The sequence below is a fragment of the Anaerotruncus sp. 80 genome, from assembly GCF_009936115.1.
Classification (GTDB): Bacteria; Bacillota; Clostridia; order Peptostreptococcales; family Anaerovoracaceae; genus Senimuribacter; species Senimuribacter intestinalis.
This window is the reverse complement of sequence record NZ_QWES01000018.1, coordinates 1-86,884: the sequence shown is the minus strand read 5'-3', so window position 1 is coordinate 86,884 and position 86,884 is coordinate 1. Positions and strand designations below refer to the sequence as shown.

Here is an 86,884-nt window from a genome sequence, read left to right as displayed (position 1 = left end):
CAAATCCAAATTTGCGTTTCCTTTCATTTTATTTGCCCTTAGCACCGTTTCTTCACAAAACTTTCGCTCCACAGGCAATACAAACTTTTAGTTATTGTTCTATAATTCCAGCAGCTTCTCAAGCTCCTTTAACTCTGACTCAATCTGCTGATTTAGTTCTTTAATCTCTGCCATGATTTCGCTTGTCGGCGGATATTCTACCGGAATATACTCTGTTTTCTTGTACTTGTTAATAGACAAATCATAATCATTGTCTTTAATTTCATCTATCGGTACAAAAAAGCTTTGCTCCGTCCGCTCCCGCGCCTCCTCTTTATCAAGACTATGGAACCGTTCAATAATATCAGGAATATCACTATTGTCTATCGGCGAACGTTTGTCATCTAAGCTGAAACCATCCGATTTCATATCATAAAACCAAACTTTATCGGTACCACCGGTTCCTGTCTTAGTGAAAATAAGAATTGCAGTCGAAACACCTGCATAAGGCTTAAATACACCGCTCGGCATAGAAATGACTGCTTCAAGTCGGTTATTTTCAACAATTTCTTTACGCACTGCCTTGTGTGCTTTGGATGAACCAAATAAAACCCCGTCCGGAACAATAGACGCACATCTTCCACCCACTTTAAGGGACTTTAAAAATAGTGCAAGGAATAAAAGTTCCGTTTTCTTTGTCGACGCAAGAGCCAATAAGTCCTTTGCGATAGTTTCTTTATCAAGTGAACCGGTAAAAGGTGGATTTGTCATGATGAGCGAGTATTCATCTCTATGTGTGTTATCTTCGGAAAGGGAGTCCTGCCAGCTAATGTTCGGTGCTTCAACCCCATGAAGCATCATGTTCATCGCACCGATGCGCAACATCGTCTGGTCAGTGTCAAAACCAGAAAACATGGTCGTTGCATAGTGTTTCTTGTTCTCCGTTTTCATCAGTTCAGTTTCATAGTTTTCCGAAATATATCTTGCCGCCTCACAAATGAATCCAGCAGATCCCATTGCAGGGTCGCAAATTGTGTCTTCAAGACCTGGTTTCATCAGTTCAGCCATCATTCTTATGATATGACGCGGCGTTCTGAACTGCCCGTTCGTTCCACTGGTAGCCATCTGTGAAAGCAGATATTCATATACATCTCCCATGATATCTTTATTGTCCAAATCGAGACTGTCTAAAGCGTCTACAACGCGCACTAACACCCTAGGAGTCGGCACAAGAAAAAGTGCATCTTTCATATACTTAGCAAATGCCGTATCCTTTCCTGCATGCAGTTCTTCCTTAATAAAAGGAAAAACTTTGTCTGTCATGTTCCTAAACATGGCATCTGCTTCAAAATGTCTAAATTTATGCCAACGGCAGCACTGATGTTCTTCATCAAAAACCGGATTGACAACCGGCATATCAAATGCTGCTGCATTAGCTTCCTTCTTTAGCTCATTATCATCAAGAATTTTTATAAACATAAGGTATGTAATCTGTTCAATTACAGTCAGCGGATTTGTCATTCCACTCGACCAAAAAATATCCCAAATTCCGTCAATTTTGTTTTTCAATTCGCCAGTAATCATCATACTATCTCCTCTACAAATCTTATTTTATTATGACAGATTTTTATTCTAAACTCAAGCCTTTTGTTAATACCCATCCCCTTCCAACATGATAAATGCAATTTCCGATAAAAAAATCTATATAACCGTTGGTTATGTGAGGAAAACCGTTGCATAGTTTTTAGGTCAATTTGACCTATTCCCCTTTTTACTATTGACATTACTTTACAACTTATGTCATACCAAAACCATCAAGAACGAAAGGAGGTAAATAGGATATGTCATTACAAACATTTGACCAAGTAGCCATGGGTATGCGGATCTGTCTCAGCAGAGAACATGCAGCGCTTTCCAGAGAACAGTTAGCAGAATGTCTGGGTATTACACCAAAATTTCTCGCTAACATTGAGCGCGGCAGCAGAGGACTCTCAATGCAAAAATTCATACTGCTGGTTCAAATCCTGAATGTTTCCGCTGATTATTTAATCTTCGGAAATAATGCTGAAGACTAGCTGATGTAAAGCTGTAAATCTATCAGTTGCCACGCACTGATAGAAAGACTAAAGACATCGCGAAAGCGGTGTCTTTGTCTACTTCGTTCAATCTCTTCCTGCCTGCACTTCTGAAACAAAGATTCCCTTTGCAGAACTTTACCCTTTGCAGGCGCAAAAAAAGGAAAAAGTGTTTATCGTTTCAACTCAAATAACGCCTCCACGGCTATTCCGCATTAACTTCTGAACTGAGAAGTATTTCTGTCCAAGAAAATTTGATGAATTTCTTTCTAGTTTCTTTAAATGTTCGCCAAATATCTCACTTTCCATTCTGATTCACTGCTCCATACGAAATTTTTCCTTTTTTTGCACGGATAAAGGGCAAAGTTCTGCAAAAGTAAAAAACACTTCGTTTACTGAACTGCGCCGCCCTAGAATTTAACATGTCCATCAGCTATTTATAAAAGCACAGCAAAAGCCGCCGGTATAATCCCCCAGCGGCTTTAAAGATCTTTGCTTAATATACTTATTTCAGTGGAGCAAGACCCAGAATTTCTCTTGCTTCAGCAGGTGTAGCAACTTCTCTGCCGAGCAGCTTAGCCAGTTCTACAACCTTAGCGACCATCTGTCCATTGGATTCAGCTAAAACGCCTTTTTCCATGTAAAGGTTATCTTCGAAACCTACACGAACGTGTCCGCCTAAGGAAATAGTAGCAGCAGCGATGTGCCAAGCGTTCTTGCCAAGACCTGTTGCAGTCCAGGTGGAACCTTCAGGAATGGATTCTACCATGTAAACCAGGTCTCTGATGGTAGCGCTCATCTGTACGCCCAGTACGAAGTCCCAGTGAATTGGCTTAGGCAGGAAACCCTTCTTGTGTGCAGTCTTCATAGCAATATCAATCATACCCTTGTCGAATACTTCACATTCAGGCTTAATGCCTCTTTCCTGCATGATCTTTGCAAAGTTGACAATTGTGTTGTCAGTGTTTACAAAGATTTCGTCTCCGCCGAAGTTGCAGGTACCACAGTCTAAAGTAGCCATTTCTGGAGTTGGAACTACCTCTGTGGACTGTAATCTTTCCAAATCGGTCATACCAACAGCACCGCCGGTGGAAGGCTGAATGATTGCGTCCGGACATTCTTTTCTGATTGCATCGATACATTCCTGGAATCTGCCCTTATCCTGAGTTGGTGTACCGTCATCCCATCTAACGTGCAGGTGGATTAAGGATGCGCCGGCATCATAAGCAGATTTTGCTTCTCTAACGATTTCTTCTACAGTGTAAGGAACGTTCGGATTCTGTTCCTTGGTTACTTCTGCGCCGCAAATGCAAGCACTGATAATTAATTTGTCCATTGGTCTTCTCCTTTATAAATATATTCTTCTTCACGCAAGATAATCTGCGCAATGCTCCTCTTCAAACTAGCATACATGTAGTATACCATAAATTCCACTTCCTGGGTAGGGGTGAAATTCAGAAATCCCTGCTCCTCTGCCCGATTCTGCGGCAGTGAGTCGACAATGAATCACCTGCCCATCGCTTACAAATCCCTATGCCGCAGCGTAACACGGTAACCTTTTTCACGAAAAACCTCCGCCATATGATTTGCCATGGTAACAGACCGGTGCTGACCGCCTGTGCAGCCGAAAGCAACGTTCAGATGGTACTTGCCTTCTTTTATATAGCATGGAATAACAGTGTCCATCATAACAGTAAGCTGCGCTGCAAAATCCTTTGCAATCTGCTGCTTCATCACATACTGAAAGACCTTTTTATTGTTGCCTGTCAACCGCTTCAAGCTTGGCACATAGTACGGGTTTGGAATAAACCGCATATCAAATACCAGATCTGTTTCAATCGGAATACCATGCTTATATCCAAAAGACGTCACGTTGACCGAAAAAGTGGTCTGCGGATTTTCACCAACGAAAATTCTTTCCATCTCGTTCTTAAACCCTGCTGTTTTCATATTGGTGGTATCGATGATGTAGTCAGCGCGTCTGCGAAGTTCCAAAAGCTGTTCTCGTTCCTTTTCGATGACTTCACGCGTGGTGGAACCTGCCGAAAGCGGATGGCTGCGCCGAGTCTCGTTATATCTCTTAATTAAGGTTTCATCGGAAGCTTCGATAAACAAAATCTTGCAGCTGACCGCAGGACTCTCCGACAAAAATTCCAGACACTGATTTAAATCACCAAAAAACTCGCCGCCTCGCACGTCAACCACGAAAGCCGCCTTTTCAATGCGCTGCCCCGAATAAGCAGCCAAATCAATAAAATTCTTCATCAGTGCAGGCGGCATATTATCCACACAGTAATAGCCCTGATCCTCAAACCAGTCTGCCGCATTGGTCTTCCCCGCACCTGAAAGACCCGTCACGATGACTACTTTCATCTTCTCCATGCAAAATTCTCCCTGTTACTTCACCAAAGCAATATTCACAATTCTTTCTATGTCAAGCCCAGCCTCAAGCGCTCGCTCCACACCGCCTGCAAAGCTTCCCACTCTGCCCGGGGTATGTGCATCACTGCTGATTACAAAGTTCGCCTCTGTCTTTGCCGCAATTCTGATTTCTTCCACAGTCAAATGGGCATGCCATGTGCTGATCTCCATCAGCGTATCGGTCTCAGCACAGGCTGCCGCAATCGCTGCAATATCAAACCTGCCCTTATCTCCTGGGTGGGTCAGAATCCGCATATCATTCTCATAAAGAGCCTTTAGGGTCATATCTGTATTCTTTGCAAGCAGTTTTCTACCGGTACGCTGACCCACAAAACCATGGGAATCCAGCCAGTTTCCTATACAATAACCGTGAGGGATTCCATAGTGATAACCGCCGATGATAAAATCAAAATACTGCAATTCTTCAGTATTCACATCCAGATATGGCTCCCTTGCCACCACATTTGCTTCCACACCAAGATAAATGTCTATCTGCGGATAAATATTCCGCAGTCTGTCCACTTCCGCACGCATCACCGGAAAATCACTTCTCTTTACACCATAAGTTAAATGTCCCGGTCCATGATCTGTAATAGCAATCCCGGAAAGCCCTGCGGCAACTGCCGCTTTGACATTATCTTCGATGGACCCTTTACCGTGAGAAAAGGTAGTATGGGTGTGATAGTCAAAGATCATTTTGTATTGTCTGCCTTTAATCTCCAATAATTCTTACCTCCGGTTCCAGTTGAACACCAAATTGGTCGAAAACCGTATTCTGTACAAGATGCATCAGGTCGATGATATCCGTTGCCGTGGCGCCGCCTCTATTGACAATAAATCCGCTGTGAAGCTCAGACACCTGCGCACCACCTACAGAAATCCCCTTCAGTCCTGCATCCTGAATCAGCTTACCTGCAAAAAAGCCCTCCGGTCTTTTGAAAAAGCTTCCGGCGCTTGGATACTGCACCGGCTGCTTTTCGTTGCGCCGCCTGGTCAACTCCCGCATAGTATCCGAAATCTCTGCGGAATCTCCTTTAGACAGACGAAACACTACCGAGACCGCCACCTCACCGGTCTCTTGTAAAATGCTATGGCGATAGGAAAAATCCATTTCCGCGCCGGACACCGTTCGCAAAATGCGACCGTCTCTGCTGACCAGATTCACACTTTCGACGATATCTTTCATCTCGCCACCGTAAGCACCTGCATTCATAAATACAGCGCCGCCAATGCTGCCCGGAATACCGCTTGCAAATTCAAAGCCAGTCAAAGACTCTGCCAGCGCAAACTTTGCCACAGAAGACATCAGTGCGCCGCAGCCGCAGACCAGCTTTTCCCCGGTTTCTCCATGAACCTTCACCTGATTAAAATTTTCACCCAGCTTCACCACTGTGCCAGCAAATCCGCTGTCCTTTACCAGCGTGTTAGAACCATTTCCAAGAATCAGATAAGGCTTCTGTTCTCTGTCAATCTCAGCAAGCACCTGCCTCAACTCATCTACAGACTCTACGATGATAAGTTCTGCAGCCTTTCCCCCTGCCTTAAAAGAAGTATACTCCTTCATCTCTATATTTTTTAATCTCTCCATCTATAATACGTCCTTCCTATTTATGTCATATTTGTTAAAGTCCTGATAATCCACTGTATCAGCTGGCATACTCTTGCGTATCAGCCGTTTTCTCAGATACTGGTTCAGATAGTAGAATACGATTGCACAAACCGGTACCCCCAGCACCATACCGACAAATCCAAAGAGCCCGCCGCCCATCAAAATGGCAAAAAGTACCCAGAAGCTGGCAAGACCAGTAGTTCCTCCCAGAATCTTCGGCCCCAGAATGTTTCCGTCAAACTGCTGCAGAGCCAAAATCAATAACAGGAAATACAGCGCCTGCATTGGACTGGAAAAGCAAATAATCACAGCTGACGGAACAGCACCGATAAACGGTCCAAAAAACGGAATAATATTGGTAACGCCCACAATAGTGCTGACCAGCACCGTATAAGGGAGTCCAAATATAGTCATCAGTATAAAACACAAAATCCCAATAATTAAAGAATCTATCAGCTTCCCGTTAATAAAGCCCCCAAAAGTCTTATTGCAGAAGTTCGCAAATTCCTGCAGCTCCTGCCCCTGCTTTCTGCTCATCGTTGCTGCAATCAGTTTCTTTGTCTGTGCCTTAAACTGCTCCTTGCTGTTAAGAAAATATACACAGATAATCACACCGATAAACATATCCATCAGAGTACGCACCGTTACGATGACACCCTGAGAAATCTGGGTCATATATTCACCGATTCTTGGCAAAAACTCTGCCTCTGTCCAAGTCATAAAGGAATCTCTGGCCCTGCTTAAAATAGCCTCCGCCGTACCTGCAAGTTCCGGAAAGCGCTCCGCTGTAAAAGTATTCTCAATCCATAGAATCAAATCATTAAACTTATCCGGTGCCTCCTGCACCAGACCTACAATGCTGCGAATGGTCTCCGGCAGCACCATGGCAAAAAGTCCTCCAACCACACCGAAGAACACGAAAAGAGAAACCAGCGTTCCTACAACTCTGGCAAGACGAAATGCCGTTTTTTTCTCTCTGAATCTGCATGCCGAAACCCGGTACACTCTTCGCACCACCGCATTGTAAATCGGACAGAGCAAATATGCCACCACCAGACCAAAAATAAATGGGAATAATATGGAAGTGACCTCCGACCAGGCTTCTCTGATACTATCTAAATGTATAATACACTCAAACAGCACAATCAGTGCTGCACCAGAAGCAAAAATAGTAAGCCCCAGTTTTGCATAATGACTCTGAAAACGTTCTTTCAATGACTTACACCCCTATTTCTAATTCTCATTTTCATAAAACCTTTCGCCTATACTTCTATACTATTTTATACTACCACAAAACTCCTATCTTTACCATAATATCTCCCATAGAATATTCATAAATAGTTTTAAATTTTTATAAATTTCCCCTTGACAATTCCGCTTCAAGTTGTATAATTATTTTATCATTCAAATAAACATACGGAGGATATACACTATGCAAAAGAAACTTCATGCAGAATGTCCTACTTATCTTGAACTAGAACTGACAAACAACGAAATATCTATGATTAATGGCAAAGAACTGAATAAGGAAGGCGTCGAGCACGTCATCAACTATCTGGGACAAGAAGTAGATGTAAAGGCAGAAGACGTATTCGAAAAAGTCCAGATGCTAAATACCGTAAATGGTGTTGTTACTCTCAAACTTTATGACGGCATGGTAACTGCCGTATAACAACTTCATTTTATTCTACACTAAAAAGAACTGTTTTCCCGCCGGAAATCCGGCACCCCCAGGGAAACAGTTCTTTTGTTTATGTCTGCAAAAAATTTACAGCGGCGTTTCTTTACTTTCCGCCATCAGCCTGTTCAGTTTAAGGTTTTCCAAAATCCTTGATTCCCTGCCGAACCGCACATAATCCGCCAGAGCGCTGTTATACTCGCTCTCACTCAAGGTCAGAGGATACAAGTCCAGACCACAGTAAAGCAATTCATATTCCATCGCCGCACGGGCAATGAGTTCATTATACCTATCGAAAGGGTAGATTCTAATCAGCTCATTATGGACAAACACGGCAGCTTCCAGCCCGTTTACCACCGGGTGTGCATGAAGCCCGCGAAACAGCTTGGAAAGTTCTCCCTCGATTTCCTGCGGCAGTACCGGGTTATAGCTGAGGTGGGTCAAAATCGGTGTTCGTTTGCGAAACACCCCTTCCTCTCCTCCGGAAAACACACTGTAAAAACGCTGCAAAGTGCGCACGCAAAGTTCCTCTTCAATTCCTAAAACCCGTTCCATCTCCGTCAGCGCTTCCAGCAGATTGGTTACCAGCAGGTGCTCTTCCAGAGAGGCCTCCAGTACATATTCCCCTCCCGCAATTCGTGCCGCCTGCTCCATATCCATAGCACTTCCCGAAAGGCGCAGATTCATCAAAACCCATTGTATTCGCTTTTCATCTCTGTTCATATCTCGTTTCATACTATTATTTTAACACAAAAGTGCGCAGGTGTGTTATACTATATTTACGGAGGAACAATTTATGAAGATTTTTTTAACCAGCGACACCCACGGCTCTATCACAAAAGCCCAGGAAGTCCTTGCGAACCTTTCCGATATTGACCTGATTATCCACTGCGGCGACTACAAAGATGACGGCCAGTGGCTCAGCGAAGTGACTGGCATCCCCGCTGTCTGTGTCCACGGAAACAGCGACCGGTGCAATCCTTCCGATTTCACTACCGTTGACACCCCTTACGGCAAAATACTGGTCATCCATGGTCACATGCAGCTGGTAGAGTTTCGTCTTGACAACTTGCTCTATCAGGCAATGGAAAAGGACTGCACTGCAGCCTGCTACGGTCATACCCATATTGCCGCCTATGAAGAAGTGGATGGCATCCATCTGATTAATCCGGGCAGTCTAACAGACCCCAGAGACGGCAGCGGCGGCACCTTTGCTATCATTACCAGCACAGAAAATGACTTCTACGTGGACATCGTCCGCTACGACACGTTCATGGACTCTCACCGAAAAGCCGAACCTCCCGTCAATTCCGAGTCCAATTCCCAAAAGAAAAATGCGCCGAAAGTCAAAGGCGGCTTCCTGCGCAAATTACTCAACTATAGCGACCGGTTTTAAAGACACCAGTTCCAATTATTTTCCCATCGCATAATACGCCTGCATTTCTGCTTCCGGCACCATGCTTCCGCCGGTAGCCCAGAGAATATGTGTGGCGTTTTTTAGTTTGTCCTTTAAATTGTTTTTAATCAGATAGCCTTCCGCAGAAAGCACATGCCCCGGTCCTGTAAAAGACGCGCATGCCGACGGTTCAATCCACAAATCCTCAGAATCTGCCAGCTTTGCCAGATACGGGTAGAGCTTGTCATCTTCGATGGTATAGCAACCGTCCAAAAGAGTTTCCATAATACTGCCCACAAGTCTGGACGGTCTTCCTACAGCCAGTCCGTCTGCCGCCGTCTTTCCATCAAGGCCTACATCTCCGACGGAAATCTCATCGTGAAGACCTGTCAGCATACCCAGTGTCATACATGGCGCATGGGTTGGTTCAGCAAAAAAAATATGAATATGTTCTCCAAAAAGCATTTTCAGTCCAAATGCCACACCACCCGGTGCGCCGCCAACGCCGCATGGAATATACACGAAAACCGGGTTATCTTCATCACAGGTAATCATCTGCCTCTTGAACTGATCTGCCAGTCTCTTTGCTGCTACTGAATACCCTAAAAATAAATCCGAAGAGCCTTCATCATCTACAAAATGACACATAGGATCTTTTGCTGCTTCTTTACGCCCTTCCGCAACTGCTTTCTGATAGTCATCTTGATATTCAATAACAGTAACTCCCTTCTGGCGCAGCAGTTCCTTTTTCCATGCTCTTGCATCAGCTGACATATGCACTGTCACCTTAAAACCCAGCTTTGCACTGATAATGCCGATAGATAGTCCCAGGTTCCCCGTAGATCCTACTGCTACACTGTATTCCCCGAAAACTTTCTTAAAGCGCTCTTGCGCAAGTACTGCGTAATCATCCCCGATAGAAAGCATGCCTCGTTCTATGGCGATGGTTTCTGCAAATTTCAGCACCTCATAAATACCGCCCCGTGCTTTGATGGAGCCAGAAACAGCCAGGTGACTGTCACACTTTAAAAACATTCTGCCCGGAATTTCCCGATTCATCTCCTCCTCAAAAACTTTCTTCATTCTGGTGATTTCCGTAAGAGGCGACTCAATGATACCGTCCGTATTTTCCGTTTCAGGAAAGGCCGTCTTAATATACGATGCAAAACGTGCAAGCCGTGCACCGGCATCCTCGATATCTGCTAAAGAAAAAGGCAACTCTTTCTCTCTTCCAGCTTTCTCATTAAGCCAGAAAATCTCATCACAATTTATCATATTCTGTATTATGGGATGTTCCACAATTAATTTGTCGATGTCCATTGTCCGCTCCTTTCTATACATACAAAGAGTCGCTACTATTATACACTATTTCTGGTATAAAAAAAAGTTTCAATTTCGGTACGATTTTCACTCTTTTGACCCATAATCGGCTCAATTTCAGCAAGTTTTTCCCGTACATTCTGCAAAATTCGACGTACGTCATTATTCTTCCAAATTTTCATGCCGCTACACATTGAAAAATACACATTCTTCATCCCTGCAAAAATTATGGATTTTTTCGAAAAGTCCTACTCTTTTTGGCACAGTTTATGCTATAATTAACAGTAATCAATATAATTTCTCTTTCCCTATATAAAAACATGGAGGTAAAAAAATGAGCAATACAGTTATGCTGAAAAGAGCCTTTAATCAGGCTGTCGCCACTGGCGCAGTTCGCTTTACCGACGCAGACACCGACCTTTTAGTCATCAAAACCTATATTCTGGACTATGCAAAGAAGAACAGTGTCGATATTTCCGCCGCAGAAGTTGAAAGTTTCATCAAGGACCAGCAGAAAAAGTTAAAAAGTCTCTCCACTAAAATCACCGGCGACGGTGTGCATGTAGATATAGAGCAGATTTCCGAAAACTACAAACCGCTGGAAATTTCCAAAGATGAGATGTTAAAAGAAGCATTTGCCCGTGCTGCTTCAAATCCGGCTATCGCATTTTATGACAAAAAACTTGATTTCACTATCATCAAAAATGGTATGGCAGAATTCGCAAAGGAATGCAATATCGAAGTCACTGAACAGGAAATCGTAGATTATATCAAAAAATCTTTCCACGAAATGAATGAAGCTGCAAAAGACTTTTCCTATGAATTTAATGCAATGAAATAGTTTTTCCCACACTAAAAAAGCTGCGTTTTCCTTCGGTCTCGCAGCTTTTTCATTTCTCCTATTATAATCCGTATTTTAATTTCTTTCTTGCGAGGGTGGTCTGGGGCAAACCCAGAAGTTCTGCCGCCCGTCTGGTGGTTCCCTCTTTTTTCAGAGCATACTCAATAATCTGCTTCTCCTGCTGATTCATCAGCTGATGAAAGTCCAGGCTGTCACTATATTCAAAGCTTTTCCTGATATTAATCATCATATCTCCATAAGCATTTTCATTGAGAATCTCATCCACATCTTCGGCTGTAATCACCACGTTCCTGCTGCTGATAATTAGGCGATGCATGACATTTTCCAGTTCCCGCACGTTGCCCGGCCAGTGATACTTATAAAGCTGACCTAAAGCCTCCGGCGACAGTTCCTTGTGGATTCTGTATTTTTTCGTCCAGCTGTCGGCAAAAGTCTGGGCAAGACACAGCACATCTTCCTTTCTTTCCCTCAAAGCAGGTACATCAATTTTACAAATATTCAGCCTGTAGTACAAATCTTCTCTGAAGGTTCCCTGCTCCACTAGGTCCTTTAAAGGCACATTATTGGCAACAATAACCCGCACATTGACAGAAATCTGTCTGGTACCGCCTACTTTGAAGAACTGGTTTTCCTGGAGCACCCGAAGAAGCTTTGACTGCATGTTCATTGACAGGGTGCCGATTTCATCGAGGAATAAAATTCCTCCGTCAGCAAGCTCAAAATACCCCGTTTTTCCAGATGATGCTGCCCCGGTGAAAGCGCCCGCCTCATATCCAAAGAACTCAGACTCCGCTAGACCTTCTGCAATAGTGGCGCAGTTAATTTTCACACAGGGCTTTAAACAGCGATCGCTGTTCTGATGAATCAGAGAAAGAATCTTTTCCTTGCCGACGCCGGTTTCTCCCTGAATAATTACGTTGCAGTCGTACTTTGCCACATTCATGACTTCCTCAATCATACTTTTCGTCACCTTACTTTGATAGACAAAATCATCCTCTTTGCCCGCTGCAATCCGCATGATGTTCTCCGCCTGACTTTTTGTCAGTATTTTCTTCCGATTCTTTTTCTCGTAAAGACGATTGATTTCCTCCAGCTGATTCCTGATTTTACGCACAATTCGCAAAGTAAACTGGGGATAATCCTTCAGATACTGGTCGAAAGCATACATGGTGGTCATCTTACCAAGAGACTCCGCCGCCAATTGGGCTGCGCCATAATGATTTTCTACCGACGTAAAATACACATCGCCAAAAGGCTTTATCATCAGTACCGCTAAGGTTTCTGCACCAAAAATATCTTCCGCTACGATAATCTGATCTACCTGATCCAAATTCGGTTCTTCTTTTCGCAGTGCTTCAAAGGACGCAACCGGCATTGCTAGATTCGTAAAGAAAACTTGCCCTACAAGGGGTTTCATCACATTTCTAATTTCTTTTTGCGAAAGTCCTTCCCTGCTTTCCTCATCCATCACCACCGTCACATGAGAATCTGCAATTCCCGCTTCTTTCAAAGCCGCCGCATACAGCAGTGTACCATAGACAGTTCTTCCGATAATGACCAATTTTTTGTTGGCATGCTCCAGCGCAATATTATACGCCCCAAAGAGACTGCCTGCCTCATCAATTGCCGCCAAGGTGTAGTCCGGACTTAGATCCCTATCTGCTACGTGAACGGGCGATGTCTCAAAGAGAATCGCATAACCACTACAAACAATCTGTCCATAGTTAAAATCTATCTCGTGAATTTCTTCAATATATACAGGAATGCTGCTCAACGAGGCGATACAGTAAATTCGGTCGCCTTCCACTGCACCTACCTCCGAAGTCAGATCTTCTGCAATCTCTTCCACCGTACCTATCAGCACACCGCCGGAACCAATAAAAGGATTATGCAGTTTGCCTCGCTTCTCCACTAAATCCAAAATCTTACTCCGAATTTTGTTTTCATCATATCCGCTGCTGGTACAAATCTGCTGAAAATTCCCCCATTCTAAGTGAATTCGTTCAAGAGAAACTCTCGCTTCCTTGCTAAAAAGCGTGCGGCTGTTGTCAACTTTCCATGCCGTTGCCGGCACGACACCTTTGGGTTCTAATACCCGATTTAAACCATAATTTCTGTCCATTCCTAACTCCTATTCCTTAACAATGCAAGGCTATCCTTTCTTAATCCTATGATAGAACCAGAAAAAAGTCAACCTTTTGAGTCATTTTTGGCGTGTAATTTTTATATTTTTCTCAAAAATGGTTCGTATGCGTGAACAAGACACAATTTTTCTATGTTCTTAAAGTCCTTTTCATACCTTGCAAATACTGTCTCATTGCGTAATTTTCAGACAACTTTCTACTCTTGGCACAGATATTGCGCTTTACATGGGTGGGATTTATTAAGTAAAGGAGAAAAAAATGAACGTTTTAAAAGCAATCTTCAAGTTCGTGCCAATTTTTATTCTGGCAGGACTGATGATGTCCGGACAGGACGCTTTGCTTGCTGCTACTATCGCTGCAGTTGCTGCGGTTGTTGTAGCTAAGCTGACAGAAAAAATTTCTTTTAAAGAATGTATGGACGCTGCTATGGACAGTGTAAAAAACATTATTGTGGCATTATTTATTCTGATGTTTGCCTATGCAATGGCCAGCGCCTTCATGTCAACAGGCGTAGGGGCTTCTGTTGTAAACATCGCTTTATCACTGGGTATCACAGCGAGAACTGTTGCGATTGTAGGGCTTTGCGTAACAGGCATACTCTCTGTTGCTACTGGCACATCTTGGGGCACCTTTGCAGCATGTGCTCCGATTTTCCTGTGGCTGGTGCATATCGTTGACCCTAACTGCATCGAAACCGGCAGCCTGCTTCTGACTACCTGTGCAATCGCAGGGGGCGCATGCTTTGGTGACAACATCGGTCTGATTTCCGATACTACCATCGTATCCTCCGGTATTCAGGGCGTAGAAGTTGTAGACAGAATCAGAAGTCAGGGCGTATGGTCTGTACTGTGTCTGGTTCTTGCTGCTATCGTATTCTTCATTGCCGCTACCGTAATGGGGCTTCCTAATCAGGCGGTAGAAGCCTCCAACGTACTGGACTCCGTTCCACAGAGCGCGCTGGATTATCTGGCTGAAGAAAAGCCTGAAGCGATTAATCTTCTGGATCAGGTACAAAACGGCGTAGCACTTTACATGATAGTTCCTCTCATTCTGGTAATTGGCCTTGCAATTTCAGGGCTGAACACATTCGGCTGTATCGGCACCGGTATCGTATCTGCCTACGTTCTTGGACTTTTCGCAGGCACTACTTCCTTCAACGGCGGCGGACTGCAGGACTATCTGAACATGTGTATGGACGGCTTTGCTGACGCAGGCAGCTGGGTAATCATCATGATGATGTGGGTTGCTGCATTCGGCGGCATCATGGGCAAGATGAAAGCCTTCGATCCGCTAGCAAACTTGATTGTAAGAGTTTCCCACAATGTAAGACAGCTAATGTTCTGCAACGGCTTGCTTTGCCTTACTGGTAATGCAATCCTGTCCGATGAGATGGCACAGATTGTAACGGTTGGTCCAATCATCAAAGGAATTACAGAAGAAAACGTAGAAGCTGAAACAGAAGAAGACATGTATAAGCTGAAACTGCGAAATGCTACTTTCGGTGATGCAATGGGTGTATTCGGCTCTCAGCTAATTCCATGGCACGTATACCTTGGATTCTATGTTGGTATCGCAGCAAACGTATATCCGCTGTTCCAATTCTCTAACACAGACTTCATCAAGTATAATTTTATGGCAATGATTGCTGTAGCTTCTATTCTGATTCTGACTGTCACCGGTCTGGATAGAGTGATTCCGCTCTTCGGACTGCCAAAAGAACCAAAAGTCAAACTCAGGAAAAAAACAGACAAAGAAAACATCGCGTAAATTCCAGTATAATCCCACCTAAAAGGCGCAGGCTCTCATCAAAGAAGCCTGCGCCTTTTCTTATCCGCATATTAAAGGAAATTTCTCAGATATTTCAGCGTTCTTATCATCTGAGACACGTAGCTGCATTCGTTATCATACCATGCAACCACACGAACCTCATAAATCTTGGTGCCGCATCTTTGAGCAAGGGTTTGTGTAGCGTCAAAGAGGGAACCGTAGTTCATGCCGATGATATCGCTGGATACCAACTCTTCCTCTGTATAGCCAAAAGACTCGCTGGCAGCAGCCTTCATGGCCGCATTAATGCCTTCTACCGTTACAGACTCTGTCTCGTCTTTCAGTGTAGCATCCAAAATAGTGATAGAACCGGAAGGCACTGGTACACGCTGTGCAGAGCCAATCAGCTTTCCATCAAGTTCTGGAATCACCAGACCGATAGCCTTTGCTGCACCGGTGCTATTAGGCACGATATTGACTGCACCAGCCCTTGCACGGCGAAAATCTCCTTTTCTGTGGGGTCCGTCCAAAAGCATCTGATCTCCGGTGTAAGCGTGAATGGTCGTCATAAAACCGGTACGAATTTCCCGGTAATCGTTAAGCGCCTTTGCCATAGGAGCCAGACAGTTGGTGGTGCAGGACGCTGCGGAAATGATATCATCTTCGGCATTCAATGTTTCATGGTTAGTTCCGTAAACAATGGTCTTCAAATCGTTTCCTGCAGGTGCGGAAATGAGGACTTTCTTTGCGCCGGCACGAAGATGCGCCTCTGACTTTGCTTTGGAGCAGAAAAAGCCTGTACATTCCAGTACGATATCTATGCCCAGCTCTTTCCACGGCAACTGCTGCGGTTCTTTCTCCGAAAGAATCGCAATCTTCTTTCCGTCTACCGTGATGGAGTTTTCATCGCTGGTCACCGTATGACCGCGGTATCCGCCCTGCACGCTGTCATACTTCAGCAGATGTGCCAGCATCGCCGGTTCTGTTAGGTCGTTGATGGCTGTGACCTCCATAGTTTCATCTTCAAAAATCTGTCTGAATGCCAGCCTACCGATTCGTCCAAATCCATTAATTGCAATCTTTGTCATGTTTCACACCCTCCTCATTGTACTGCCCGTTTTTAACACCCGCATGTAATCCCCTGTCAGCAGGCAGTCTGTTAACTATAGTATAGCACAAACCCAACCAAAGTTAATCACAAAAATCAAGTTCAGTCAAATTATTTATCATGGCAAACGCACGAAGACGTTCTATGCCAGCTAACATTGACAAAATTCTTTCATCCCGCGTATTTTTGTCAATAAACCATCAGTGCAGCAGGTCAAAACCGCTCTTAAATCCCTTCTACCTTGCCAAAATTGACAAAAAATTGAGAGTTTGTCAATCTTGTCAATATTAGAACGTAAAATATGAAATAATCGGTATTTTAACGCGCATTTATTGACAAAAATACAAAATATCCAGGAATTTGTCAATGTTCAATTTTTGAAAGTTTTTTCGTGCATTTACCGTGAATTATTTATAGTTCTATAGAAGACTTTCTTTTCAATAGGCAAACTAAGAGGATTCACCTTGCAAAAATCCCCCTTCCTTCCGCCAAAAAGCCGCCTGCAATTCACAAGCAGGCGGCTTTTAAAACCCATTCTTCTAATCTACCACTACGCCGTCTTCAGCTATGGTAGTAACGATTTCACATCTTTCACCGTTTTCAGCGAACATAATCATGCCCTTTGACTCCAGACCGCGCAGTTTGCGTGGCTTCAGGTTGGCGACGATGATTACTTTCTTTCCAACCATATCTTCCGGCTTAAAGTCTTCTGCTACGCCGGAGATAATCTGGCGGCGTTCTGTTCCCATCTTAATCTGGAAGACCAGAAGCTTATCAGCCTTCGGGTGCTTCTCTGCCTTTTCGATAAGACCTACACGGAAATCAATCTTGTCAAAATCATCGTATTCGATTTCCGGCTTCAATTCCAGCGGAATATTCTCTTCTTCAGGCTCTGCACCAGCTTTCTGCATAGCATCCAGTTCCTCAAGTTCCTTTTCGATATCAAGTCTCGGGAAAATGGCTTCACCCTTCTTCACCTGTTCCTGATACATCATATCGAAAGTAAACGCGTCTTCCCAGACCACATCCGCATACCACAGACCCATCTGCTTTCTAATCTTGTCAGAGGTAGTATGCATAAACGGATGAATCAGAATGGAAATGATACGCAGAGACTCTGCCAGATTGTGCAGGCAGGTATCCAGTTCCGGCTTCTTTGTTTCATCCTTTGCAAGAATCCAAGGTGCTTTTTCGTCGATATATTTATTGGCACGTCTAACAAGAATCCAGATTTCTTCCAGCGCCATATTGAACGCGAACTTGTCCATCTGTGCTTCCACCTTGGAGGCCGCGCCAGTCGCGATGGCTTTCAGGTCTTTGTCGATATCGTCTTCCGTGTTGCTTTCCGGCACGACGCCGCCGCAGTATTTTTCAATCATGGAAGCCGTTCTGGACACCAGATTTCCAAGGTCGTTAGCAAGGTCGTAGTTCATCCGTTTCAGCATCACTTCATTGGTGAACACGCCGTCCTGTCCAAAGGTATACTCGCGAAGCAGGAAATATTTCAGCGCGTCGATGCCATAACGGTCGATGAGCTTCACCGGGTCAACCACATTGCCCTTGGACTTGCTCATCTTGCCGCCTTCAAGAAGCAGCCAGCCGTGACCCAAAACCTGCTTTGGAACCGGCAAATCTAAAGACATCAGCATTGCGGGCCAGATAATGGAATGGAATCTAACAATTTCTTTTCCTACAAGGTGCACATCAGCCGGCCAGTATTTTTCGAAAAGTTCCGGATCGTCAGGATAGCCCAAGGCAGTGATATAGTTTGAAAGTGCATCCAGCCATACATAGATGACATGCTTTTCATCAATTGGTACCTGAATACCCCAGTCAAAGGTAGAGCGGGAAATGCAAAGGTCATCAAGCCCCTGTCTGATAAATCCCAGCATTTCGTTTCTTCTGGTTTCAGGTTCAAGGAAGTTGGTGTTCTCCAAAAGGTCAATCAGCTTGTCCTGATATTTGGAAAGTTTAAAGAAATAAGCTTCTTCCTTGGCTTTCTGCACAGGTCTTCCGCAGTCCGGACAGCAGCCGTCTACAAGCTGACTTTCTGTCCAGAAAGATTCGCACGGCGTGCAGTACAGACCTTCGTACTCGCCTTTATAGATATCGCCTTTTTCGTACATTTTATTAAAAATAGCCTGCACCCGCTTTACGTGTCTGTCCTCAGTGGTTCTGATAAAGTCATCATAAGAAATTTCCATGGTCTTCCACAACTCTTTAATGCCAGCAACTACACCATCCACGTATTCCTGCGGGCTAACGCCCTTTTCTTCTGCAATGGTCTGGATCTTCTGTCCATGCTCATCTGTTCCTGTCAAAAAGCGCACATCGTAGCCGGAAAGTCTCTTGAATCTGGCCATGGCGTCCGCCATTACAGTACAGTATGTGTGTCCTATATGAAGGTTTGAGCTCGGATAATAAATCGGGGTCGTAATGTAATAAGTTCCCTTTTTCTCAGTCATTTCTATTCATTCCTTTCGTCTCCTGCGCCGAATGGGGCGAGGCAGTTTCTATCTTTTAGGATACCACACAATGGTTGGGTTAGTCAATAAAAGGAAAGAAAGTCCATCCGTAAATCCTTTGGTTTAGATTTCTCAGTCGGGGGGGGCTGTACGCACTTCGTTTTTTATTATATAATGTAACAAGCAAATCCTCAGAAAGGAAAAACAGATCATATGAAACTTTCGCATCTTTCCGCTATCATTTTAGCTTCCGGCCGCGCCAGTCGTTTCGGTGAAAACAAGCTTCTCCATCCGGTTGACGGCAAGCCGATGATAGAGAAATTATTTTCCTCCATTCCGTCCGGCCTGTTTGAGCAGGTCATCGTCGTATCCACCTATAGCGATATTCTGACAATATCAAAAAAATATGGTTATATGGCAGTCCGGAATGAGGATACTACCAATGATATCGCAAAAACCATAGCCCTTGGTATGGCTGAAATCAATCCTCTTTGCCGAGGCTGTATGTTCTTTGTTTCCGATCAACCCTGGCTCACAACACGGACCATTCAAAATCTCGCTGCTCACTTCAGCGAAGAATCGGAGAAAATTCACGTTCCGCTTTGCAACGGTAAACAGGGAAATCCGGTTATCTTTCCATCGCGTTACTTCATGGAACTTAGCGCTCTGCCCCCTAATCACGGTGGAAAATATCTTTGCAAAAAGTATCCAGAAGCAGTTTCCTTTCTGCCTGTTCTCAATCCTCTGGAACTAAAGGATATAGATAAAAAAACAGATTTACTCTCTGTCCGCAAATAACAGGCTGGGCGAAAACTGCCCGGCCTGTTACTGTCTGTAACCGATATAAAGTTCTTTGCCTCTACTGTACACTTTCACGCCAGGGAATACTTGCCGCAAATTATCTTCCATTTCCTCTGCTGATACTTCTGTCATTTTCATCTCCGCACAGATTTTACCTGCCTTTAACAGATACACTTTATCACAATAGGATAAGGTTAGCTGGAGATCGTGAAGTACAAGCAGCGCGCCCAAATTTTCTTCATCAGCTAATTTTCGCAGCATCTGCATAAGATGATACCTGTTATTTACATCGAGCGCGCTGTCCGGTTCATCAAATAGGAGAAGCGGAGCGCCCTGCACCATTGCTCTGGCGATCATTACCATCTGCTTCTCGCCTTCACTCAGATACATATAATTCGCCTCCCCTAAATAGGATAAGTGGAGGTACTCTAATGCTGCCCGCGCTTTGCGTATATGACGTTCCGATGGCGTCTGCCCGAAAGACAACTCAGGATTCACACCCATAAGAACCATATCCAATACGCCTGTATCAAAGTATACGCCAAATCGCTGCGGCAGATACGCCGCCAATTTTGCGCGCTGCTTCGCTGAAAAATCCCATACATGATTCTCCTCGATGAATATTTGTCCATCCTGCTGCTTCTCCATACCTCCGATCAGCTTTAAAAGAGTAGATTTTCCAGAGCCATTCTCTCCCAGCAGCGCGCAAAGCTGTCCGGCCTCCACCTGCAAAGAAACGCCGTCCAGCACCGTTTCCCGCTTGTAGGAAAACTTCAAATCCTCTATTCTCAGTAAAATCTCCAATCCCTCCTTTTTATCATCAACAGAACTAAAAACGGCGCGCCAATCAATGACGTCAAGATGCTGATAGGAATTTCAATGTCGAAAAATCCCCGAGAAGCACAATCCGCCATAACCATCAAAATCCCCCCTAAAATACAGGCTAGCGCCGCCGTCTTAAGATTACTTTTCTGGGTTAACATTCTTGCAGCATGAGGCGCGACCAGACCGATAAAGGTAATCAATCCCGTAACCGATACGATGGCAGACACAATAATAGTCGTCGCCGCGAGAATCACAGTTCGCGTCAAACCTACTCTAACGCCCAGAGCTGCAGCTTCCTCATTGGATAATCCGAGGATTGTAATCTGATAGCGAACGAAAAACAGCGCGGCCATACCTGCTGCAAAGAAAGGAAATACCCATAAAACCTTAGAAAACGTAATTGCAGAAAGCCCTCCCATAGACCAGTATTCCAGCGGCGCCAACTCACGATTGGGATCCGCGAATAGTTTCAGTACCATGATGACAGCTTCAGCCATAGCGCTGATTACAATGCCCGAAAGTACAATAGAGGCCAATGAATTTTTGTGTCCGTTTTTCGAGAAAAACAACACCAGCAGAACAGCTCCTATCCCTCCAAGGAATGCGTAAATGGGCACAAGTATTGAACCTGCGCCCATCATTACAATTCCCACAGCAGCTCCCGCATTAGCGCCACTGGCCACGCCAATTAAATCGGGAGACGCCAAAATATTCTTAAACAGAAGCTGATAAATATATCCTGCCAAGCTTAAACCTACGCCTGCCATAAGCGCCATCAATGTACGCGGCAGCCGCAGTCTCATAAAGACGTCATAGGTTACCCCGGCGACCTCATGTCCTCTGCCGGTCAGAATCTTAACAATCTCGTCTAATGAAATGGGATATTTTCCAATCAGCAGCGATATACCAGTAAAACACAGCAGCGCTATCCCAAAAACGCAAATCAGTCGATTTTCTTTTTTACCGTTCACGACAGTGTTACAAGCTCCTTATCTGCTTCAAATCCATAAAAACGCTGATAAAAATCTGCCACGTCTTCTCTCAGCTCATCTAAACTATACGCTTCCGGATGCAGCGCGGCAAAAAGCCACAGCTTTCCAAGCGCGCCTGATGGAACAGGCGAGTCCCAAGCCTCAAAGTCTGAAGGCATAGTCAGTACTTTACCTTCCTTTACGGCGGTTAAATTAGCAAGCTCAGGCACAGCGCACAGATCCTCTGCTGTATAGCTGGCTTCCGGTACGATCACAATATAGTCAGGATCCCATGCCAGAAGCTGTTCATAAGAAACGCCGGCCCAGCTGTCGCCTTTAATTTCAGCAGCTGCATTTTTACCTTTCGCCGCTTCAATCAGCGTATTCTGATACATATCTGCCGGACAAGTTCTAAGCATATCGCTGTTGCCCGCCAGATAAATGATTGGGGCTTCTTCCTCTTTTCCTTTTTCCTGAAGCTTTTCATTCACCTCATCGTAGTAATGCAGCAGCGCTTCGGCTCTCTCGCCTTCTCCTACTGCAGCAGCGATTATACTGATCGCTTCCTCAAGCAGCTGATCGTCTTCGGGACTGATCAGTAATACTGGAATACCCATTTCCTCTAATGCCCGCGCCGGTTCCTGAAGCTTTTTCGGCAAAACCACCAAATCCGGTTCTAACGCGATACATGCCTCTAAGTTGAAATCCTTTGCTGACCCCGTATTCGGCAGATCAATAATTTCAGGCGCGGCAAGTGTATAGATATTTCTCTCTTTCGCCTTCGCCTCAATGCCTACCAACCGTTCCTTGCAATCCAACGCAAGCAATATAGATGTAGAGATATAATAACCGCTTACGATTTTCTCTGGCCGGCTTTCAATCGTCACCTCACGACCCGCCTGGTCAGTCACGGTCACCTTCTCCCAAGAAGTATTGCCGTCCTTCGACGCATCGTTTTCAGATCCACAAGCTACTGCCGAGAACATCATAGAGAAGATCAGCATCAGCACGAGAAGCTTTTTAAATCTCCTATTTTCATTTTTTATATTCATAATCTATTCCTTTCCTTTGTCACATTTATGCAATGCTTCCATAACCCGAACCGGCGTGAGCGGAATCGTATTGATAAAGACCCCCGTCGCGTCAAAGAAAGCGTTTCTGATCGCTGGCGCGATGCCAACCACCGGCGGCTCTCCGATTCCTTTTGCGCCGAATGGACCGAGTACATTCGGATGCTCTACGATGATCGTTTCCAGATTCGGCACGTCGACAGCTGTCGGAATTAAAAAGTCATGATAGGTATGATTCTTCATCCGACCCTGACTCATAAAATGTTCCTCCATGATACCCCAGCCGATGCCCTGGGCCATGCCGCCTTCCATCTGACCCTCTACTGTACTCGGGTTAATTGCTTTTCCGACGTCACATGCCAGAATGCACCGCAAAACAGTAAGCTCTCCTGTCTCTGTATCTACTTCCAGCTCCACACCGCAGGTTCCAAATGTAAATGCGTGCATTTGATCGTGGGTGCCCTTAGGGTTCGGGTGTACTCTTGGAGGAAACCATGACCCGATCGTTGCAAGCGGTACCTGCGCTCTGTAAGCGCCTGTCACGATTTTCTCCAGTGGAATGGCGGTTTCCGGTTTTCCTTTGACGAAAACTGTGTCCTCCGCCATAGCTAGAGACTCTGTTCCTACCTTGAAAACCTCGTCCGCGGCATATTTGATAAACCGTTCCCGCAGCGTTTTGCAGCCTGCCAGAACCGCGTTTCCCATCAGGGCTGTCGTTCTTGAAGAAACTGTCGCGCCAGCTTCTAATGAGGTTGCTGAATTAGAGTAATCCACGTATACCTTTTCATAGGAAACTCCCATCGCTTCCGCTGCAATCTGCTTCATCGCAACAAGAAGTCCCTGGCCCAATTCATTAGAAGACAATCCAATGTTAATAGAACCGTCCCGCTGCGCTTGTACGATACAATGAGCGCCGTCCGGAGAGCTGCCTGTTCCTATACCGTACATAAAGCAGGCCACGCCCTTTCCCCGTTTCTTCACACCGGCTCCTCTATCTCTAGGCGCGTCCCAGCAAAGTGCTTCCTTCACCTTGAGCAGACATTCTTCCAGGCCAACGCCGCGCTCTCCCAGCATAATCTGTCCGGTATGAATGCTATCGCCGTCCCTTACGATGTTCTTTAATCGTAATTCAATCGGATCCATTCCCAGTTCATGAGCCAACATATCCATTTGACATTCGATCGCGAAATGTGCCTGCGGCGCGCCTAATCCTCTAAACGCGCATCCATATGGATGATTTGTATAAACAGAATGACCATGAGCTCTCGATGCAGGAATTTTATACGGACCGCCCGCATATAGCACCGTTCTGTCCGGAATCGCGTCTACTGACTGATACGCACCCTTATCTATAATATTGAATACATCTATTCCTAGTATTTTTCCCGTTTTATCCGCGGCTAACCGATGATGCAGAAATGCCGCATGTCTCTTTCCAGTAGTACGGAATACTTCTTCCCGTGTCTCCTCGTAAAATACAGGTCTTCCTGTCCTCAGAGCCAATACGCCGGCAATCGCGGAAACATCAAAGGTTGAGTCTTCCTTTCCTCCAAACGCGCCGCCTACAATGGTACTGATCACATGAATTTTGCTCTGCGGCAGTCCAAACACTTTACAGAGCGATTTTTTCGCACCCTGCACATTATGCTGAGGACTGTAAATTGTAATACCGCCCTGTATCAAATCTGGTTCTGCAATGCACACATCTGGTTCAATGTACGCGTGGTCAACCATAGGCGTTTCAAAGTAATGATCGAGAATTACGTCTGCTTTCTCGAAAGCCGCCTCCACATCGCCTCGCAGCACCTTTGCGCTATAGGAAATATTACGATCGCCAGAAAAAGGATGTTTCTCATGAATCGCCCCGGCTTCCATCTCAAAAACCTCTCTCGGATCGTCATAAGCAGGAAGGGGTTCATACTCTACTTGAATCAAAGAAATTGCTTTTTCCGCCGTCGCCAAATCCCGAGCTGCTAAAATCGCTACCGCGTCACCCTCGTAGATCACTTTATTTTCCGCTAAAACAGGCTTATCATATTCGTCTAAACCATATCCATTCACACATCCCGGCGGCAAATCCTTAGCAGTCATGACAGCTTCCACTCCGTCGAGGGCTTCTGCCTGTGAAGTATCAATGGACACTATTTTAGCATGCCCATAAGGGGAAAACAAGGCCTTTGCATACAACAGGTCTGTACGATGAACAGCTAAATCCGCAGTGAATTTTGCCGCGCCCGTCACCTTTGCGATGGTATCAGGCTTTACCATTCGTTTTCCAATAAGACTGTTATTCCTATTCATGATGTTCTTACTCCTATTTTGCAAAAACAACGCCTTCGGCTGGTATCCGAAGCCAAAGACAGCGGTGTCAACCGAAGGTATCTTTTCTATTCAGCGTTACGCTCTTATTTTACAACAGCAGTAACGACCATTTCCACCAGTCTGTCCTCTAACGCCATATCAGCGGATACTGTCGCTCTTGCAGGTTCCTTTCCTTCTACAACCCAGGCTTCCCACACCTCATTCATATCATCGAAATCTCTGAGGACGTCTTTCAAAAAGATTTGAACGCGAACGATATGCTCCTTATCCGAATTGTATTTTGCTAATGTTTCATCAATAATATTCAGAACTCCCTGGGTCTGTTCTTTGATATCTTTACCTTCACTGGTTCTTCCTGTCAAATACAGCACTCCATTATGCTCCGTTACTAAAGATAAACGTCCGTCGCCTTCATAATATTTAATCATAATTTCTTCCTTCCTTTCTATGTTCTTATGCTTTCTGAGCCTACATGCGCATGGCAGCAAGCTGAATCGCTTCTACAATTTTTTGATATCCTGTGCAGCGGCAAAGATTACCTGAGATTGCAATACGAATTTCTTCTTCTGTCGGATTGGGATTCTCCTTGAGCAAGGCATACGCCGCCAGAACCATACCCGGAATACAAAAACCACATTGTACAGCATTTACATCGACAAAAGCCTGTTGCACCGGATGAAGCTGATCCGTCGTTCCAAGACCTTCTATGGTCATGACTCGTTTTCCCTCAATCATTCCGGTAAGCATGGTACATGACCTGACAGCCACGTCGTCAACCAATACTGTACATGCTCCGCAATCTCCTGTACCGCATCCCTTTTTTGTACCTGTAAGCTTAAACCTGTTTCTTATCGTATCTGTCAGAATTTCATCACCCTCAATTTCACAGCTAACAGGTTCTCCATTTAGAACAAATGATATACGGCGCATATTACTTCCTCCTTTCAGCGCTGGCAAGCGCCCTGGAAAATGCCTGCGCAATAACAGCTCTGGTTGTAAGCTCTTTATATTCCTTAAAGTAGGACTCCCGCAAAACCGCTTCCTTCGGAAAAGTCTCTTTCAGATATTGCCGCGCTTCCGCTGGTTTCATACCTGTCACAGCTTCCTCCAGACTGAACGCGCGCACAATATTTGCATTTAACGCCCCCAGGGATATGGAGGCGCGACTGATTACATCACCCTCTAGCTGTACTCTTGCACCAACAAGTATTTTGCCAATGTCCTGCGCCTTACGGCGAGCTACTTTGCAATAACCGGTACCTTCTTCCAGCTGTATTGCCGGAAAACAAATCTCTCGAATGATTTCATCGGCATGCTTCACTGTTCGATTTCTTCCTAAATAAAAGTCCTGCAGCGGTACTTTTCTCTCACCTTGCTCACTGACAAGCACGATTTCAGACTTAAGTGCCATTAACATCGTTGCGCAATCAGCCGCCGGCGCAGCCGTACCAATATTACCTGCCGGCGTTGCAACAGCTCGAACGCCTGGACTTCCCAGATTGGAGATTGCCGTAATCAATCCCTCAATTTTCTGGCATATGGGATCCTGCGCCATCTCCCTGTAGGTCATATTCCCACCCAGCATAACGCAGTCCTTTTCTTCCCGAACATATCGTAGCTCCGCTAGCTGTCCAATATAAACGATAGCGGAAGGCGCAATCCTTTTCTGGCTGATATCTATTACAATATCACTGCCTCCGTTTACAATAACCGCCTTCTCTTTATAGTGTCCAAGAATTTCTAATGCCTCCTGCAAAGTGTCGGGTCTAAAAAATTCTGCCATGAACAGGCCTCCTTTCACAGAATTTGTTCTTCTGTTTAGCAATCTCTTTTTCTATCGCGGTGTTTTCTTAGAACGGTCCATACTGCGTCACATGGGCGATGATGATAAACACGAGACCAATTACAAACTGAATTCCAATCAGCGGCAGCATCCATTTTGCCCATTTCTCCCAAGGAACCTTTGCAAGTGCAAGCCCCGCCATCAGGAAGCCTGAAACCGGTGTCAATACATTGGACAGTCCATTACCCACTGACAACGCCATAACTGCCGTCTGTCTCGTTACATCTACCAGATCTGCCAGCGGCGCCATGAGAGGCATGGTAAGCGCAGCCTGTCCGGATCCTGATACAACGACTAAGTTCAACAAATTTTGGAAAATGTACATACCGATTGCGGAGAAGATTGGCGGCAGCACACCGAGTACAGAAGCCGCGCCGTGTAAGATTACGTGAAGGATACTGCCGTCGGTCAATACGACTACAATAGCCTTGGAGAAACCAACGATTAACGCGCCTGTAGCAAGATCCATCATGCCCTTTCCAAGAACCTCGGCATAACGGTTGAAACCAATTTTTCCGATGATTGCACAGATAATGGAAGTTCCAAGGAACAACGCACAGATTTCATCCATATACCAACCCAGCTCGATTACACCGTAAACAAGCAGTACAATCATCAAGAGGAATACGATTAAAATAGCCTTTTCACGTCCGCCAAACTTCGGCAAATGTTCAAGATCCAGGGTATCCTCTCTCTGCTTGTCCAATTCATACATCGGCGAAAGCTGCGGGTCTTTTTTTACTTTTCTCGCATACCGCATAATCCACAGAGAGGTTACTACCAGCATCGTCACAAACAGCGCAATTCTAAGACCCATACCGGAAAGCGGCGGCAACTCCGAAATGCCCTGCGCAACCTGCAAACAGAATGGATTCATAAACTCACCGGCCCAACCAATCGCTCCGCCAATCATAACGATGGCTACGCCAACGATAGAGTCATATCCCATAGCCAAACATAGAGCAACAAAGAGAGGAACTAAAGGTACGGATTCTTCACACATACCGAAAATTGCGCCGCCCAAGCCAAACAATGCCAGAACAATCGGAATAATAATCAGATCTTTTCCTTTTAAACTCTTTGCAAGTTTACCAACGCCTGCCTCCAGTGCGCCTGTAGACTGTATGACTGCCATAGCGCCTCCTACAATAAAGAGGAAGAATACAATCTGCGCACTCTCCTGCAGGCCTCTGGTAATGGAAGTCAGCATTTGCATTAGAGACACCGGTGTTTGCTCTATGGTGTGATAAGAATCCGGGTCAACAACAGATCTGCCGTCCAATTCCATCATCTCATATGTACCTGCCGGCACAATATAGGATAATATGCTGCAAACAAAAATCATTGCAAACAGAATGATAAATACATTCGGCACAGCAAACCTTTTCTTTTTCTTTCCTTTTTCCATTCCTTTTCTCCTTTCCATAATGTGAACTTTCATTTATAAATACCGCTTGAAATCCGATTGCTAAATTCTTTCAACGGTTCCTTCCCAGGTATCAACTTCTTTTTTCTTTTTTCTTGCTGTCTCATCATACCAGTGCTTCGTCACGGTCTTAGCCCGCGTATAGAATCGAACGCCGTCTTTTCCAAGTACATGCAAATCTCCAAAGAAGGAATCCTTGTTTCCGGAAAATGGAAAATATGCGGACGGCACAGGAATTCCTACGTTAATGCCTACCATTCCGCCGTCAGTACGGAACTCAAATTCTCTGGCATAATATCCGTTTTGTGTGAAGATTACAGAGCCGTTGGCAAATGGATTTTCATTCATCAAAGCAAGTCCCTCTTCAAAATTCTTCACCCGTTTTATCAATGTCACTGGACCAAAGATTTCTCTGTCGCCAATAGTCATGCCCGGCTTTACATGGTCAAAAATCGTTGGCCCGACGAAAAAGCCTTTTTCAAAGCCTGGAACTGTAACGTTACGGCCATCTAACACGAGTTCAGCGCCCTCGTCAATTCCTTTCTGAATCCAATCACATACCTTTGTCTTATGCTCCGCCGATACAACCGGCCCCAGATTTGTTTCCGGATCATACGCGCAACCGACCTTCATTGCCATAGCCTTTTCCTTCAACAAAGCAACGAACGTGTCAGCAATGGATTCCTGTACTACAATAACCGGAAGAGCCATACATCTCATACCAGCACATCCATATGTAGAGTTGATAATTGCGCTTGCAGCACTTTCCAAATCAGCATCCTCCAAAACAAGCGCATGATTTTTCGCTTCACACTGTGCCTGCACACGCTTTCCGTTTGCCGCAGCTGTAGAGTAAATCTGCTTGCCAACGCCTGTCGTACCTACAAAAGTAACTGCCTTAACTCGTGAATCTGTCAAGAAAATATCTGCTTCTTTTCTGCTGCAGGTTACCAGATTGACAACGCCCTTCGGGAATCCTCCTTCTTCATAGAAAAGCTCTAATATGCGCATCGCTGTAAGTGGCGTCGCGCTGGATGCTTTCAACACAACCGTATTTCCGGAGGCGATCGCAAGCGGCACCATCCAGCCCCATGGAATCATCGCTGGGAAGTTAAACGGTACAATCCCCGCTACAACGCCTAACGGCATCCGATAAGTCGCTGTATCAAATCCGGTTGTTACCTGCAAAGATGCATCGCCCTGCATCAGTGTCGGTAAGGAGCAAGCATGTTCTGTCGGCTCAATCGCTTTCAACACGTCGCCTCTCGCCTCTGCTAAGGTCTTACCTAACTCTTTCGCGCATAACAGTGTCAATTCTTCCAGATGTTCTATCAGAATGTTTCTCCATTTAAACATCATCTGCGTTCTCTGACTTAACGAAAGCTTCGACCATGCAGGAAAAGCCTCCTGTGCCGATGCAATAGCCGATTCTACTTCCTCTGCCGTACAACAAGGAACTTCTGCAATCATTTCTCCTGTGCTTGAATCAGTGACAGGCATATACTTATCCGTTTTTGACAGATGCCATTCACCATTTACACAATATTTCTTCCTTTCAACATTCATTTTCGCATTCCTCCAAATTTTTAGTTTTTTAGAAGTTAATTTCATTTTATTTCATATTTTTCATTTTGTCAATCAAAATTGAAAATTAATTTCATTTTTGATTATGCGACAAAAAATCCCTTTGTCCAGATTCGATTCTGTCAAAGGGATTTTCTATTTCTTATACAGAGACCACGCTTCTCACTTATTCATAGCTGCCCATTCTAAAAGAGATTTCTTTTGCCACACTTCTAAGTTCTGGTAAAATGTCACTGTGAATCTGCTCAAAGGACATATTCTCTACTTTTCCGAAGCAGCTCAACGCTGCTGCAATCTCACCGCTATAGTCATAAATGGGAACCGCAACACAACGCAGACCCGGCTCACATTCCTGATCATCCAGGGCATATTGATTATTCTTCGTACGACGAAGTTCCTCCATTAAGTCGTCTTTTGTCGTAATAGTTTTCTCTGTCAGCTGTTCCAGTCCTTTTTGATTGACCAGCAAATCAATATCACTTTCTTCGTATGCAGTCAAAAACAATTTTCCCGAAGAAACCGCATGAATTGGTGCCTGCAGCCCAATGCGCTGCAGCGGTACCCCACCGCTGATACTGGTCGGATCATATACGCAGTCGATATAGACGCACTCCATTCCTCTTTCTATGGACAAGCTTACGCCTCGCGAAAGCTTAACCGATAATTCACTGACCAAACTTCCGGAAAGGTTCCTTATCGTCATATGATTTCGTACCAATTTTCCATATTCACAGACCCGCCACGTCATCGCATAACGATTTGTCGCCCCATCCTGAAATACCAGTCCTTCCTCCACCAATGCATTCAAATAGCGGAATGCCGTCGCTACCGGCACACCAATATGTTCTGAAATATCCTGCAGCCGCATCGGCGTACGACTTTCTGCAATACAAGATATTAATTGTACTAATTTGGATACTGTCTGATTCGATACTTTCTTTTCCCCCATGGTACGATCCTTGCTCTTTCTTTCAAGTAGTCAACGTGATTCTTTTCTATATCAATATACCGTATAATCCAATTTCTGTCAATGCTGTTGGCACGCCCTATTACTGCAAACGCATGAAAGCTTGACTTGCTCAAATTCGCTGCACCTGTTTCCGCGTCATGCATAAAAATCAAAAAATCTCCGAAATATGCACACGAACATACATAAAATCGAAGAAATCTATTCAGATATGTACATTCCAAGGGTTTCCCAATAAAGTACAATGAAACAAAAACTGGCTCTTAAAAGCCAGTTTTTGTTTCATTTAAAGATCTCTAACTTCTTCCGTCAATTGTGTGTACTTCATGATTTGCTCTAGCGGTATTCCATCCGCTTTCATGTTCCTGGCGATTTCAAGCCTGCCCTTCTGCTCGCCTTCGGCAAAACCCTTTTTCCTTGCCCATTTTTCTCTGAGTCTGGAATCCTCTTCCAATGTCATAAAACCCATCAAATCCCTCTTTTCATTCAGTTCTATCACCTGATGATGGATTTCTTCCACAAAAACATCGTCTTCCGAAATCTTTCCGCTCCTGATATATTCCAGAAGCGTTCGAAGAGACTCCGGCATTTTCTCCTTTACACAGGTTGTATTTAACATTATTGTATTTGTAAAGTCCCCTAATGGCAAGTCATTTTTTCTGTCAAAGTTTTCAAATTGATATACCGTCTCCGCCTTTCCAAACAAACCAAATTGGCAGACAAAGATGACATGACATGTTCTCAGTGCTTCATAGGCATGCAGCAGCATCCTCAAAAAGTACATTCAATTGGATGCTTTTGTAAAACGGACCATTAAGAATTGTCTTTTCTACTTCGACTCGGCATCCATCTTCTCGCTCAGAATATTTGTATTCCTTCGACAGGCGCACCTGGCGAGCCTTTCTTTCCGGAAAAATTCACTTTAAAAATTCTCTGCAGCGCATCTCGTCGTGCATGACCATAGCATATATATTTTTGTTGGAAAAAGGATGAAAAACTTTCCTATCATCTAAATTCTGTATCTTTTTCATATAAACATTCTATCTCCGTTACATATACAACTGTTTTGACAGTCTCTATACAAGTGAAAGTGCCCTGTTTAAATTTTGTATTTTATTGTCGCTTTTAATATTCTATAGAAATCAAAGTTCTGTCATCTGACACCACATCACTGTTTCAGAGCTATCACTGGCCCGGCAACATTCGGGAGCTGCGCAATGTCATCGAAGGCGCATTTGCTTCTGCGGAAAGCGAATGGATTACACCTTCCGATTTGCCTGCCTATTTCTCCACACAAAAAACGACGTTGGAAATCACGTCGTCAAAACAAACTTACGAAAACCGGGTATCACCAAACAAGTGCTTCATGATAGGCTGACCAGTCTTAAGCTGTAATAAACAAAGCAAAAATAAAGCCGATGAAAAGGCGGAAATTCCTGCCCTTTCACCGGTCGTGTCACTTATCCCTCTAAATCTTCTTCAGCCCAGTCATCTCTCGACCATTCTTCATCTGGCCAGTCTTCGTTCACAAAGATTTTTTTCATGATGTGGTCCATACCCACTACCAACGTAGTTCCTGCCACAAAGCCTACACCTAAAATTGCAAGGGCTACCTTTGCTGCTGCAGACGTGCCGCTTTTTCTTCCTTTATCCGCCTTATTCGGCTCCAGTTTATTTTTCTTGCTCATTTCATTTCCTCCGTGGTCAAAATTCTCGACTCATCCACTTGATTTTCACTTTAATTTATCTATATGTTCTCTTATTAACGTATTCCACAATTAAGCTTGCAGCCTCTTCTTCTGAAATATAACTGCTGTTGATTGCCAAATTATAGTTGGAGAACTGCCCCCATTTCTGGCAGGTATGGTAGTTATAGTAGTTTGCACGAGCTTTGTCATAAGTATGCACTGTCTCCTTTGCATCGGCGGCATCAATGCCGTAAACATCGATACAACGGCGAATCCTGTCTTCCAGTTCCGCATAAACAAAGATATTCGTCACTCCTGGCATATCCTTGAGAATGTAATCAGCACACCTTCCGACGATGACACCTTCGCCCTCCTCGCCAATCTGATTAATCACATCAAATTGGGTGATAAAAAGCTTTTCGTTAACGGAAACTGCCTCGCTCATCATGCCCTCACCGAAGTTCATTGCTGAAGAAAGGCTATACGAGAAGCTGCTCTTTGCACGAAGCTCCGCGGTCTCCACAGTTTCTCTGGATAATCCGCTCTTTTCTACCGCCATATCGATAATCTCCTTATCGTAAAATGGCACGCCCAGTTTCTCCGCAACAAGTCTTCCGATAATTCGCCCACCGCTTCCGTACTCTCTGCTGATTGTAACTAGTTTCTTCATAAAAAACACCCTTTCTGTTCTCTATCCTATCCCTTTGGATACTTCTATTATACCGCAAAAGTGTTCTAAAGTGAAGAATAAATTCTCTCCGCGAAGGCTGCGGCTTTTTCTTCCAGATTTTCCACTTTTAGAATGCTTCCCGGATTATTAGCAGTTTCTACCAGAGCAAAATTTCCCGGTAAAATAAAGTTCTTGTTGAAATTCATCGCACCAATCACCTGCTCCGCCACAATATCTCCGCCGCTGTAGCCGGATATCACTAGAGCAAAGACTCTTTTCTTTGAGAAGTCGTGGGTGCGGAACACAGAGGTCAGCCGGTTAATAAAGGCTGTCAGGTTAGCGCTGACCGCATCATTGTAATTAGGGCAAACCATCACCAGCGTATCGCATTTAATGATAGCAGGATAAACCTTTTCTACCATGACGCCACCATAAAAGCAGTCGTCCTTTTCGCCAAAATGCAGACAGGTCTCGTATTTACAGCCGCGGCAGTCAAGGAGCTGACCGTTTCGCAGAGAAATCTCCTCCACCTCTACATCGTCGTCAAAATATCTGCGTACCTTTTCCCAAAGAAGCAGACTGTTGGACGTCTTCCTGCTGCTAGCGTGAACCATCAACACTTTTTGCGTCTTTTCCCCATGAATTTCGAAAGAAAGAAGCCGCTGCACCAGTTTTTTCACCTGCCCGGCATAAGCCTCCGCCAAATCCGTATGATTCACTTTGCTGATAATCTGAAAATTGTATAAGGATCCGGTTGCTTCCACCAGAGGTTTGCCAGGGAAAGTACAGCCTGCCATGTTTGCAGAAAATACCAGACGCCGGGCGAGACTTTTGGTAAAAAGCTCTCCGCTGCCGTCCACAATTACTCCTGCACAAGCCCCTGCAAGGCAGTCCGGCACTTTGCGGAAATACTCCAGCATACGATAGTATTCCAAATTGATACCGGCTTCAGAAAGGCAGACAGCAAAGAGCAGTCTCCTGCCTCTGAGGTCGGTTCTTTCTAAATCGTCAGCGGTCAGAAGATATTCCGCCTTGACATTTTTAAGTGCTTCCGAAAGCACCTGATCCATCCGACTTTCCCTTTTAAATTCTTTGCAAAACGGTTTAATCACTGTTAGCAAATTCAATCGCCTCTTTTCCTTTTCACATACGTCATTTTAAAGTCAACAGATGCCTATATGCCTTATTAATCCGTTCATACAGCGCCTCCGGCAAAGGTAAATCCTCGTAGTCAGGACCGTCTGCCTCCATGCGGTTTTTAATGCCGAGAAAAGCGCCGGTATTCTCATCTCCCAGATATAGAGAGCTGTAGTGCCACGCTCCCCGCAAAGTCAGCAGAATAGAGATGGCCGCAGATGAGATAGCAGGCGCGATATACGGCTTAAAGCCTAGCTCCCGAACCGCTACATTGGCATTCACCGTCAGCGCAGTCAGCTCCTTTGACAGTTCATCGTCGTAATGCACAATGCTGTCTGCAATCACCAAATCTTCTCCGTGAGGTCCGAAAGCGCGCCCCTCTTCTCGATAATGCGCCAGCCTTTGGTCTTTTCCAGCAAAATATAAAGCTCTTGCATTCATGACCCCCAAGCCGTAGCCCTGGATCTGGGAAGGCACAAGACCGCTGGAAGTAAGAAATGTCTTGCAAAGTGGATCTACGGGGTCTGATACCACCGCCACCAGTCCTTTGAAACGGGTGTCAGCCGCCATTTTTCCGTAGCGACTGATTAGTTCCTTATTTGCTTCAAGCTGTGCCATGCGCACATCGCCTTGACTTCCCAGCGGCGGCACACCTTTGCTTGCACAGAAAACAAACACATCACAGTCAAAGAGCTGTTCTTCGGCTACAGGCGTAACCTGCGGCAGCGATCCTGCCTCCTCAAAAGGATAGGAAATCTGATTCATTTCCATCTCAAGGCGCTGCAGGTTTTCCGCTGAAAGGTCGCAAATACCGATGGACGAAATCACATCACCACCCAGCAGCTTCAGCCCCAGAAGAACTGTTCTTCCCACGTCGCCGAGAGCCAGAACGTTAACCCGGTGCTTCTTCCCAGGCCTGACCGGTGCGCAGCCGCCTCGCTGCAAGCTGACAGGGTTCCTCACCCCCGCTTCCTTCCATAAATCTTCAATTCGTTTCATATTCTTCCGTTCCTTTTTATCCTTTCAGCCGCATACGAATCAGCTTTTCAATATCGTTTTCCACATAAGCAGACGGCGCTAGATTTTCATCGTAGCTGATGCCATTTCCAATGTCCGGACGCCGCGGATAGGTGATAACCTCGCCCAGACGTTTCAGCGTCAGCTTTCTTTCAAAGGTAGCCTGATACTCCTGCTCCAATACCTTTAAAATGTCTCTGGCATTTTCCAGACAGGTCATGGAATAATCGAAGACCGCCTCTGTTCCGGCCTTGATAAAGGTAGGCATAGTGTACGGCAAAATCAGATTAATAGATGAATCTGCGTCTTTTGCCATGCTGTCGCCGCCGATAAACGGATAACTGTCCCTCTCGTTAATCCAAACCTGTAGGCTCGGCAGGAAATATGCACTCTCTGCCTTTCTGTTTCTCACCGCCATTAAATCTCTGCCATTTCCGGTCATAACACCCACAATAATTTCCTTTACCTCTACCTGATTCTGTTTCAAAATCGGGTCTAAAATATTCATGCGGTAACCTTTGTGCAAAAGATCATCAATCAGGATAATCGGGCGATTAAAAGACTTGATTGTCTTCGCTTGATTGTCAAGTGCCGCATAATGCTTCATCTCCGCAATATTGAAATGGCTCAAATCGCTGTCAAAATATTTTTCCGTGTGCAGCGCCTTTGTTACTGTATTCGGCACCACCACATCCGCCAGCGCCTTTCCAAAAGGCACCGACATGTACGGACCGCGCTGCCTGTTTTTCGCAGGTTCCACTGGCACGCCGTTGAGCTTAGCAACCTTTCCGATAATCTTGTTGTGCACCGCACTGGTATTAAAGGAAAGCACCAGCTGTCCGTGATAAATCCCCGTCAGCACCCGAAGCATTTTGTTGTGCGCCTCGTCAAGAGCATGTAGTACCTTAGGATTTTTGTTCAGCGGATTCTTAATTACAGTTTCAACGTCACGGAACACCACAATCGGCGAGCGCATGTCTACCGCATAAATCGGCGTCTGGCTGCCAGCTTCTGCAATATTGATAAAGCCTTGCCTGCGCAGCGCCTCAATAACCCGTGGATTATATCCTGCTTCGTCAGCCGGATGATATACCACATATGCAAAGTCTCGCGCCAAAAGCTCCGTTAGAATTTCTGTAATAAGAATCTGATTTACATTGGAAATCGCCCTTCCCTTCCCTACAAAGAGAGCGCCGATAACTGCAATACCGCCGGTGGCTTTATCTCTGATGTGAGAAGCGATAGCAGGATCACCAAACTCCGCAAGAAGCTGGCTGGTTTCCACCCTGTGGGCGGCTGCAAATGCAGCCATCTTCTTCTGTCTTACACCGTTTTCAATGTAAAGCGTACGCACGCCTTGCCGCGACAAATATGTCTTGATTCGTTCCATATCATAGCCGCGGGAAATTAAATCCTCTCTGATTCTATCAAGACTATCCACATCTCTGTGCTCGTAGCTGCTGATCGTAATCTCCTTTGCCTGCAGCACATGTTTATATGCAGGCTCTCTAAGATAGAGATTTCTGTCGTAAATATAATTTTGCGCCACCGTATCAATCAGGTTGGAAATATCCCTGTTGAGGTCAATATTCTCTCTAATTCTGGTGGAACTGATATCTTCGTAGTATTTTTTCAGCCGCAGGTAAACCACCTCACCAGTAATCGGATAGCCCTTTTCTTCCTCTGCACCCTCCTTCTGCTCACCTGATTCTCTGGCAAAAGCGATGTGATTCAGGGTGTGAATAGAATCAGTCTCCGGCGGCGCTTTGTAGCAGGAAGCGTTCTTAATCACGTCAGTACCTACTGCAATATAAAGTTCCTTTCCGCAGAAAGTATCCTTCAGCACCTTGATATCCTGCGGATTTGCGATATTAACCGGAATATCCTCCGGGAACACATAGATATCCGCCTCGTCAGCCACTGACATATTCATGATTTTTCTTCTCTGCAGTCTCGGCTGAGTGTTCTTCGACCATGAAAACTCATCAAGAGCCATATACACTGTAAATCCCATATCACGAATCGTAGTGGCGACAGCCTTGTGTCCCAAGCTGAATGGGTCGAAGGTGCCCGGAAAAAATGCCACCTTGCGACTTTGCTGAAAATCAAAATTCCCCGTTTCAATCTGATTTTGACCGATATATCTGTAAATGTGATTCAAAACCGCCGCATTATTATAAAACTCCAATGCATCTTCCGTCTTTTCAGAAAGCAGCACTGCCAGTTTCTTATAACACTGACAGAAAAGTTCGTTCTTTTCAGCAAGACTCAGCACTTCACTGCCAAAAACTCTGGTGCCAAGAATCCAGAAAGCCTCCTCCGAACAGACATGATTATAGCTGGCATAAGCTTTCACCAGCAGATTGAGAAGTCTGAAACGGCGTTTCTCAGAGGTATTACCTTTCTCATAAAAATTCTCTTTATAAACAGAATAGTGCTCCAACATTACTCCAAGAGTGTTTACCACAGAAGATGCCGTCATTTCATTTCCAGTTTCCAGAATCTTTTGGAGCTCATCGATGGACTCATCCAGTTCCTTTGGCGGCAAATAGAGCATGATAACACCCAGGTAATCCGGAATGTATTTAGAAAACTGATAATCGCCCAGTTCCAACCCGTTAAACAGTTCTACGGTCAACTCATTTCTCTGCTCCGGCGGCATTTTTGCAATCATATGAAGCAATCCCTCTCCGGCAGCACGGCGCACCGTCACAGTCTCGCTGACTTTTACCAAATTGGAAAGATGCGTCGCTACATGAAGCAGTTTTCCTCTGTCACCGCTGCCTATGGCGTGTTTCAGCATAAAACCAATATTTGCCACCTTTTGAATCCACGGTGTGCCCGTCTTCAAGTCGTCAAGAAACATGGCTGCAAGCTGCTTATCAAAGTCCTCGTCTTTTGGCAGTTTCATCAGCATTCGCAGGTCAGTGTCATAACGCTCTTCCGTATAGGCGTCAAAATAACAGCGTGCCGCAGAAAGAACGCCGATATCCACGCTCCTGGAAAACCTTCCAAAACTGCCTTTTAGAAAGCTGCTCATAACGGCAACAAAGCTTTCTGTACACAAACTGCGGTCAATCACTGCCGCCGCATCAAGAAGCACCATGGCGGTGCTTTCCGTATGATTTTCCGTATCCTGGTAAAATTTTTCCAGAATGTCAAAATATTTATGCCTGCAAGACGGCTTGCAGTGGTTCACCGTAGCTCTGACGAAGCTGTCCAACGTGTTGGAAATCCACTTCTTATGCTGATCCGTCAGCTTATATGAAGGGTTTAAAATCTTCGTCAGATACTGTTCCCAAAGGGTCAGATTGCTGACAAGGAGGTCCGGCAAGGTGATATCAGTCGGCACTTCTTTCTTGTACTCTTCGCTAAAGCCTGCGACCATGCAGCCCATAATTTCTGCTGCCCGACTTCTAATGTCGCTTTCCTTATGAGAAAGCAGTTCATAGAGAAATTTCAGTGTTAAAAGCTTTTGCTTTTCCGTCATATAGGTGGAGTACTCCCCCAAAATACTGATATAGGTTCGCAGATTCTTCCACTGCTGCTCACTTCTAGCAGCTTCTATGAGGCTGGCAAACTCGCTGTCCTGGTGGAAGCGACTCATCAGCCTGATGTTATGTCCGATGGCAGAAAACTTCAGTTGGTTGACAATCTCTTCTCCCTCCAAAAGAACAATTTCGCAAACCTTCGGATGCGGCGCTTCTTTCGGCTCTGTCGCAAAATCCTCTGGAAGTTCTGTGTGCACTCCGTTTTCTTCCATATAATTCTCAAAGTCTTTCAGTTTGTCGTAAACCTTTTGGTAGCGAAGCTTTTTCGCATCGTCCACATTATCCAGCTTGCCCAAAATCACCTCATAGGCTTCAGCAAGACTGTAAAAATGCACCACTTCCTCGCCTTTTTCATTTCGGCTGCTCTTCACGCGGAAGTCTGCATAAATCAAAAGCAACGACTCTACAGACAGGTTTTCAAGCTCCAAATCCCAAGTAGAGTGATTGGCTGCAATATGGCCAATAGTCGGCATATGAAAACGGTTATAGCACAAATCGGTATAGTAATAATGAAGGTAAGGGATTCTCTTTTCCTCACTTTTGCGGCAGCCGTATTTTCCGATATCGTGCCCTGCTGCCGCGCCGGAAATCAGCGCCAAATCCACAGGCACCCCTGCTTTTGCAAGCTGTCTTGCTGCAAACATGGCGACGTAATGAACCCCGCTGATATGCCCAAGGGTGTTAAAAGGCGTAATATCAATACCGATACGCATGAACTCATAAACGTATTTACTTTTTACCAGCTTGTGCATATGAATATATTCTTTTGTATATCCCTTTTCCTCCACCTCGCTGTCTGTGAGAAACTGCATATCCTTGGTCGGGTCGAAAGGAAGATGCTCCCGCTCAAAGCTATATACGCTGCGAAGAATCTGCAAAAGCCAGCTTCTTCCATCGTGGTAAAAAGCTGCGCCGTCAGGTTCTCCCATCTCCGGAAACAGCTGGGCAAGAAGGTAGCTGTAGCAGTGACGCAGCCAGCCTTCCTCCGGCTCCTCAGAAAGCTGTGGAATAACCTTTTTTACGGCAGCCAAAACATCCTGCGCATTGTATCGTTTATTTGCGATTCCAATTGCTGCAAGGTCTGCCACCATGTGCTTCCACCGCTGTTTCTGCAGATTCTGCTCCATCTCTTTTCGGGAAACTCCGATTTCTTTTAAAAATGCTTTGTCCGTCAAATTCCGGCACAATGTTTCGTGGATTAAAACTTCCGTTTTCATAAGCCTTCCCCCTGGATTTGCACATATTATTTCTTATTATATCACGTTATTCAAACCGAGAAAATCCATTTTCACATCTGTACGCCTATTTTTCCCAAAAAGCAGATGAAGCATTTTTTGCTTTTGCAGAACTTTACCCTTTATTCATGAAAAAAAAGGAAACCCCTTCGCTAGGCTAATGTGCATCAGGACAAAATACATGTTCCTCAGAGTTTTTTAAGAAAATAGCGAAATGATTATCGATTTCTCTTGAAAAAAAACGCTCAATCCTTTGTGAATTAGTGTGAAGTACTCATGTAGACGTTATTTTACTTATAACTTTCCTTTTTTTGCGCCTACAAAGGGTGAAGTTCTGCAAAGTGAAATTTTCCTTTGGACCCGATAAGAAAACGATTGAGAAAATCAAAAGGCGCTCTAAATTATCGTGTGGGCACAACAAGAAAAAGAACCCTTCATGGATTAAGTAAGCCAGTTGCTCCTACAAAATTTCTTTCAAATTTCGTTTCTTCTGTACCCCGCTTCCAATTCTTTCACAAAATGCTGTCATTTCTTATGCGCATACGAAAACAGAGACTCTATTCTTTCAATAAAGTCTCTGATCTGTTTTTCTAAAATATCCCTTTATCCTAGTTCCTCAAACTGGGAGTTATACAAATCAGCATAGAAACCGCCGGCTGCCAGCAGCTGGTCGTGATTTCCCTGCTCAATGATGTCGCCTTCCTTCATGACGAGAATCAAATCTGCATTGCGAATGGTAGATAATCTGTGCGCGATAATAAAGCTGGTTCTGCCTTCCATCAGATTATCCATAGCGCTCTGAATCCGCTCCTCTGTACGAGTATCCACAGAAGACGTCGCCTCGTCTAAAATCAGCACCCTGTTATCTGCCAAAATGGCTCTGGCAATGGTAAGCAGCTGTTTTTGTCCCTGTGAAACGTTGGAGGCGTCTTCATTAAGTTCCATTTCGTAGCCGCCCGGCAGTGTTCTGATAAAGTGATCCGCATGGGCAGCCTTTGCCGCAGCAATAACCTCTTCATCCGTCGCGTCCAGTCTGCCATAGCGAATATTCTCCATAATCGTCCCTTTAAACAACCAGGTATCCTGTAACACCATACCAAAATAATCACGCAGATTATGTCTGTTGAACGCTCTGATATCGTGTCCATCCAAGGAAATGGAACCCTCCTGTACATCATAAAACCGCATAAGCAGCTTTACGATGGTAGTCTTGCCCGCACCGGTCGGTCCCACAATGGCAATTTTCTGTCCTGGCTTTACGTCGGCGCTGAAATCCTTGATGATAATCTGCTGCGGGTCGTAGCCGAAACGCACATGGTCAAAGCGCACCGCGCCCTGCGGATCTTTCAGCTGCACCGGATTTTCAACAGTCTGCTCTTCCTCTTCTTCTGCGAGAAACTCAAAGACACGCTCGGATGCTGCCGTCATAGACTGCACCTGATTGATGACCTGAGCGATCTGCTGAATCGGCTGCGTGAAATTCTTTACATACTGAATAAATGCCTGAATATCTCCAATTCCGATGGTGCCCTTGATAGCCAGAAGTCCTCCGGAAATCGCAACACCGGCATAGCCCATATTGCCTACAAACATCATCAGTGGGTGCATGAGTCCTGAAAGAAACTGCGATTTCCAAGCAGATTCGTAAAGTACATCGTTAGTCTCGTCGAATACCGTAATGGTTTCGTCTTCCTTATTAAACGCCTTAATAACCAAATGACCCGCAAAAGTTTCTTCCACCTGTCCATTGATATTGCCCAGATACTTCTGCTGGGTGCGGAAGTGTTTCTGTGAATACTTTACTACCACCGACATCAGGATTGCTGAAATCGGCAGAATCACCAGCGCAATCAAAGTCATCAGCGGTGAAATAGATAGCATCATGACCAGTACACCAATCAGCGTTGCAGTCGATGTAATAATTTGGGTAATGCTCTGATTCAACCCCTGTCCTAATGTGTCCACATCATTGGTAATGCGGGACAGCACCTCACCGTAGGTTCTGCTTTCAAAATATTTCATCGGCATGCGGTTAATCTTTTCAGAAATCTCCCTTCTCATGCGGTAACAGATTTTCTGGGTAATGCCGCTCATAATGAAGCCCTGCACAAAGGTAAACACCGAACTTGCGGCATAAAGCCCCAAGGTAATCAAAAGGATCTGCAGGATTTTGTCAAAATCAATACCCCCAGTACCTCCGATTTTCCTCATCAGTCCCTCTGCAAGTTCGGTGGTAGCGCGTCCCATGACCTTTGGTCCCAGCACGTTGAACACCGTTGAAGCCGCAGCAAAGAGCATAACCACCAGCACGGCAAACTTATATCTGCCGATATATGCGAGGAGCTTTTGAAAGGAGCCTTTGAAGTCTTTCGCTTTCTCGCCGCCCATCATAGCACCCATCGGTCCGTGTCCGCCAGGTCCTCTGCGCCTAGGCTTAAACTCCCTTGTATCATTCTTCACTGTCATTCACCTCCCCCTCTGTAGTCTTCGGCAGCTGTGCACTCTGGGATAGACCTCCCAGTTCCTTTTCCGAAAGCTGAGAACTTGCAATCTGCCTGTAAACCTCACAGTTTCTCATCAATTCCTCGTGGGTTCCCTTGCCCACAATTTCTCCATCGTCTAATACCAATATCTGATCTGCATGAAGTATGGTGCTGATACGCTGCGCAACCACAATCTCCGTCGCATTTTTAACTCTGTCAGCCAGCGCTTTGCGAAGCTTTGCATCAGTTTTCATATCCAGAGCAGAAAAGCTGTCGTCAAAGACGAAAACCTTTGGATTCTTTGCAATGGCTCTTGCAATAGCAAGACGCTGCTTCTGTCCACCGGACACGTTGCTGCCGCCCTGGGCGATATAGCTGTCAAATCCCTCTTCTTTCTCTGCGATAAAATCCGCTGCCTGCGCGATTTCTGCTGCCGCTTTGATTTCTTCATCAGTAGCCGAAACCTTGCCAAAGCGAAGGTTAGAAGCAATGGTTCCAGAAAACAGAACCCCCTTCTGCGGTACAAAACCAATTTCCTCACGCAGTTCGTGCAAAGCCAGTTCCCTAATATCTACACCGTCTAAGGTAATTTCTCCTTCCGTCACATCATAAAATCTTGGAATCAGATTTACCAACGTCGATTTTCCAGCGCCGGTACTTCCAATCATAGCTGTCACCTTGCCCGGCTCCGCTTTGAAACTAATATGATGCAGCACGTCTTCCTCTGCGCCCGGATAACGGAAGCTGACATTCTTAAATTCCAGCACGCCTTTGTGCTCTTTCAAAGCCTTCGGTTCTTCCGGCTCCCCAATAGAGGATTTTGTCTGAAGCACTTCATCGATACGTTCTGCAGCAACGCCAGCTCTTGGCAGCATAATGGACATCATAGTCAACATGAGGAAAGACATGACAATCAGCATGGAGTAAGTAATAAATGCTGTCATATTTCCCACCTGCAAATCTCCACTGTCGATTCTCTGTGCGCTGACCCACATAATCAGAATGACCAGACAGTTCATAATTAACATCATGCCCGGCATCATAAAAGTCATCACCCGGTTGGTAAATAGCTGCGTTTTCTTCAGATTCTCATTGGCAACATCAAAACGCTCTTCTTCGGTCTTTTCTCTGCCAAAGGCTCGAATAACTGAAAGACCTGTCAAAATCTCTCTGGAAACCAGATTCAGATTGTCGACCAGTATCTGCATGAGTTTGAACTTCGGCATTGCAATAGAAACAAGCAGAAGCACAAATCCCATAATTACAAGGACAGCCATCGCGATAATCCATCCCATGCCTGCACCGGTTTTTGCCACCTTATAAATGCCGCCTATGCCCAAAATCGGCGCATAAAGCACCATTCGAAGCATCATAGTCGTTACCATCTGAATTTGCTGTACGTCGTTAGTACTTCTGGTAATTAGCGATGCAGTAGAAAATTTATCAATTTCTCCATTGGAAAATCCGACTACATTCTTAAATACCTTGCCACGCAGGTCTCTGCCGACTCCTGCGCCGATTCTTGCAGCCAGATAGGAAGTGCAGACCGCTGCCGCCAGCATAAGCGCTGCCATGAAAAACATGCGAAACCCTGCACGCCAAAGATAGTCAGTCTGTACTTTCTCCATGTCGATACCTGCTGCCTCATTGCAGGAGGCAGCATAAGCAATCCCCATAGACTTTAGAGTATCTTCGCCTACAGAGGTAATCATTTCCTCCATAGAGGTTCTGGCATTTCTGATGGCTGCCTCGTCCATCTGTCCTTCTGCAATCATACGCTCCATCAGAGGACGCATGTCAACATAAGTCGACACATTCCCTTCTTCATCTTCCGCCTGAAAGCTGTCAATATCGGTGCCCATGAGAGTTTCAATCTCTTCGATAGACATATCGTCTATTTTCGATTCCAATTCTGCCATCTGTGGATTCTGAGAAACCGCCTCTTTGATAGTATCTTTAAAGTCGCCTTCGCGCATGTGACCCAACTGATAAGTCAGCGCTACAGCGGTTATCAGCTTCTCGTCGACTTCTTCTAGAACCTTTTCATCCTCTGCATTCAGTCTGTAATCGGCACCGTCCTCTACATAAATCTCATTCCACAGTACCGCTTCCTCTTCTTCCATAAAAACTTGCGCTTCACGAAATTCCTCAGCAGTGATTCTCTCTGGGGCGATATGCTCCACTCCCTTTCCTGTAATACCAGTATCTATAATATCTGCTGTGTACTGCGGCAGCGCCAGATCACAATAGGCCTGCACCGTAAGCAGCAGCACAATCAGAAGCACAGATTTCCAGTACGGAATTATGTTCCTAAAAATTCTCTTCATTCACTTTCCCCCTTCTTTTCATTATACTTTCGTTTTTCTATTTCTATTTTGGAAGTTTCCACAAACTTCTGCAGGTAGTCGTTAAGTTTTTGCATGGTGTCTGCCCCCAAATTGCCAAACACTGCATCAGAGAATTCTTCCATAATGCAGTCTGCTTCTGCAATGCGCGCGATTCCTTTCTCCGTCACCTTAACAAAAGTATTACGCCGGTCTTTCTTATCCACATCACGCAGCACCAGTTCTTTTTCCTCCAGCACACGCAATGCTCTGGAAATAGCCGGCGGCGGCAGATGCATTTCTTTCACAATCAAAGAGACTTTCACCCCCCCTTGGTCGACTCCGCTGCACCTTTGACAGTGCTGTATCATCTTCAGCACACCAAGTTCCCCGTGACTGATGCCCGGCAGCATGCTGGAAAGATTCAATTTCCGAAAAGAATGCATGATATCAAAAAAATTTTTCTGTTCCTCTCTCATGATTGGTCTCCTGTTCTAAACTTACCGCAAGAAATAGTTAACACCGTTAATAATTTTAATACGTCAAATATTTTAGCACGCAACTTTATTTCTGTCAACAGGATTTTTGCACGTGAAATACCCCCTGCAGATACGTTGAAACTACGAAGTTGTGCAAATCCATGCTTTTATTCGCCGAATGCACAACTACGCTACTGCAAAGTTGTGTAAATCCGATAAAGATTAATTTTTTTGCACAACTATCTCGTTAAAATTCTACTTGTCCGCAATTTTCTCTCACCCGAATTGTGCATTCATAATAAAATAGTTTGATTTTACTCAACTTCCTGCCGGAATTATATGATCTAAAAGAATAAGGTTGTGCAAAAACCTGTGTTCAGAAGCAAGATACACAACCCATCATGACAACAGTTGTGCATAAGACAAAAGATAAGCCAGATTTGCACAACCGGGCACAACACGAGGTTTTGACAACAAAAAACAAGGCGCCCCGTCCTTTCAGCTGACGGTTTTGCGCCCTGCAGTTTTCTAAATCGTTATTCGTTATACAAATGCCTGATAGATGGCACGGATTGCCGTATCAAAGTCACGATTCTGTACTCCAACGATAATGTTCATTTCGCTGGAACCCTGATCGATCATTCTAATGTTAACCTCCGCTTCGGCAAGGGCTGTAAACAATGCCGCCGAAACGCCGCTTCTGCTGCTCATGCCGTGGCCCACTGTAGCAATGAGGGCGATATCCTCAAAAGTTTCCATGTGGTCAGGACTCAGCTGTTTTTCAAAAGCTTCCAGAAGTTCATCGAGTCGTCCGTCCAGACTTTTGTTGGAGACTACGACAGAAATAGTATCAATCCCGCTCGGCAAATGCTCAAAGTTGATATCCATATCCTCCAAGATTGCCAGGATTCTTCTGACAAAGCCTCGTTCACTGCTGAGCATATTTTTGTAAATCGCAATAACGGTAAAATCTTTACTGCCCGCAATGCCTGTTACAACATTTGTATTGCTTTCATCGTGCTCTGCCGTAATAATGGTTCCTGGATCCTCCGGCAAATTCGTATTTCTAATGTTAATTGGAATATTTGCGATTCTTGCTGGATAAATCGCGTCTTCATGCAACACCGACGCTCCCATATATGAGAGTTCCCGCAGTTCTTTATAAGAAATCTTATGAATCGGCTTCGGATTTTTTACAATTCTCGGATCCGCCATCAGAAAACCAGATACATCCGTCCAGTTTTCATAAATATCCGCATCCACTGCTCTTGCCACCAGAGAACCTGTAATATCAGAACCTCCTCTGGAGAAAGTCCGCACCTTGCCGTCCTCTGCATTACTGCCATAAAATCCAGGAAGTACAGCCCTCTCATGTTTTGCAAGCTCTTTGCGAAGCGCTTCATCGGTCGCTTCCTGCATCAGTCTACCTTTATTATCAAATAAAATAAGCCCTTCAGCATCAACAAAATCATACCCTAAAAAAGCTGCAATCAGTACAGCATTTAAATACTCACCACGACTTGCAATATAGTCAGAAGAGCAGCCCTTTTTCAGATTCTCTTTAATGATATCAAAGTGCCCCTGCAGGTCAACGTTAACATTCAAATTCAGCTGAACCGCCATAAATCTGTCCGTAATAACCTGAAAAACCTGTTCATAAGGCAGGTTATGTTCCATATGAGTCTTGCACAGATACAAAAGATCTGTAATTTTATTGTCTCCATCAAAACGTTTTCCCGGTGCAGATACAACGATGTACTTGCGGTCAGGGTCTGCTTCGATGATTTGCTTCGTCTTCATCAGCTGGATTCCGTCAGCAACTGAAGAACCGCCAAATTTCGCTACTTTTATTCCCATCTTCTACATTTTCCTCCATAATCAACAATCTTCTCTATTATATTATAACAGGAGATGTCTTGCAACGATTTTTTGTATCTTGTCCACAAAAAATCATTACTTTTGTGTTGCTTTTTCATAACAGTTCTCTGTAAATTTCCTCCGTCCTTGCGTCAAAGCACACCATCAGCACTTCTTCAATTCCGCTGCCCGAATGTGTTTTCAGGTAATTCTGTACCGTTTTCACCGCAATTTCTGCTGCCTCCACCTTTGGATAACCATAAACACCAGTGCTGATTGCAGGAAAGGCGATGGACCTTATCCCCAGTCGCTCCGCTTCCTCAAGACTACGCAAGTAGCAGCTTTCCAGTTTTTCTGCCTCGCCGTGGGCGCCTCCGCGATAAACAGGTCCCACCGTGTGAATTACATACTTTGCCGGCAGATTATATCCCTTCGTCACCTTTGCATCACCCGTTTCACAGCCGTGAAGAGACCGGCACTCTGCAAGAAGCTCAGGTCCTGCCGCTCTATGGATGGCGCCGTCTACTCCTCCGCCGCCAAGAAGGGCATTGTTTGCCGCATTGACAATGGCATCTACAGGTAACGTTGTAATACTGTCCGTGGTAATTCTAATCATAATTCCTCTTCCTTCCTCAGCCAAGCTTTGAGCAGTTTTTCTCCGTCTGCTCTGCTTTCCTTATCTCCATATAGGTACATCTTTTCCGGGTGCCACTGCACGCCCAGTACCTTCCCTCTGTTTTCTTCCATTTCGACAGCCTCCACCACTGTATCTTCTCCATCATTCCAGAAAGAAGCTACCTGTAAACCACTACCTATACGTCCTGCCCCCTGATGATGACGTGTATTGACAAAAGAATTCTCACCAAAGAGTCCATGCATACACGTACCTTGAACATGGATCACGCTGTGATAAAGCTCCGGCTCCCTCCTCTTGTGAGCCTCTGCGCATGGCAAATCCTGTATCAGCGTGCCTCCAAAGTATACGTTTAGAAACTGCATGCCTCTGCAAATCCCCAGCACCGGCATCTCTTTCTCCATAGCAAGATCCATCAGTGTAAGCTGCGCGCTGTCCAGTTCATCGTTGATGTCGTTGGAACCTTGGTCTTCTTCTCCCCAAAGCTTCGGATTCATATCCTGCCTGCTCCCTGGCAGCACCAGAGCGTCTGCTTCTGCCAATTCCTCCTCCGACAGTGATAAAAAAGGTTCTGCACCAAGTCTTTTAAATGCGTCTATATAGTCTTTGTACTCCTCTATAGCCGTCTTTGCGGCTGCAATCATAATCTTTTTCATAGAGTTTATTTTAGCAGAGTCCGCCGTAAAAATCCAGTAGCAACGCTATTAAAAAACGAAGCATGTTCCCATGCTCCGTTTTCTCTAAAGTCCATTTATTTACTCAAATACGCATCAATCCCTGCCGCTGCAGTTTTTCCTGCGCCCATAGCTTTGATTACCGTAGCTGCGCCGGTTACTGCGTCGCCGCCTGCGAAAATGCCGGGACGATTTGTTGCAGCAGCGCTGTCAGCGCCAATACCTCCACGGTCGTTTGCCGCCAGCTCCTCCGTGGTATCCAAAATCAGCGTGTTCAGCTTTGTGCCGATGGACATGATAACCATATCTACCGGAATCACATGATTTGAACCTTCCACTGTAACCGGTCTGCGTCGTCCGGAAGCATCCGGCTCGCCTAGTTCCATGGTGACGCATTCAATGCCTGTTACATGACCTTTTTCATCGCCTTTGATAGCAACCGGATTGGTCAGCAGCTTAAATACAATCCCCTCTTCCATAGCGTGATGTACTTCTTCCGCTCTTGCCGGAAGCTCATCCATGCTGCGGCGATAAATAATATAGACCTCGCTTGCACCCATGCGCTTTGCACATCTTGCGGCATCCATAGCCACGTTACCGCCGCCGACTACGGCAATCTTATCAACCTTCTGAATCGGTGTATCATATTCAGGCAGGTATGCCTTCATCAGATTGATACGGGTCAGATACTCGTTGGCAGAGCATACACCCAGCAGGTTTTCACCAGGAATCTTCATAAAGGATGGAAGACCTGCGCCAGTTCCGATAAACACAGATTCAAAGCCTTCTTCCTTCATCAACTCGTCGACAGTGATAGCGCGGCCAACGATAGCATTGGTAACAAACTTCACACCTTTTGCGGAAAGCTTTGCAACCTCAGCCGCTACAATCTCCTTCGGCAGACGGAACTGCGGAATGCCGTAAACCAGCACGCCGCCGGTCTTGTGCAAACTCTCGTAAACAGTTACTTCATAGCCTTTGTTGATCAAATCTCCCGCACATGCAAGTCCTGCAGGCCCCGCACCGATGACAGCCACCTTGTGGCCATTGCTTTCAGCAGGTTTGATTTCTTCATCGCCGTAGTTTGCAGCATGCCAGTCGGCTGCAAAGCGCTCCAAACGACCGATGGCAACCGGCTCGCCCTTGGTACCGTGAACGCACTTACCCTCGCACTGATTTTCCTGCGGACATACCCGGCCGCAAATTGCAGGCAGTGAACTGGTTTCACTGATAATCTGATAAGCTTCCTCAAATTCGCCTTCGGCGATTTTGGCAATAAAGTCAGGAATTTTAACCATGACCGGACAGCCGCTCATGCAAGGTTTTTTACGGCACTTGAGGCAGCGCATAGCCTCGCTTATAGCCATCTCCTCCGTATAGCCGCTGGACACCTCTAGAAAGTTCTTGTTGCGAACATCAGGCGCCTGTTCCGGCATTGGACATTTTTCTCTTGTTAAATTAATCATGGTAACGAACACCTCCTGTCAAGCGACAAACGTGAGCACGGTCAGTTGCTTCCTGCTCCGCATAGTATGCGTTTCTCTGAATCAATTCGTCCCAGTCAACAAGACTTCCGTCAAATTCCGGTCCGTCTACGCAGACAAACTTATCCTCGCCGCCGATGTTAGCGCGGCAGCCTCCGCACATGCCGGTTCCATCAATCATATATGCAGTCAAAGACGCTACAGACGGAATGTTGTGTTCTTCCGCCAGCTTGCAAACTAACTTCATCATAATCGGCGGCCCCACTGCAACGATTTCGTCGTACTGGTTTCCCTCTTCAATGAGGGCTTTCAGCTTGTCGGTGGTAAAAGCCTTTTCGCCGTAAGAACCGTCATCTGTCACCATGAACAGGCGGTCCGTCCCTGCGCGAAATTCCTCCTCTAAAATTACCAAATCTTTATTTTTAAATCCGGCAATCATATCGACTTCAATGCCGTGGTCATGCATACCCGTTGCCAACGGATATGCCAAAGCGTTTCCTGTGCCGCCGCCAACCACGCAGACCTTTTTCAATCCATCCATATGGGTCGGTTTTCCAAGAGGTCCTACAATATCTGCAAAACAGTCGCCCACTTCCAGCTGATCCATCAGCATAGTGGTTCTGCCCACTGCCGCATAAATGAGGTCGATAGTGCCATCCTTTTCGTTATGTCCTGCCATGGTGAGAGGAATTCTCTCACCATATTCATCAGTTCTCAAAATGATAAACTGTCCCGGTCTTGCCTTTCTTGCCACCAGCGGAGCATAGATGACCAGCCAGGTAATATTGTCATTGAGCTTTCTCTTGCTCACTACTTCAAACATTTTCATCGGGTGATCCTCCTCTCCTAATTATCAAAGCTCTTTTTCTGGTTCTGCAGGTGTGCATATCTATCCATCGCCATTTCCTCTGCTTTAGCAAAGAGCTGCTCTGCTCTTTCCGGGAACTTTAGCTGCAGGGAGTTGTAACGAACTTCTCCCATGATAAAGTCTCTGTAGCTTTCGCTAGGTGCCGGACTGTCGATGGACAGCGGGTTCTTTCCTTCTGCTGCTAGGTCCGGATTGAATCTGAGCAGATTCCAGTAGCCTGCGCGAACCGCGTTTTTCATTTCCAGCATTGCCTTGTTCATGCCGGCTTTCAGCCCCTGGTTGATACAAGGTGCGTAAGCGATAATCAGGGAAGGCCCGTCATAGCTTTCGGCTTCTCTGATTGCACGCAGGGTTTGCTCCGGATTTGCACCCATTGCAACCTGTGCTACATATACATAGCCGTAAGCCATAGCAATCTGGGCTAAATCCTTTTTCTTTACCGCTTTACCAGAGGCTGCAAATTTTGCAACAGCGCCGATTGGCGTAGCCTTGGAGGACTGTCCGCCGGTGTTGGAGTAAACTTCTGTGTCAAAGACCATAACGTTTACATTTTCACCGGAGGCCAATACGTGGTCAAGACCGCCATAGCCGATATCGTACGCCCAGCCATCACCGCCGAAAATCCACATGGACGGTTTGATGAGCATATCTTTATTTTCTAATACGTATTTTGCGTCAACGTTTTCATCTGCAACTTTCGTACAGGCCTCTTCCAGAATTTTTCCAGTTTCTTCCGCTGCCTTAGCATCGTCCATAGAAGCAAGCCATGCCTTTGCAGGAATACCTACTGTATCCACAAGCCGCTCTACTGCTGACTTCATTTCACCGCGGCGCGCCTGCATAGACATTGCCATACCCAGACCGAACTCCGCATTATCTTCAAAGAGCGAATTTGCCCACGCAGGTCCTCTGCCCTCTTTGTTTACAGTGTACGGTGTGCTCGGTGCGCTGCAGCCCCAAATAGAGGAACAACCCGTCGCATTGGCGATATACATTCTGTCACCAAAGAGCTGCGTTACCAGCTTTGCATAAGGAGACTCGCCGCAGCCCGGACATGCGCCGGAGAACTCAAGAAGCGGCTGTTTGAACTGGGAACCCTTTACGGTATTAACGCCAAACGGTACTTCCTTTTCAGTCACCTCACTGAACAAATAATTGTATTTTTCCTGCGCTGCAGAAACCACTTCGTCCTCTGCCGGTACGATTTCCAGCGCCTTCTTTCTGGCAGGGCAAACCTGAGCACAGGATCCGCAGCCGGTGCAGTCCAGTGCGGAAATACCCAGGGTAAAGAACTTACCGGAAACGCCTTTCATAGCAAGATAATCGCCGTTTACCGGATCGATTTCTGTTTCGTCCAGTACAAACGGTCTGATGACGCCATGCGGGCATACGTAGGAGCACCAGTTGCACTGCATGCAGTTTGCCTTGTTCCATACAGGAACATCCGTGGCAATGCCTCTCTTCTCAAAGGCTGCCGTTCCTGCCGGAATACAGCCGCTAGCTGTCGTCAGGAAAGTTGATACCGGAACATTGTCGCCGGTCAAAGTGTTGGTCGGTACCAGAATATCGTTGAGGTAATCGGTGTGCGCCTGATCGCGGCCGCAAAGCTTTGGAGCCGGTGCATCATCAGGAGCGTCAACCCAGCTTTCTGGGACTTCTACTTTATGGACATTGGCAACACCGGCATCAACTGCCGCCATGTTCATCGCAACAATTTTTTCGCCTTTTTTGCCGTAGGTATTTTTGATTGCAGCTTTCATATAGCCTACTGCTTCCTCAATTGGAATAATATCAGCCAACTTAAAGAATGCAGCCTGCAGTACCGTATTGGTTCTTCTTGCGCCGAGACCGATTTCCTTTGCGATAGAAACAGCGTCGCAGGTATAGAATTTGATGTTGTTACGGGCGATATATCTCTTTACTGTCGCAGGCAAGTGGGTATCCAATTCCTCATCGCTCCATACGCAGTTGAGAAGGAAGTAACCGCCCGGCTTTACGTCCTGCACCATCTCATAGCGGTTCAGATATGCCGCATTATGGCAGGCAACAAAGTCAGCCTGTTTTACATAATAAGAAGATTTAATCGGTTCATCGCCAAAACGCAGGTGAGAAATGGTCACACCGCCAGACTTCTTGGAGTCATACTGGAAGTATGCCTGTACCTTCTTATCCGTGTGGTCGCCGATGATTTTTACGGAGTTCTTATTCGCGCCAACTGTTCCGTCTGCACCCAGACCCCAGAATTTGCAAGCCTTTGTTCCCTTTGGCGCAACGTCAGGATTTTCACTGACAGCAAGAGATAATCCGGTCACATCATCAGTGATGGAAATGGTGAATTCCTTCTTCGGCTCATCTGCCCAAAGATTTTCGTAAACCGCCAGAATATCACCCGGTTGCGTGTCCTTCGAGCCAAGACCGTAACGCCCGCCTGTTACCAGACATTCCTCAAAGCGACTGCCCCGCAGTGCGGAAATTATATCAAGATATAAAGGCTCGCCTACGCCGCCCGGCTCTTTGGTTCTATCCAGTACAGCAATTTTCTTCACCGTTTCAGGCATCACGTTTAACAGATATTTGGTAGAAAACGGTCTGTAAAGATGAACTTCTATAATACCGACCTTCTTACCCTTTGCAAGGAGATAGTCCACAACTTCTTCCGCAGCGTCGCATACAGAGCCCATAGCTACGATGATTTCTTCTGCATCAGGCGCACCGTAATAGTTAAACGGTTTATAGTTTGTGCCGATTTTAGCATTGACTTTTTCCATATAGGTATTGACAATATCCGCAGTTTCCAGATATGCCGTGTTGCACGCTTCTCTGTGCTGGAAAAAAGTTTCCGGCTGCTCCGCTGAACCCATGCTGTGTGGGTGCGCAGGGTGAATAGAACGTGCCTTGAAAGCCTTTACTGCGTCCCAGTCCACCATTTCTTTTAAATCCTCATAGTCCCAGATTTCAATTTTCTGGTTTTCGTGAGAGGTTCTGAAACCATCAAAGAAGTGGAGCATTGGCAGCTTTCCTGCTATGGTTGAAAGATGCGCTACTGCAGCAAGATCCATAGCCTGCTGCACGGAATTTGACGCCAGCATAGCAAAACCAGTCTGGCGACAGCCCATCACGTCGGAATGGTCCCCGAAGATGGAAAGGGCGTGAGTTGCCAGTGCTCTTGCAGCCACATGAAATACCGTCGGCGTCTGCTCTCCAGCTAATTTATACATATTTGGAATCATCAGAAGCAATCCCTGAGAGGCTGTAAAGGTGGATGTGTAAGCACCGGCTGTAATAGAGCCGTGCACCGCCCCGGCCGCACCGCCTTCTGATTCCATTTCAATGATTTTTACTTTTTCTCCAAAGATATTGGTTCTATCCTGAGAAACCCATTCGTCCATACTCTCTGCCATCGGAGATGATGGTGTGATTGGATAAATGGCTGCTACCTCAGAAAAAGCATATGCCACGTGTGCTGCAGCAGTGTTTCCGTCCATGGTCTTTAATTTTCTCACCGTAATCACTCTCCTTTCCTCATAGCAAGAGCTGCTTCCTGTAAATAGCTGTACTCTGGCACTTCCCGCTCCTTAATAATACCTCTGGCGCAGATATACTGACAGACCTGACAGTTTTCGCAGATTTCTGAATCGACCACTGCATGCGCTTCTTCCATATAAATCGCACCGTTTGGACAATTTGCCGCACAGTCGCTGCAGCCAATACATGCGCTGTTGCAGACAGAAGCTTTGTCCTCGTAATCTGCGGTGGATACACACGGTACCATCTTTGCGCCTTTGTACGGCACCATGACAATCAACTTCATCGGACATGCGTAAGTACAATCTTTACATCCCACACATTTGTCAGGATCTACCTGCGCACTTCCGTCTACGACTTTGATTGCGCCATAGCGACAGACTTTCGTGCAGTCCCCCTGTCCTGTGCAGCCGGTAGTGCAAATACCGAGGTCTTTCGCGTCCAGTTTAGCCGCTTCAGCGCAGGTTGCTGCTCCCGCTGCCTGGTATGCCTTCTCGTTCCTACTGCCGTTACATCTGACAAAAGCAACCTTTTCCTTTAATTTTGTTAAATCATGCAGGGTATCCACGATGATTTTTTTCTTGCACTTCACTGTACATGCCACACAGCCGACACACTTGTCATAGTCAATGACTGCATGGTTATCGACAATTTCCACTGCGCCCTCCGGACAAGCACGAACACAGTCCCCACAGCCGATGCAGCCATATCCACAGATTTCCCTGACTCTGTCATCATCCTCATCCCGATTGGAACACGGAATAAAGTTGGTCGCCTCTCTTGGAATCATGCGGATAAGCCCCTGTACACAAGCGCCTTCAGCCGCACATGCACCGCAACCGTTACACTTTTCAGGGTCGATGATAACATCTCCGTCAACCAGCTTCATAGCGCCGAATCTACAAGTCTTTGTACAGTCTCCGCAGCCGATGCAGCCATATCGGCATTCGCCCCGCAAAAATCCTTCGGCAACCGCCTCGCGGCAGGTTTTTCCTGAAAAGCGCTTTTTCCCTGCGGAATCACCACTGCAGGCAACGAAAGCAATTTCATCCTTTGCCGCTTTACGTTCTCTTCCCGTCACTTCTGCAATGGCATTCACAGCTTCCTGCGTGCAGGCAGGACAAAGAGCTACGCTCGATCCGTCTGCAATGCTTTCTGCACAAGCCCTGCAGGTTTCCTTGCCGCAACCGCCACAGCAGTCAGCACCTGGCAGAAGTGCTAAGATTTTAGCAATCATAATAGAATCCTCCTTTTACACAAAATCGTTATTTTACACGAAATATTCTGTATACAACTTTTTTTCATATTACATTTATCATATTTTCAAGTCAATACAAAATGCCTGTTGCTATTGAAAATCCAATGTTCTTTTTGAAGTACATGCATCACAAAAAAACAAAAAACGCCAATTTTCAACGCTTTCGTACTGTTAGGTGCTAAAGTGCTTTAATTGGTTAAACTGTGTGATTTTAGGACGATTTTTGGATGATTTTCCAAATTTAACGCCGTAAGGCGCAATACAGTTTTCCCATCCATTTTGCGCGCAACCCTATGAAATTTTTATATCTAGTCACCTTCATTACCGCGCCATATTTAAGTTCGTTTTTCCTTCTTATGGCGTCGAAGGGTTGAAATACGCCATGTTCTATAGACTTTTAACAAAGAATGGCGGCGGCACGCCATAAACGGATAAAATCTACTAAATAGCGGCGCTGTGCCGCCAGGTTCATTTTGAATTAATGGAAACATGGCGCAATCTCCAAAGCAGATAATCATATGCACCTGTCATTTTTCTGCAATGCTTTATAAGTTCTGGATTTGCCCGCCATTAGTCTGTAAAAACACGATAAATATGGCACTTTTTATCACCTTAACGCCAGACTTTCAACAAACAAGACAAAATGTGGCGCCCATTTCCCTTCCATGTATAACACGCTTCGGATAGCCCATTGAACTGAGACACCAATTCCTGTATAATATCTATTATATTGAAACAAGGAGGCTCCTATGAACTACACAGATTTTCACGGGAAACAGATTTCCCGTCTGGGCTTTGGCATGATGCGTCTGCCAATGGATGAGAACGGTATCATTGATTACGAAAAAGGGCAGAAAATGATTGATACAGCGTTGGCAAAAGGTATCACCTATATCGATACCGCTTATAAATATCACGACGGCGAGTCGGAGAACTTTGTCGGCGAAGCCCTGTCCAGACACCCTAGGGACAGCTACTGCCTGGCGGACAAAATGCCTTGCTGGCTTTGCGAAACCGCAGATGATCTGCGCAAAATCTTTGAGGATCAGCTGCGCAAATGCAAGACTGACTACTTTGATTTTTATCTGATTCACAGCCTCGGTGAAGGCGACCTTGAAGCTGTAGAAAAACTGCAGGTCGTTGACTACTTATCAAAGGAAAAGGCTGCAGGCCGCATTCATCATCTGGGAGCGTCCTTTCACTGTGGGCCTGATTTTCTCCGTGAAACTCTGACAAAATATGGAGACTGCCTGGAATTTATTCAGCTGCAGCTCAATTATTTTGACTGGGAAAACGGAAACGCAAAAGATGTCTATAAGGTTGCCCGGGAGTTTGATAAACCAATTGTAGTTATGGAGCCGATTCGCGGCGGCATGTTGGCAAATCCGCTCAGCGAAAAAGCCTGTCAGATTTTAAACAGCACAGGCACTGGCGCAAGCTATGCGTCTTACGCCCTGCGCTTTGCCAATGAGCTGCCAGGCGTTCTTTGCACCCTGTCCGGTATGTCCGAACTTTCTCAGCTTGAGGAAAACATCGAAATCTTCCAAGGACCTACTTTGAGTGAAGCTGAAAAGCAGGCAGTCGACGATGCAGTAAAAGTCCTTCAGGCAGACATCCTGGTTCCTTGTACTGGCTGCAACTACTGCTATGAATGTCCGCAGGAAATCAAGATTCCGGATATTTTCAAACTGTACAATGAAGCAGCAAGCAAGGGTTTTCACTATATTTGGGGTTCCTTATCAGGTCAATACAATGCGATCACGCCAAACGGAAAAGACTGCATCGGCTGTGGAAACTGCGAGTCCCACTGTCCGCAGAAAATCAAGATTATCGAGAAATTAAAAGAAATCGATAACAAATATAAGGAGCTAGCTGAAATCGGCGAGTAATTAAAAGACACTGCATTTCCCTTTTGGGAATACAGTGTCTTTTGGTTTGATGTGATTTAATACAGCTCCGTGTCATAGCTGATGTCCTGATTAATCTGCTGACAGGTATCTGACAGCTGGTAATCCTCCTGTCCAAAAGCTCGTTTGTGCAGCCACTTTACGTTAGACTCCAAGGTCATCGGCACCACATAGGAAATGCCTCTAAGCAGGTCAGCCCAGTATTCATTCGGCCAGCTGACGCTCTTGCCAAAATGATATCTCGGCGCCTGAATTACCGCTGTATACATCTGCGTCTGACTCATATTGGTTCTGATATTTGGAAATACCGTGTCAGACAGTTCTTTTAACTTCCATGGGTGGGTCAAAGCCTTTTTCATAACTCCTGCAACCACAGCTTTGTAGCGTCTGCTTCTGCCTGCATCACCCCCGCTGGTCTTTCTGATTCTGCAGTAGGTCGTTGCCTGTACACCATCTAGCGTCTGTTTGCCTGTTTCCGTTATTTCGTGATAATCTCGTCCGACATTTTCTGCCGTATCCGGTCCCCAATGGTTCATATCGTTGATTTCGTTTTCCTTGACGTTGACGGTAATACCACCCAGACAATCCACTGCGTCTGCCACAGCTTTCCAGTTAAAGATGACAAACTCGTCAATATTCAAATCCAAACTCTGATTCAATGAGGCGCAAGTATTTACACCACCCGCATAGTGATGAGCATGGGTAATCTTGTCCAAAATAGATGTGCCATCCATATATTCCATTCTCAGGTAAGAATCACGCATGACAGAAATCAGTTTTATCTCTCCAGTAGACTTTTTAATACTCATGATGATGATAGCATCAGTTCTGCTGCCGTCATAACCCTCATCAGCTCTGGAATCTACGCCCAGAATTGCAATATTCCTATATCCGCTCAAATCGTCTTCTACCTGCGGATCAATAGCAAAAGCACTTTTCTCCGTTTCCACCTTATCAAAATTTCCCGTCAAAGCGTAGAATAGCCCGGTAAAAGCCAACAAAAATACCATGAACAGCATGATAAGATTTCGGATAAGCTTCCCCGGTCTAAATCTATATTTTTTCTTTTTCTTCTGTTTTTGTTTGCCTTTCGTTGATGCGCAGGCACCAGTACCAGCAGATTTGGCAGTGCTGCCTGCCCTGCTTTTAGTCTGGGACTTTCCGCTTTTACGCCTTTGCGCTTCCCGGGCATAACGTTCTTCTTCCTTAGCATATTCCGGGTCTGATAACTGCCGTATCAGTTCCTTGCTGTATTTCATGCCCTCATAATTTTCGGTTTTCTTATTTCGATCGTTTCTCAAAATTCTATTTCCCCTCTTAGTTTGATTAACATCATACTTTCGATTATACAAGGTTTTTAGTAAAATTTCAACAAAATAGTCCATGATGAAAGTCTAACGATTTTCCTACAAAAAAGTTCTAATTATCTGCCCCTTTCAATTCCCATCATTACGTTTGCTTATGTGCTTACTAAAATTTTTTTGTTAGTTATTTGTGTATTTTTATAAACGGACACTGGTACTGCGTTCTGTAGATGATTTTCGAATCACAAGACATCGCAAGTGTCTTGAGCGTTGGCAGAGATTGAGATGATTTCTGAGGTGCTACCGCTAGTATGCGATCCTGTTATGACAAACGAGATAGTAGGCTATATGAAAGAACTTTCAATTCCAGAGCTGACTCCTGTTCCCGACACATCAGCCATTGCTTCTGAAGATTTTGCGACCATCGCTGAGAAAATTCCCAACGTATTCATGTATCTTTTGGCTGGATATATGGACGAGCGAGGAGATGTCCCTGCACATAATCCCAGGCTTCAGTTCAATGAAAACGTCTGCCCAATCGGCTCTGCATATTTAACGCAATGCACAGTCCGGTGGCTAAAAGAACATCAATAAATCAAACGAAGACGACCTTGCTTTCCTTTTCGGTCTTGATCCCCTTCCATAACATCTGTTACCAAAAAACAAAAATACCCATCCGATGATGGGTATTTCCGTTTTGGTGCGCCATAAGGGACTCGAACCCCTAACCTTCGCATTCGTAGTGCGTAATATAACGTGTATTTTTCAACGTTTTTATAAATAGTTGCACAAAAGGTGCAACATTTCATCTTATTTATACTTCTCCCAGTACTTAATCAGCGCCCTTGCTGTCGCCTTGCCGTAGTTTCGCAGTTCCTTCTGCGTGTCAAAGCCTTTCCGGTCAGTTTTATTATCCACAAAGCCGTATTCCACCAGCACCGGCACGCCGACACCTTTCAGGAAATATAGGTCTTTGGTATATTTGATGCCTCTGGTATTCTGACCTTCCTTTTTCAGTTCGCCGATGATAAGATTTGCAAGCACCTTGCCGAGGCGGCTCTTTGTCACTGTGCCTTTCCAAACCCAGATTTCATCACCATCACCGCCGCCTGCATTAAAATGTGCGTCAATGGATACCACTCTGTAACCTTTCGCCTTGTAACGTGCCATATCCGCAACATGAGCCGCAAGGGACATGCCGCTGCCGTCCTTTTCCGGATATGCTACTTTGTATGTACGACCTTTGTGTGCCAGCAGCTCTTTTCGGCAAGCCTCCATTACAGTTCTCGCCATGTCTGCTTCTACAAACTTTCCGCTGACAGCGCCGGGATCTGTGCCGCCGTGCCCTGCTGACAAATAAAATAAAATTGGTTTCTTTGCCATTTCTATGCCTCCTCATCAACTTCCGGCAATCCTGCCACGCTGGTAAGCATAGATAATACCCCCGCCAGAACAGCAGCTGACGCCGTTACCTGCCAGCTGACATCTTCCAGTACTACGCTTGTCCCAATCATGGCAATAGCTGCCTGTGCCATCGTCTTAATTGCTCTAATTCCTGCTGCCTTAAACCATTTCTTACTCATTTTCTTCTACCTCCTTAAGCTCCGCTCTAATTTCGTCAATTCGTTTCCATGCAGTTCCTAAACTTCCTTCTACTTTTGTCATTCGTTCCACTAAATGATTGTGCTTGTCTACCTTTTCTTCGAGTTGTGACAGACGGTATGTAACCAATGCGGTTGTCTTGTTGTTGGCAAAATAGCTGCCAAAGACAGTACCCAGAAAGGCAATTCCTGCCACGATAATTGATGATAAATCCATGTCTACCTCCTTTATGCGTATGGGTTATGCGCATTCCAATTTGCTAAGGCTTGGAATATGTATGCCTTCTCATATCTTGAATAAGTTGTCCTATCCAGATATGCCACTAATTCAGCTGTAGAATAATGATTGTTTCCATTCGTGTCAGCACCTTTTGCAATCTTTCTGACCTCTTTCGGCTTTATGCCAAGGGTATACAAGTTCTTTGCGTTCCGATATGCATGTTCTGACAGTTCACCGCCAAACACAGCATTTGCTTCCTTATAGGTTTCTGCTCCACCAGCTAATAATTTCATAGTCTTTGTCACAGAACCATCTGAATCAACATAATTATCCCTTGCCTTGTAAAGCGTCTCGAACCGGTCAATATCCATGCCGCTCTTTTCATAAGCCTTTTTCTGATTTTTGCCCATCTGCGCAACTTTATATTTTTCCTTAGAGATTCCCTTATCCATGAGAAATTCCATTGTGGCTTTATCCTTTGCTGCATCATAGACCTTTTTAATTGCCTGCTTCTTCTCAACGTCACTCATATTCTGATACTTTTCCGTTGAAAAAAGTTCTTGCAACCCTTGCTGCGAATACCTGCCCTTTGCCTTTTTATACAAAGTCAAATCATGTTCACTCATGTGATAATTAACGCCATCAAACTTTTTGTCATACTCTTCCGGCTTTGTACTCTTAGGCACAATGTCACTGAATTCACCAAGTCTGTCACCAAGACTGTAAATTTCTTTATCAACAGAGGAATCTCTTGTTTTTTTCAAACTCCCTGGATTCAGGAAATTATCAAAAATTGCTTTTCCATAATCACCAAGCGACTTTTTCTCTTCTGTCTCACCCCAGTTATTTACATAAGCAGGATTTGTAAGATTGAGTCCTGGAACTTTATTCTTCATACTGTTAAAGAATGTCTCATATCCTCGAACTTCTTTAAGACTAGTCGTGGAAGTCGTGTTCTTCTTCTCAGGGGTAATGGTTTTTGCAATATTGCTAAACAGACTAGGTATCATTTGTGACGCTCCTGCTTCTGCCATGTTTTGCAGGACGCTCAGTGTAGAGTTACCACCACCAAATGCTACATCAAGCACATTATTCAAACTTGACAGCATGGACAAATTGAATACCGGGTCTGTTATCTTCGACATGAACGGTAGAATCTGTTCAGGTGACATGCCGTTTTTCTGTGCATGTGAACCTGCCTCTACACCAACGAAAAATGGCATTGACATGGGCGCCGCCCAGTCCATCGTATAAGTATAATCTCCGATTTTGATGGAATAGGACTGTTCCCCATTCATCTCTCTGAATTTTCCTTCATTCGTTGTCGTATCAAGTTCGCCCTGTGCAAGTCCTTTCGCTCCCATATAGCCGCCTACCAGCATAATTCCTGAACCGGTAAGTCCAGATGCAATATCGTCAATTGCTTTCGCCAGCTTAATCACATCGCCTTTTGCAGACACAATTTTCCCCATGCCTCGAATAAGCCCAACGGGGGAATAGTCAAAACCTCTACGAATAATATTGATGGGGGTTTTGGTGAACGGAACAGTTACGTCGAGCGCCATGCTTCCCGCCTTTTTCAACACCTTCTCACTTGTTTTTTCACCAGGTATCCTGTTGAGTGGAGTATTTGCATACTTCTTAAATTTTGCAAGCTGATCTGATAAAACATTTGCGTCTCTGTACGTACTCTTTAACGCATCTTCAGACGCATATTCTCTTGCCATTCTTAAGATATCTTCGCTGGCGTCATCAATATTCCTTATTCCCTGTGCCTTTAAATACTTTGCATATGCGTTTCTGTAGGAAAGTTCAATGAAAAATTCATCTTCCTTTTCCAGTGAGTCACCGCTTAACCTCCGGAAAAATTCAAGCACCTTATTATCAAATACTTTTGATTCCATCGGTCTTGAATTATCAAGAAACTTTGACGTTCCATTCATCAAAGTTTCTTTCACAGCTTTAAAATCCTCTTTGCCTGCATTTACGAGGCTTCGGTCTGCTCCGCTAAACGGGTTTAAGATTGAAGTAGTCCTACCCCCGTTTCTCAGCACTGCCTTCTCCATGCCTGTAGCAATAACATTCTTTACGTTTTTAACAGGAACAAAAAGAGCATTGCCCAGTATATTTTTGATATGTGTCTTCGGATTTAACAACATGGCCATATACCGCCATGAATTAACCTTGTTCGACCAGCCGGGCGGGATTTGGTTGTGCGCTTCAATCGCAATTTGCCTTGCGGCTTTATACGCATCTGCTTCTGTCTTTGCATTTAAAAGTTCATCATAGAGTTCTTTTGGGATTTCAATCGTTTGTCCCGTTGCTTTTTCAAGCTTCGTAACCTGTCTTGCCGCGCTTGTTACTTTGCCTTCTGGAGTAAGATTCTTAAATATTTTGCTTGCCTGTAATGTTCTCCCTGCCTCTGACTCCATCGCTGACACATCAGCCAACACCTTGCTCAAACTGTCATAGTCACCACACTTGATGTATTCATCTGCAAGAACATAGCCTTTAGCAATATCCCCACTGGTAGCTTGCTTACCTTCTTCCATAATGCTGTCAAAGGAATTTCTTACTTTCGTGATATCTTCTTTGACAAGGCTTTTCGCATCATCAATTACCGTTTTATTGGTAACGGTATATTTTGCGTGAAGTCCCTCATTGATGTCTTTCTGCAATCTTGACTTCGCCGCACTATCCATGATATCACTGTTGTATAAAGTTTTTGCTGCTTGTGATGTCTCACCATATGGCGTAGCGTTTGGCACGCCGTTATCCATGCCATACCGTTTAGCATTTAAATCCTTTGTGGAGTGTTTATATGTATCTGCGCCAAGGTCTTTATGCAGTGAATCAACGAATTCATCGTTGCTTTTTGCTGCTGAGTCGGGTATACTATTATTAAATCCAGCCATATCAATGGGCGTTTCGGGCGTAGGGTTAAGGGCGTTTGCCACAGAACCACTTGATGCGTTGGTGCCGACACCTTTGGGGTCGGCTTTTTTTATGTACGCAGATACAATATTCAACGTCTTTGAGTTGCTATCTGGTACAGCTACCGCCACATAGTAATGCCCATCAATTCTCTTTGAGAACCTGACCATTGAGGCCTGAGTCTGGTCACTATTGGAAAACTCTCTGCTTTTCAATGGAGTCCCGTCTTGATTACGCAAAAGTTCTATCGTATCATAGTCGTCAAGTACATAGCCCATTCTTGCGATATCGTTTGAATCTGCCATACTCATATCCGCTTTACCATTCGCACCATGTCTTGTGTCAATATGTTCTTGAATCGTTGATGTTTTTAATCTGTGCTTATACCCCGACACATCTACTCCGGTAACAGCCTTTACATCTGCTGCTTCTCTCTGTCCTACAGCGGAAAAATCCTTAAAATCTTTCTTTTTTCTGACTCCATTACGACTGTTTTCAACAAATTGTTTCAGTTCTCTGTCTGTTGCGTTCACATATTGATTAAACGTCGCTTTATGTTCTGGTGCAACATGTTCAGCCTTCACATGGGAGGTCTTTTCAGTTGGCAATAACGCCTTCTTTTGTAGTGCCGCCTTTGCTTCGTTAAAAGACCTCGGCGCAGGTGCCTTGACCTTCTGGTTTGCTTTTTGCTCTGGAAGAGTTGCCTTCATGGCATTATCATATGTATGCTGCGTCTTTTCCAGCTTAAGTTCCGCCTGCTTGAATTTCTTTTCCGCTGCTGATAACTTCTTCTGTCTCATCTCATTTAGCTTCGCAACATTTTCAGTTTTCTTAGCCGCTTTAGACTGTAAAGAATTCTCAACCTTGGACAGCTTATTTTGCGCAGAGATATATTCATTTTGCGCCGTTTCTACAGCCTTTTTAGACTTACTGAGCGCATTTTTCTGTGACTCCTGCGCAAAGTCCATGTAGCTTTTATCGACTTTTACATTCTTAACTTTGCCGTCCACAACTCGCTGCACAGTTTTCTTGCCGGAACCCTTTTTTAGAGCTTTTAAAGCAGTAGGCGCAATTTCCACTGCGCCCCCTGTAACAAAATCTAATGCAGCACTTTCAGCCATATGTTTTTTCCACTCTTTAGAACCAACTTTCATACCCTCAGCGCGGGCAGATTGGCTGTTCATGAAAGTACCTACTGTAGCATCAGCTACCGCTCCTTTAACCAATCCTTTCGCAACATTTGCCGCTTGTTTCTTTGCTGCATGTTCAACGGCTTTTGTAGTCGCATTCTGTCCGGCTTTTGTCAGAGTTTTGCGGGCGGCAGACTTCATTAATCCTGCCTTTGCCGCCTTTGACACCAGCCTCTTCCCTGTCTGCGATGTAACAACCTTTGTTGCTGCTTTCCCCGCAACTTTGCCTACACCACCATAACCAAGACCATAGCCAGCCATATTGCCGCCTATATTACCAACCTTATAAGAACCAGATTGATACAGCTTTTTCGTATCAATATTCTTGTTACCTGCAGACATTTTTGTGCCAAGAGTTGCAGAAGTAATACCATCCCAGAACCCCAGTATTGCCCTAGGTGTTTTATAATCCGTCCACGCTTTATAGAATACCTTCTTTGTCTTGTCGTTCATCTTGTGGGGATTCTTACTCTGCGTGCCCTGCCCTGACTTTGCCTTCGTGTTCTTCGGCTTTGGCAAGGTTGCTTTCTGAGACTTCTTGGAAGTCTTTGACCTCGTTATCTTTTTCAATTGTTCACTGGCTTTTTTGGACTTTCCAGTTTTTAAATCTAAATCTATGAAGTTCATACATACTCCTTATTTTTTCAAACTTGGCATTTTAGCATATATTGCATTCGCTTCTGCTTCGGTAAAATATCCTGACTTTATTTTTTTCTTTAAATCTGTCACCACCGAATACGGATCACTAATCATTTTTGACGCATTTGAATTTGTGTACATTAAAACTTTTCCATAGTTAAGGTCTCCCGCTTTTTTTGATGGACTTTTCTTGGAAGTGTTCTTTTTCTCCTTTGCAGGTGCAACACTGTTTGAACCGCCAGAACTAGACCCCGACCCAGAACCGCCGCCGGAGGAATTGCCGCTAGTTAGTTTTTTTTTACCGCTAACGTATGGAACACCGTTCTTGTATGTAACGTTATATCCCGCATCTGCAAGCATCAAGCCCGTTGTATATGCCTCCTTATATGCCTTTGCGGCCGCTTCGTTCGCTGCCTTTTCCGCTGCTTCAGCAGCTTTTTTATCGGCTTTGTTCTGCTGTGCAGTTTTGATGATTTCCCAATGATATTGTCCATCATTGCCATACCAACCTTCTGTAGTGTACCCTATTCCCTTCAAATAGCTTTCTCTCGCTTGTCTTTCTCTGTTGGTAGTTTCAAGCTTTAATTGCTCAGTATCTGACTGGTACTTATCACGTGCGGCATTATTTAGCGTCATTCTTTGCGCTTCGCCCTGCGCATAAGCATTTGCAAGCGCAGAATTCAAGTCAGCATCAACCGCATTGATACTGCTATTCATGCTCCGTCTTGCGCTTCCTAGTTGATTGTTTCTCTCGTACTCATTGTTAGCCAAATTAGTACCATATGCCGCTTGCAATTTTAAATTCGCTGACTCAGAAGCTCCACCATTTATTCCATATTGCGACAACCTCTCAGGAAGTGCTTTTTGATTTTGCCGATAATTGACATAAGCGTTATTTGCGCTTCTATCAAAATTGGTGTTAATCCCTCTTGCATCTTCGTTATAGAGGTTCTGATAGTATGCCCTTTGCTGCGCCGCATTGGAATTCAACTGGCTTGTTATTCCACCGATATAGTTGTTAATAGCGTCATCATTGTACGCAAGGGTGTCATTGTATGATTTATCCAGTTCTTGTTGGCGGTTAGACGAATGATTTGCAATGTTTTTCTTTGCGTTATTCCACATTCGCTCTTGAGTCTCTTTGTTTTTGCGCTCGGCTTGGGTTAATCCACCACCCTTTATCGTTTTTACCTTGATTCCTAATTTAGCCATTTAATACCTCCCGTGTTGCTTCATTCAGAAATACTTTTTAGCATTTCGTATTCATGACTTCCAATAATCGGTACCGCCCACTCTTTAGGACAGTGCATTGCAAATGCTTTGTTAATGTTGTGTTTTTTGTAATATGTGTTCCAAAAGTATACATTTGCAAGACTGCGCGCTTTGTGCATTTCACAAATATATGTTGCTCTAGCATCTGGTGTTCCGAATATTTCATAATTATATGCCGAACACCAAGAACATCCTTCTGCTATAGGACAATAAAAACACTCATCCGTTGATTGTGACCGTCTTGTAATTTTATTCAAGCAATCAACACAATTTTTCTCACATTCTTCTAATGCAAGTCCAGTATCTACATGACCAATTCTTAGAGGTGGTTGTTTATCTCCGATAGAACTTTCCATATATCTCAAGCACGGGTATAAATACCCGTCCGGATCGATAGCCAACATCATACCGGTGCCTCCGCACCAATTATCATTATTGTCCTCTTCCATTGGTCTGAACATATCTTCCTCAAATAAAGAAAGATAATGCGACTCGACAATATCTTTTTCATTCCAGAAATCTGCGATTTCCTTCAACTTCTTATAAAAAATCTTAGCATGTTCTAATGCCCAACCTTCTTCATAGACACAATTTGCATTAATCTCATCATATCCTAAGTCATACATATGAATAATCGCATCTGCAACGTGTTCAATATTGCCTGGGGCAATAGTAATCTTTGACCCCATATATCCACCCCGACGCATCCAATCTTCAGCTGCTGCGACTGCTAAGTCGTAACTCGGTCTTCCATCTGGGAAAATTCTACATGAATCATGAAGTCTCTGACTACCGTCAATTGTTACAGAAAAGGATAGGTGATTTTTATATCTATTCAAAAAAATCTGCACCTTTTCGGTTTGATATAAAGTACCATTTGAGCAAATACTAAAACAATGAAGTTTCGCCCAAGGATGATGCAATTCAATAGCTTTTGTCCTAAAGTAGTCAATGATTTGTCCCATTAATTCGACCTCTAAGAATGGTTCGCCGCCTATGAAGTCAATTACAATTGCAGGAGAAATGGTTGGGTTTATATACTTATCCCAACCATTTGCACCAGTCAACAAATTATCAATTGCTTTTTTTGCCACCTCAAAAGACATTTTCCTTTTACCTTTGTTATGTTGATAACAGTACGTACAAGCTAAATTACAATCATCAGTTACTTGAAATGTGACTGTTCTGCTTAAAGTTCTGCTTTCCTCATCATGTCTATTTAATTCCGGGTAGAGTCTTGCTATCATATCTTGGTACTGTTCAATATGTCTTCTTTTAGTCATTGAGTTTCTTTAATACCTCCAAACCGCAATCGCAAAGAACCTCGATAGTCAGTTCATATGTAGCAAAATCTAAGTTCCAATTAAAATTATGTCCTTTTAATTTTTCAGGGACAAAACTCTTCTCAAGTTCAGATTTTGCTAACTCGAAAGCCGCTGTAGCTTCAGCTAATTCCTTTGAATACCCTTTAAAAACAGGCGTCTGGATAAAAGAAGCATCGTGCCTATTGTTCTCCATCAATAAGGAAACAATGCCTTTCATGCTTTCAACCTCGTAAGAAAGTCTTTGAATATAGCTTGCCAGATTTTCTGGAATTTCAATGGTTAAAACATTATCTTTCGTATCACTCATTTCACCTTTTTCTCCTTCCGTTTTATTTCTCATCTTCAGTATCAATACTATCGTAGTTCTTCATGATAGTAACTGCGACAACATTAGACATTAAATTTCTCGTTGCTTGAAATGTTGCACCTTCATAAGCGTTTTTCGTTGTGGTTTTTATGTCTCCAGAAGTAATTTCAATATCTAATAAATTATTTTTATCAAATAAAACTCCTTGAATAATATCAATCCCGTTTATGTCTTCGATTGTAAAAGTCAAAGAACGTGATTTAGTAGACACATTCTCACTTGCATTTTTAACTTCCACAATTTTTCCGCTTTTAAATTTAATTCGTTCCATTATAATCCTCCTAATACTTTACTAGCTAACCCTGCGTAGCATTGATCTTTACAAGTAGTGTAACAAGTTGAACTACAAGTAGAATTACAACTATTCGCACATCCTCCGGAGCAACTGCTTGAGCAGTCTCCTCCGCAGCTTGCGCTACATCCTCGACAGCCATTACTGCAGCCTGAACCACACGTTGAATAACACGCACTACTACAGTTTAAAGTACAACTAGAAGAACAAGAATTCGCGCATGTTGCTGTGCAAGAATCGCAGCCACCACATTCAGCGCCGCATCCACCAGCACATTTATCTCCACAACCGCCACAACCTTGACATCCTCCAGAGCACCCTCCGGCACAGCCCGCTGAACAACCGGAACCACATCCTGTGCATTGAGAACTACAACCTCCACTACAACTTCCAGAACACCCTCCTTTACAAGAAGAACCACATCCGGTACAACCACTTTGGCATCCACCTTGACAAGTTCCACATCCTGATTTAGAACCACCTTGACATCCACCGGTACAGGCTTTACAGGCTCCTCCACATGAACCGGCACAAGTAGAATTACAACCACCACTACATCCACCAGAACAAGAGCCAGAACATGTACTTGAGCAATTTCCGCAGCCTTTACAAGCTTCACCACAACCGGAAGAACAACCAGCGCCGCATCCAGTCGCACAAGTGGCGCCACACGTTCCTGTACAGCCAACACATCCACTTGAACAACCGCTACCACAAGCCCCGCTACAACTATCGCTGCATGAACCACCACAAGTAGAACTGCATCCACCACAAGAACTGCAACTAGTAGAACACCCACCACTACAACTGCCAGAACAACCGCTACATCCAGAGCATCCAGAGCATCCACTGGTACAAGTACCAAAACATAATCCAGAGCATGCACCTCTACAAGAAGAAGTACTTCCTTCCATACTTTCAGATTCAAGGGTAGTAACAAATTGCTCTAACTCCGTGTTCATTCCACTAATTGGTTCTCCAATTTCAGTCACGTAACCAACTTTGTCAATATCAGCAACTTGTAAAGCAACATTATTTGTTTTCTCACCATGCTCTTTCAAAATTGGAGTACCCGCTGCAGGTGGCGTGGTGAAATCGTATTCAGCGCCGCCATATTGAGAAAGGTCTCCGTAACCAGAACGTCTAAGCATCTCTTGTTTAATTTTTGCTTTTAATTCAATTATTTTTTTCGCTGATAAATTCATCTATACCACCTTTATCCATATCAACTCCATACCGCCACTATTGGAGTCCACTCAGTGCCATCGTAATACTTGCCTATTCCGTTATTTGCTGTATCTATCCACAATACTGTTGTATCAGTTGGCGCTGTCTCACTTGCCACAACACCGCCGCCTTTATTCTGCAGTTCTAAAATTTGCTCTTGTGCAGTTGCCAGCTTCTGTTTTTCTTCATCGGTGTAATCGTTCGTGGAAAGTCCTTTGCCTGTGACTGAATCAACTTTGCTGTTCCAAGAATTCTTTTCCTCTGCCGTAACGTGGATACCAGAGTTTGCAGCATGGGCTTGACTGTCTGCTACTTTCTGTTTTTCAGCATCCGTATAATCGTTTGCTGATAATCCTTTACCTGTCACTTTATCAACCTTATTGTTCCAATCTGCCTTTTCATCCGCTGTGACGTGCTTCGTAGTGTCATTGGCGTGTGATTTGAATACAGTACCTGTTATAAAATCACCGCCAACAGCTGCTTGTGCATCATCTCTGGCTTTTTCAGCTGCAGCCGCTGCAAGCGCCGCCTGTTCCTTATAATACTTGGCATTGTCCGTATCTTCGCCAGTTCTGGTATTCGTGCCGCCAACAGCATAACTTTGTGACTTCTTAGCAAAAGTGTCCGCATTCTCCGCAGAACCGGCTGCCGCAGCAGCAGAACCAGATGCGTCAGTCGCTTTCTGTGTTGCTGTAGCCGCGGAGTCAGCCGCACTAGAAGCATATTGCCCCGCATTAGCTTCACTTGCCGCCGCATTGGTCGCCGCAGTCTGCGCCGCATCTCTATATGCAATTAAGGCAGTCTTTAGAGCAGATGAAAGAAATGCATCTGTGATACTTCCTTCCTTTATATGTGCTGTCACAACGCCGCTGTCGCTTACCGAGAATGAAACAGTATCAGAGTTGGAGAATTCATTCTCAGTGATGAAATCTGAAATGGAAATCCTCTGCACTGTGCCGTCCGATGCAGTGAATACTAAGGACTGGGTCGTTTTGTCATAATCAAAATTAATCAGAATCTTTTCCATCAAAGTATCAATCTGAAATGTTGTCCCGTCCTGCCGAGTAAACACTAACACGCCAGTTTCAGGAACCAGCGAAACAGACTTTACAGACAAATTGACCGTGGTCTTGTCAGCTTTATCATCTAACTGGTCGTCAATACTCGCCTTTGTATAAACATCATCCAGCATCGTCTTATATGTCTCCAAGATAGACTGCACTGTAGTTCCTGCAGCACCTGTTATTGGCGTTATATTGATACAATCCGCACCACTGTCACCGTCCGCCGCAGACTGCAAAGCATCAACAATAGAATTCAGCACCGCAGCAATCAGTTCCGGCAGCTTATCAAAGACATGCTTATTCTGGCTTACAGTACCAGTAAGCCTCTGCCCGGGGGTGGACTTCACATTATTTCCACTTATGGATTGCTGTGTAATTTTCTCTAACATATGTCACCTCATTTTGCGAAATTGCCTATACTGTAGGTCTTCGTATATCCAATAATTCCAAACGGTTCATAAATCGCGTCATTTTCAAAAATAACCTGCAGCCGTTTGTATTTCTTTACCTTTTTGCGCAAAAATGCGTCCTGCGCAGAAGAATTGCTGTTGAATGTAAATCTTCCAAAATCAATAACCTTCCAGTTGAAAATATCCATCTGCCATGTGCCAATTTCAATTGGGGGATTCCCGTCCTTGGAAAGATATATCGTAACAGAACTCCTGTCATAAGGCAGCAACGTCAATACGTTGCCTTTCTTGTTTAGCGTTTTGAAGTACTGTGGATATCCGTCACTGTCAAGGGGTGTACTCCACTTACAAGGAATCGAAACGCCGCCGGTTAATAACAGCTTCCCATCATTGTCCAACATTTCAGTCCCATTGTCACAGTAGGCTGTAATATCATCAATATCAGTATTAAACTTGCATATCCTTCCGTCTGCTGTACCAAACCACAATTCATTAGCATAGGTAAAAAAGCAGGTTGCAGCGATATTTTCCCAGTAATAAGCTTCATATACATAATCCGTATTTCTGCCCCTCTCACTGGATCTTTTACGCCCATCAAGGACATAAGCATGGCCGTTTACAGATAAGATGTAATACCGGTTCCACACAATCCCAACGGCATTCTCAAGATCAGGCTCTTTGCACAGTCTTTTGTCAAGCAGCATAGAACGGTTTCTTACAACCTTTTCACTGCTCATATAAGTACTTGATATTGCATAAATACCCGTTCGCGCAAGGAACAACGGTTCATCAACCAGAGTGTCAAAGGAACTTCCTGAGATTGCCCCCACACCTGCGATTGCTGGTGTAACAGAAAACGCCGTTTTCCCGTCAAACTGCGTTCCTTCGATAAGATAAATCGTACTTTCTACACTGATTTCATTTTTAATCGCTACAAGGTACTGTCCTACACGGTGTAGTCCTTTGATTTCGCCGTCATTTCCTACCGTCAGATAGTTGTCATCCGGAAAATATGTTGGCTTATTAACATCAGAGTAATATACCTTTGTGCCGCCTACCACACAGAATAGCCTGTCAGCCGCAATATATCCGTAGGATTTCACAACGCCAGTTGAAAGCAGTTCCACACGCTCTTTCTTATACAAACCCTTCATGCTGCCATTTTCCACATTAGCATCAAAAGCCTCGTAAGTAATCCTTACATTATCCTGCCCTGTTACTACCGGTGCGTGTGCCTGTGTAAATGTGATATATGGCGCACAAACCGAAAATGTTTTCGTACTTCCGTCAATGTCAAGTGCTGTCACAGTTTCAATAGTTGGCAGTGTATACGCTGTCGTCTCCGCAAACATGCCGTCAGTGCCCTGTACTTCTACCTTTACCGATGTTGCCACAATATATTTGTACGCATTTTCAGCCCTATCCTTCTCAGGAACAAGATTATATGTTGTGCTCGTATCATCTCCTAAAAAAGACACAGTCCTCTTTGGCGTAAACAGATTCACACTATCAAGGAATATACCGCCTGTACCGTCAGGTTTGCGTGAAATAATCGTCTCTGGCACATATGCCTCTGTCAAAGCGTCCTTAAAAGTGCTGCCAATCTCATAAATGCCATTTGCAAAAACATACACCTTGCCATCGAATTTGATAATCTCTGCTTTCTCAATAGTCTTATCAACTAATTTCGTCACAGTATCGCCAGAAATGCGATAAACCCCCGCAGTTGTGATTGCGTATAGTAAATCTGCATCTATATAAAGTTTTAGAATTTGCTCACTTTCACCAAGGCTGTATTTGGTTCTCCACCCCAGCCTCTTGACCGGATTTCCTCCGTTATCACTTATCATGTTCAGCGTATCCGGTGAACGCTTTTGACTACATTCTGTTGAGTCACAGGAAAAGTCAGCGCCCAGCAATTTGTCATAAGAAGTGTAATGCAATGTTGGAGGGTTTGGAATGTTCATCTTAGCCAAACCTATAACCTCCTGTAATTGTCATTTTCGTGCCGTTCAGTCTCTCGGAAAAAATCTGATTGCACAAATCATCGTACTGGTTATAATACATAACCGCCTTTCGCTCATCGTCATCAAGCCAAATATAGTAAGCACTCAGAAGCGGCAGCAGCATTATCACTTTTGCAGGAAGGTCTATTTCTGTCTCATCGTCCGATTCTAAATCTAGCGCAAACGGAGCAGGGTCTTCCCCTTCCAGCCGGCTTACCACGGTATTCTTTATAATTTCAATGGAACGATTCACCGCATTAATGACAAGTTCCTTATATTCGTCCATGCTTGCATCTTCCTCAAAGCCCATATCTCTTAATTTATCTTTCAGGTCTCCAAAAGTCATACTGCCCTCCTTTTAAAAAGGGGCGGGACAGTGCCCGCCCAAATTGCTACGGCAATACAATAACTGCCGCTTTTACATCAGTCGAAGACGGAATGAATACCGCCGTTCCTTTATTCGCACCGCTCACCTGTTTAAAAGCACCGGAATCCAGTCTGAAAGCAGCAATGCCGCCGGCTGCAATAGAAAAGGCATCAAGGTCAGCAACACCCTGAATACCGTTTCCCTGCTTCACCTTTACGGTGGCTGCCGCAGTCCCGGAATTCTGAAACAGGAATAACGTTCTTTCGTCCTGCGCACTAAAGTCAATGGCAAAACCGTCCGCTGCTGCTGTTGCTGCTGCCAGTTCCACCAGCTTTCCTTCATTCAGATTCACTTTCTGGAAATCAATCTTCTTAATAGCCATGATATCTCACTCCCTTCTTACGCACTGGCTTTACAGTTCAGCACAATAAGTTCTTTTGGTCTAACGATTTTAGCATCATACAGCGCAAAACCCTTTACAGCATCATCAAAAGAGTTTTCAGGTCTGTACGGCTCTGTATGTATCTTCGGATTTGCAAAAGCAATCGCTTTCTTGGTACGAATCATGACAAGGTCATTGCTATTGGTATCCTGCGCAACGTTGTTGCTCATCTTTACAATCACATTGCCATATCTGCCAACTTTGCCATTTTCGAGCATTTTGCTATTGTCAGTATCAAGGGCAGTGTACGCCTGCTTTAAAATCATGTAGAACCACGGCTTTACCGTCATCACGATTTCATCATTCGGCTGTACATCATTGTCATACAGCTTAACAAGGGAATTATCGATAAGAGACAGGATATTATCCTTTGTTACCGTCGTTGCGGTAGAAGCATATCTGACTGCCAGCTTGTCCTTTGCCATGCTTGCGATATACTTGTCCATCTCGTTTGCAACTCCAAGAGTCGATTCTTTGCTTAAAGCCTCCATAATTCCGCCAACCGCCTGTAATTTGTCGATATCGCCAACTTTGTAATTAAAGTAAGCAATCTGCATAATCGGCATAGATACTGCGGTGGATTCTACTTTTTCCGCACCGGTTAATACAATATCCCCGCCAACCTGCGTTGTAATGGTAGGCTTGCCTACGCCAAGGATTTTTACAGTATCACCGGTATTAGATACCTGACCTTCATATTCACGGTTACAGTCCTCTGCGTACACTAATTTTCTTTCCAGTTCGTGCTGGATTTTCTTTGCCCATACTCTAGGCACAAAATTCTTATAAGACATAATTTTTCACTCCTTTTACCATTTTTTCCATGAACGTTCAATGGCTTCAAGGTTCGCTTCCAATTCCTCATCAGACATAGCTTCCACTTCCTCTTTTGTGAAGTAATCACTTTCCGTTCTTGCGCTATTAACGCTTCCAATCGGCTTAGGCGGAGTTACTTTCGTTTTTGCTTCCTTTGCCTTCACCGCAAAGTACGCGTCTACCGAAGACAGCCCCGCAGCGATATACTTCGGAAAGTCTTCGCCAAGGTCTGTAAGGTCTTTTACGCCTGCGTCAATCTGCTGAATGTCTGCCAAACCTTTTTCCATCATTCGCTCAATCTTGATTTTCTGTAATTCATTTTTCAGGGTGGCGTTTTCAAATTCGGTGTTTTTTCTTTCCACCTCTGCCTGCATACGTTCCCTCTCAAATTCTAGTGGCACACCTGTCGCATTTGCTCTAGCCTGTACCGCCAATTCCATTGGGTCGCCCGAGAAATACAAGCCAAGCGCTTCTGCCATCATGGCGTTTTGCGCTTCGACTTCTGCCTGTCTGGCTTCTGCTTCTTCCGCACGTCTACGCATCTGCGCCCATGCGGAATCTACGTCTGTTTTCGCTGAAGGCGTCCCCTCTTCCACGACTGGGTCGGCGACTTCCAGTTCTTCTGCGCCTCCTTCACCTTCTGCCGGGTCGGCGACTTCCGGCTCTTCTGCGCCTGCACCTGCGATATCAAGTCCATCGTCAATATCAAGATGCTGTGTGAACATGTTTTTTAACATAATTTCGTTATCTCCTTTTAAAAAAATCTATAAAAAGAGACGGTCTGTGCCGCCTCAATTTACCCTATTAACATTTCCTCCTGCGGAATCTGTTCTTGCATCTGCTGCTGCATCATTTGCTGCTCTTGCTGCATTGCCTGCCGCTTTTTCAGCACCGCCTGCAATTTCGCCTTTGGTACTGCATTACTGTTACAAAGTTCCACATATTCTTCAAAGGTGATTTGCTGTCGTTCAAATACATTATCCAGCCACTGCTGCTCTGCCAGTTTCGACCAGGCATTATCCTGTGATACATCAACCCTGACAGAAGGTCTGATAGACTCTACCTGCTCAATCGGAATGATATCTGGCATATCCTGCATCATTGGGTCTATGCCATCTTCTAAAGAGCCTTCATATTCAAGCCCGTTGGGATTAAATGCTACCCAGATATCAAAAAAGAGCAGCGCCACATCTTCTACGAACTGCTGATATTGGGATATCTGCTTATTCAGAGGAATCTGCGCTTGGTCTCTGACCGCTAAAATAGCCTGCCCCGATGCTTGCTCTGGATTTACGTTACCAGTTGCATAGTCTCCTGCACCTGCCAGTTCTCTTGTCATGGTAAGCAAGTCACTGAGCAGCTTATCCGCATCAGATGAAATATTTGTTGCGTTCAAGTACGAAACCATCTGGTTGACAGACTGGGCACCGCCATTCACTTCAATCGGCGCGCCGGTTTTATCTAAATCCTCTGGATTTGTGACAGCATTTCTATCATATGCAATGCGCGGGTATGCGGTTAGCTTCACCGTCACAGATCGTCTTGCAATAGTCTTATTGACTTCCAACTGGTTGGGAATCAGTTGCGCGACCTCAGATACACCCCGTGCGGAATTAGGACGCTTTTTCCAGATAAACGGTACAATCGGGTAAGAACGGAGTCCTGTTCCGATGTATTCGCCATCGTTGTTTGTGCTTCTCACCACATGTGCAGGTTCATAAACAACGCTTTTGGTTGACCTTGCTATTTCAACATAGCCGTCTGCATTCTTGCTCATACAAAGGATTGATGTGACCTTGTCCGAAACTTCGTCCTGATTCACAATCTGCATATCCTTATTATCGTCAGAACGTATCAATGCAAGTTCTTCTTTTGACACACCGTTTTTCTCTGCAATCTTTCGGACGCTTTCCACGTTGAGACGCTCTACTATCAGCACATAAGGCTGTGCCTGTATGTCAGTGATATTCTCATCTGCCAGCAAAACAGTTGTATTGGCAAGCACCTGCGGAGGTACTTTAGAATCACATTCACCCCAATAAGCATAAGCATCGCCCTGCACCGCAGCTGCCTCTATGACTTCCCACGCGCAGGCATTCATTTTGCCCTTATCCCAGCTTTCCGCAAACATCTTGTTGAGAATTTCACAGATTTTTTGCGTATCCTTATTGGAGTTTAGGTCAGAATACACCGCGGTCATCATGTTCTGCGACACAACGCCGACTTTATACTTGATGACCGGCTCGATAAAATTGAGAACCGGCAGTTTTTCGCCGCCACTTTCCATGCCTTCCCACTGATTTCCTATGTAAAAGTTCCAATTCTCGTTGGTCTTCTTAATCAGGGATTTTTTATCTAAATAATCCTTGCATTTCTGGTATCTTTGCCAAATTTTAGTCAGATTTTCATCTTGCTTTTTCATTAGATAACCTCCTGACCTCCGGACGTACCGTCATAACGGTCTATATTCCTTAAAAGTGCTGCTGTTTTCTCATCAATCTTTGGTTTTTCCGTTCTTTTTACGATGTTTTTCACGGTCGGAACGGTTACTTTCACCTCCGCATTAATGTTGTAGCCTTTCAGGAAGTATTGAACCACTATAAAAGGCACAATTAAGGCATTAAAAAACGCCAGTATCACTACTGCCGCAACTAAGCTATATAACATTGATTTTTTCTCCTCTATCTATTGATTTTCGTTTCCTTTTTAGCCCCGGAAATGCCTTGTGCAGCGGATTTACTTCCGCCTTTGGCTTATGTTCCGACTTGGAATAAATCAGCCTATTAAGAGCCTGTGACATACTGTCTACTTGGTCGTCATGCGCCCCGCGTGGAAATGCCGCACACTCTTCGACGAATTCATCTGTAAACGGTTTATTTCTTGGTAAATACACATTCCCTGACTCAATCGCGCCGGAAACGGCATTGACTCTGGCAACTTTACCACCTTCCGGAGTTATCGGAATGATTCCGGCTATATCATGCCTTAATACCTGTACGATAGCAGACCCATTCGCCTTATCCTCTATCAAAGTAGTGAGACACTTTGGATACATTGCCCTAAGCCTAAGTATCTCTCTGACGGTGTCCGGCATATTCAGGTGCCGCTTCACCGCATCAACAAGGTACATATTCGCGCCGGTCTTGCCCCAAACTTGTATTGCCACATAGTCATTGTCTTTGCCGTCTTTAAAAGTTGCGTCAACAGACATTACCCAGTCGACAATATCAGGAAGTTCATCGTAGTACTGCCACCACTCACGCTTTAGCATATTGCCTTCCGCAGAAGTGGGTCTGCCTTGAAACAATGCGTTCCAGCTTCTTGTTCCATCTGTATAACCACTCTTGAAATCAGCAAGCCACTTATTATCTTTCTTGATTTCCGGGCAAAGCGCATCTCCGACCTTTCGCCCAAGCGGGTCGTTTTCTTCTGCTTCGCATGGCAGATTCAAGACTTCAACATTCTTTTCTCTTGCAATAATTCTCCCCGCAAGGTCATCTTCATGCCATCTTGTCATAATGACAATGATTTTAGCACCCGGCGCAAGTCTGGTCTTATATGATGAATTCCATTCGTCCCAGATTCTTTCACGATAGCTTTCAGAATCGGCTTCCTGCTGCGTTTTAACCGGGTCGTCTATGATAAATAGATTTGCGCCATTGCCGGTAACACCGGAAGTCACACCTCTTGATATCATGCCGCCCTTATGATTATCTAATTCAAACTCAACAGCCGAATTCGGCGATTTTGCTAAGTTTATTCCGAATATATCATAGCCATGCTCTTCAATCTTTGCGCGATTGCGCCGCCCAAACTTTTCAGCGAATGTCTCTGAGTAAGACACCTCTATCACTCTATGCAATGGGTTTCTGCCAAGATACCATGACGGAAGGGTCTCTGTTACAGTCATGGACTTTCCATGCTGCGGCGGTGTCGACAGTACTAAAATGTCATAAGCATTATCTGTTTCTCTCTCCAAAAACGACTGCACCCTATCACACAAATACCGGTGAAACTTTGACGGAATCCAACCTGTATTCACGAATTCACAATATGTACAATAGTCATTTTGGAGTATTGCCCGCAAAGCGTCATCACGTTCACCCACGAAGCTTCACCTCTTCATTATGCCTCATGCACCATTCGCTACCTTGCAGCTTGTCTATCTTTGCTGTGACGATATCACATTCATTATTGCATTTCATCAAGGCTGCCGCCAAACAGCAGCAAATGATTTCTCCGTTCTCTGCTTTAATCCTAATCCTAATTTTCTCCATATTTTCCCTCAAATTTTTAAAATTTTTCGCAGGTGAAATAATCGCCCAGTGGGGTGTTTTAGATTTGATTGGAAATGTACGCATGTACTACCTACCCGCTGGCGCGAACGAGTGGGGCGCGTTACGATGTGGTATCCTACCTCCCACCCCTACCCATCATGGGGAAATTGGTATATCCTTTTTCTTATTCGTAAAATATGCAATAAAAAAAATCCGCCGGACACTGCAACATTATTCGTCAGCGACAGACACTGCACATACTGCCATGTACTATATCTTGTGTGTATATCTGATGTATACTGATATTCCTCTATTAACACAGTATTTTCAACGTTTTCATCGCCTTAACTATTCCCAAAAACCTTATGTTGGGAATAGTTGAACTGCACAAAGTGTATAAATATACATCTTTTTCGGGTATTACCCCGACATTTTCCGATACTTTATACACATTATTCACAAATAAGGAATGTTTATACCGCTATTTCTGCCGCTCTGTGTACTGCTTAATCAACTTATCTGCGGTCGCTTTGTCTGCCAGCTTTGGCTTGATTTCGGTATTGACGTTTTCTTGCTTGTCTGCCCAGTTGCACCAGTTTTTTAGACAGAAGATAGTCATTGTTTTATCGTATTTTCCAAGGCTTGCGCCCTCTGTCAAGCAGTCTGACAACATATCAATGTACATCTTTTTGATTTCGGGAAAATATATCTCTAGCGTGTTATATACCGTTCTCGGTGTGATTTGCAGATATCTAGCAAAATTTGCCTTTGTTGGATATATACCGTACTCATTTAGTCTTACATGCTCTATGAAGTCACTAAACGTATCTATGAGGTCTTCCGGTGTGCTAAATGCTTTAGGCTTGCCTGATAGTGTCCCCTGACCTGCCCCCGGGTTTTTCACGCCCGAATGTGTTCTGATTTTGTTTCCAGCCTCATCTATGCAGGTAGTCTTTCCTATGCGGGTTACTTCCCCGACTGCCTGCGACATCGGCAAAACTTTTCCCATCTGTTTATCTCCTTACTCATTTCTTGCAATAGAAGCGTTCGCCCACATACAAGATTGCTCCAGATTTGTAAATGCAAGTGATTTCTCCCTGCTGTTTGGGCACAACTCATCAATTAAGCAAGCCATTTCTTTCGCTTTCTCTCTCAGTTTCTCGTATCTCTCCGGCTGCTTGGCTTTCGGAGCGTGATACTTGTAAATATTATCAAAATCCATGTTCTAATCCTTTCCTATATGAAAATAGCCGCCACTTCTGACTGCACATGTTATCTTGTTTTATTTCCCCAACACAAAACCCCGGCAGCGAACCAAACCGGGGTATGTATGAAAGGATGAAATTAACCAGCTGAAGCAATTGGGAAACCTCTTCCGAGGATTTCCCTATCTTTCGACACTATCATTATATCATGGAAAAGGGGCAAAAATTTCCGGTGTTTTTCCGGAGTTTTAAAGGGTGGACAAAAAAGTTTTGCGGAATAATCGTTGGAATTTCAACGTTTTAAAATTTTCTCGAAAAAATTTGTGAAAAAGGGTTGACATGGTGCTTGCAGTATGCTATGATAAGAACTGTCAAGAGGACAGAGCGAAAGCGGTTGACCTTCCGTTACCGCTACATATACGGTGAAAAATCCGAATTGTACAAATGGGAGGTGATAATATTTCAGCTTATGAAATTCTAGTAATTGTCTTAATGATGATTACACTGATAGAAATGATTAGAGGAAATAAAAAATAACCGCCTAAGCCTGACAAACTGAGCGGTTATCTTTTAACCAATTGGTCAGCCGTTTTCATCGGCTTCCTCTTGACATCATAATAACACAAAAAGGCGGTGATTGCAATAGCTAAACGAAAGACTTTCACCAGTACGGAAGTAAAGAATCGTTATAACGACAAGGTTTATAAGGCTATAACGGTACGAATTCCGAAGGAAACAGCGGAAGCGTTCAGAATCAAATGTGAAGAAACGGACACACCGCAAAGACAAGTTATATTGCAAGCTATAAATGATTTTTTAGGGGATAACTAATCCCCCAAAAATATACATACTGCAAGCAGTATGTATAGCAGAAAGGAATAAGAAAAATGAAAGCACAGAATATCACGATCGACATTAATAAATTAGAATCAGAGGATTTAGAGTTACTTGCTCAGATTCTTTACAACACCGAAAGAAGCAACGTCCAGAAAGCGAAAGCCGTACAGAACAGATTGGCTTTTGTAAAAGGCTGGATGAGTGAGAAGCAAGAAGATGAATATATCAAGGAATTTTGTTAGGAGGTGAAAAAATGACATTACAGAATAAAAAGCAAACGGCACTTGAAGCCTATAATCTGGCAAAAGCCGCATACATTGCCAACCCAACAAAAGAAAACTGGATTACCTTTTGCGATGCTAAGAGAACTTGTATGTTACTAGGCATAATCCTTTAGCCGAAACGCCTTCGGGCGTCAGCCGTGGGACGGTCTCCCGGCTCTGATGAGGGCAGACCAGAAAGGAAGAAACACTATGGATAAAATGACAAATACTACTGTTGCAAAAATTTTAGAAATGCACTCAGTCCTGTATTTCATCGAAGCCGGAAGAGTCTTTGCCGATAGCATGTTTGGTGGCACCGAAATCTTTGAAGAAGTGATTGACGTAAGCGATTGGTCACGCAAACAGCTTTTACATTGGTTAGGTTATTGAGTATAGGGAATCAGCCGAGCCAGGCGGCTAATCCTGGCAGAAAATGAGGAACACCATGAAACATATTTTAAAAATTACCGCAATCGTTGCAATTACAGCCGTTATCACCTATTTAGCCACCATGAACAGCCTAATCATAGAAACCGATGGAGACGGCGACAGCGCTTTTGTAAAGGCGTTTGGAATTGAATGGTTTACAGGAATTAACGGGTATGACGTATAGTAAAACCGGGTCAAGTTCGACCCGGTTTCATGCTATCCAAAAATCAAATGCTGGAACTTATTCAGCGCCCTTTTTCGTATGTCATAAATTGCCGATTGTTCAAGGTGCAGCGACTCCGCAAGATGATAAACTGCGGCGGTTTTAGTCTGCCCCTTAAGGAAAAACTCCGTCAATACTGTTTGTTCCGTTTCCGTCAACTGCGCCATGCAGTCATCAATACGCTGTAAATCGTGCTCATAGTCCTTTATTTTAGTAGCTAAATCAATACGCCTAAGCGCTGTTTTTTCCAGTGCATCGGTACTTTTTCCACCTGTCACCTTGCCGCTGCTGTAGTCCATACCGCCCGCCCCGTCTAAGGCGTTATATTGCTCTTTGAGCGATTTTAACACAGCTTTATTGTGATTGTATTCCGCAAGTAATTTCGCCGTGTCGTAATGGTAATACTGTTCAATCACGCCTGTTCCCTCCCTGCTTTGTAACCGGGAAATGCGCCCGGTCTCCGCTCAAATCCGTAATAATAGCTGCGTGACATGTTCTGCACTGCTTTCCGCAAGGTATGTACCCTTTCTTTCGTGCCATCGCCTCATCACATTCTATTTTCTTAATCCAAGATTTCACTGTTTTCCTCCCTTCTCCAAATCGTCAAGCAGCTGCTTGACATCTATCCCGGTCAGGTCTTTGCAGTCCTTGACCTGCTGCCATACACTTGTCCGCTTGTCTGCTACCTCTGCCATTAAAGCCAGATAAGCGCCCAGAAAGTCCGCTATCCTCTTGCTGCGCCAGCCGTAGACCGTCCACAAGGTTCTGAAAACGATTGCCATGTTTAAGTAGTTCGACTCTCTGACATAGTCGGGCGGTTTCCGCTGCGGCTTAGTCTGTTTCTTTTTCTTTGCTCTTGGTATCATTTTTTCCTCGCTATGCTTCTTTTGCAATAATTACAAATGTGATTTTTGCTGGTTCTCCATTTATTTTTTCTTGCGTTCATGATTATATTCTCCCCTGATATGGGCAGTTCCCAGTAAAGCATCATGCCGCACCTATCGCACTTTATCCCTGCTATCATCATTTCGGTTCACCATTCTTCCCGTCCATGATTGCCCCGCAGTTTGGACAAAATTTTGTTTTTCCCCAAAAATAATTGACTGGATATCTGCATAAACTGCACTGCGAAAAATAATTCCCATAATCTTTCCATTTCCCATGTTTGCGCTCTGGTTCTTGAAGGGCAACATATGCTATTTCTAATGCCTTTAACTGTATTGGCGTTGGATTCCCCTTGTACATTCGCTTTATAATGTCTTTAGCTTCTTCTCTAGTCATTCCTGTTCACCTGCCCATTGTTCAGCTATTGCTTCCGCTTCTCCTTGTTTTACAAATAATAACCAATGTGTTTTGTTGTACTTTCCACTTTTGTGTCCAATTAAAGGTTTCACTGGTGCAAGTTTTAGAATTTCAGAAGTTTTAATATCGGTTTCATTCCATTTAAAAACCAAAAATCCTTCGTCTTTTAACACCCTAAAACACTCTGAAAAACCTATTTTTATATCTTCTTTCCATGTATCTGGATTTAATTTCCCGTATTTTTTGGCCATCCAAGAATTTTCTCCTATTTTTAATAAATGTGGAGGGTCAAATACTACAAGATTGAATGTTTTGTCATCAAACGGAATGTTCCTAAAATCTGCTATTATGTCTGGCATAATTGTAAAATGTCTACCATCACATAAAGTATCATCTAATTCTCGATTGTCCATATACGTTACAAATGGATTTTGCTTGTCAAACCAAAACATTCGTCCTCCACAGCACGCATCTAAAATCTTCATAACTTTGTTTCTCCTTTCAATTTATCCAACAACCGTATCCAGTCATCTTTGTCACACTCATCGCCGTAATATGGCGCTTGCTCAATATCTGTAATCATGATTTTCTTGCATTTGTTTGACAACTTTGGAATCTCGGAGATAATGTACCTTGTCACTATCCCAACCATGTAGCTTCTTCTGCCTAGTGCATAGCGCAAAGCACATATTAAAACGCTTTCATAATCTGTCATTCATCTACCTCATTATCTAACCATTCTTCTTTGCACAAATAGCACAAATCTCTACGTGGAATTTTTCCTGCACACAAGCATCTTTCGTCTCCTACGTAATACGGACACTCCACATTGTAAAAAACCATTGATTCGTACGATGCTCCCCCATCGTCTATACAATCTGGGTCTGTCAGTTGCATAACCATGTACTCTCTGTTTGTCATTCCTGCTCACCTGCCTCAAATATTTCATTTTTTCTCAAACACTTCTGCATTTTATTCCAGTCTTTAATTGCCAAATATGCTGATTTATACTGAAACGAACCTCCCCTTCCACAATTAGGACAATATGCTGTAAAATATTTCATTTTATCCGTGACTTGTAGTTGCGGCATACCGTAGTACACGTCATCTCCGCAATTACGCTCATGGTCACAACAGACGCATGGAATTATATCTGTTTTCATTCCTGTTCACCCGCCTTTTCGCTCCACGTCAGCGGACAATCTGCATAATAGTTATCTTGCGGCGCACCCTCATTAGTTGCGCCTTTATCGCAAGAATGCTTTTTCCAGTTATAGAAAGGGCAGTCTCCGCAACAGCCTATTTCAATTTCTATTATTCGTTTCATTCCTGTTCACCTGCCTTATACTCCATCGGTAACGGCTGCCATGCCAAAATGTCATCTAGTTCACGGCCTGAGTCAAAATAGCAGCCATCGTCGTTGTATCTCTGAACCGGATTGGTATCCAGTTTGGATTTTGTGCTAATTCTAAACGGTATTCCAGCTTTCTAACATACTTAGCAAGTGCTGGTCTATCCATTTTTTGCATACGATAAATAGATAACTTTTCTGTTTTCATTCCTTGTCTCCCTCCCACGGTTCAGGCAGTGGCATCCATGCGATAACGTTATATTTATCAAAGTCATCATCAAACCATACACCGTCTCTATAATACAGCGTCGTTGGTCTACTTGCTCCATATATTTGTACCAAAAATTCTGCTGCATAGTGATTTCTTAGATACGATTTTAAAAATTCTTCTTCACTTGGCAGTCTTTCACTGCATGGTATCCAGCCAGTCAGCATTTTCCCGTCCATAATTTCCTCCGGCGTAAGCCCTGTGTCCTCATAGGCTGCAAGCTTTTCAATCGCCAGCAGATACTTATCATGCAACTGTTTTCTGGCTTCTTTCTCTGTCCTTGGGTTGTCCAGCTTTAAAGCTGCTCCCTTTTGTGTTCTTTTGGTTAATCTGTTCATTTTGTTTCCCCATTTCTCAAATAGTGCAGAATCGCCGCCTTCAATATGTACTTTTCACAGCTTACACAAGATTCTTTTGTGCAAACTTCATCATCAATTGCGCAAATGCCATTTTGCTTTAATCTTTGCTCCTCTAGCCTCAATTTCTGCTTCTCTTCAATTTCCTTGATAGTTACAAGCACGTCGTTTATTCCTGCCGCTACTCCGATTTGCATGTCGGTTGTGGGCGGCTTCTCAAATTCTGCGATTCTCCGCTCACAGTATTTCTTGAGTACTTCGGATTCAATCAACATTCTTCTACCTCCAGCTTGAGCAGGTCTTCAACAGACCACGGCTCTTCGTCTGACCAAGTTATAAACTCGAAATTAACGCCAAATGTACTTAATATATATAAACCTATAAATCCATCACAGTCATATTCCCAACATTTACCATAATCATTTTTAATCGGCTTATTTCTAAACCACCATAGGCTACTATCATAATCTCTTGCAATCCACCCAGTTTCAACCAGTTCTAAGAGCTGCTTTTCCTTTGGTGTGATTTTTGGGAGTTCAGCATATTCGCTATTTGCCCATTCTTTTAACAGCGCATCGCAGTCGAGTACATACCAATCACACTCATTGCATCCAATGTCATCGCATGGTGTTATTTTGCCGTTCACCATTCCTATGCTGCTACCTTCAATGGCAATTTCTATAATTTTGCTGGCATATTTCTCTTTGTTTAACATATTTTCTCCTTGTTTAAATCTTGTTTAGCCTTGTTTAATCTAAAATGGGACTGACTCATCTAGTGCTTGGAACGAATCCGGCATTTCTTCCTGCACTGGTGCTTCTGCCTGTCTGTTGTCCGCTCTCGCCGAGTTTCTGCCGCCGGTCGACTGATTATCTCCCCACTCTAAAAATTCTACTCTGTCTGCAATTACGTCTGTCGTGTAGACTGTCTCACCGTTCTTGTTCTGATAGCTTCCGGTCTGGATTCTACCCTGAACGCCGACTAATCTGCCCTTTGCCAGATACCTTTCGCAGTTCTCTGCCTGCTTGCCGAAAACGGTAACTCGTGGAAAGTCTGTCTGCTTTTCTCCTCCCTGCTTTACAGGTCTGTCAATGGCAACCGTAAATGTTGCAACTGCCATCTGTGTGCTTGCAGTATATCTGACTTCCGGGTCACGGGTAAGTCTTCCGATTATAACTACGCTATTCATCTTTTTCTTGTGCCTCCTTAAATTCTCCGTTTTCCAACCTATACCAAACATCGGATTTGATTTTATGGCCGTCCACAACTACAAGTTTACATTCTTTTAAATCAAAGTTGTCGCTATTCTCTTCCGCTATCACAAGAACAGCACCTAATCCACCTTTAACTACAACGCCATTACCCATCGCTACCGCAACACCATTTTCTCCCACGGCAGATTTGCCTCTGCTTGTTGCCGCTCCTCTGTCTCCGGCTGTTGCCGCTCCTCTGTCTCCGGCTGTTGCCGCTCCA

General features: G+C 44.5%; 83 protein-coding genes, 1 other RNA gene and 1 pseudogene. 13 read left to right on the top strand and 72 right to left on the bottom strand.

Features of this window, described 5'->3' with window-relative positions:
• Nucleotides 1-99 precede the first annotated feature (99 nt).
• A complete protein-coding gene (locus D1155_RS10455) occupies nucleotides 100-1,563 on the bottom strand; it encodes a class I SAM-dependent DNA methyltransferase (RefSeq protein ID WP_160202352.1) in 1,464 nt (487 codons plus the stop codon).
• Between the two features lie 257 nt (nucleotides 1,564-1,820).
• On the opposite strand from D1155_RS10455, the gene D1155_RS10450 reads away from it, so the two are divergent.
• The gene (locus D1155_RS10450) at nucleotides 1,821-2,054 is read left to right on the top strand and encodes a helix-turn-helix transcriptional regulator (RefSeq protein ID WP_160202346.1); all 234 of its coding nucleotides are present in this window, start codon (nucleotides 1,821-1,823) and stop codon (nucleotides 2,052-2,054) included.
• Nucleotides 2,055-2,559: 505 nt separating this feature from the next.
• Here D1155_RS10450 and D1155_RS10445 read toward each other — a convergent pair.
• From D1155_RS10445 to D1155_RS10425, 5 genes are all read right to left on the bottom strand, one after another.
• Complete coding sequence (locus D1155_RS10445) at nucleotides 2,560-3,390, bottom strand: 3-keto-5-aminohexanoate cleavage protein (RefSeq protein WP_160202345.1); 831 nt, start codon at nucleotides 3,388-3,390, stop codon at nucleotides 2,560-2,562.
• A 185-nt stretch (nucleotides 3,391-3,575) separates the two neighbouring features.
• A complete protein-coding gene (rapZ, locus tag D1155_RS10440; RefSeq protein WP_160202344.1) occupies nucleotides 3,576-4,436 on the bottom strand; it encodes an RNase adapter RapZ in 861 nt (286 codons plus the stop codon).
• A gap of 15 nt (nucleotides 4,437-4,451) precedes the next feature.
• Complete coding sequence (locus tag D1155_RS10435; protein ID WP_160202343.1) at nucleotides 4,452-5,198, bottom strand: PHP domain-containing protein; 747 nt, start codon at nucleotides 5,196-5,198, stop codon at nucleotides 4,452-4,454.
• The gene (murB, locus tag D1155_RS10430) at nucleotides 5,188-6,063 is read right to left on the bottom strand and encodes a UDP-N-acetylmuramate dehydrogenase (RefSeq protein ID WP_160202342.1); all 876 of its coding nucleotides are present in this window, start codon (nucleotides 6,061-6,063) and stop codon (nucleotides 5,188-5,190) included. Before murB ends, D1155_RS10435 begins: the two co-directional genes overlap by 11 nt.
• The gene (locus D1155_RS10425; RefSeq protein ID WP_160202341.1) at nucleotides 6,064-7,299 is read right to left on the bottom strand and encodes an AI-2E family transporter; all 1,236 of its coding nucleotides are present in this window, start codon (nucleotides 7,297-7,299) and stop codon (nucleotides 6,064-6,066) included.
• 217 nt (nucleotides 7,300-7,516) lie between these two features.
• Here D1155_RS10425 and D1155_RS10420 point away from each other — a divergent pair, with 217 nt between their 5' ends.
• Nucleotides 7,517-7,756 carry a hypothetical protein gene (locus D1155_RS10420; RefSeq protein ID WP_160202340.1) on the top strand — a complete coding sequence of 80 codons (240 nt, stop codon included), beginning with the start codon at nucleotides 7,517-7,519 and terminating at the stop codon, nucleotides 7,754-7,756.
• A gap of 96 nt (nucleotides 7,757-7,852) precedes the next feature.
• Here D1155_RS10420 and D1155_RS10415 read toward each other — a convergent pair whose 3' ends face one another.
• Nucleotides 7,853-8,497: a Fic family protein gene (locus D1155_RS10415; protein WP_160202339.1), complete on the bottom strand. Its 645-nt coding sequence runs from the start codon at nucleotides 8,495-8,497 to the stop codon at nucleotides 7,853-7,855.
• Between the two features lie 61 nt (nucleotides 8,498-8,558).
• On the opposite strand from D1155_RS10415, the gene D1155_RS10410 reads away from it, so the two are divergent.
• Complete coding sequence (locus D1155_RS10410) at nucleotides 8,559-9,158, top strand: metallophosphoesterase (protein ID WP_160202338.1); 600 nt, start codon at nucleotides 8,559-8,561, stop codon at nucleotides 9,156-9,158.
• A gap of 15 nt (nucleotides 9,159-9,173) precedes the next feature.
• Here the strand turns inward: D1155_RS10410 and D1155_RS10405 are convergent, their stop codons facing one another.
• Entirely contained in the window at nucleotides 9,174-10,478 is a 1,305-nt protein-coding gene (locus D1155_RS10405; protein WP_160202337.1) for a D-serine ammonia-lyase, read from the bottom strand.
• A 334-nt stretch (nucleotides 10,479-10,812) separates the two neighbouring features.
• On the opposite strand from D1155_RS10405, the gene D1155_RS10400 reads away from it, so the two are divergent.
• On the top strand, nucleotides 10,813-11,319 hold the full coding sequence (locus tag D1155_RS10400; RefSeq protein WP_160202336.1) for a hypothetical protein: 507 nt from the start codon (nucleotides 10,813-10,815) through the stop codon (nucleotides 11,317-11,319).
• Nucleotides 11,320-11,380: 61 nt separating this feature from the next.
• Here D1155_RS10400 and D1155_RS10395 read toward each other — a convergent pair whose 3' ends face one another.
• On the bottom strand, nucleotides 11,381-13,462 hold the full coding sequence (locus D1155_RS10395) for a sigma 54-interacting transcriptional regulator (RefSeq protein ID WP_160202335.1): 2,082 nt from the start codon (nucleotides 13,460-13,462) through the stop codon (nucleotides 11,381-11,383).
• A 280-nt stretch (nucleotides 13,463-13,742) separates the two neighbouring features.
• Between D1155_RS10395 and D1155_RS10390 the strand changes: the two genes are divergently transcribed.
• Nucleotides 13,743-15,251, top strand: a complete 1,509-nt coding sequence (locus D1155_RS10390) for a Na+/H+ antiporter NhaC family protein (protein WP_160202334.1) — start codon at nucleotides 13,743-13,745, stop codon at nucleotides 15,249-15,251.
• A 71-nt stretch (nucleotides 15,252-15,322) separates the two neighbouring features.
• On the opposite strand, the gene gap is transcribed toward D1155_RS10390, so the two are convergent.
• Nucleotides 15,323-16,339: a type I glyceraldehyde-3-phosphate dehydrogenase gene (gene gap / locus D1155_RS10385; RefSeq protein WP_160202333.1), complete on the bottom strand. Its 1,017-nt coding sequence runs from the start codon at nucleotides 16,337-16,339 to the stop codon at nucleotides 15,323-15,325.
• Nucleotides 16,340-16,898: 559 nt separating this feature from the next.
• A complete protein-coding gene (gene metG, locus D1155_RS10380; protein WP_160202332.1) occupies nucleotides 16,899-18,824 on the bottom strand; it encodes a methionine--tRNA ligase in 1,926 nt (641 codons plus the stop codon).
• A 213-nt stretch (nucleotides 18,825-19,037) separates the two neighbouring features.
• Between metG and D1155_RS10375 the strand changes: the two genes are divergently transcribed.
• Entirely contained in the window at nucleotides 19,038-19,622 is a 585-nt protein-coding gene (locus tag D1155_RS10375; protein ID WP_160202331.1) for a nucleotidyltransferase family protein, read from the top strand.
• Between the two features lie 27 nt (nucleotides 19,623-19,649).
• On the opposite strand, the gene D1155_RS10370 is transcribed toward D1155_RS10375, so the two are convergent.
• The 26 genes from D1155_RS10370 to D1155_RS10245 form a co-directional block, all read right to left on the bottom strand.
• A complete protein-coding gene (locus D1155_RS10370; RefSeq protein ID WP_160202330.1) occupies nucleotides 19,650-20,429 on the bottom strand; it encodes an ABC transporter ATP-binding protein in 780 nt (259 codons plus the stop codon).
• Entirely contained in the window at nucleotides 20,414-21,421 is a 1,008-nt protein-coding gene (locus D1155_RS10365) for an iron ABC transporter permease (RefSeq protein WP_160202329.1), read from the bottom strand. Before D1155_RS10365 ends, D1155_RS10370 begins: the two co-directional genes overlap by 16 nt.
• Nucleotides 21,418-22,473 (bottom strand): ABC transporter substrate-binding protein, encoded by a 1,056-nt coding sequence (locus D1155_RS10360; protein WP_243151073.1) that lies wholly within the window; start codon nucleotides 22,471-22,473, stop codon nucleotides 21,418-21,420. Before D1155_RS10360 ends, D1155_RS10365 begins: the two co-directional genes overlap by 4 nt.
• 3 nt (nucleotides 22,474-22,476) lie before the next feature.
• Nucleotides 22,477-24,792 carry a xanthine dehydrogenase family protein molybdopterin-binding subunit gene (locus D1155_RS10355; protein ID WP_160202328.1) on the bottom strand — a complete coding sequence of 772 codons (2,316 nt, stop codon included), beginning with the start codon at nucleotides 24,790-24,792 and terminating at the stop codon, nucleotides 22,477-22,479.
• Nucleotides 24,793-24,896: 104 nt separating this feature from the next.
• Nucleotides 24,897-25,241 carry a RidA family protein gene (locus tag D1155_RS10350; RefSeq protein ID WP_201759581.1) on the bottom strand — a complete coding sequence of 115 codons (345 nt, stop codon included), beginning with the start codon at nucleotides 25,239-25,241 and terminating at the stop codon, nucleotides 24,897-24,899.
• A 40-nt stretch (nucleotides 25,242-25,281) separates the two neighbouring features.
• Entirely contained in the window at nucleotides 25,282-25,743 is a 462-nt protein-coding gene (locus D1155_RS10345) for a (2Fe-2S)-binding protein (RefSeq protein ID WP_160202327.1), read from the bottom strand.
• Between the two features lies 1 nt (nucleotide 25,744).
• Nucleotides 25,745-26,596, bottom strand: coding sequence for an FAD binding domain-containing protein (locus D1155_RS10340; protein ID WP_160202326.1), 852 nt, complete (start codon nucleotides 26,594-26,596; stop codon nucleotides 25,745-25,747).
• A gap of 67 nt (nucleotides 26,597-26,663) precedes the next feature.
• Nucleotides 26,664-28,064 (bottom strand): AbgT family transporter, encoded by a 1,401-nt coding sequence (locus D1155_RS10335; protein WP_160202325.1) that lies wholly within the window; start codon nucleotides 28,062-28,064, stop codon nucleotides 26,664-26,666.
• A 60-nt stretch (nucleotides 28,065-28,124) separates the two neighbouring features.
• The gene (locus tag D1155_RS10330) at nucleotides 28,125-29,648 is read right to left on the bottom strand and encodes a CoA-acylating methylmalonate-semialdehyde dehydrogenase (protein WP_160202324.1); all 1,524 of its coding nucleotides are present in this window, start codon (nucleotides 29,646-29,648) and stop codon (nucleotides 28,125-28,127) included.
• Between the two features lie 184 nt (nucleotides 29,649-29,832).
• Nucleotides 29,833-30,615 carry an IclR family transcriptional regulator gene (locus tag D1155_RS10325; RefSeq protein WP_160202323.1) on the bottom strand — a complete coding sequence of 261 codons (783 nt, stop codon included), beginning with the start codon at nucleotides 30,613-30,615 and terminating at the stop codon, nucleotides 29,833-29,835.
• A gap of 304 nt (nucleotides 30,616-30,919) precedes the next feature.
• Nucleotides 30,920-31,402 (bottom strand): Rpn family recombination-promoting nuclease/putative transposase, encoded by a 483-nt coding sequence (locus D1155_RS10320; protein WP_243153695.1) that lies wholly within the window; start codon nucleotides 31,400-31,402, stop codon nucleotides 30,920-30,922.
• Nucleotides 31,403-32,093: 691 nt separating this feature from the next.
• The gene (locus D1155_RS10315; RefSeq protein WP_160202321.1) at nucleotides 32,094-32,321 is read right to left on the bottom strand and encodes a hypothetical protein; all 228 of its coding nucleotides are present in this window, start codon (nucleotides 32,319-32,321) and stop codon (nucleotides 32,094-32,096) included.
• A 55-nt stretch (nucleotides 32,322-32,376) separates the two neighbouring features.
• Nucleotides 32,377-32,991 (bottom strand): cytidylate kinase-like family protein, encoded by a 615-nt coding sequence (locus D1155_RS10310; RefSeq protein WP_160202320.1) that lies wholly within the window; start codon nucleotides 32,989-32,991, stop codon nucleotides 32,377-32,379.
• 65 nt (nucleotides 32,992-33,056) lie between these two features.
• Nucleotides 33,057-34,118 (bottom strand): NAD(P)H-dependent oxidoreductase, encoded by a 1,062-nt coding sequence (locus tag D1155_RS10305; RefSeq protein ID WP_243151072.1) that lies wholly within the window; start codon nucleotides 34,116-34,118, stop codon nucleotides 33,057-33,059.
• A 25-nt stretch (nucleotides 34,119-34,143) separates the two neighbouring features.
• A complete protein-coding gene (locus tag D1155_RS10300; RefSeq protein WP_160202319.1) occupies nucleotides 34,144-35,127 on the bottom strand; it encodes a lactate dehydrogenase in 984 nt (327 codons plus the stop codon).
• A 16-nt stretch (nucleotides 35,128-35,143) separates the two neighbouring features.
• Nucleotides 35,144-39,913, bottom strand: coding sequence for a phosphohydrolase (locus D1155_RS10295; RefSeq protein WP_160202318.1), 4,770 nt, complete (start codon nucleotides 39,911-39,913; stop codon nucleotides 35,144-35,146).
• A 621-nt stretch (nucleotides 39,914-40,534) separates the two neighbouring features.
• A complete protein-coding gene (locus D1155_RS10290) occupies nucleotides 40,535-42,397 on the bottom strand; it encodes an ABC transporter ATP-binding protein (protein WP_160202317.1) in 1,863 nt (620 codons plus the stop codon).
• Nucleotides 42,381-44,741, bottom strand: a complete 2,361-nt coding sequence (locus tag D1155_RS10285) for an ABC transporter ATP-binding protein (RefSeq protein ID WP_160202316.1) — start codon at nucleotides 44,739-44,741, stop codon at nucleotides 42,381-42,383. The genes D1155_RS10290 and D1155_RS10285 overlap by 17 nt, the downstream gene beginning before the upstream one ends.
• Nucleotides 44,738-45,217 (bottom strand): winged helix DNA-binding protein, encoded by a 480-nt coding sequence (locus tag D1155_RS10280; protein WP_160202315.1) that lies wholly within the window; start codon nucleotides 45,215-45,217, stop codon nucleotides 44,738-44,740. The genes D1155_RS10285 and D1155_RS10280 overlap by 4 nt, the downstream gene beginning before the upstream one ends.
• A gap of 543 nt (nucleotides 45,218-45,760) precedes the next feature.
• Nucleotides 45,761-47,074: an aspartate kinase gene (locus D1155_RS10275; RefSeq protein ID WP_160202314.1), complete on the bottom strand. Its 1,314-nt coding sequence runs from the start codon at nucleotides 47,072-47,074 to the stop codon at nucleotides 45,761-45,763.
• A 115-nt stretch (nucleotides 47,075-47,189) separates the two neighbouring features.
• Complete coding sequence (locus D1155_RS10270) at nucleotides 47,190-47,690, bottom strand: O-acetyl-ADP-ribose deacetylase (protein ID WP_160202313.1); 501 nt, start codon at nucleotides 47,688-47,690, stop codon at nucleotides 47,190-47,192.
• Nucleotides 47,687-48,364 carry a gamma-glutamyl-gamma-aminobutyrate hydrolase family protein gene (locus D1155_RS10265; protein ID WP_160202312.1) on the bottom strand — a complete coding sequence of 226 codons (678 nt, stop codon included), beginning with the start codon at nucleotides 48,362-48,364 and terminating at the stop codon, nucleotides 47,687-47,689. Before D1155_RS10265 ends, D1155_RS10270 begins: the two co-directional genes overlap by 4 nt.
• Nucleotides 48,365-48,459: 95 nt before the next feature.
• Nucleotides 48,460-49,848 (bottom strand): NADPH-dependent glutamate synthase, encoded by a 1,389-nt coding sequence (gene gltA / locus D1155_RS10260; RefSeq protein WP_160202311.1) that lies wholly within the window; start codon nucleotides 49,846-49,848, stop codon nucleotides 48,460-48,462.
• Complete coding sequence (locus tag D1155_RS10255; protein ID WP_338547071.1) at nucleotides 49,841-50,695, bottom strand: sulfide/dihydroorotate dehydrogenase-like FAD/NAD-binding protein; 855 nt, start codon at nucleotides 50,693-50,695, stop codon at nucleotides 49,841-49,843. Before D1155_RS10255 ends, gltA begins: the two co-directional genes overlap by 8 nt.
• A gap of 17 nt (nucleotides 50,696-50,712) precedes the next feature.
• Nucleotides 50,713-54,219 carry a pyruvate:ferredoxin (flavodoxin) oxidoreductase gene (nifJ, locus tag D1155_RS10250; RefSeq protein ID WP_160202347.1) on the bottom strand — a complete coding sequence of 1,169 codons (3,507 nt, stop codon included), beginning with the start codon at nucleotides 54,217-54,219 and terminating at the stop codon, nucleotides 50,713-50,715.
• Nucleotides 54,220-54,242: 23 nt separating this feature from the next.
• The gene (locus D1155_RS10245; RefSeq protein ID WP_160202310.1) at nucleotides 54,243-55,496 is read right to left on the bottom strand and encodes a 4Fe-4S dicluster domain-containing protein; all 1,254 of its coding nucleotides are present in this window, start codon (nucleotides 55,494-55,496) and stop codon (nucleotides 54,243-54,245) included.
• A gap of 770 nt (nucleotides 55,497-56,266) precedes the next feature.
• Between D1155_RS10245 and D1155_RS10240 the strand changes: the two genes are divergently transcribed.
• The gene (locus tag D1155_RS10240) at nucleotides 56,267-57,406 is read left to right on the top strand and encodes an aldo/keto reductase (RefSeq protein ID WP_160202309.1); all 1,140 of its coding nucleotides are present in this window, start codon (nucleotides 56,267-56,269) and stop codon (nucleotides 57,404-57,406) included.
• Nucleotides 57,407-57,462: 56 nt separating this feature from the next.
• On the opposite strand, the gene D1155_RS10235 is transcribed toward D1155_RS10240, so the two are convergent.
• The gene (locus tag D1155_RS10235; RefSeq protein WP_160202308.1) at nucleotides 57,463-58,725 is read right to left on the bottom strand and encodes an LCP family protein; all 1,263 of its coding nucleotides are present in this window, start codon (nucleotides 58,723-58,725) and stop codon (nucleotides 57,463-57,465) included.
• 273 nt (nucleotides 58,726-58,998) lie between these two features.
• Between D1155_RS10235 and D1155_RS10230 the strand changes: the two genes are divergently transcribed.
• A complete protein-coding gene (locus D1155_RS10230; RefSeq protein WP_207709526.1) occupies nucleotides 58,999-59,322 on the top strand; it encodes a hypothetical protein in 324 nt (107 codons plus the stop codon).
• A gap of 216 nt (nucleotides 59,323-59,538) precedes the next feature.
• Here D1155_RS10230 and D1155_RS10225 read toward each other — a convergent pair whose 3' ends face one another.
• The 21 genes from D1155_RS10225 to D1155_RS10125 all read right to left on the bottom strand — a co-directional run bounded on the left by D1155_RS10225 (nucleotide 59,539) and on the right by D1155_RS10125 (nucleotide 80,399).
• On the bottom strand, nucleotides 59,539-60,111 hold the full coding sequence (locus D1155_RS10225) for an N-acetylmuramoyl-L-alanine amidase (RefSeq protein ID WP_160202307.1): 573 nt from the start codon (nucleotides 60,109-60,111) through the stop codon (nucleotides 59,539-59,541).
• A 2-nt stretch (nucleotides 60,112-60,113) separates the two neighbouring features.
• Nucleotides 60,114-60,311, bottom strand: coding sequence for a holin (locus D1155_RS10220; RefSeq protein WP_160202306.1), 198 nt, complete (start codon nucleotides 60,309-60,311; stop codon nucleotides 60,114-60,116).
• Entirely contained in the window at nucleotides 60,304-60,546 is a 243-nt protein-coding gene (locus D1155_RS10215) for a hypothetical protein (protein WP_160202305.1), read from the bottom strand. Before D1155_RS10215 ends, D1155_RS10220 begins: the two co-directional genes overlap by 8 nt.
• A gap of 11 nt (nucleotides 60,547-60,557) precedes the next feature.
• Entirely contained in the window at nucleotides 60,558-65,300 is a 4,743-nt protein-coding gene (locus tag D1155_RS10210) for a hypothetical protein (RefSeq protein WP_160202304.1), read from the bottom strand.
• Nucleotides 65,301-65,309: 9 nt separating this feature from the next.
• A complete protein-coding gene (locus tag D1155_RS10205) occupies nucleotides 65,310-66,524 on the bottom strand; it encodes a hypothetical protein (protein WP_160202303.1) in 1,215 nt (404 codons plus the stop codon).
• A gap of 20 nt (nucleotides 66,525-66,544) precedes the next feature.
• A complete protein-coding gene (locus tag D1155_RS10200; RefSeq protein ID WP_160202302.1) occupies nucleotides 66,545-67,867 on the bottom strand; it encodes a radical SAM peptide maturase, CXXX-repeat target family in 1,323 nt (440 codons plus the stop codon).
• Nucleotides 67,860-68,216, bottom strand: coding sequence for a hypothetical protein (locus tag D1155_RS10195; protein ID WP_160202301.1), 357 nt, complete (start codon nucleotides 68,214-68,216; stop codon nucleotides 67,860-67,862). The genes D1155_RS10200 and D1155_RS10195 overlap by 8 nt, the downstream gene beginning before the upstream one ends.
• A gap of 22 nt (nucleotides 68,217-68,238) precedes the next feature.
• Nucleotides 68,239-68,547: a hypothetical protein gene (locus D1155_RS10190; protein WP_160202300.1), complete on the bottom strand. Its 309-nt coding sequence runs from the start codon at nucleotides 68,545-68,547 to the stop codon at nucleotides 68,239-68,241.
• A gap of 208 nt (nucleotides 68,548-68,755) precedes the next feature.
• The gene (locus tag D1155_RS10185; RefSeq protein WP_160202299.1) at nucleotides 68,756-69,496 is read right to left on the bottom strand and encodes a hypothetical protein; all 741 of its coding nucleotides are present in this window, start codon (nucleotides 69,494-69,496) and stop codon (nucleotides 68,756-68,758) included.
• A gap of 297 nt (nucleotides 69,497-69,793) precedes the next feature.
• On the bottom strand, nucleotides 69,794-71,248 hold the full coding sequence (locus D1155_RS10180; protein WP_160202298.1) for a hypothetical protein: 1,455 nt from the start codon (nucleotides 71,246-71,248) through the stop codon (nucleotides 69,794-69,796).
• Nucleotides 71,249-71,256: 8 nt separating this feature from the next.
• Nucleotides 71,257-73,245, bottom strand: coding sequence for a hypothetical protein (locus D1155_RS10175; RefSeq protein ID WP_160202297.1), 1,989 nt, complete (start codon nucleotides 73,243-73,245; stop codon nucleotides 71,257-71,259).
• On the bottom strand, nucleotides 73,238-73,621 hold the full coding sequence (locus D1155_RS10170) for a hypothetical protein (RefSeq protein WP_160202296.1): 384 nt from the start codon (nucleotides 73,619-73,621) through the stop codon (nucleotides 73,238-73,240). Before D1155_RS10170 ends, D1155_RS10175 begins: the two co-directional genes overlap by 8 nt.
• 46 nt (nucleotides 73,622-73,667) lie before the next feature.
• Nucleotides 73,668-74,024: a hypothetical protein gene (locus D1155_RS10165; protein ID WP_160202295.1), complete on the bottom strand. Its 357-nt coding sequence runs from the start codon at nucleotides 74,022-74,024 to the stop codon at nucleotides 73,668-73,670.
• 17 nt (nucleotides 74,025-74,041) lie between these two features.
• Nucleotides 74,042-74,878, bottom strand: a complete 837-nt coding sequence (locus D1155_RS10160) for a hypothetical protein (RefSeq protein ID WP_160202294.1) — start codon at nucleotides 74,876-74,878, stop codon at nucleotides 74,042-74,044.
• Nucleotides 74,879-74,893: 15 nt separating this feature from the next.
• Nucleotides 74,894-75,637 (bottom strand): hypothetical protein, encoded by a 744-nt coding sequence (locus D1155_RS10155; protein ID WP_160202293.1) that lies wholly within the window; start codon nucleotides 75,635-75,637, stop codon nucleotides 74,894-74,896.
• Between the two features lie 59 nt (nucleotides 75,638-75,696).
• Nucleotides 75,697-77,322 carry a hypothetical protein gene (locus D1155_RS10150; protein WP_160202292.1) on the bottom strand — a complete coding sequence of 542 codons (1,626 nt, stop codon included), beginning with the start codon at nucleotides 77,320-77,322 and terminating at the stop codon, nucleotides 75,697-75,699.
• Nucleotides 77,322-77,567 (bottom strand): hypothetical protein, encoded by a 246-nt coding sequence (locus D1155_RS10145; protein WP_160202291.1) that lies wholly within the window; start codon nucleotides 77,565-77,567, stop codon nucleotides 77,322-77,324. The genes D1155_RS10150 and D1155_RS10145 overlap by 1 nt, the downstream gene beginning before the upstream one ends.
• A complete protein-coding gene (terL, locus tag D1155_RS10140; protein ID WP_160202290.1) occupies nucleotides 77,557-78,879 on the bottom strand; it encodes a phage terminase large subunit in 1,323 nt (440 codons plus the stop codon). The genes D1155_RS10145 and terL overlap by 11 nt, the downstream gene beginning before the upstream one ends.
• 121 nt (nucleotides 78,880-79,000) lie before the next feature.
• Nucleotides 79,001-79,177 (bottom strand): hypothetical protein, encoded by a 177-nt coding sequence (locus tag D1155_RS10135; protein ID WP_160202289.1) that lies wholly within the window; start codon nucleotides 79,175-79,177, stop codon nucleotides 79,001-79,003.
• A gap of 481 nt (nucleotides 79,178-79,658) precedes the next feature.
• Nucleotides 79,659-80,186 (bottom strand): hypothetical protein, encoded by a 528-nt coding sequence (locus D1155_RS10130; RefSeq protein ID WP_160202288.1) that lies wholly within the window; start codon nucleotides 80,184-80,186, stop codon nucleotides 79,659-79,661.
• Nucleotides 80,187-80,198: 12 nt separating this feature from the next.
• On the bottom strand, nucleotides 80,199-80,399 hold the full coding sequence (locus D1155_RS10125) for a hypothetical protein (protein ID WP_160202287.1): 201 nt from the start codon (nucleotides 80,397-80,399) through the stop codon (nucleotides 80,199-80,201).
• Between the two features lie 870 nt (nucleotides 80,400-81,269).
• Between D1155_RS10125 and D1155_RS10120 the strand changes: the two genes are divergently transcribed.
• From D1155_RS10120 to D1155_RS10100, 5 genes are all read left to right on the top strand, one after another.
• Nucleotides 81,270-81,461, top strand: a complete 192-nt coding sequence (locus D1155_RS10120) for a hypothetical protein (protein WP_160202286.1) — start codon at nucleotides 81,270-81,272, stop codon at nucleotides 81,459-81,461.
• Nucleotides 81,462-81,472: 11 nt separating this feature from the next.
• A complete protein-coding gene (locus tag D1155_RS10115) occupies nucleotides 81,473-81,616 on the top strand; it encodes a hypothetical protein (RefSeq protein WP_160202285.1) in 144 nt (47 codons plus the stop codon).
• Nucleotides 81,615-81,678, top strand: an RNA gene (locus D1155_RS10110) — hammerhead ribozyme type II. The genes D1155_RS10115 and D1155_RS10110 overlap by 2 nt, the downstream gene beginning before the upstream one ends.
• Nucleotides 81,679-81,692: 14 nt before the next feature.
• Complete coding sequence (locus tag D1155_RS10105) at nucleotides 81,693-81,872, top strand: hypothetical protein (RefSeq protein ID WP_160202284.1); 180 nt, start codon at nucleotides 81,693-81,695, stop codon at nucleotides 81,870-81,872.
• A 55-nt stretch (nucleotides 81,873-81,927) separates the two neighbouring features.
• Nucleotides 81,928-82,095: a hypothetical protein gene (locus tag D1155_RS10100; RefSeq protein ID WP_160202283.1), complete on the top strand. Its 168-nt coding sequence runs from the start codon at nucleotides 81,928-81,930 to the stop codon at nucleotides 82,093-82,095.
• Between the two features lie 32 nt (nucleotides 82,096-82,127).
• Here the strand turns inward: D1155_RS10100 and D1155_RS10095 are convergent, their stop codons facing one another.
• From D1155_RS10095 to D1155_RS10035, 13 genes and pseudogenes are all read right to left on the bottom strand, one after another.
• Nucleotides 82,128-82,550 (bottom strand): sigma-70 family RNA polymerase sigma factor, encoded by a 423-nt coding sequence (locus tag D1155_RS10095; protein ID WP_160202282.1) that lies wholly within the window; start codon nucleotides 82,548-82,550, stop codon nucleotides 82,128-82,130.
• Nucleotides 82,543-82,713 carry a hypothetical protein gene (locus D1155_RS10090; protein WP_160202281.1) on the bottom strand — a complete coding sequence of 57 codons (171 nt, stop codon included), beginning with the start codon at nucleotides 82,711-82,713 and terminating at the stop codon, nucleotides 82,543-82,545. Before D1155_RS10090 ends, D1155_RS10095 begins: the two co-directional genes overlap by 8 nt.
• Nucleotides 82,710-83,000, bottom strand: coding sequence for a hypothetical protein (locus D1155_RS10085; protein ID WP_160202280.1), 291 nt, complete (start codon nucleotides 82,998-83,000; stop codon nucleotides 82,710-82,712). Before D1155_RS10085 ends, D1155_RS10090 begins: the two co-directional genes overlap by 4 nt.
• A 157-nt stretch (nucleotides 83,001-83,157) precedes the next feature.
• A complete protein-coding gene (locus D1155_RS10080) occupies nucleotides 83,158-83,415 on the bottom strand; it encodes a hypothetical protein (protein ID WP_160202279.1) in 258 nt (85 codons plus the stop codon).
• Entirely contained in the window at nucleotides 83,412-83,921 is a 510-nt protein-coding gene (locus D1155_RS10075; RefSeq protein ID WP_160202278.1) for a class I SAM-dependent methyltransferase, read from the bottom strand. Before D1155_RS10075 ends, D1155_RS10080 begins: the two co-directional genes overlap by 4 nt.
• Nucleotides 83,918-84,151, bottom strand: a complete 234-nt coding sequence (locus D1155_RS10070; protein ID WP_160202277.1) for a hypothetical protein — start codon at nucleotides 84,149-84,151, stop codon at nucleotides 83,918-83,920. Before D1155_RS10070 ends, D1155_RS10075 begins: the two co-directional genes overlap by 4 nt.
• A gap of 444 nt (nucleotides 84,152-84,595) precedes the next feature.
• Nucleotides 84,596-84,763: a hypothetical protein gene (locus D1155_RS10065; protein WP_160202276.1), complete on the bottom strand. Its 168-nt coding sequence runs from the start codon at nucleotides 84,761-84,763 to the stop codon at nucleotides 84,596-84,598.
• Nucleotides 84,764-84,818: 55 nt separating this feature from the next.
• Nucleotides 84,819-84,995 (bottom strand): hypothetical protein, encoded by a 177-nt coding sequence (locus tag D1155_RS10060; RefSeq protein ID WP_160202275.1) that lies wholly within the window; start codon nucleotides 84,993-84,995, stop codon nucleotides 84,819-84,821.
• Nucleotides 84,992-85,393, bottom strand: a complete 402-nt coding sequence (locus tag D1155_RS10055; RefSeq protein WP_160202274.1) for a DUF551 domain-containing protein — start codon at nucleotides 85,391-85,393, stop codon at nucleotides 84,992-84,994. The genes D1155_RS10060 and D1155_RS10055 overlap by 4 nt, the downstream gene beginning before the upstream one ends.
• Entirely contained in the window at nucleotides 85,390-85,686 is a 297-nt protein-coding gene (locus D1155_RS10050; protein ID WP_160202273.1) for a hypothetical protein, read from the bottom strand. Before D1155_RS10050 ends, D1155_RS10055 begins: the two co-directional genes overlap by 4 nt.
• The gene (locus tag D1155_RS10045; protein ID WP_160202272.1) at nucleotides 85,680-86,126 is read right to left on the bottom strand and encodes a hypothetical protein; all 447 of its coding nucleotides are present in this window, start codon (nucleotides 86,124-86,126) and stop codon (nucleotides 85,680-85,682) included. The genes D1155_RS10050 and D1155_RS10045 overlap by 7 nt, the downstream gene beginning before the upstream one ends.
• 39 nt (nucleotides 86,127-86,165) lie before the next feature.
• Entirely contained in the window at nucleotides 86,166-86,600 is a 435-nt protein-coding gene (locus D1155_RS10040) for a single-stranded DNA-binding protein (RefSeq protein WP_160202271.1), read from the bottom strand.
• Nucleotides 86,593-86,884 (bottom strand): annotated as a pseudogene (locus tag D1155_RS10035) (hypothetical protein); the annotation flags it as partial. The gene D1155_RS10040 and the pseudogene D1155_RS10035, both read right to left, overlap by 8 nt.

Coding starts and splice junctions, on each gene's coding strand:
- D1155_RS10300 (WP_160202319.1), bottom strand. CDS start 35,127: ATGAAACGAATTGAAGATTTATGGAAGGAAGCGGGGGTGAGGAACCCT.
- D1155_RS10270 (WP_160202313.1), bottom strand. CDS start 47,690: ATGATTAGAATTACCACGGACAGTATTACAACGTTACCTGTAGATGCC.
- D1155_RS10325 (WP_160202323.1), bottom strand. CDS start 30,615: ATGGGGGAAAAGAAAGTATCGAATCAGACAGTATCCAAATTAGTACAA.
- D1155_RS10190 (WP_160202300.1), bottom strand. CDS start 68,547: ATGGAACGAATTAAATTTAAAAGCGGAAAAATTGTGGAAGTTAAAAAT.
- D1155_RS10135 (WP_160202289.1), bottom strand. CDS start 79,177: ATGGAGAAAATTAGGATTAGGATTAAAGCAGAGAACGGAGAAATCATT.
- D1155_RS10170 (WP_160202296.1), bottom strand. CDS start 73,621: ATGACTTTTGGAGACCTGAAAGATAAATTAAGAGATATGGGCTTTGAG.
- D1155_RS10155 (WP_160202293.1), bottom strand. CDS start 75,637: ATGTTAAAAAACATGTTCACACAGCATCTTGATATTGACGATGGACTT.
- D1155_RS10165 (WP_160202295.1), bottom strand. CDS start 74,024: ATGGCTATTAAGAAGATTGATTTCCAGAAAGTGAATCTGAATGAAGGA.
- D1155_RS10345 (WP_160202327.1), bottom strand. CDS start 25,743: ATGCGCCGTATATCATTTGTTCTAAATGGAGAACCTGTTAGCTGTGAA.
- gap (WP_160202333.1), bottom strand. CDS start 16,339: ATGACAAAGATTGCAATTAATGGATTTGGACGAATCGGTAGGCTGGCA.
- D1155_RS10455 (WP_160202352.1), bottom strand. CDS start 1,563: ATGATTACTGGCGAATTGAAAAACAAAATTGACGGAATTTGGGATATT.
- D1155_RS10240 (WP_160202309.1), top strand. CDS start 56,267: ATGAACTACACAGATTTTCACGGGAAACAGATTTCCCGTCTGGGCTTT.
- D1155_RS10145 (WP_160202291.1), bottom strand. CDS start 77,567: ATGTTATATAGCTTAGTTGCGGCAGTAGTGATACTGGCGTTTTTTAAT.
- D1155_RS10040 (WP_160202271.1), bottom strand. CDS start 86,600: ATGAATAGCGTAGTTATAATCGGAAGACTTACCCGTGACCCGGAAGTC.
- D1155_RS10180 (WP_160202298.1), bottom strand. CDS start 71,248: ATGTTAGAGAAAATTACACAGCAATCCATAAGTGGAAATAATGTGAAG.
- D1155_RS10150 (WP_160202292.1), bottom strand. CDS start 77,322: ATGAAAAAGCAAGATGAAAATCTGACTAAAATTTGGCAAAGATACCAG.
- D1155_RS10450 (WP_160202346.1), top strand. CDS start 1,821: ATGTCATTACAAACATTTGACCAAGTAGCCATGGGTATGCGGATCTGT.
- D1155_RS10340 (WP_160202326.1), bottom strand. CDS start 26,596: ATGGCAGAATTTTTTAGACCCGACACTTTGCAGGAGGCATTAGAAATT.
- D1155_RS10335 (WP_160202325.1), bottom strand. CDS start 28,064: ATGGAAAAAGGAAAGAAAAAGAAAAGGTTTGCTGTGCCGAATGTATTT.
- D1155_RS10360 (WP_243151073.1), bottom strand. CDS start 22,473: ATGAATATAAAAAATGAAAATAGGAGATTTAAAAAGCTTCTCGTGCTG.
- nifJ (WP_160202347.1), bottom strand. CDS start 54,219: ATGGACGGAAACACTGCTGCAGCACACGTGGCATATGCTTTTTCTGAG.
- D1155_RS10105 (WP_160202284.1), top strand. CDS start 81,693: ATGGATAAAATGACAAATACTACTGTTGCAAAAATTTTAGAAATGCAC.
- D1155_RS10215 (WP_160202305.1), bottom strand. CDS start 60,546: ATGGATTTATCATCAATTATCGTGGCAGGAATTGCCTTTCTGGGTACT.
- D1155_RS10280 (WP_160202315.1), bottom strand. CDS start 45,217: ATGAGAGAGGAACAGAAAAATTTTTTTGATATCATGCATTCTTTTCGG.
- D1155_RS10315 (WP_160202321.1), bottom strand. CDS start 32,321: ATGAGCAAGAAAAATAAACTGGAGCCGAATAAGGCGGATAAAGGAAGA.
- D1155_RS10100 (WP_160202283.1), top strand. CDS start 81,928: ATGAAACATATTTTAAAAATTACCGCAATCGTTGCAATTACAGCCGTT.
- D1155_RS10395 (WP_160202335.1), bottom strand. CDS start 13,462: ATGGACAGAAATTATGGTTTAAATCGGGTATTAGAACCCAAAGGTGTC.
- murB (WP_160202342.1), bottom strand. CDS start 6,063: ATGGAGAGATTAAAAAATATAGAGATGAAGGAGTATACTTCTTTTAAG.
- rapZ (WP_160202344.1), bottom strand. CDS start 4,436: ATGGAGAAGATGAAAGTAGTCATCGTGACGGGTCTTTCAGGTGCGGGG.
- D1155_RS10350 (WP_201759581.1), bottom strand. CDS start 25,241: ATGATTAAATATTATGAAGGCGACGGACGTTTATCTTTAGTAACGGAG.
- D1155_RS10065 (WP_160202276.1), bottom strand. CDS start 84,763: ATGAAACGAATAATAGAAATTGAAATAGGCTGTTGCGGAGACTGCCCT.
- D1155_RS10050 (WP_160202273.1), bottom strand. CDS start 85,686: ATGTTGATTGAATCCGAAGTACTCAAGAAATACTGTGAGCGGAGAATC.
- D1155_RS10375 (WP_160202331.1), top strand. CDS start 19,038: ATGAAACTTTCGCATCTTTCCGCTATCATTTTAGCTTCCGGCCGCGCC.
- D1155_RS10060 (WP_160202275.1), bottom strand. CDS start 84,995: ATGAAAACAGAAAAGTTATCTATTTATCGTATGCAAAAAATGGATAGA.
- D1155_RS10205 (WP_160202303.1), bottom strand. CDS start 66,524: ATGGCTAAATTAGGAATCAAGGTAAAAACGATAAAGGGTGGTGGATTA.
- D1155_RS10195 (WP_160202301.1), bottom strand. CDS start 68,216: ATGAGTGATACGAAAGATAATGTTTTAACCATTGAAATTCCAGAAAAT.
- D1155_RS10055 (WP_160202274.1), bottom strand. CDS start 85,393: ATGAACAGATTAACCAAAAGAACACAAAAGGGAGCAGCTTTAAAGCTG.
- D1155_RS10070 (WP_160202277.1), bottom strand. CDS start 84,151: ATGACAGATTATGAAAGCGTTTTAATATGTGCTTTGCGCTATGCACTA.
- D1155_RS10290 (WP_160202317.1), bottom strand. CDS start 42,397: ATGACAGTGAAGAATGATACAAGGGAGTTTAAGCCTAGGCGCAGAGGA.
- D1155_RS10275 (WP_160202314.1), bottom strand. CDS start 47,074: ATGGGAATAAAAGTAGCGAAATTTGGCGGTTCTTCAGTTGCTGACGGA.
- metG (WP_160202332.1), bottom strand. CDS start 18,824: ATGACTGAGAAAAAGGGAACTTATTACATTACGACCCCGATTTATTAT.
- D1155_RS10085 (WP_160202280.1), bottom strand. CDS start 83,000: ATGATACCAAGAGCAAAGAAAAAGAAACAGACTAAGCCGCAGCGGAAA.
- D1155_RS10210 (WP_160202304.1), bottom strand. CDS start 65,300: ATGAACTTCATAGATTTAGATTTAAAAACTGGAAAGTCCAAAAAAGCC.
- D1155_RS10160 (WP_160202294.1), bottom strand. CDS start 74,878: ATGTCTTATAAGAATTTTGTGCCTAGAGTATGGGCAAAGAAAATCCAG.
- D1155_RS10125 (WP_160202287.1), bottom strand. CDS start 80,399: ATGGATTTTGATAATATTTACAAGTATCACGCTCCGAAAGCCAAGCAG.
- D1155_RS10045 (WP_160202272.1), bottom strand. CDS start 86,126: ATGTTAAACAAAGAGAAATATGCCAGCAAAATTATAGAAATTGCCATT.
- D1155_RS10220 (WP_160202306.1), bottom strand. CDS start 60,311: ATGAGTAAGAAATGGTTTAAGGCAGCAGGAATTAGAGCAATTAAGACG.
- D1155_RS10245 (WP_160202310.1), bottom strand. CDS start 55,496: ATGATTGCTAAAATCTTAGCACTTCTGCCAGGTGCTGACTGCTGTGGC.
- D1155_RS10330 (WP_160202324.1), bottom strand. CDS start 29,648: ATGAATGTTGAAAGGAAGAAATATTGTGTAAATGGTGAATGGCATCTG.
- D1155_RS10420 (WP_160202340.1), top strand. CDS start 7,517: ATGCAAAAGAAACTTCATGCAGAATGTCCTACTTATCTTGAACTAGAA.
- D1155_RS10415 (WP_160202339.1), bottom strand. CDS start 8,497: ATGAAACGAGATATGAACAGAGATGAAAAGCGAATACAATGGGTTTTG.
- D1155_RS10115 (WP_160202285.1), top strand. CDS start 81,473: ATGACATTACAGAATAAAAAGCAAACGGCACTTGAAGCCTATAATCTG.
- D1155_RS10225 (WP_160202307.1), bottom strand. CDS start 60,111: ATGGCAAAGAAACCAATTTTATTTTATTTGTCAGCAGGGCACGGCGGC.
- D1155_RS10410 (WP_160202338.1), top strand. CDS start 8,559: ATGAAGATTTTTTTAACCAGCGACACCCACGGCTCTATCACAAAAGCC.
- D1155_RS10255 (WP_338547071.1), bottom strand. CDS start 50,695: ATGAAAATGTTTGAAGTAGTGAGCAAGAGAAAGCTCAATGACAATATT.
- D1155_RS10310 (WP_160202320.1), bottom strand. CDS start 32,991: ATGAAGAAACTAGTTACAATCAGCAGAGAGTACGGAAGCGGTGGGCGA.
- D1155_RS10075 (WP_160202278.1), bottom strand. CDS start 83,921: ATGAAGATTTTAGATGCGTGCTGTGGAGGACGAATGTTTTGGTTTGAC.
- D1155_RS10445 (WP_160202345.1), bottom strand. CDS start 3,390: ATGGACAAATTAATTATCAGTGCTTGCATTTGCGGCGCAGAAGTAACC.
- D1155_RS10295 (WP_160202318.1), bottom strand. CDS start 39,913: ATGAAAACGGAAGTTTTAATCCACGAAACATTGTGCCGGAATTTGACG.
- D1155_RS10355 (WP_160202328.1), bottom strand. CDS start 24,792: ATGAATAGGAATAACAGTCTTATTGGAAAACGAATGGTAAAGCCTGAT.
- D1155_RS10320 (WP_243153695.1), bottom strand. CDS start 31,402: ATGCTGCTGCATGCCTATGAAGCACTGAGAACATGTCATGTCATCTTT.
- D1155_RS10120 (WP_160202286.1), top strand. CDS start 81,270: ATGAAAGCACAGAATATCACGATCGACATTAATAAATTAGAATCAGAG.
- D1155_RS10285 (WP_160202316.1), bottom strand. CDS start 44,741: ATGAAGAGAATTTTTAGGAACATAATTCCGTACTGGAAATCTGTGCTT.
- D1155_RS10265 (WP_160202312.1), bottom strand. CDS start 48,364: ATGAAAAAGATTATGATTGCAGCCGCAAAGACGGCTATAGAGGAGTAC.
- D1155_RS10200 (WP_160202302.1), bottom strand. CDS start 67,867: ATGACTAAAAGAAGACATATTGAACAGTACCAAGATATGATAGCAAGA.
- D1155_RS10130 (WP_160202288.1), bottom strand. CDS start 80,186: ATGGGAAAAGTTTTGCCGATGTCGCAGGCAGTCGGGGAAGTAACCCGC.
- D1155_RS10400 (WP_160202336.1), top strand. CDS start 10,813: ATGAGCAATACAGTTATGCTGAAAAGAGCCTTTAATCAGGCTGTCGCC.
- D1155_RS10390 (WP_160202334.1), top strand. CDS start 13,743: ATGAACGTTTTAAAAGCAATCTTCAAGTTCGTGCCAATTTTTATTCTG.
- D1155_RS10405 (WP_160202337.1), bottom strand. CDS start 10,478: ATGGACATCGACAAATTAATTGTGGAACATCCCATAATACAGAATATG.
- gltA (WP_160202311.1), bottom strand. CDS start 49,848: ATGATTAATTTAACAAGAGAAAAATGTCCAATGCCGGAACAGGCGCCT.
- D1155_RS10080 (WP_160202279.1), bottom strand. CDS start 83,415: ATGACTAGAGAAGAAGCTAAAGACATTATAAAGCGAATGTACAAGGGG.